We start from the raw sequence: 108,381 nt of genomic DNA on the forward strand, positions 1-108,381 counted from the left end.
GTGCCCACCTCACGGGCCACCCGGGTCACCTCGTCCGCGAACGACGACAGCTGATCCACCATCGTGTTCACCGTGGACTTCAACTCCAGGATCTCGCCCCGGGCATCGACCGTGATCTTCTGCGACAGGTCACCCTTCGCCACCGCCGTGGAGACCTGCGAGATGTTGCGGACCTGGCTGGTCAGGTTGCCGGCGAGCTGGTTCACGTTCTCGGTGAGGTCACGCCAGGTGCCGGAGACACCGCGTACCTGGGCCTGGCCGCCGAGCTTGCCCTCGATGCCGACCTCGCGGGCCACCCGGGTCACCTCGTCCGCGAACGACGACAGCTGATCCACCATCGTGTTCACGGTGTCCTTCAGCTCCAGGATCTCGCCCTGCGCGGCCACCGTGATCTTCTGAGAGAGGTCGCCCCGGGCCACCGCGGTGGAGACCTGGGCGATGTTGCGCACCTGAGCGGTCAGGTTCGACGCCATCGAGTTGACGCTGTCGGTCAGGTCCTTCCAGGTGCCGGCCACGTTCGGCACCTCCGCCTGGCCGCCCAGCTTGCCCTCGGTGCCCACCTCCCGGGCCACCCGGGTCACCTGCTCGGCGAAGAGTCGGAGGGTGTCGGTCAACGAGTTGAAGGTGTGGGCCAGCTCGGCCACCTCGCCCATGGCCGACACGGTGATCTTCTGCGACAGGTCGCCCTTGGCCACCGCCGCGGCCACCTGCGAGATCGACCGCACCTGGTACGTCAGGTTCGACGCCATGGTGTTCACCGAGTCGGTGAGGTCCTTCCAGGTGCCGGCGACCCCGCGTACGTCGGCCTGGCCGCCCAGCTTGCCCTCGGTGCCCACCTCGCGGGCCACCCGGGTCACCTCGTTCGAGAAGGACGACAGCTGGTCGACCATGGTGTTGACGGTGCGCCCGATGTGCAGATATTCACCGCGCAGGGGGCGGCCGTCTATCTCCAGCGCCATGTGCTGGGACAGGTCACCGTCGGCCACCGCGACGATGACCCGGGCGATCTCGGTGGTCGGTCGGCCCAGGTCGTCGATGAGCGAGTTGATCGCCCGCTGCCCCTCCGCCCACGAGCCGTCCAGCCCCTCGTCGTCGAGGCGTTCGGTGAGCCGGCCGTCCCGGCCGACGATCCGGCTGATCCGGCGCAGGTCCAGGTGCTGCCGTTCCTGAAGCGACACCACGTCGTTGAAGGCGTCGGCCACCTCACCGGCCAGGCCGGCCCGCCGGGGCAGTCGGACCTTGAGGTCACCCCGGCGCACCTGCCGCAGCGCCTCCACCAGCTCACCGAGGAGCGCCTCGTGCTCGGGCGCGGACAGGTCCGCGGCTACCGACTTTTTCGCCGTGGTCATCATTCCTCGCTCAGCTCGGGGCCAACCGGCTCGTGCCGACATCCCACCATTTTGCCCGCCTAACGTCGAGGCGACGACCTACGTGCCTGCCGCTTTCGCCCTGATTCGTACACATCCAGCCCACGGCGCGGCAATGGCCGGTCGTTTGGCACCGAGGGCGGCGGCGGTGGAGGATACGAAGGTGTCAGCAAAGTCGGGGCCGGCGACGGACGGCGGCACGGACGAGCACGTCCGCCGGGTCCGGCTCCCCGCCGACCGCCGCACTCCCGCCGCAGCCCGGGCGCTGGTCCGATCCGTCCTCGGCGCGGCGAACCTGGACGAACTGCTCGACGAGGCGCTGCTGCTCACCACGGAACTCACCACCAACGCCGTGGAACACGCGCGCACCGAGCTGGATATCGAGGTCGAAGCGGACACCGCCGGCCTGACCGTCACGGTCACCGACTTCGCGGCCGGCCCGGTCGAGGAGCTGATGGTCGGCGTACGCAACGTCAGCCCGGACATCACCGAGGTGGCCGAGCGCGGGCGCGGGCTGCTGCTGGTCGACCACTTTGCCAGCCGGTGGGGCACCACCTACCTGCCCACCGGGAAGGGCGTCTGGTTCCGGCTGGACCGGCACGACAGCGACCCCTCCACCCGGCCGGTCACGGCCGAGCCCCCTGCGGCGATCACCGACCCGGGCCCGGCCGAGGGCACTCCGAGCGCCGCCGCGATGAGCGAGCTGATGCAGGCCAACCCCGACCCGTACGCGGACGATCCGCTGCCGGAGTTCGCGACTGGGCTGCTGACCCGGCTCGCCGAGATGGTGGGTGCCGCCGGGGGTGTGGTCCGGCTGGACCGGGGCGATGGGAAGGGCAGCCAGGTGCTCGCCCGGTACGGTCGGCAGCCGCGGGAGGGCAACGAGCTGCTCCTGGTTCCGCTCGCCGTGCACCGACCGTACGTCGGCGAGCTCGGCCTGGACGCGGCGCCGTCGGCGTACGCGCGGCCGCTGGCGGTGCTGACCGCCGAACGGCTCTCGCTGCACCTGGAGAACGACCGGCTGCGCCGGGCGGACGTCCGCCGGTCGACCTGGCTGACCTTCCTCGCCGAGGCGAGCGAACTGCTCGCCCAGTCCCTGGACGTCGAGCTGACCATGGCGCTCATCCCGCAACTGGTGGTGCCCCGGCTCGGCCAGTGGTGCGTGGTGCACACCACCGACGAGTGGGGCCGGCTGCGGCTCGCCGCGTCCAGCCACGCCGACGAGTCGGTGCTGCCGCAGCTGCACCGGGTGCTCCAGGAGACCGGGCCGGATTCGATCCAGGCCCGACTGCGGGAGGCATCCCGGAGCGCGGCGCAGGTGCCGCTCAGCGGGCCGATGGAAGGGTTCGCCGTACCGCTGATCGCCCGCGGGCAACGGCTCGGCACCCTGGCCGTCGGCCGCCATCAGGGGCATCGACACGATCCGGACGAGGTCTCCGTCCTGGAGGACGTGGCCCGACGGGCCGCCCTCGCCATCGAGAACGCCCGCATCCACGCCGAGCGGCGGCGCGTCGCCCAGGCGCTCCAGCAGTCCCTGCTGCCGCCGGTGCTTCCGGTGGTCGAGGGCATCGGCTTCGCCGCCGAGTACGTCCCGACCGGCGGCGACGCCGAGGTCGGCGGCGACTTCTACGACGTGGTGCCGCTGCCGGACGGCGGCTGGCTGGTGGTGATCGGCGACGTCTCGGGCAAGGGTGTGCAGGCGGCGACGGTGACCGGCCTGGTCCGGGACGTGATCCGGGTGCTGGCCGGGGACGGCAAGCCACTGCCGGAGATGCTGGTCCGGCTCAACGAGACGCTGGTCGAGCGGGGCAGCGGCCGATACTGCACGCTGGCGTTGGCGGCGGTCGCGCCGGGCGACGGGGGTCAGCTCGACGTGTCCCTGCACCTGGCCGGGCACGACCGCCCGGTGCTGCTGAACGGCGGCGGTGGGGCCGCCTTCGTCGGCACGGGCGGTACGGCACTCGGGCTGCTCGACGCGATCGCCACTCCGGCGGCCGAGATCTCGCTCGACCCGGGCGACGCGCTGATCTTCTATACCGACGGGGTCACCGAACGGCGGCGGGGCCGTGACCTCTTCGGCACCGAACGGCTACGCGCGTCGGCGGCGCCGCTGGCCGGCTATTCCGCGGACGTGGTGGCCGCCCGGATGCGCGCCACGGCGATCGGCTTCTCGGCGGAGGCACCCCGCGACGACATCGCCATCCTGGTCCTCCGCAACGACGCGCTCTAATCCCCGGCGGCCTGCGCGCCGGAGGCAACAGGTTCCCCGAAGTTGCTGCTCGCGCCGCGCCGGAGGCAGCAGGTTCCCCGAAGTTGCCGCCTCGCATCGTGCGCGAGCGGGCGGGGTCAGAGGTCGACGACCCGCCGGACCGGGGCGGGGGCGGCCACCACCACACAGCGGCCCTCTCGGGCGAGGAGCACGCCCCGGACGGCGGCGAGGATCGAGGCCACCCGATCGGGAGCCAGCGAGCCGGGCAGGGCGGCGTGCACTGTGCCGACCCCGGCCGAGCCGCGTACCGGCACCGGGGTGCCCGCGGCGTCGCGCAGTGCGTAGACCGCCGCGTGCAGGTCGTTGATCGGCACCTCGATCCGCAGCGCGGTGTCGCCCGGGCCGAACGGGTAGCGCCCCCACCAGTCGGGTGGCGTATGGCTGGCGACCGCGTCGCCTCCGAGCAGGGCGGTGAGCCGCTCGACCCGCTCGGCGACGTCGGCCGGGCCGCCCTCCAGGAGCACCGCCAAGCTGCCCGCCGCAGCCGGCCGGGCCGCCCGCCCGGTCACCGCCGGATGCTCGGGCCGCCCGAACACGGACGGATGTGACGGGTTCACCCGCCGGCGCGGCAACGGCACCGGCAGGTCCAGCTCGACGGCCGCCGGATCGAGCCGGGCGGCGAGCACCGCCCGGACCAGGTCGTGCGCCTCCAACGGGGTCCAGACCGGGCGGGACACCCAGACCCGGCTGGCCGGCACGGCCTGCACCCGCAGGGTCGCCGAGACCAGCACCCCCAGGCCGCCCTGCGAGCCGCAGAGCAGCCGGGCCACGTCCAGCCCCGGCAGGTCGCCGGCGCCGAAGAGCGCCGCCGCGCCGCCGCTCTGGTCGCGGCCCGTCGGCGCTGCCTGGCCCAACGAGGCCGTGCCAGCCGCGCCGATGCTGATCAGCTCGCCGCTGGGGTCCAGGTAGCGAACGCCGACGAGTTGGGCGCACGGACGGCCGTGCCGGTGCCGGAGCGGGCCGGCCTCGTCGGCGGCGAGCACCCCGCCCAGGGTCGCCCCGGGGGAGGGCGCGTCGACCGGCAGGCGCCGGCCGGCGCGGTCCAGGCTCGCCTGGACCGCACGCAGCGGAGTGCCGGCGCCGACCTCGGCCACCGGGGAGCCCTGCGGCTCGTGCCAGACCCCGGCGAGCCGGCCGGTGTCGAGCAGGATGTCGACCTGCGCCGGGGCGGCACCCCAATCGATCTTCGTGCCGGCCCCTCGGGGCACGACGGTGAGATCGTGCGCGGCGGCCAGCCGCAGCACCTCGGCGGCGGAGTGCGGGCCGCCCGGCACCGCCACCCAGCGGGCCGTCCGGCCGGCCACCTCGTCGGCCGGGCCGGCGAACCGGGCGAACGACGGGCCGCAGATCTCCGCCAGTCGTCGGGTGATCTCGAGGGCTCCGGATCGGTTCGTGGAACTCGCTGCAGCCGCCATGGCCGTCATCGTACACATGTTCGAAAGCGGCGACGGGGAATCGGCCGAGCCGGCCACGCGCACGCCCGGCGGCGCGCTCCCGGCCGGTAACGTGACGCCGTGACCACCGAGACCCCCGACAACTCGCCGCGCCACGACCTGAAGCCGTCGCCCGCGCCCGTCGCCAAACGCGTGCCGACCGAGCGGACCCACCACGGCGACACCGTCGTCGACGAGTACGCCTGGCTCGCCGCCAAGGACGACCCTGAGACGATCGCCCACCTCACCGCGGAGAACGCCTACACCGAGGCGCGCACCGCACACCTGGAGGGGCTGCGCGCCGAGTTGTTCGAGGAGACTCGCCGGCGCACCCAGGAGACCGACCTGTCAGTGCCCACCCGCAAGGACGGGTACTGGTACTACACCCGCACCGTCGAGGGCCAGCAGTACGGCGTGCACTGCCGGCGGGCGGTGCACGCCGGCGAGACCGCGCCCCCGATCAGCGCCGACGGTGCCCCGCTCGACGGCGAGGAGGTGCTGCTCGACGGCAACCTGCTCGCCGAGGGTCATGACTTCTTCGCCCTCGGCGCGTTCGACGTCAGCCCGGACGGCCGTTGGCTGGCATACTCGACCGACTTCGCCGGGGACGAGCGGTTCACCCTGCGGATCAAGGACCTGAGCACGGGCGAAGTGCTCGCCGACGAGATCCCCGACACCTTCTACGGCACCGCCTGGTCCGCCGACGCCTCCACACTCTTCTATGTCACGGTCGACGACGCATGGCGGCCCAACCGGGTCTGGCGGCACACGATCGGCACCCCGTCGAGCGAGGACGCGGTGGTCCACCAGGAGGACGACGAGCGGTTCTGGGTGGGCGTCGAGCTGACCCGCTCCGAGCGGTTCGTGGTCATCGACATCCACAGCAAGATCACCAGCGAGGTACGGGTCATCCCGGCCGCCAACCCCACCGGCGAGCCGGCGATCATCGCGCCCCGCCGCCAGGGCGTCGAATACTCGGTGGAGCATCACGGCCACCGATTCCTGATCCTGCACAACGACGGCGCGGAGGACTTCGCGCTGGCGTACACCTCGGCGGACACGCCCGGCGACTGGACGCCGCTGATCGAACACGCGCCGGGCACCCGGCTGGAAGCCGTCGACGCGTTCGAGAACCACCTGGTCGTCTCGCTGCGCAGCAACGGGCTGACCGGGCTGCGGGTGCTGCCGATCGGCGGCGGTGACGCGTACGACATCGACTTCCCCGAGCCGATCTACAGCGTCGGGTTGGACGCCAACCCGGAATACCGCACCAGCGAAGTGCGGCTGCGCTTCACGTCGCTGGTCACCCCGGACTCGGTCTACGACTACGACCTGGTCACCCGGCAGATGGTGCTGCGCAAGCAGAAGCCGGTCCGCCCCGGGCCGGACGGGCGGGCGTACGACCCGGCCGACTACGAGCAGCACCGGGACTGGGCGCTCGCCGACGACGGCACCCGGGTGCCGATCTCGCTGGTCTGCCGGAAGGGCACTCCGCGCGACGGCTCCGCCCCCTGCGTCATCTACGGCTACGGCTCGTACGAGGCGAGCATGGACCCGTGGTTCTCCATCGCCCGACTCAGCCTGCTCGACCGGGGCGTCATCTTCGCCGTCGCGCACATCCGCGGCGGCGGTGAGCTGGGCCGGCGCTGGTACGACGAGGGCAAGCTACTGGCCAAGAAGAACACCTTCACCGACTTCGTGGCCTGCGCGCGGCACCTGGTCAAGGCCGGCTGGACGGGCACCGACCGCCTGGTGGCCCGGGGCGCCTCGGCCGGCGGCCTGCTGATGGGCGCGGTCGCCAACCTCGCCCCGGACGCGTTCACCGGGATCGTCGCGCAGGTGCCCTTCGTGGACGCGCTCACCTCGATCCTCGACCCGTCGCTGCCGCTCACCGTCACCGAGTGGGAGGAGTGGGGCAACCCTCTCGACGACCCCGAGGTTTACGCGTACATGAAGTCGTACACCCCGTACGAGAACGTGGCACCGGTCGACTACCCGGCCATCCTCGCGGTGACCAGCCTCAACGACACCCGGGTGCTCTACCACGAGCCGGCCAAGTGGGTCGCCCGTCTGCGGGCCGTCGCGCCGCAGGGCGACTACCTGCTCAAGACCGAGATGGGTGCCGGCCATGGCGGCCCGAGCGGCCGGTACGACGCCTGGCGCGAGGAGGCGTTCATCAACGCCTGGATCCTCGACCGCCTGAAGTGAAAGGAGGGGGCCCCTGTTAACGCCTCGGGTAGAGCAGGGGCCCCTTATTAACGCTCGACGGCGGGCGCGGTGGCGGGAGTGGCGAGCGTCGACCCGAGCATCGCCGGGTCGACGTTGCCGCCGGTGATCACCGCGACGGTACGCCCTGGCGGCAGCTCGTCCCGGCGGAACAGCCGTGCCGCGACCGCCACCGCACCGCTCGGCTCGACCACCAGCCGGGCCTCGCGGACCAGTCGGCCCATCGCCAGGGCGATCTCCTCCTCGGTCACCGTGACGATGCCGTCGAGGCGTTCCCTCAGGTGGGCCAGGGTCAGCGCGGACAGGTTCGTACGCAGCCCGTCGGCGCTGGTCCGATAGGTCCGCTCAATGTCCCACACCACCACCTCACCGGCGGCGAGGGAATCCCGGGCGTCGGCGGCCAGCGCCGGCTCCACCCCGAACACGGCGGCCGACGGGCGCAGCGCCTTCACGGCGGTGGCGACCCCCGAGGAGAGGCCGCCGCCGCCGACGGGCACCAGCACCACATCGACGTCGGGCAGGTCCGCCACGATCTCCAGCCCGATGGTGCCCTGCCCGGCGATGATCCGCCGGTCGTCGAAGGGCGGCACCAAGGCGGCCCCGGTGTCGGCGGCGATCCGCTCCGCCTCGGTCAGCCGGCGCGCCGGCGGGACCAGCACGACCTCGGCACCGAGCGCCCGGATCCGGTCCACCTTGACCTGCGGTGCCCCCTCGGGAACGACCACCGTGCACGGCGCCGAGAACGCCCGGGCCGCGTACGCGAGGGCCTGGCCGTGGTTGCCGGACGAGTGCGTCACCACCCCCCGGGACCGGGCGGCCGGGTCGAGCCGGGCCACCGCGTGCGTCGCGCCGCGCAGCTTGAACGACCCGACCGGTTGCAGACTCTCCGGCTTGACCCACAGCTCGTCGTCCCACGGGGTCGGCAGCAGCGGGGTCCGCACGACGGTCCCGGCGATGTCGTCGGCGGCGACCCGGACGTCCTCGATAGAGATCAGCATCGGCCAATCCTGCCCCGGCCCCGGCCGCACTCGCCGCCCCGACGCCCGCGCCGCCCCTCATGATCACGCTCGATCCTGGAACGAGTCCCCTCGCAGCATGGCGGAAGCCACTACTTCCGGGATCGAGCGCGATCTTGCGGCATGTCCCGCTCGTGCGGCACCTAGACTGCCCGGGTGAGCGAGGCCGAGGAGGAGCCGGTCGGGGCGGACGTACCCCCGGAAGGAGCGGCCCGGCGTGGGCCGACCTGGGTGATCCTCGCTGTGGTGGCCGCCGCCCTGCTCGTCTGCTGTTGCTCGGTCGTGATCGGCTTGGCCGTCTCCTGGTCAGCGGGGATCCTCGGCGGCCGCTGAGCCCGCCGACGCGTCACGTCAGGTCGTCCGCAGTTCCTCCACCGCTGTGCTGGAGCGCAGGACGAGCAGGCCGACGACGACGGTCGCCAGCACCGCGACCAGGGCGCCGGCCGCGAGCCAGGCCAGCTGCTCCACCGGTACGCCCGGAACCACGGTGATCTCCGGTACCCACTCCGTGCGGACGTACGGGGCGGCCGTCGCCGGGTCGGCGCAGAGAGCCGCATCCGCGTCACAGGTCTCCTGCGAGAAACCGCCACTGCGCGGCGAGCCGAGCGCGCCCCGGACGAGCAGCAGGCCGACGGTCAGCGCGACGGCGATCGCGGGCACCGCCGGCGCGAGCGACTGCCAGAGGATGGACCGGCCGAGCGTGCCGCGCGGCACCCCGGTCGCGACCAGCGCCGCGTACTGGCGCCGGCGGGCGGTGACCCCCTCCACCAGGGCGACCAGCAGCCCGCCCGCCGCGATTGTCATCCCCACGGCGACCGCCAGGTCGATCAGATCCATCGTGCCGAGGTAGAAGTCGTCCGACGCGACCCTCTCGCTGCCCGTCCGAGCGTCGAGTTCCACCGTGGCCAGGAAGTAGGCGCGGAACCCGGCGGCCCCGGCCCCGAAGATGAGCGCGGCGAGGAGCGCGGCGAAGGTGCGGCTGCCCGCCCAGGGGTCGGCCGTCAGCCGGCGGGCGGCCAGCAGCGCGGCGGGTCGCCGGGCGTAGCGGTGCAGCAGCCGACCAGCGGTGTGGGAGATCCAGCCGGTGCCGGTGACCACGCCGATCATGGCGGCCAGTCCGCCGCCGACCAGCAGCGCCGGCACCAGCCCGGGGGGTAGCTCCGCATGCCGCCGGTCGTACCAGAACGCCACCGGCCGGATGGCGGCGAAGGCGGCCAGACCCAGGATGATCAGCAGGCCGGGCCACGGCCAGGGTCCGCGGGTCCGCACCTTCCACATCACGCCGAACGGGGTGGTCGTCACCCGGCGGAGCATCAGCGCGGTGGCCAGCGCGGCGACCACCGGCAGCCCGAGCACCAGCGCCACCATCCCGACGGTCGACGGGTACACGTCGGTGGGCAGCGGCAGCCGGCCCTGCGCGTCCGGTCGATGCAGCAGCTGGTGGCCGACCAGGTAGAGGGCCAGCCCGGCCAGCGTGCCGAACAGGGTCGCCACCCCGGTCTCCGCCGTGGCGACCCGGGTGACCTGCCCGGGGGTGGCCCCGGCCAGGCGGAACGAAGCCAGCCGACGGTCCCGGGCCGGTGCGCCGATCCGTGCGCACTGCCCGGCCAGCCCCAGCACCGGGATGGCCAACAGCAGCAGTGCGAACGCGGTGCCACCGCGCAGCCCCGGCTCAACCAGAAGCTGGTTGGCGTACTGCTGCGACCAGCGGCCTCCGTTGTCGTCTGTGGCTGGCGGCGTCGGAATGGCCAGCACGGTCAGCGCCGCCAGGGCGGCAAGGGTGGCGAGTGCAGCGCTCAGCGCCGTCAGCACCACGCGGGCGGTGTCGGTGCGGGTGCCGGCCAGGGCGAGCCGGAGCACGACGATGGGCTTCACCGGCGGCCCCCCGGCACCGGCGAGTCCAGGCCCAGGCCCGAGTGGTCCACCATCCCGTCGCGGAGCGCCACCTCACGGTCGGCGTACCCGGCGACGCGCGGCTCGTGGGTGATCAGCACGACGGTGGTGTGCTGCTCGCGGGCGAGCCGGACCAACTCGGTGAGCACCTGCTCGCCGGTGAGCGTGTCCAGCGCGCCGGTCGGCTCGTCGGCGTAGAGCACCCGGGGCTCGGTGACCAAAGCCCGAGCGGTGGCGCAACGCTGCTGCTGCCCGCCGGACATCTCACCCGGCCGAACGTCGGCGACCTCGGCCACGCCCAGCCGTTCCAGCCAGGTCAGCGCCGCCGTCCGCGCCTCTCGCCGCCCCGTGCCGGCGAGAAGTAGCGGAAGGGCGATGTTCTCCGCCGCGGTCAGCTCGGCAACGAGTTGACCGAACTGGAAGAGCACCCCGAAATCGGTGCGGCGCAACCGGGACCGGGCCGCCTCCGACCAGGTGTCGATCCGCTCGCCCCGCCAGGTGACCTCGCCCGAGTCGGGGCGCAGGATGCCGGCGAGGCAGTGCAGCAGAGTGGACTTGCCGCAACCGCTCGGCCCGGTGATGGCGACGACCTCCCCCTCCGCCACGTCGAGCGTCACGCCGCGCAGCGCGGGCGTCCTGCCGTACGCCTTGACCACACCGCGGGCCTCCAGCTGCGTCACGAGTGCACCTCCCGGTGCCAGTCGGCGACCCGTTCGAGGGTGGTGTGCAGCCACCGCAGGTCGGCGTCGAGATGGTTGATGGCGAAGTCGGCCGCGATCACGTCGTCGAGGCTGGCCGATGGGGCGGCCTTCACCGCGGTGAGCTCGCGGAGCCGCTCGGTGTGCGCCCGGCGCTGGGCGATCAGGTAGGACCGGGCCCGATCGGCGTCGGCAACCAACAGCGCGACCACCACCTTGGCGAAGAGGGTGCTCGCCACATGGGGCATGGGCGGCTCGACAGTGGCGAGCCACCGGTCGAGCGCCAACCGCCCCTCCTCGGTGAGCGCGTACACCGTGCGGTCGGGGCCGCCCTCACGCTCCTGCCCGGCCGGGACCACCAGGCCGTCCCGCTGTAGCCGGGTGAGGGTCGCGTAGACCTGCCCGAAGGCGAGTGGACGGGCCCGGGGCAGCCGCTCGTCGTGGGCTCGTTTCAGCTCGTAGCCGTGCCGGGCACCGCCGGCGAGCAGCCCGAGCAGAACGTGCTGTGTGGACACGGCCGTCACTATTCGCTCGGCGAATAGCAATGTCAAGCAAGGCCCGCGCGGCGTGGCGCCGCGCGGGCCGAGGGCGTCAGGGCGTCCAGGCCGGATCCCGGCCGGTCCGGGCCAGGAGCCGGTCCAGGTCAGCGACGTCGGACGTGGTGGGCACCGGTTCGCCGAAGGCCCCCATCCGCTGGCCGGTGTCGCCCATCCGGTCCATGAAGGCGTGCCCCGCCGCAAGCACCGCCGGGTCGGCCTCCACCACTGGCTGCCCGGTCGCCCGGGCCAGGTCCCATCCGTGCACGGCGAGATCGATCAGGGCCATGTCGCCGACCGTCTCCTGCGGCAGCCCCATCCCCGGCGAGACACCCTCCAGCGCCGCCGGGTCCGACCACGCCTCGACCAGGCGTACGGTCTCCGCCGCGAACCGGTCTCGCCAGCCCTCGGTCAGGTGGTCGGTCTTGGCCGACCAGTCCACCTCCTGCCGCTGGGCGAGCGCCTGGAAGTTGACCACCACGTCGAACACGTGGTTGAGCAGGTCGCGCACCGAGTAGTCGGAGCACGGGGTGGGCAGGTCGAGCTGATCGTCGGAAATGCGCTGGACCACCGCCACCGTCCGTGGGGCGGCGACAGCCAGCAGCTCACTAGTCTTCGTGGTCATAGGGCCAGCGTATGAGGACGGTCTTGAAGAAATGCGACACGAACCGCGGCGGGACAGCCCTAGAAAATGATCGGCGGCACTGCTGTCGGCTCCCGTTCTGCGTACCGCCCGCTTTGTGGGATACCGTTCCACCGAACACAGGAGGTCGACGAATGTCCCTGACGGTGCACACGGAACAGCGCGGCGACGTGGTCGTCGTGTCGGTCGCGGGCGAGCTGGACATGGCCACGGCCCCGCAGCTTCAGGACCAGATCACCGACCTGCTGGACAAGGGTCGCAGCCGCCTCGTCTTCGACCTGGCGGCCCTGTCGTTCTGCGACTCGACCGGGCTGTCGGTGTTCGTCCGGGCCAAGAACAGCTGCGACGAGGCCGGCGGCGTGGTGCGGCTGGCCGCCCCGCAGCGCGGCGTGCTTCGCATCCTGGAGGTCAGCGGCCTCGTCGAGGTGTTGAACACCTACCCGACGGTCGACCAGGCGGTGGCGGGCGACGCGACGCCGGCCTCCTCCTGACGTTCGGCCCTGCGCTGCTCGTCCTCGATGTAGCGGGGGCGGGCGATGGCCACGCCCGCCGTCGTCTGGACGGCGAGGGCCGCCAGCAGGAAGCCGATCGGCGCCGTCCAGCCCCCGGTCGCCTCGTAGAGGATGCCGACCAGCAGCGGACCGAGCGCGGCGATGACGTACCCGGTGCTCTGCGCGAAGGCGGACAGCGCGACGGTGCCGTCGGCGGTCCGGGCGCGCAGTCCGATGGTGGTCAGGATCAGCGGGAACGCGCCCTGGCCGAGGGCCAGCAGCAGCACCCAGAGCGGCGCGAGGCCGCGCGGCGCGACGGCCAGTCCGAGGTACGCGGCAGCGGAGAAGGCGGTCAGCGAGAACACCAGCGGGCGCAGCGTCCGCAGCCGGCCGGCCAGGGCCGGCATCGCCAGCGCCACCGGCACGCCGAGCGCGGTCACCCCGGCGAGCAGCAGGCCGGCGGTCTCGGCGGGGTAGCCGGCGTCCCGGAAGAGCTGGGCCAGCCAGCCCATGATCGCGTACCCGCTGAGCGACTGCGCCCCGAAGTAGACGGCCATGGCCCAGCCGAGCCGGGTCTGCGCCGGCCGTACCCGTGCCGGGGCCGCGGTGACCGCCGTCGGGCTCGCCGCCCGCCGCGCCGAGCGGGTCCGCAGCGCCAGCGGCACCCAGGGGAGTACGGCCACGGCGGCCAGCCCGGCCCAGACGCCGAGCCCGGCCCGCCACGAGCCGAAGGCGTGCGCCACCGGCACCGCGGCGGCCGCGGCCACCGTCGTGCCGATGGTGAGCGCCATCGTGTACGCCCCGGTGACCAGCCCGGTGCGGTGCGGGAAGTGCTGCTTGACCAGCATCGGCAGCAGGATGTTGGCGACCGCGATGCCGGCCAGGGCGAGCGCGCTGGTGAGCACGAAGACGGCCGCCGAGTCGGTGACCACCCGGAGCACCTGGCCGGTGGCGAGGGCGAGCATGGCCAGCGCCAGCACCCGGGCGGGCGGCCAGCGGCGGACCAGCCACGGGGTGAGCGCGCCGAGCCCGGCGAAGGCGATGGTGGGCAGGGTGGTGACGAAGCCGGCCATGACGCCGGAGAGACCCAGCCCGGTGCGAATCTCGTCGAGCAGGGCACCCAGGCTGGTCACCGCCGCGCGCAGGTTGAGCGCGACCAGCAGCATGCCGACCAGCACCAGCCCGCCACCGCCAGCTGGTCGAGGGTGGGCTGGTCCGGTGCGGGTGGCTGGCGCAGTCATGACCTTCAACATACAATCATGGGATGAATTCCGGGAGGAGTTGTAACCGATGACACGCGCCCTCGCTCCGGTCGCCGTGCCCCCGCGCGGCCACCGGGTAAGCCAGACCATCGAGCAGCTTCGGACCCGGATCCTCGGCGGCGAGTGGCCGGTGGGCGGGCGCATCCCCACCGAGCCGCAGCTCGTCGCCGAGCTCGGCGTCGGACGCAACACGGTCCGGGAGGCGGTCCGCGCACTCGTGCACGCCGGGGTGCTGGAATGCCGTCAGGGCTCCGGGACGTACGTCGTGTCGACCGACGAGTTGGCCCCGGTGGTGGCCCGTCGGCTCACCGACGACCGGATGGCCGAGGTGGTCGAGGTCCGCCGCGCCTTCGAGGTGGAGGCGGCCCGGCTCGCCGCGCTACGGCGTACCCCTGCCGACCTGGCGGCGCTCGACGAGGCGCTCGCCGCCCGGGAGGCCGCCTGGCGTTCCGGCCGGGTGGACGAGTTCGTCGAGGCCGATGCCGCGCTGCACAGCACGGTGGTGGCCGCCGCGCACAACACCATGCTGGCCGAGCTGTACGCCTCGGTCGGCGCCGCGCTGCGCAGCACCGTCGCCCAGGCGATGGGCGGCGCGCTGGAGCCCGAGCGGTACGTCGACCACGGCCGACTGGTCGACGCGATCCGGGACGGCGATCCGGCGCGGGCGGCGATCGAGGCCGGCGCTTTCCTTGAGGCCCCCAGCGGGGGGTAGGTCGCGGGGGCCGACATTTCTCGAACACCTGTTCGATAGAGTCCGGGTCATGGAGCAACGCAGGCACTGGTGGAACGGGAAATGGGGGCGGCTGGCCCGGCGGGATGTCTTCCTCCGGGTGGACGGCGACCGCTGGCACGTCGAGCAGCGCGCCGGCGGCGCCGAGGGGGTCTCCCGGTTCTACGAGTACGACGGCGTGGACGAGGCGGAGGAAACGGTCCGGGCGCTGCTGGAGGGGCCGGACACCTGGCGCGAGCTCTCGCCCCGCCCGCCGAGCGGCTGGGCCCCGCCCGTTTAGCGCCGGGCCGCCCTGGGAACCGCTGCCTGCATGAGCCAGCAGGTCATTTCCCGCGTCACCACCGGCATGCGGGTGGTCGACTCGACCGGTGCCGAGGTCGGCACCGTGGATCTCGTCCAGCGCGGCGACCCGAACGCGGTAACCGTGCAGGCACCCGCCCCGGTCGACCCGGGGAGCAGCCTGAACGAGCTGATCGAGTCGGCGGCGGTCGAGGAGCCGGAGGTCCCCGCCGACCTTGCCGCCCGGCTGCTGCGCACCGGCTACCTCAAGGTCTCCACCGAGTTGGCGCCGACCGGCGCGGTCTACGTGCTGGCCGACCAGATCACGGCTGTCACCGACGACGGCGTACGCCTCGACGTGCCAGCCGCGCAACTGCCCGAGGAGGAGTGAGCCCGCCGACCGGTCGGCAGACGCACGAAGGGCCCGCGTGAAAGCGGGCCCTAAGGCGGCCGCGGAAACCCGGAACGGCCTCCTGCAAGCACCAGGCTTGCAGTTCGTCACCCCGACTGGCGGGAACCGGCGAGCTCCCGTTCGGCCTCGGCCACGGGGGGCGGAGTGGCCGGGGCATGCGGGCGGCGGCGGAAAAGCAGGAGCATCAGCCAGCCGGCCACCAGACCCCAGAACGCGCCGCCCACCCCGAGCAGGCTCACCCCGGAGGCGGTGACCACGAAGGTGACCACCGCCGCCTCGCGGCCGTCCGGTTCGGCGACGGCCGCCGAGACCGCGCCGGCCAGCGCGCCGAGCAGCGCCAGCCCGGCCACCGCCTCGACCAGCACCGGCGGCGAGAGCAGCACCAGGGCGGTCGCCACGCCGGCGCCCAGGCCGAGCAGCGCCATGCCGATCCCGGCGGTGACCGAGGCGATCCAGCGCCGCTCCGGATCGGGGTGGGCGTCCGGGCCGGCAGCCAGGGCGGCGGTGATCGCGGCCAGGTTCACCGCGTGCCCGCCGGCGGGGGCACCGAGCGCGGTGGCGAGCCCGGTCACCCGGAGCGCGGAGCCCAGCGGGGCCCGGTAGCCGTAGCCGGCGAGGACCGCCGTCCCGGGCACGTTCTGCGCGGCCATGGTGACCAGGAACAGCGGCAGGGCGAGCCCGACCACCGCAGGCACCGTCCAGGTCGGCGCGGTGAACGCGACCGTCGGGGCGAGGTGTGCCCGGACCGGCCCGGACGTGGTCAGCGCGATCGCCACCGCCGCCACGGCCAGCGCGCCCGGCACCGCCCAGCGACGGGCGAACCGGTGCAGCACCAGCCAGGCGAGCACCACCGGCCCGGCCAGCCGGGGCACCTCGACCAGGGCCCGGACGGGCGCGGTGCAGAGCGGCAGCAGCACCCCGGCGAGCATGGCGCTGGCGACGGGGACGGGAATCGCGGCGACCGCCCGGCCGAGCGCCGGAATCAGCCCGGCGGCGGCGATCAGCAGGCCGGTCAGCAGGAACGCACCGACCGCGGCCGGCCAACCGCCGGGCACCGGCCCGGTGGCGACCAGCAGCGCCGCACCGGGGGTGGACCAGGCGATCGCCAGCGGCAGCCGGTGCCGCAGCCCGAGCCAGACCGCGCAGCAGCCGGTGGCGACGCAGAGCGCGAGCAGCCCGGAGGCGGCCTGCGCCTGGTCCGCGCCCACGGCGCGCAGCCCGGCGAGCACGACTGTGAACGAACTGGCGAAGCCGACGAGGGCCGTCACGACCCCGGCCAGCACGGGTTGTAGCCGACCGGCCATGCCACCCTCCCGACCACTGTTCCGTTTATGGAACGATACGGTGTAGCAGGATAGCCGGATGGCAGCAGCCCCACGAGACCGGGACCGGACCCCCGACCCGGGCGCCGACGCGGTCGGACGCCGGGTCCGCGCCCTCCGCGAGGAGCGGGGGATGTCCCTCTCCACCCTGGCCCGGCTGGCCGGTGTCGGGAAGGCCACCCTCTCCGGGCTGGAGAACGGCACCCGCAACCCGACCCTGGAGACTCTGTACGCGGTCACCGCGCAGCTCGGCGTACCGCTCACCGCCGTGCTCACCGCGCCCGAGGCGACCCCCACGGTCAGCGGCGCGGCGGTCAGCGCCACCCTGCTGGAGGTCTTCACCGACACCGACGCGACCTACGAGCTGTACCGGATGCGGGTCGCCCCGGGGCCCGGCCAGCTCTCCCCCGCGCACCAGCCCGGGGTGACCGAGCACATCACCGTCTTCGCCGGCGTGCTGCGGGCCGGACCGGTGGACGCCCCGCTGACCGCCGCGGCCGGCGGCCACCTGCGCTGGACCTCCGACGTACCACACAGCTACGCCGCACTCGGCGACGAGGAGGTACGCGCGAGCCTGCTGCTGCGCTACCCACGCCGCTGACCATCTTGGACGCATACCCGGTGGGTAGAGACGCGGGGCGGGTTTTCTTGGCAAGCTTTACCCCATGACGCTGATCCTCCGCTCGGCTATCCGCAACGACGTCGGCCTCGTCCGGACCAACAACGAGGACTGCGCCCTCGCCGGCGACCGCCTAATGGCGGTGGCCGACGGCATGGGCGGGCTGCCCGCCGGCGAGGTGGCGAGCGACATCGTCATCCGGATCCTGGACGAGCTGGCCCCGCCGACCTCTCCCGAGGAGGCCGCCGACGCGCTGCGCGCCGTGGTGAGCGCCGCCAACCAGCGAATCCGCGCCGCCATCACAGTGGACCCGGCCCGGGACGGCATGGGTACGACGCTGACCGCCGGCCTGCTCGCCGGCGACACCCTGGTCCTCGCCCAGGTCGGCGATTCCCGCTGCTACCTGCTGCGCGCCGGTGCGCTCACCCAGCTCACCCGGGACGACACCTTCGTCCAGGCGCTGGTCGACCAGGGCGCGCTCTCCCCCGATCAGGCCCGGCACCACCCGCAGCGCTCGCTGGTCACCCGCGCCGTGCAGGGCTCGGACACGCCACCGGTCATCGGGATGCTCACCGTCTTCCCCGGCGACCGGCTGCTGCTGTGCAGTGACGGCCTCTCCGACTACGTGACGGACGCGGCCATCGCCTCGGTGCTCGGCACGTACGCCGATCGGCAGCTCTGCGGCGAGCAGCTGGTCAAGCTCGCCCACCAGGCCGGCGCGCCGGACAATGTCACCGTCGTGGTCTCCGACGTCACCGCGGCCTGAACCGGCGAACCGGTTGCGGCGGTCACCGAATGCGGTTGAAATGGTCGGATGATCATTCGTCGGTTGGCCGCCGAGGAACGGCTGACCCACAGCTTCCCGATCCAGGCCTACGCGTTCGAGGCCTCGCCGATGACTGCCTCCCGGGTCGACGAGTTCCGCGCGTACCTGCCGTACAACGCGGGCAACCGGACGCTGGTCGTCGAGGAGGACGACGTCACCGCAGCCGCCGTCACGGCGATTCCAATGCGGCAGAACCTGCGCGGCAGCGTCCTGCCGATGGCCGGCGTGGCCGGGGTGGCGACCCACCCGCTGGCCCGCCGGCGCGGGCACGTCCGGGCCCTGCTGCACCAGCTCCTCGACGAGATGCGGGAGGAGGGGCACCCACTGACCGCGTTGTATCCGTTCCGCGCCTCGTTCTACGAGCGCTTCGGTTACGTCGGGCTGCCCGCCCGGCGTACCGCCGTCTTCTCCCCGGCCGACCTGGCCTCGCTGCTCCGCGCCGAACTGCCCGGTGAGGTGGTCTGGGAGCGGGTCGGCGCCGGCTACCAGACGTGGCGCACGTACACCGAGCACTGCCTGTACGAGCGGCACGGGTTCGCGATCTTCCCCGACTTCCGGGCGGTCAGCCTGCGCGACCGGGACGACCGCTGGCTGCTGACCGCCGTACGCGACGACCGGACCGTCGGCGCGGTCACCTACCGGATCGACGACCACGGCGGCGAGCTGATCGCCGACGACCTGCTCGCCGACGACCCGTACGCCCGGGCGTCGCTGCTCCAGTTCTTCGCCCGCCACGTCGACCAGGTGGAGCGGATCCGCGTGCACCTGCCCGCCGACGAGCTGCCCGAGCTGTGGCTCACCGACCTCGCGGTGCAGGTCGAGGCGCGGGTGTCCCGACCCGGGTCGGCCGCCCCGATGGCCCGGCTGCTCAGCCTCGACGCGCTCGCCGGTCTGCCGGTCGGGGCCGGCCGGGTCAACGTCGAGCTGGTCGGTGACCGGTGGCTGGCCGGCACCCACCTGCTCGACGGGGCCGCCGGGCGGCTGGAGGTCCTTTCCGGCGGCTCCGCTGCCGCGACCACCGTCCCGACCGCCACGCTCACCGCCGCCGGCCTCTCCGCCCTCGCGTACGGGGTGCTGGACCCGGTCGAGGTCGCCATCCGAGGCCTCGGGGACGTGCCGGTGGACGCCGCCACCGAGCTGCGCCGCCTCTTCCCCCGCGCCCTCCCCTACCTCTTCGCCGACTTCTGACCCGCCCACCCCCACCCGGTCAAGATCCGCGCACTTTCCGGGAAGTTGCTGTCTCCACGCGCTCGGATGCAGCAACTTCCTGGAAGTTGCGCAGATCTTGGCCGGGACGGTTTGGGCTAGCCTCGGGCGGTGCGGAGGAAATCGCTCGTCGCCCTTTTCGTTCTCGGCCTGGCGGCCGCCGCGTTGCCCGCGTGCGGCGCGGCCGGCCCGGCCGACTCGCCCGCCGCGCCGGTGGCCGCGAGCGGAACCGCCGCCGGCCCGACGGACAGCCCGACGGCCGGCCCGGCGGTCACCCCGACCGCGCGGACCGGTCTCGGCGCGGCGAAACCGAGCGCCTCGCCGTCGACGCCGTCGTTCCGCGCCGGCAACCCGGGTGGGGGTGCCGTCGTGCCGGCCGAGGCGCGGGCGGTGGACACCTCGCACCCCACCCGTACGGTCGGCACCGGCACTGCGGCGAGCTGCACCTCCGACGCGGTGGTCAAGGCCGTTGCGGCGGGCGGGATCATCACCTTCGACTGCGGCCCGACACCGGTGACCATCCAGATGAAGGCCACCGCGAAGGTGGTCAACTCGCACGGGCCGCGGATCGTGCTGGACGGCGGCGGCAAGGTCACCCTGAGCGGCGGCGGCAAGCGCCGGATCCTTTACCTGAACACCTGCGACCAGGCCCAGGGCTGGACCACCTCGCACTGCCAGAACCAGGACCATCCGCAGCTCACCGTGCAGAACCTGACCTTCGCCAACGGCGATTCGACCGGAGACCGGACCGAGGGCGGCGGAGGCGGCGCGATCTTCGTACGGGGCGGGCGGTTCAAGGTGGTCAACTCCCGCTTCGTCGACAACCGGTGCGATCGAACCGGGCCGGACCTGGGCGGCGCGGCCCTGCGGGTGCTCAGCCAGTACGAGAACAAGCCGGTGTACGTGGTGAACAGCACCTTCACCGGTGGGGTGTGCGCCAACGGCGCGGCGATGAGCAGCATCGGCGTTTCCTGGACCGTGCTGAACAGCGTCTTCCGTGACAACCGGGCGGTCGGCACGGGGGCCAACCCGGCTCGGGCCGGCACCTCCGGCGGAGGCAGCGGCGGCGCGATCTACTGCGACGGCAACGAGTTCACGGTACGAATCGCCGGCACGATCATCGAGGGCAACCGCGCCAACGAGGGCGGCGGCGCGATCTTCTTCGTCAGCAACGACCGCACCGGCACCTTGCGGATCGAGCATTCGACCCTGCGCCGCAACCCCAGCCAGGGTTTCGAGACCAGAGGGTTTCCCGGCATCTTCTTTCTCGGCGCCCGCCCACCCACGGTGATCGCCTCCACTCTGGCCTGATCGAGGGTCAGTAGGGGTTGAGGTGGCCGGGGAGGCGGGATCGGAGGAGTGCGGCGGGGCGGCCGGGCAGGGTGGGGTCGGGAGACAGCGGCGGGGAGGCGGTGCCGGTGCGGGCGGCCATGCCGGCGAAGAGGTCCCGGAGCGCGGTGACCGAGTCGAACCGTGGGGTCCAGCCCAGCTCGGCCTCGGCGCGCTCGCTGGACATCAATGGCGCGTTCAAGGCCAGGTCGACCCAGCCGGCGTCGACCGGTTGCAGCCGCGCTGCCCAGGTCAGCGCCGCCGCCGCGCGCAGCACCGGGGCGGCCACCGGCACCGTCCAGCCGTGGAAGTGCCGGGCCAGCAGCTCCGGGGCCAGCACCGGGTCCGCGGCCACGTTGAAGGCACCGCGCGCCTCACCCAGGACCGCCCTCGCGTACGCGTCGGCGACGTCATCGGCGTGCACCGCCTGCAGCCGGAGGCGACGGTTCGCGGGTACGAGCGGGATGCGGCCGTACCGGAGCAGCCGCACCGGGACCAGTGGGCCGAGGAAATAGCGGCTGATCTCGGTGCCGGCGTCGCGCTGGAAGATCAGCCCCGGCCGCAGCCGGACCACCCGCAGCTCCGGGTGCCGCCGCTCGACCGCGTCGAGCAACGCCTCCACCTCCGCCTTGTCCCGGCTGTACGACGACCCGGCCACCCCGGTCGCCGGCCAGCGCTCGCTGACCGGGTGGTCCTTCGGCCCGGGCGCGTACGTGCCGACCGACGAGGCGTACACCAGTGCGGGCACGCCGGCCCGGACGGCCGCGTCAACCACCGACCGGCTGCCGCCGACGTTGGTTCGGTACAGCGTCCGCCGGTCGTGGCTGGGCTGAATCTGCCAGGCCAGGTGGACCACCGCCCGCGCCCCAGCGAAGATCGCCGCCAGCCGATCGGGTGCGCTCGGTGCCCCAATGTCACAGGAGTGCCACTCCGTCCGGTCGTACGGCTCGCCCGGCTCCGGCTCGGGCAGCCGGCGGGCCACCCCGACCAGTTCCAGTCCGGTCTCCCGGTGTAGCCGTCGCAGCAGGGCGGTCCCGACGTTGCCGGTGGCGCCCACGATGACGATCCGCATGTGCGCTGCCCTACCCGTTGAGTCGGGTGCCAACCACCAGACGGCCATGTACGGCGACCGACTGTTGGTGTCCATCGGGCAACGGCTGCGTGCCCGGAGCATGAACACTGGTAGAATGATCCATGACTGACGCCGTTGCGACCGATGTTCCGGATATCAGCGCCGACTGGTATCACGATGTAGTCGAGTTCGCCGACAGCACGCCCCAACCGGTGCACTGGTTTGCCACGTACTTCACCGAGGGAGCGCTGCTGCTCCTCGGCGTGCTGCTGGTGTTGGCGGCGCTGACCCGTCTGTCCGGGCGTGACGTCCGGGGCCACGCGCTCGTCCTGGCCGCGCCGGTCACGGTGCTGCTCGCGTACGCCGCCAGCCTGGGGCTCAAGAACCTGATCGCCGAGGACCGGCCCTGCCGCAGCCTTGCCGATCTGGCGATCGTTGCCGCGCACTGCCCACCCGTCGGCGACTGGTCGTTCCCCAGCAACCACTCCACCATCGCTGGGGCGCTCGCCGCCACCACCCTGCTGCTGCACCGCCGGATCGGCCTGGTGGCCGTCCCGTTGGCTCTGCTCGCCGGCGTGTCCCGCACCTTCGTCGGGGTGCACTACCCGCACGACGTGGCCGCCGGCCTGCTACTCGGCGCCCTCGTCGGCGCGCTGCTCACCCCGCTCGCCGCCCGCCCGATCGCCGAAGTGCTGCACCGGCGCACCCGTCCGCTCGTCCACGTCGGTCGTCACCGCTGACCCGCACGCGCACCCGCGTGAGATCGCATTGACCATGGCCGGGCCAGTCGTCGCCGGGAGACAGGGATGTCGAGAACGCGTGGTCGGCTCCGTCCCTGCGGTGAACGTGACCAGAATGGGTCACACCAGCACCGAGGAGAAACCGATGGCCAAGTACTTGCTGCTCAAGCATTACCGAGGCGCTCCGGCTCCGGTCAACGACGTGCCCATGGACCAGTGGACGCCGGAGGAGATCTCGGCGCACATGCGGTACATGCACGACTTCGCGGCCCGACTCGAGGAGACCGGCGAGTTCGTCGACGCTCAGGCGCTCGCCCCCGAGGGGACATTCGTCCGGTACGACGGTGAGGGGCGCCCGCCGGTCACCGACGGCCCGTTCGCCGAGACGAAGGACCTCATCGCCGGTTGGATGGTGATCGACGTCGACAGCTACGAACGGGCCGTCGAGCTGGCCGGGGAGCTGTCGGCCGCCCCTGGGGCAGGCGGGAAGCCGATCCACGAGTGGCTCGAGGTACGCCCGTTCCTGACCGCGCCGCCCACCATCACCGATTGACCGCTCAGCTGGGCGAGGCCCTGCTCCGGAGCCTCACGCCGAGCGTGCTCGGTATCCTCGTCCGCCGCGGAGCCGACTTCGCGGCGGCCGAGGACGCCGTGCAGGACGCGCTGGTCGAGGCGATCCGCAGCTGGCCGATCAACCCGCCGCAGGATCCGAAGGGCTGGCTGGTCGCCGTGGCCTGGCGCAAGTTCATCGACGCGACCCGGGCAGACGTCGCGCGCCGCCGGCGTGAGGACCGCGTCGACGACGAGCCGGCACCAGGGCCCGCCCCCTCGGTGGACGACACGCTCCAGCTCTACTTCCTGTGCGCCCACCCGTCGCTGACGCCGTCGTCCGCGGTCGCGCTCACGCTGCGCGCTGTCGGTGGGCTGACCACCCGCCAGATCGCCCAGGCCTACCTGGTGCCCGAGGCGACCATGGCGCAGCGCATCAGCCGGGCCAAGCGCACCATCGTCGGCGTGCGGTTCGACCAGCCCGGCGACGTCGCCACCGTGCTGCGCGTCCTCTACCTGGTCTTCAACGAGGGCTACTCCGGCGACGTCGACCTCGCCGCCGAGGCCATCCGGCTCACCCGGCAGCTCGCGGCCGCGATCGACCACCCCGAGGTGGCCGGGCTGCTCGCCCTCATGCTGCTGCACCACGCCCGGCGGGCCAGCCGGACCGCGCCCGACGGCAGTCTCGTGCCGCTCGCCGAGCAGGACCGCGGCCGGTGGGACACCACGTCGATCGCCGCGGGCGTCGAGATCCTGCAGGCGGCCCTCGCCCGCGACCGGCTGGGCGAGTTCCAGGCCCAGGCCGCCATCGCGGCACTCCACGCTGACGCGCCCACCGCTGAAGAGACTGACTGGGTGCAGATCGTTGAGTGGTACGACGAGCTCGCGCGCCTGACCGACAGCCCTGTCGTCCGACTCAACCGCGCGGTGGCCGTCGGCGAGGCCGACGGGCCGCGCTCCGGGCTGACGGCACTCGCGGCGCTGGACGACTCACTGCCCCGCCACACGGCGGTGGCGGCGTATCTTCACGAGCGCGACGGCGACCTGGCCACCGCGGCACGGCTGTACGCCGAGGCGGCCCACAGGGCCCCCAACCTCGCCGAGCGCGACCACCTGACGCGGCAGGCCGCCCGGCTCAACGCCCGCCCCCGTCGCTAACCGGTCCTGACCGGCGAGGTGGCCTACAGACGGCGACCGACCAGTGCCTGGGTCGGGTACGAATCCGCTCACGTCCTCAGGGGACAGCGAGCAGTCGGATCTCGCAGCGGATGCCGCTGGCCTTGGCGAGCCGACCATCACCGGTCACCAGCGGGCAGGCCATCAACTCCGCCGCCGCGACATACGCCGCGTCGTAGGCCGTGACATTGCCATGCAACTGCCACATTCGGTCGAGCAGCAACGGGACGCCAACCTCGTCGATGACCAACGAAGGCAGGGCGTCGATCGCCTCCTGGGCTCGAGCAAGGCCGAGCTTCCTACCGAGGACCTTGCCCCTGATCACCGACATGACCTCGACCAGAAGATTGCCTGGCGCGGCCCAGTGCGGATCTCCGGTCAGCTCTGCCCGCGCCGCGTCGCCTACCGGCCCATCGTCGACCAGGGCATCCGCCAAGGCCGATGCGTCCACGACTATCACGCGGCGCTTCCCCATGGTCCGCGCTGCTCTCGTTGGTCGGTCAACTCGGCAGCACTCTCCCCCGGCAGAGAGCGAGCACCGTCCGATCGGCCGGCGAAGCGATCAAGAGCTGCGGTGTTGCGCAGACGTCGAGCCTGCGTTTCCACCAACTCCAGCAGGTACGCCTGGAGTGACTGCCCGCGCGCCTTGGCCTGTGCGGCCAACGCGTCTCGCACTTCTTCCGGCACGTCCCGAATCTGAAGAGCAACCATGCATTCATTATGCATGCAGCTTCGCTCGGGGCCTGGGAAAGGCTCGATTGCTCGATCAGCGGGTCCGCACAGCGACCGTCGCACAGCGAGAAGTCACAGGTCAGAGAAGTGAGTGGGCCGCCTGGGACTCGAACCCAGAACCTAAGGATTAAAAGTCCTCAGCTCTGCCATTGAGCTAACGGCCCGTCGACCGAACAGATTACCTGAACCCTTCCGGCCCGCTCGATGTGCGCTGGAAGGCAGCGTCGCCCGTTCAGGCCGGGGGCACCGACCGTCCAAGGCCGACGCCCCGACAACCTACTGCACCCGAACCCGAGCAGGGTCAGCTGGTGAGGAGGAGAGTCAGGGCGGTGGCGGTGACGAGGAACGGGCCGAAGGGCAGGTGACTGGACCAGCGGGCCCGGCCGGCCGCCAACAGCGCCAGGGCGACCAGCGCGGAGAGGCTGACGGCCAGCATCAGCCCGACCACCAGCACCGGCCAGCCGTACCAGCCGAGCAGCGCGCCGACGCTCAGCGCCAGCTTGGCGTCACCGAGCCCGAACCCGCGCCGGCCGAGCAGCAGGGTGGTCCCCGCGAAGCCCGCGCCGAGGATGAGCCCGGCTGCGGTGGCGCGCAGCCAGGGCATCGGCCCGGCGCCGGCCAGCGCCACCGCCCCGAGCAGCGCCCACACGCCGGCCGCCGCCGGATAGGTGAGCCGGTCCGGGAGCCGGTGCACGGCGGCGTCGACCAGCGCCAGCGGCACCGCGAAGGCGAGCCACCAGGCCACCGCCAATCGTTCGCCGAACGGGCCGCCGGTCAGCGCGAGCACCGCCACCGCCGCCACCAGCGTCAACTCGACCACGCCGGGCGCCGCGCCGACCCGGGCCCGGCACGCCGGGCATCGCGCCGCCGGCCCGAGCGCCGGCAGCGGCCGGTCCAGGCCGATCGGAGCGCCGCAGCCGTCGCACCCGGCCCGGTCCGCCGCCCCCGGGGGTACGGCGTACCGGGCGACGGCCAGCCGTAGCGGCGGTACGACCGCCAGGGCGGCCAGCAGGCGCACCACCGGACGCCGGTCGGCGGCGTCCTTCGGTGCGGCCCGGAGCCGTTCGGCGGTCACGCCGGCGCCCCGGCAGGGTGGCGGATAGCGTCAACATAGAACACGGAGAGTGAGACTGGTTGCGCCAGCGGGTGACGGATGGCGCGGAAAACGGCGTTCCGGTCGGTCCGGCCAGCGGGTTGACGTACGCCGGGCGACCAGCCTCGACCGGTGCCGACGCCGACGGAACAGATCGGACCAGAAGCCTCGATGCCGCCAATTCCCCCGCCGTGCGGATGCCGAGCAGCCCCCCGAACCCCTTGACCGGGCGAGGGCACTCCCGCCATCGGCCCGGCCAACCATCGGCCGTACGTCACCGTTCGGACACCCACCGGCCACCACCACCCGCAATCACTCAACGTAATCAATTGAATTGCCTCTGTTGCATCGGCGCACGTCAGCCTATGCTCGCCCCTTGGGTGGCACGCAACCCCCGATCCATTGGCGTCGGAGGTCAACCGGAGACATCACATTCCCAATTAGTTGAAGATCCGCAGAGGTAAATGCGGCGGTGGCCACTGGGGGCCCGGGCGGAGACATCCGGGAGCGCTGCCGCATGCCCGGAGCACGCGCGGCGCAGCCGCTCCGGGTCGCCACCGAGGAGGGCGCGGTGTTGCGAACACGGCATTCCCGCCGACTGGTCTGCTTGCTCAGCCTGGCCCTGCTGGCAGCCAACACCGGCTGCGGCGCCGAGCCGGAGGCCGACGCCCGCCCACTGATCAAGGCGGGTGGCACACCGGTCGCGCATTTCACCGCCGGCGAACAGTCGGCCGGGAAAGCGGCCCTCGACGCCTATTCCGGATATCTGGCGGCGTCCCGGCAGGCGAGCGCACGAAGCGACCCCGGCCATCCCGAGCTGGCCCGATTCCTGGCCGATCCGCTGCTGACCCGGGTGCGGGTGGCAATTCGTACCGCGAAGGAGCACGGCGCGATGCGTACCGGACGACTCGTTTCCGATCCCACCGTCGTGTCGGTCGACCTGGCCGCCGACCCGCCGACCGTGGAGATCCAGGACTGCCTGGATGCCACCGACTATCGCCTCGTCTACGCCAAGGACCACCGGGTGGTGCCCGGCACGCGCGGCGGACGATACGTGGCCACGGCCACCGCCGCCCGCTACCCGGACGGCCGGTGGCTGATCAACGCCGGCACGGCGCACCAGGACCAACCGTGCTGACCCGGGCCGGGATAGCCCGCCGGCTGCTGCTCGTCGCCGGCCTGGCGCTGCTGCTCACGCTGACCGGCGTACCCGCCCAGGCCGGTCCGGGCGGCGGAAACTGCCCACCCGGGCAGAACGACTGCCACGTCTGGGACGACGACCCGGGCGTACCCGGTGGGCCGGGCGGGCCGGGCGGGCCGGGCGGCGGCAATCCCGGCGGGGGCGGCCCCGGCACCGCCCCGAAGTGCCAGTGGGAGGGCCGGGCGATCCCCTGCTACAGCGAAGACCTGGGCTGGTTCAACAACGGCGACGGCTGCTACTACAAGCTGACCGAGGGGCCCACCACTCCACCGGAGGGCCAGCAGTGGTACCTGCGGACCTGCAACGGCGGTGACATTGGCAACGCGACAGTCGTCCTGCTGGACGGTCCGCCGCCCGGCTTCGGCGCGCCGCCCGACCCGGAGGAGCTCGCCCGCCGGGCCCTCGCCTCGATCTCGCTGCTGCCGCCCCGGATCGCGGTCACGCCCCGGCGGGACACGGGGCCGGGCCTGGTCGGCCTGCCGGTCTGGATGTGGGCCAGCCGCGGAAACTCCTACTTCGGCCCGCTGCAGGCCTCCGCCTCGGACCGGGGGCTGACGGTCCAGATCGAGGCCAAGGTCACCCGGATCGTGTGGACCATGGGCGACGGCACCAAGATCACCTGCACCGGGCCCGGCACCGCGTACGACGCGAAGGGTCCGCGGGCCGGGAAGACCTCCCCCGACTGCGGCTACGACCGCGGCTACGCCAAGGCCGGCACCTACCAGGTCAGCCTCACCACAACCTGGACCGTGCAGTGGTGGACCGGCGGTGGTACGAGGCACTCACTGGCCCCGCAGACCCGGGTCAGCGGCCCGGTTCCGGTGCGGATCAACGAACTTCAGGTGGTGACCCGATGAGCGTGGCGACCCGGAACGGGATCTCGGCGGACGCCCCGATAGCGCCGCCCCGGGTGGTCCGGCAGCGGCGGATCCGCCCCGGCCTGCTCGGTCTGGCGGTGCTGCTGATCGCCCTCGGCGGGCTGGGCTCGGCCTTCGCGGTCGCCTCGGTCCGGTCGACCGGCAGCTACCTGGCGGTGGCCCGGCCGGTCGAGGTGGGCCAGCAGCTCACCGCCGACGACCTGATCACGGTACGGGTCTCCGGCGGGCAGGAGCTGCGGCCGATACCGACCCGGCGGCTGGAGGAGGTGCTGGAACTGCGGGCGGCGGTCCGGCTGGCCCCGGGCACCCTGCTGACCGACGCCCAGCTCACCGACGCCCCGCTGCTCGGGCCCGGGCAGCAGCAGCTCGCGCTCGGCCTCAAGCCGAGCCGGGTGCCGGCCCCTACGCTCCACCCCGGCGACAAGGTCCTGCTGTTCAGCACCCCGGACCGCAGCGCGAACGCCGACGACGGGGCACGCGGCGGCGCCACCCGGTTCGAGGCCACGGTGATCGACACCACCCCGGACAACAACGACGTGGTGGTCTACCTGGCCCTGGCCGTACGCGACGTGCCGGCGGTGGTGGTGCTGGCCGCGGATGACCGGATCGCGCTCGTGCTCACCGAGGCGGCCTGATGGCCATCATCGCGCTGCTCTCGGCGAAGGGCTCGCCCGGCGTCACCACGTCCGCGCTGGCCGCCGCGCTGACCTGGCACCGACGGCTGGTACTGGCCGAGTGTGACCCGGCGGGTGGCTCGATCCTCGCCGGCTATCTGGGTGGCGCGCTCGACGGTCCCCGGGGCATCGGCGAGTTGGCCGTCGGGGAACTGCGCGACGGCAACCTGGACACCGCCTTCTGGTCGCAACTGGTCGACCTGGACGCGCCGAAGCGGGAGCGGCTGCTGCTGCCCGGCGTGGTCGACCCGGCCCAGGCCGGCAGCGTGACCCCGCTCTGGCAACGGTTCGCCGACTTCTTCACCGGCCTGGAGAAGGGCGTCCCCCCGTACGACGTGCTGGTCGACTGCGGTCGGCTCCAGGTGGCCGGTCCACCGTGGCCGGTGCTGCGCGCCGCCGCGGTGCTGCTGCTGGTCACCCATGCGCACCTGCCCGACCTGTCGGCCACCCGGGCCACCATCCGGGCCGTCGAGCGGGACCTCACCGAGCATCGGGTGCCCCCGGGCACGCTGCGACTGCTGGTGGTCGGCGACGGGCACTCCAGCAGCGAGATCAGCAAGGCGCTGCGGCTGCCGGTGATCGCCCGGTTGCCGCACGACCCGCGTACCGCGGCGGTGCTCAGCCTCGGCGGCACCGTACGCGCCGGGCGGCCGCTGATGCGCGCGGCCAGCGCCCTGGAGGTGCCGGTCGCGGCGCTGCTGGACCGGCGGCGGGCCCGGCTGGCCTGGCCGGGTGCGCCGCAGCCGCAGGCGGTGGCCGCGGCTGCCGCGCCGGGGGTGTCCGGTGCGGTTTGAGCCGGTCTCCCACGACCCGCGCGGGCAGCAGCCCGGCGCCACCTCCACCGTGCCGCCGCTGGCCCCGCCGAACGGACGGCACCACCCGCCGGATGCGACCCTGGCGCCGGTCGCGCCACCGGCGCCCCCACCGCCGCCGCGCCCCCGGGTGGACTTCGCCGTGGTCCGCGAGCTGCGCCGGGAGTTGAGCGAACGGCTCACCCTCTGGCAGCGGGGCCGGGAGTTCGACGCGGACGCCGAGGAGGTGGAGCGGGCGCGGCTGGCCGTCGCGGTGGTTTCCGCGTACGCGGACGCGGTGCGCCGGGCCGGCACGCCGATGGCCGCCGACGAGGAACGGCTGCTGCTCGACCAGGTGACCGCCGAGCTGGTGGGGTTGGGCCGACTGCAGACGCTGCTGGTCGACGACACCATCGAGGAGGTGCACATACTCGGCTGCGACCAGGTACGCATCACCCGGCACGGCGGCGGCGTCGACTGGGCCGAGCCGATCGCCGACAGCGACGACGAGCTGGTGGAGATCCTCCAGGCGGCGGCCCGCCGCGCGGGAGCCACCGAACGATCCCTCTCCACCTCGAAGCCCACGCTCGACCTGCAACTACCCGACGGCAGCCGACTGGCCGCGGTGTTCCTGGTCAGCCACCGCCCGTACGCGGTGATCCGCAAGCACAACACCCTGGCGGTGAGCCTGGAGGACATCGCCGGTGGCCGCCCCGACCTGGACGAGATGATCGACCCGCTGCTGCGCGACTTCCTGCGCGCGTCCATGCGGGCCGGGCTGAACATCATGGTCGCCGGGCTGGCCGGGGCGGGCAAGACCACGGTCATCCGGGCGCTGATGGACGAGATCCCGGCGGACGAGCCGTACGTGCTGCTGGAGGAGAGCCGCGAGCTGCTGCCGGCCCGCCGGGGGCACCGGCACCGGGCGGTGATGAGCTTTGAGGCCCGGGAGGGGCACGGCGAGCGCGGGCTGGACGGCCGCCCGGCCGGCGAGGTGAACATCTCCGACCTGATTCCGGTCTCGCTGCGGATGGGCGTGCTGCGGATCATCGTCGGCGAGGTCCGGTCCCGGGAGATCGTGCCGATGCTCCAGGCGATGACCACCAGCCGTGGGTCGATGTGCACCATCCACGCGCGTACGCCGGCGGGGGTGAGCGAACGGATCATCGAGCTGGCGCTCGCGCACGGCCGGGAGATGACGGTCGACCAGGCCCGCCGGATGGCCGGCAACGCGCTCGACCTGATCGTCTACGTCAACGTCGAGGACGAGACCGCGATCGGCGGCCGCAAGCACCGCTTCGTCTCCCACGTCGAGGAGGTGATCGGGGTGGGTGAGGGCAACCGGATCACCACCACCACGGTCTTCGGGCCGGGGCCGGACGGCCGGGCCGTTCCCCGACACCTGCCCGAGCGGATCCGCGCCCAGCTGCTGCGGGTCGGCTACGACGCCCGGCTGCTGACCCGGTTCATCGAGGCCGGCACCGGCGCCTGGCGTCGGCCCCGGCACACCCGGCTCGGACGGCGGTAACCACCATGCCGATGATCGAGTTGGTCGCGCTCTTCTCCGGCGCGGCGTTCGTGGCCGGGCTGCTGCTGACCGTGGTCGCGCTGGTCGGCACCCGCCGGCCCGCCGGGCCAGCACCGGGCGCGCGGCCCGGTCCGGGTCGACTTTTGACCGGATCCGGGACCAGCCAGCACGAAAAGCGCAATCGCCGGGCGCTGCTCGTCGCGGCGGTGGTGGCCGGGGCCCTGGCCTTCCTGCTGACCGGGCTGCCGGTGGTCGGGCTGCTGGTGGGGCTGGCCGTGCCCGGGGTGCCGTGGCTGTTCGCGGTCGGCCGGGCCGAGCAGCGGGCCATCGCCCGAATCGAGGCGGTCGGCGAGTGGACCCGCCGGTTGAAGGACATCTGCGGCACCGGGCAGGGCCTCCAGCAGGCGATCATCGGCACCATCGCCACCGCTCCCGAGGAGATCCAGGAGGAGGTACGCACCCTGGCCGCCCGGCTCCAGGCCGGCTGGCTGGCGAGGTCCGCCCTGCTCGCCTTCGCCGACGAGATCGGCGACCCGGTTTGCGACCAGGTGGTGGCCGCGCTGATCCTGCACCTGACCGACCGGGGCGAGCGGCTCGGCGACGTGCTCGGCTCGATCGCCTCGGCCGCGTCCGCCGAGGTGGCCACCCGGCGGGAGATCGAGGCGAAGCGTACGCAGCCCCGGTTCGCGGTTCGCTTCCTCACCGGGATGACCCTGGCCACCCTCGCGTACGGGCTGATCAACGCCGAGTACGTCCGGCCGTACCGGACGCCGTTCGGGCAGTTGGTGATGGCGGTGCTCGGTGCCGCGTTCGTCGGGCTGCTGATCTGGGTGCGCTCGATGAGCCAGCCGCCCCGGCCGGCGCGCTTCCTGCCCGCCCCCGACCCGGAGGAGGTGATCGCGTGAGCGTGATCCTCAACTGGGAGCTTGTCATAGCCGTGCTGGGCGGGGCCTTCGTCGGCCTCAGCCTCTTCCTGGTCGTACGCGAGGCGCTGCCGGCCACCCCGGCGCTCGGCCCGGCGCTGCGTCGGCTGCACCAGCCGCCGGGCCAGGCGGTGGCCCGGGGCGGGCCGGACTGGCTGGCCGGCGTCTCCCGCTGGCTGCGCCCGCCGCACCGCCAGCTCGCCCTGCTCGACCGCACCCCCGAGCAGTACGCCATGTCGGTGCTGCTCTCCGCGCTGGTCGGGTTCGCCATGCCGGCCCTGGCGTCGGCCCTGCTCTTCCTGGCCGGGGTGCCGCTGCCGCTCGTCGTACCGGTGCTGGGGAGCCTGGGGTTGGCGCTGGTCGCCGGTCTGGTGGCGCACCGCGACGTGCTGGCGAAGGCGGCCGCCGCGCGGGAGGAGTTCCGGCAGGCGGTCTGCACCTACCTGGACCTGGTCGCGTTGCAGCTCTCCGCCGCGCACGGCCCGGTGCAGTCGCTGGAACGCGCGGCGGCGGTCTGCGACGGCTGGGTCTTCGACCGGATCCGGGAGGCGCTGCGGATCGCCCAGCTTCAGATGCACTCGCCCTGGGACGAGCTGCAGGAGTTGGCCGACCGGATCGGCATCCCGGAGCTGGGCGACGTGGGCGCGATCATGCGCACCTCCGGCAGCGAGGGCGCCCAGGTGCACGAGACGTTGCGCAGCCGCGCCGACTCGCTGCGCGACCAGATCCGTACCGACAACCTGGCTCGGGCTGAGGGGGTGACCAGCCGGTTGGACATCCCGGGCTCGCTGCTGGTCTTCGTCCTGCTCGGCTTCGCCGTCTACCCGTTCCTGGCCCGTCTGTGAACCCTACGCACGAGAAGGAGAACTCCGATGCGCCTCTCCACCTACCTGTACGCCGCGGTGAGAAGCCGCTTGGCCCAGCTGCGACGGGACCCCGAGCGGGGCGACAGCCCGGTGCCGACCGCCGTGATCATCTTCGGCCTGGTCTTCGTCGCCACGATTGTCACCGGGATCGTCTACGCCAAGGCGGACAACTGGATGAGTGCCATCCCAAACAGCAAGAACCCAACGAAGTGATGTCCCGCCCCGACCGTACGGACCGGAGTCGGCCGGCATCCGCCGACCGGTCCACCGGCCGGGGCGGCCCGGGGCGGATCACCGCAGTCGTTCGTGCCCGGCTCGCCGCCGACGGGGCGGAGCGGGGCGCCAACCCGGTCGAGCTGGCGGTGGTGATGCCGGCGATCCTGGTGCTGCTCTTCGGCTCGATCCAGCTCGGCGTCTGGTTCGTCGCCCGAGCCACCGCCCTCAACGCGGCGCAGTCCGGGGTCAACGCCCAACGCGTGTTCAAGGCCCCGTCCGGTGCGGGCCGCGATCGAGCCACCAGATTCCTGAGCGCCAGCGGTGACTGGTTGGTCGACTGGCGGAACCCCGGCCCCACCTGCACGAGGACCGCCACCGAGGTCACCTGCACGGTCAGCGGGCGCTCCCTGTCGGTGATCCCGGGGGTCGACTTCCGGGTCCGGCAGACCGCGCACGGGCCGGTCGAACGTTGGACGACGGGATGAGGCCGATGCGCGAACGCGGTTCCGTCTCGATCGAGGTGGCGGTGCTCGCCCCGGCCTTCATCCTGCTGATGGTGCTGGGCGGGGTGGCCGGGCGGACGGCCGTGGCCGCCGAGGCGGTGGAGTCGGCCGCGCACGACGCCGCCCGGGCCGCCTCGATCGCCCGGGACTCGCGCACCGGCCAGACCGCGGCCACCAACGCGGCCCGCCGGCAACTCGACTGGTCGGGGTTGAACTGCGCCGCCCAGCCGGCACTGACCTTCAGCGGCTCGGTCCAGGGCAGGGCGACGACCTTCGCCGCCGCGTACCGCAGCGCGCCCGGGGTGCCAGCGACCGTCACCGTCACGGTGACCTGCACGGTCTCCTTCGCCGACCTGCGGGCACCGGGGCTGCCCGGAGTGCCCGCCAGCAAGACCGTCTCGGCGAGCTTCACGTCCCCGCTGGACACCTACCGGAGTCGTGGATGACCGGGGGGCGCGCGTCGGAGAGCGGCCGGGTGAGTCTCTTCCTCGCCGTGGCGATGACCGGCGTACTCATGATCATCAGCCTGGCGTACGACGGCGCCGGGCAGATGCGGTCGTTGCAGCGCGCCGACAACCTCGCCGCCGAGGCGGCCCGCAGCGGCGGTCAGATGATCGACCGGGCCCAGGCCATCGAGGGCGGCCCGAAGAAGATCGACGAGGCGAGCGCCCGGAACGCCGTCGCGAGCTACCTGCGCGCCGCCGGCGGCGTCGCCAGCCACGAGGTCAGCTTCCCGGTCGTCAACGGCGAGAAGCAGATCCAGGTACACGTCCGCATCACCTACCGCCGGAACCTGCTCGGCCTCTTCGGCCTCAAGAACTCCGTCACCGTCACCGGTGAGGCCACCGCACGGGCGCTCACCGGGGCACCGTAGGAAGGGAAGGCAGCCATGGCCGCACCCCGACGTTCCACCGTACGGCGAACCGGCCAGGTCCTCACCGGGCTCGGTGCCCTCGTGGTGCTCTGCGCGGTGCTGGCCGGCGGGCCGATCGCGCTTCTCGCCTTCGCCGGCAACCCCTTCCCCGACCACCTACCCACCCTCACCGAGATGGGTACGGCGTTGACCAGCCGCGACGACGGGCAACTCTTCCTGCGGGTGCTGGCCGTGGTGGGCTGGTTCGGCTGGGCGACGTTCGCGTTTTCCGTACTGGTGGAGCTGCTGGCGGCGGCGCTGCGCCGGCCGGCTCCCCGGTTGCCGGGGATGCACCGGCAGCAGCGAGCCGCAGCCGCCCTGGTCGGCTCGGTGGCGCTGATCCTGGCGGCGAGCCCGGCCGCCGCGAGCGCCGCCACCCTGGCCGCCCCGCAGCCGGCCACCGCCCCACATTCGATCGCCGCCGCCCACTCGATCGCCACCGCTCCGGCGGCCCGGGTGACCACGCCGCCGCCAGCCCAGGCCGGGCCGATGGTGTACCGGGTCGCGAAGGGTGACTACCTCGGCGAGGTGGCCGAGCGCTACCTGGACGACTTCGAGCGCTACCGGGAGGTGGCCCGGCTGAACCGGCTCGCCGACCCGGACCGGATCCACCCCGGCCAGCTGCTCAAACTTCCCGGGGGAGCAGTGGACGACGGGGCCCGTCGGCACGCCACGGGACGGCTGGTCACCCCGGCGTCCCGTCCGGTGCCGGGCGCGACGGTGCCGGGCGGCGGCGGGGCGGGGGCGCTCGGGCCGGCACCCACGGCCAAGCCATCGCCGCACGCTGCCCCGGCGAAGCCGTCGCCACACCCTGCGGGTCAGACCGAAGCGCCGGGGTCCACGGTGGTGGAACCGGCTGGGCTACCGCCGGCGATGGCGGTCGGCGCGTCCCGGGCCACCACCGAGGACGGGATCAACCGGCCGCTGGCGATCTCGGCGGTGCTGGCGGTGGCCAGCATCGTCGGCGCGCAGATCGGCGCTGTCCTCGGCCTACGCCGCCGCTCAACCCCCCGCCCCGCCGGAGGGACCTTGACAGTCGGCCGGCACCGGCGGGGCTGACCGGCCAGTCGGCTACGGTCATCGGCATGCCGACGCACGTGGTTCGCGCCATCAGCCTGGACGTCTCGCACGAGCCGCTCCCGGCCGACCTGGTGCGGGAGGGCCATCCGACCACGGGCGCCGTTCCGGTGCCCACCGTGGCCGGGCTGGACGTCGGAGTGTGGGAGCACAGCCCAGGGGTGAGCACCGATGTGGAGGCCGACGAGGTCTTCGTGGTGCTCTCCGGTCGGGCGAGCGTCGCCGTCGAGGGCGGGCCGACGCTGGAGCTGGCCCCGGGCGACCTGTGCGTGCTGGAGGCCGGCACCCGGACCACCTGGACCGTGCACGAGACGCTGCGCAAGGTATACGTCACCCCGGCCAGCTGACCCACCGTTGCGCAACCACCTGCGGCGCGATCTTGGAAGATTTCGGCCCCTAGAGGGGCCACCTCCTTCCAAGATCGGCACGAGGCATGGTGAGTGGCCAGCGCCGGTCAGGGCAGGCGGGCCTCGAGGCGGCCGTTGACCACTCGGGTCGGCAGGAGCACCTGGTCGTTGGCGGCCGGGCCGTGCACCACCTCGCCGCCGTTGAGGCGGAACGTGCTGCCGTGCCACGGGCACACCACGCAGTCGTGCCCGTCGACCTCCTGCACCTGACCCTGCCCGAGCGGGCCGCTCTGGTGCGGGCAGCGCTCCAGCATCACGGTGACGTCGTCGCCATGCCGGTAGAGGATCACCGAGACCTCGTCGATCTCGCAGGTGATGAGCTGCCGCTGCGGCAGCGTGGCCATGTCACCGAGCGAGTGCCAGCCCTCGCTCATCCGGTGCAGCTCCGAGATGCTCTGACTGACCTGCGCCCCCTGGCTGTACGCGAGGTGCCCACCCAGGTACGCCCCGCCGCTCGCCGCCGACAGCCCCAGGTACGCCAGCGCCTTGCCCAGCCCGTGCCGGCCGTTGCGCCGGGCGACCAGCGAGCCCGCGTAACAGGCCAGGGCGACGCTGTTCGCGGCGGCGTGCACCAGGCCGACCCTGCGCTGGTCCCGGGAGAGGGCGGCCCAGTCGTTGAGCCCGGCCACGGCGGCCGGCAGGGCGCTCACCGTGCCGATCCCGATCAGCGTGGTCGCCGCCCGGCGCTGCCCGGGCATCAGGTCGAGCACCGCGGCACTCATCCAGGCACCGACCGGCACCTGCACCATCGCCGGGTGGAGCGGATGCCCCAGCCAGACACCGTGCAGCAGGTCCCGGACCCGCTGCGTACGCAGGGTGCCCTGGACGATCCGCTGAAGTCGGTCGCCGATCCGGTCGAGCCGGGAGGCCTGTTCGAGTTTGACCAGTGGTTCGCGCACCTGGTCCGACTTCCCGGCAGCCCCGCCCCCAAACCGGGCGGCCCCCACGAATCACCCCATCGGGTACCCAGGAGGTGTTGAGGCAACCAGCGGCCATTCTGGTTGCGGCAGCAACTGTGAGTCACTGCAACCATCGAGGCCATTCCCGTCACCCTGCGACATGTTGCTGGGGATGTCCACCAGCCGGCCTACCGCCGCCCCAGCCGCGCAACCAGCGGTAACCCGCGAATCAGGCGTAGGCGCGAAACTCCCTCCACCTGACTTTGCTCTGCAGCCAGATACGCAACCGAAGACTGTGCGTGTCTGTTGCGTGTATAGCTGCAGAGCAAAGTCACTCCGGACCCCCTATGGGTCGTAGAGAAATGTGACAGACAGTGGCGGCTCGTCGCATGCGAGTCGGCTGGCGCAACCGGGGCCGTCATCGGCCCGAGTCTAGGGAAGGCGCTCAGTTCGGCAGCACGCGCGACACGCTGCCGAGGCGTACGCCCGGGCGGTGCTGGCCGGCGGCGGCCTGATCCCCCCGGGGGACATCGACCGCCATCTGACCACCCGCCTCACCCGTCAGGGCGTGCTGCGTCGGGACGACCCGCCCCAGTTCACCGCAGTGATCGACGAAACGGTCTTGCGCCGGCCGGTCGGCGGCCGGGAGACCATGCGCGAACAGCTAAAAGCGCTTATCAATGCCTGCGCGGAGCCGCACATCCGGGTCCACGTCGTCCCGTCCACGGTCGGCGCCTACGCCGGGCTGAACGGCCCGTTCGTGATCGCCACCAGCCCGGACCACCGGATCGCCGGCTACCTCGACAACCAACTTGAGGGGCAAGTGGTTAGCGAGATCAATGAACTGACGGCGATAATGGCCGCGTGGGAAAACGTGCGCGGCGAGGCGCTCTCCCACTGGCAGTCGGTCGATCTCATCAGGGCGGTGGCGGAATCATGGAACTGACGGGCGCCCGGTGGCGCAAGAGCAGCCGCAGCAGCGGCAACGGCGGCAACTGTGTCGAGGTCGCCGACAATCTCCCCGGCCTGGTCGCCGTCCGCGACTCCAAGGACCCGACCGGCCCGGGCCTCACCTTCACCCCCACCGCCTGGCGCACCTTCCTCACCCGACCCCCCACCCGCGCCTGACCCATCCTTCCGGGCCGAACTCTTCAGATCTTGGAAAGTAACCGTTCGAGGCGGACGGAAACTCTCCAAGATCTGGAGGCGGGCCTTCCCCGCGCCGGAGCGATTCGTTCACGCCATCAGCTCGACAGCGCGCGCTGACCGGTAGCCGCGCCCGCCGTACCGCGACGGCCCGCACCGCACGGACCCCGCCACTCGCGACGGCGCCGGCACCCAAAGCCTGGTGCGCCGGCCGCCGTCGAGGGCATGCTGACCCAATGGGGGTACGCGTCGAGCACGCCGGGCCGGTGACCACGGTGATCCTGGACCGGCCGGAGGCGCGCAACGCCGTCGACGGCCCGACCGCCCGAGCCCTCGCGGACGCGTTCCGCGCCTTCGAGGCCGACCCGGACGCGGCGGTCGCCGTGCTCTGGGGAGCGGGCGGCACGTTCTGCTCGGGCGCCGACCTGAAGGCCATCGGTACGCCGCGCGGCAACCGGGTCGAACCGGAGGGCGACGGCCCGATGGGCCCCACCCGGATGCGCCTGTCCAAGCCGGTCATCGCCGCGATCTCCGGCTACGCGGTGGCCGGCGGCCTGGAGCTGGCGCTCTGGTGCGACCTGCGAATCGCCGAGTCGGACGCGACGCTCGGCGTGTTCTGCCGGCGCTGGGGCGTACCGCTGATCGACGGTGGCACGGTCCGGCTGCCCCGACTGATCGGCGAGAGCCGGGCCATGGACCTGATCCTCACCGGCCGCCCGGTCCCCGCCGACGAGGCGTACGCGATGGGCCTGGTCAACCGGCTGGTCGCGCCGGGTGAGGCCCGGGCGGAGGCCGAGCGGCTGGCCGCCGAGATCGCCCGCCACCCGCAGACCTGCCTGCGCAACGACCGGGCGGCGGTGCTCGCCAACTCCGGTCTGCCCGAGCCGGAGGCGATGGCCACCGAGCTGGCCTTCGGCATGGAGTCGCTGATCACCGACGCGATGAAGGGCGCGGCCCGCTTCACCGCCGGCGCCGGCCGCCACGGCGAGCCGGCACCGTAGACCTCAGTTCAACGCGCGCAGGGCGTCCTCGATGGCGCGGTGGAAGGTCGGGTACGCGTAGATCATGTGCCGGAGCTGGCTGACCGGGACCGCCGCGTGCACCGCCACGACCAGCGCGGACAGCACTTCGCCGCCGGCCGGGCCGACCGAGGTGGCGCCGATCAACACGCCCTGGTCGGCGTCGGCGACCAGCTTGATGAAGCCCGCGTTGCCGGCCTTGTGGATCCAACCCCGGGCGGAGGAGGTCAGGTCCGCGTACCCGACCTGGACGTTGACGCCGCGCTCGCGGGCCTGCTGCTCGGTGAGGCCGACCGCGCCCACCTCGGGATCGGTGAAGGTGACCCGGGGTAGCGCCCGATAGTCGGCGTACGGGACGCTGCCCGGCGCGGCGGTCGACCCGCCGGCGCTCATCGCCCCGCCGACCGCGCTGACCACCCCGGCCGCGCCGCCGACCACGCTGGCCGTGCCGCTGGCATCCGGGCCGCCCCTGGTCCGACGCATGTGGTCGAGCACGTCGGCGACGACGATCGCCGCCTGGTACATGGCGATGTGAGTGAACGCGCCCTCGCCGGTGAGGTCGCCGACCGCCCAGATCCCCTCGGTGGCGTGCATCCGCTCGTTCACCGGCAGGTAGCGCTGGGCGGCGTCCACGCCGACGGTGTCCAGGCCCAACTCCTCCAGGTGCGCCCTACGGCCGGTTACCACCAGCAGCTTCTCGCCGGTGAACTCGATGCCGTCGGCGTGCACGGTGAAGGTGACGCCGTCGTGGTCGACCCTCCCGGCCCGTACGCCGGTGTGGATCTCCACTCCGTCGGCCCGCAGCGCCGTCGCGGCCACCTCGGACGCCTCCGGCTCCTCGATGGCGAGCACCCGGTCGGCCGCCTCGATCACCGTCACCCGTACGCCGAACCGGGCGAAGACCTGGGCCAGCTCCAGCCCGATCGCGCCGCCGCCCAGCACCAGCAGCGACTCCGGCAGCTCCTCGACCTCGATCGCCTGATGGTTGGTCCAGTACGGGGTGTCGGCCAGTCCGTCGATCGGCGGGATCGAGGGGCGGGTGCCGGTGCCGAGCACGATCCCGTACCGGGCCTGGAAGACCTGGTCGCCGACGCGTACCCGGCCGGGGCCGTCGAGCCGGCCGCAGCCCCGGACGAACCGGCCGCCCTTGCCGGTGAACCGCTCGACCGCCGCCCGGTCGTCCCAGGTGTCGGTGGCCTCCTCGCGGATCCGCCGGGCCACCGGCGCCCAGTCAGGCTGGACCTGCGCGGAACCGGCCAGCTCGTTGACCCGGTGTGCCTCGGCCAACGCGTTCGCCGCCCGGATCATCATCTTGCTCGGCACGCAGCCCCAGTAGGGGCATTCGCCGCCGACCAGGTCCCGCTCGATCCCGACGACGGTGAGGCCGGCCTCGGCGAGTCGCCCGGCCACCTCCTCGCCGCCGACCCCGAGCCCGACCACGACCACGTCCACCAGCTCCGGCTCCGCCATCCCGTCAGCATTCCCCACCGCTGGGCCAGCAGCAGCATTCGCCACCAATGAAGTGTTAGTAGGGGGCCCCTATACAACGCCAGGCGTTAACAGGGGGCCCTTCCTTTCCGGCGGGCCGGGGACGGGGACCGGTGTGCCGGGCGGGGTGAGGAGGGCCCGCGCGAGCACCGACAACCGCCGCCCCCCGGGTACGCGGGCCCGCCGCGCGAAGACGTCGTAGTCCTGGGCGGCCACCTCGTCGAGGATCCCGCCGTAGAGCGCGTACGCGGTGCGCATGCAGGACTGTGAGGTGTCGGCCAGCAGGGGGATGCCCGGCGCGGCGGCCGCGTAGTGGGTCTGGGCGCGGGCCACCTCGTACCGGATCAGCTCGCGGATCGCGGGCGTGCTGTGCCCGGCCGCCCGGGCCACGAGCAGATCCTCCCGGGTGACGTCGAACCGGGCCAGGTCCTCGTCGGGCAGGTAGGTCCGCCCCCGGTCCAGGTCCTCGGCGACGTCGCGGATGAAGTTGGTGAGCTGGAACGCGAAGCCGAGCTGGCGGGCCGGCTCCCGGGCGGCGGCCTGGTCGGAGCTGCCCAGGATCGGCAGCATCATGGTGCCGATGACGGCGGCCGAACCCTCCATGTAGTCGAGCAGGTCGGCGTAGCTCGGGTAGGACGTGACTGTCAGGTCCATCGCCATGCTGTGCAGGAACGACGCGAAGTCGGCGCGGTCCAGGTCGAAGACGGCGATGGTGTGCAGCACCGCCGGGAGGAGCGGGTCGTCGACCGGGCCGCCGTGCAGCCCGGCCACGAAGCGTTCGGACCAGTCCGTCAGCCGGGCGGCGCGCTCGGCCGCCGGCATCTCCTCGGTCCGGTCGACGATCTCGTCGGCGTACCGGGTGAACCCGTATAAAGCGTGAACGTGCCGCCGTTTCCATGCGGGCAGCAGCCGGGTGGCGAGATAGTAGCTCCGACCGTGGCGTCTGTGCAGCTCGCGGCAGCGGTCATAGGCAGCGGTGAGATCGGCGTACGCCACCCGCACCTCCTCGAATTCGACGCAGCTATCGACGCAACTCGTAACCCTAGGGTACGCTCATCCCCATGGCCAACGACGCCGTTACCAGCGGATAGGGGGTGGCCACGTGCGGATCGTGACCGGACGCACCGACCGGGTGGTGGTCGTCGGCGCCGGCCTGGGCGGGCTGGCCTGCGCGCTGCACCTCGCCGGCAGCGGCCGGCAGGTGACCGTGCTGGAACGCGAGGCGGTGCCGGGCGGGCGGGCCGGCCGGCTCAGCGTCGACGGTTACGAGTTCGACACCGGCCCGACCGTGCTCACCATGCCCGACCTGATCGCCGAGGCGTTCGGCGCGGTCGGCGAGGAGCTGGCCGACTGGCTCGATCTCACCCCGCTGGACCCGGCTTACCGGGCTTACTACCCGGACGGCTCGACGCTGGACGTCATCACGGACACCACCCGGATGGCCGCCGAGATCGCCCGGGTCTGCGGTCCCCGCGAGGCCGACGGCTACCTGCGGTTCGTCGACTACGCCCGGGACCTGTGGCGGTGGGAGCGCGCCGACTTCATCGAACGGAACCTGGACGCCCCCACCGACCTGCTCACCGCCAACCTGCTGAGGTTGCTGGCCAACGGCGCGTTCCGGCGACTCCAGACCAAGATCAGCCAGTTCTTCCGCGACCCGCGTACCCAGCGGATCTTCTCCTTCCAGGCCATGTACGCCGGCCTCGCGCCGCACGACGCGCTGGCCATCTACGCGGTCATCGCGTACCTCGACTCGGTGGCCGGGGTCTGCTTCCCTCGCGGCGGCATCCACGCGGTCTCCCGCGGCTTGGCCGGCGCGGCCGAGAAGCACGGCGTGCAGATCCGGTACGGCACCACGGTGACCCGGGTGGAGACCGCCAACGGCCGGGCCTCCGGCGTGCTGACCGCCGACGGCGAGTTCGTTCCCGCGGACGTCGTGGTGCTCAACCCGGACCTGCCGGTGGCCTACCGGGACCTGCTGCCCGCCGGCCGACAGCGCCGGCTGCGCTACTCACCCTCCTGTGTGGTGCTGCACATCGGGTCGACGCAGGGCTATGCGAAGATCGCCCACCACAACATCCACTTCGGGCGGTCCTGGCGGGGCACGTTCGACGAGGTGATCCGGCGAGGCGAGCTGATGACCGACCCGTCGCTGCTGGTGACGAACCCGAGCCGCACCGACCCGTCGGCTGCCCCGGCCGGGCGGCACACCTACTACGTGCTCGCCCCGGTGCCGAACCTCGACCGGGCGCCGCTGCCCTGGCGGGGCGGCCTGGCCCGCCACTACACCGACCAGCTCATCGGGACCCTGGAGGAGCGGGGTTACGTCGGCTTCGGCGCCGGGGTCGAGGTGTTGCGCACGATCACCCCGGCCGATTGGGCGGAGCAGGGCATGGCCGCCGGCACCCCGTTCGCCGCCGCGCACAGCTTCCTCCAGACCGGGCCGTTCCGGCCGTCGAATCTGCACCGGACGCTCGGCAACGTGGTCTTCGTCGGTTCCGGCACCCAACCCGGGGTGGGCGTGCCGATGGTGCTGATCAGCGGCAAACTCGCCGCCTCGCGGATCACCGGAGCCACCCGGTGAACACCTGCAACAACACGATCCCGAAGAAAGGGCCGGTGCCGTGACTTCCCGCGAAGGACACCTGGTCGAACTGGTCGACAACGACGGACGCGCGCTCGGCGAGGACACCGTGGCCGCCGCCCACCAGCCGCCGGGGCGGCTGCACCGCGCGTTCTCGGTGCTACTGATTGACCCCGAGGGGCGGGTCTTGCTCCAGCAACGGGCCGCCGTCAAGACCCGCTTCCCGCTGCGCTGGGCCAACTCCTGCTGCGGGCACCCGCTGCCGGGCCAGCCGCCGGCCGAGGCCGCCAACCAGCGGCTCGCCGAGGAGCTCGGCGTCGGCCCGGTCGACCTCACCGAAGTCGGGGTGTACGCCTACCACGCCGACGATCCGGCCACCGGCCGCGTCGAGTTCGAGTACGACCATGTGCTGCGCGCCGACGTGCCGGCCGACCTGCCCACCCGGCCCGACCCGACCGAGGTGGCCACCCTGCGCTGGGTCGACCCGCACGAGCTGGTGGCGGACATTGCAGCCAACCCGAGCGCGTACGCGCCGTGGCTGGGCGGGGTGGTGGACCGGCTGCTGCGACCGACGGGTCCCGCCACCGACGGATCCGGCGCCGTCCCGGCCGGTGCGACTTTCACCGGAACGCCGGCCGTCAGCGCGACCCTGTCCGGGGTGCCGGCCGACCAGGCACCGGAGCGGTCGGGTGGCCGATGAGGGGCTGAGCGCGGGCGCCGTCGCGCGCCGGCTGGGTGTCGCGGTCACCACGCTGCGCACCTGGCACCAGCGCTACGGCCTCGGTCCCGGTGAGCACGTACCGGGGCACCATCGGCGCTACACCCCGGCCGACCTCGCGCGGCTGGAGATCATGCGGCGGCTCACCGCCGAGGGGGTGAACCCGGCCGAGGCGGCCCGCTGGGCCCGGCAGGCACCGGTCCTGGCCCCACCCGAACGTCTCGGGCGGCCGACCCGGCAGAGCGTCACCCGAGCCGGCGACGGTACGACCATCCCCGTCGGCCGAGCCGGCGGCGGCGCGACCATCCCGGTCGGCCGGGCCGGACCGGCCGCCCGCGGGCTGGCCCGCGCCGCGATGCGGCTGGACTCGACGGCCATCGGCGAGACGATCGCGCACGCCCTCGCCGCCGATGGTGTGGTGGCGACCTGGGACGGGCTGCTTCGGCCGGTGCTCGCCGGCATTGGTGAACGGCACGCCGCCACCGCCACGCTGATCGAGGTGGAACACCTGATGTCCCGGTGCGTGTCCGAGGCGTTCGCCGCGGCGACCCGGGCGCACCCGGCCGCCGGTCCGGCCCGGATCCTGCTCTCCTGCGCCGATGAGGAGCAGCACACGCTGCCGTTGGAGGCGTTGGCCGCCGCCCTCGCCGAGGCGGGGGTGAGCTATCGCATGCTGGGCGCCCGGGTGCCCGTGCCGGCTTTGATCGAGGCGGTCACCCGGACCGGGCCGGCGGCCGTCGTGCTCTGGTCGCACACTCCGGCAACGGCTGGTCCGCACCAGCTGTCCGCGCTGCTCGCCGCGCCCCGCCGGCCGCTGCTGGTGCTCGCCGCCGGGCCGGGCTGGCGGGCCGACACGCTGCCGGCCGGCGTGGTCCGGCCGGTGGACCTGGCCGGGGCGGTCTCGCTGGTGATGGCCGTACGCGACTCGCAGGACCGGTCGACGCCGGCCTGACCGCCTCTCCCGCTTCGGCATCGCGTCGGATACGGTCAAAGTCCGCATACCCCGACCCCTCTCGGGAGCGACGATGCGTTCACGCGCCGCGCTGGGGCTCGCCCTCGGCCTGGTGATATTCCTCACCGGCTGTGGCGAACCCGGCAAGACCCCACCTCGGGCGGGTGGCCCACCAGCCACCACCTCGCCCACCCCGACACCGAGCCCGGCGCCCACCCCGCAGCCGGTCCGCACCACCCCGCCGAAGCTGCGCCCGCTGCCGAAGGCCCTGCCCGCCGGGCTGCATCGCCGCAGTGGCGACCAGGGGGTGGCGTTGACCTTCGACGACGGGCCGGATCCGCGGTGGACGCCGCAAATTCTCGACCAGCTCCGGGCGGCCCACGTCACCGCGACGTTCTGCCTGATCGGCACGCAGGCCCGGCGCCACCCCGAGCTGGTGAAGCGGATCGTCCGAGAGGGCCACCAGCTCTGCAACCACAGCTGGCGACACGACCTGGACCTCGGCCGACGTTCGGACGCGGAGATCATGGCCGACCTGAAGCGAACGAACCGGGTCATTCGAGCCGCTGTGCCGGATGCCGAGATCACCTGGTTCCGCCAACCCGGTGGACGGTGGACGGCCGAGGAGGTGGCGGTGGCGCGCAAGCTCGGCATGCGCGCGCTGCACTGGAACGTCGACCCGCAGGACTGGAACCATCCCACCAGTAAGACGATCATCAAGCGGGTGAAAGCGGCGGCCCGTCCCGGCTCGATCGTGCTGATGCACGATGGTGGCGGCGACCGGAGCCAGACGATGGTCGCCTGCCGGAAGGTAATTCCCGACCTGAAGCGGCGGTACGGGATCATCGAGCTCCACTGACCTGCGGTTTCGTCCTTCGGTTCGGCCGGGGGGATACCGGTTTGGTCGACCGCCGGGGCATGGCATATGCTTCTCATGCCTCCGGCGGGGCCGGATGGGAGCAAGTCCGCCAGAACTTGCGATGTGCAATGATGGCGGGGCCGCCCTCATCGTCTAGCGGCCCAGGACGCCGCCCTTTCAAGGCGGTAGCACGGGTTCGAATCCCGTTGGGGGCACGGTCCGACCTCGGTCGGATGCAACACCAGCTAGGTCCTGTGGAGCAGTCGGAGTGCTCGCCGCCCTGTCAAGGCGGAGGTCGCGGGTTCAAGTCCCGTCAGGACCGCAAGCGCTGACGCCGCGCTCACCATGCGCGGCGTTCTGCGTATCGGCCCATGCGATAGCATGAGCCGAGCATCACGGCCAGGTAGCTCAGTTGGTACGAGCGTCCGACTGAAAATCGGAAGGTCGGCGGTTCGACCCCGCCCCTGGCCACATAGCCTTTCGCCGGGCTACAGAGGTCCCCACCAGCGGAAACGTCGGTGGGGATCTTGCTATCTACCCTCATCTCGCGCACGTAGATCACCCACGGCGAGAGGATCAATTGGCCTGCGGAGGCGCACCTTTGGTGATCGCCGGTAATGGCAGGCATGCCGTACCGTCGATGGCATGACGACGATGGCGGTATTACTCGTGGTGGTCGTGGTGTTGGTGCTCGCGGTCGTTGTCTTCCTGAGCTGGCGAGACCGGAATCGGCTCTCGTCGGATGAGGACTCGACCGCGGTCCGCCACGCCAGTGCCGACCAGCATCGGCGCGAGGCAGAGCGCCACTCCGTGCAGCTCCTCGCAACGCCCAAGGGCCCCAACCCCTGAGCAAGCCACGTACGACCAGCAACCTGCTGGCGCGGCCGCCAGGCGGACAGGGCTGCGAAGCGAGCAGTCGGCAACCGTCCGACGAAGGTCACCCGACCCATCACCGTCGACGCCGACAACCCTGAGTGGCCCGCAATGTTCGCCAAGGAGGAGGCGACGGTCCGTGCTGCCCTCGGCACCCGGGCGCTTGCGGTCGAGCACGTAGGGTCGACCGCCGTGCCCGGTCTGGCCGCCAAGAATCGGATCGACATCGACCTCATCGTCGCGGACCCGTCAGATGAAGCACCTGATCCTCAGAGACTGGCTTCGCACCCACCCTGAGGATCGCGACCGTTACGCGGCCGAGAAGCACCGAGTTGCTCGAGAACACCCGATGGACATGGCGTTGTACGTCCAGGGCAAGACGGCGATCATCATCGACATTCTCAAGCGGTGCGGGCTGCGCTGAACAGCTGTCTGGAGATCCCTGTCCCAGCGTCGAAAAGCGGACGCTCGCCAAGCTGCGCAGGGGGGCAGTAGCCGGTATGGTCCGGGCCTATGGGACAGGAGATGGCCGATCCGGATGAGGTCAGCCAGGAATTCGACCGCTTCTCCCTGCGTAGCCTCCTTTTCGCCCCAGCCTCCGCCGAGCGGGCGTACGCGGTCTTCACCGGGTCGCTGACCGACTGGTGGGTACGCGAATACACCTGGTCCGGGCCGGAGGCGCTCGCCGAGCTGGGGATCGAGCCTCGGGCCGGCGGGATGCTCTACGAGATCGGCCCGTACGGCTTCCGGAACGACTGGGGCCGGGTGCTGACCTGGGACCCGCCGCGCCGGTTGGTCTTCAGCTGGCAGATCGGGCCGGACCGGGTGCCGGTGCCGGATCCGGCGCGAGCCAGCGAGGTGGAGGTGCTCTTCCTGCCGGAAGGGCCGGAGCTGACCCGGGTCGAGGTCGAGCACCGCTACTTCGACCGGCACGGCGCAGCCGCCGAAGGCTACCGCGAGGCGCTCACCGCCGGCTGGCACGAACTCCTCTGCCGCTATCTCGCGACGGTCGCCCGCAGCGGGTGCTGACCACACGGGCATCCCGGTGCCGGCTGGTCAGCTCTCCCGGCTGCGCAGCGTTGCCACCGTCGATCCGGCGAGGGTGAGCAGGCAGTCCGGCAGCAGCCCGTCGGCCGCCGCGGCCCCGAAGAGCGCCTCCCCGGTGTCGGTGTCGTCGTTGGCGTACGCGCTGACGAAACGGGCCACCCACCGGGTGTCGTAGTCGGCCTGGTCGATGCCGGGGAAATCCAGTGCGCAGGCGCCGAGCGGAGCGTCGTCGCCGACCATGGTGGCGGCCAGACACCACGCCACCCCGTACGCCCCGGCCAGACCGGAACGGTCCACCACGGCGTCGAAGGTGCCCGCCACCGCATCCCCGTCGCCGACCAGGGCCGAGCGGAGCACGGCTGTCGCATCGTTAAGCGTCTGCTGTGCTTCGTCGGTCACCTGACGAACAGTAGGACGAGGGGTCAAGCGGTGACCCGAAACAGACCGCCCGTCACGGTGCGTGAGATCCGAAGTCGAGCTGCCGACGGAACGTCCTCGATGGCCCCGCAACCCGCCCCGGCACGCTAATGTGCGCAGCGGACCTCGCCGGAGGAAGGACGATCATGCTCGTATCACGCGCGTCCCGCGCGGCCGTCTTCGCGGCCGGCGCGGCGCTCCTGCTCGCTACCAGCGCCTGCGGGAGTGACCAGCCCGAGAGTGCCACCCAGACCCAGGTGCGCCTCTACGGCACCGACGCCAACATGATGAACTCCTATGCCGGGGAACTGAAGGATCGCGCCAGCCTGATCAACGGTATGACGGGCACGAGCCCGATGATGCCGTTGTCGGCAAGCTTCAAGGAACGGCTCGCCAGCGTGGACCCGAAGTTGGGGGACTACACCTACGCCCCCGAGACGTACGACGCGGTGGTGATCAGCGCCCTGGCCGCCCAGCTCGCCGGCACCACCGACCCGACCGCCATCGCCAAGCAGATCATCGGGGTGACCAACGACGGTGAACGCTGCGAGGATCCGGCGGCCTGCCTGGGGCTGGCCCGGCAGGGGCTGGACATCGAATACCGGGGTGTGTCGCTGACCCGGTCCGGGTTCACCGACGCCGGCGAGCCCTCCACGGCCAGCTACGCCACTCTGCACTTCGACCACGAGAAGCTCAACGACGGCAAGACCGAGTTCGTCGGCGCCGGCGACGAGTCCGCAGCGAGCACCAGGACGCCGCCAAAGGCCAAGAAGCAACGCGCGGGCGAGAAGGCCCATGATGCCCCGCTGGTCGTCGGCGGGCTGCTGCCGAAGACCGGTGACCTGGCGCTGGCGTACCCGCCGATGGCGGCCGCCGCAACGCTCGCGATCAAGGAGATCAACGCGGCCGGCGGGGTGCTCGGCAAGCCGGTCGTCTGGATCGACGGCGACGACGGCACCAACCCGGACGTCGCCAAGGCCACCGTCGCCTCGCACGTGCGGCATGGCGTGCACGTCATCATCGGCGCGGGCGCCTCGGGCATCACCCGCGCGGTGCTGCCGGACGTGGTCGCCGCCGGCCGGGTGCTCTTCTCCCCGTCCAACACGGACGCCGGGCTCACCACGGCGGACGACCACGGCCTCTACTTCCGCACCGCGCCCCCGGACACCCTGCAGGGTCGGGCGCTGGCCGACGTGATCCTGCGCGACGGGCCGCACAAGATCGCCATCGTGGCCCGCAAGGATTCGTACGGCGAGGGTCTCCAGGAGAAGGTCCGCGCCGAGCTGGAGCGGGTTGGCTTCGACGGCGACCGGGTGAAGCTGCTGTCCTACCTGCCGCCGGCCGACGCCGACGCCCCACCGGTGGACTTCAGCGAGGCCGCCAGAGAGATCAAGGACTTCAACGCGGATGCCGCGCTCATCATCGGCTTCAGCGAGTCCGCAGCCGTGATCACCGCGCTCGCCGACGCCGGAGTGCAGCTCCGACACTGACGACGCCTACGGCCGCACCGGGGAGCCGGTGCGGCCGTCGCCGTGTGCGGGCAGCGGCTCAGCGAGCCCGGCGTCGCTCCAGGAACTCGGTCATCCGCCGATGCTTCTCCTCGTCCTCGAAGAGCACCGCCTGGCTGAGCAGGTCGAGCTGTGGGTGGGCGGCGGCCGGGGCGTCCACGGCCAGCTTGGTCAGCCGCACCGCCAACGCCGATCCCTTGGCGATCTCGTCGAGCAGACCGTGCGCGGCGGGCAGCAGTTCCGCCGGCTCCGCCACCACCCGATTGACCAGGCCGATCCGCAGCGCCTCGTCGGCGTCCACCCGCCGGCCGGTGAAGAGCAGCTCCTTGGCCCGGGCCTCGCCGACCAGCGCCGGCAGCCGGTAGGTCGCGCCCGCGCCGGCCAGGATGCCCAACCGCACCTCGGGCTGGCCGAACGCCGCGCGCGCCGTGCACACCCGCAGGTCACAGGCGTACGCCAGCTCGGCGCCGCCGCCCAACGCCGGGCCGTCCACGGCAGCCACGGTCGGCATCGGCAGCGCCCGGATCCGGGCGAAGGCGGCCTGGTTGATGGCGGCCAGGGCGTCCAGCCGGCCGCGCTCGCGGAGCTGGCCGATGTCCGCCCCGCCGGCGAAGATGCCCTCCGTCCCGCCGGTGAGCAGCAGCAGCCGAGGCCGCGCCTCCAACTCGGCGCAGACGGCGTGCAACTCGGCGATCAGGTCGGCGTCAATGGCGTTGCGCTTCTCCGGCCGGTCCAGCGTGACGACCAGCCGGTCCGGCAACTCCTCGATCCGCAGCCCGCTCATTGGCGCACGCCGTCCTTCCACGCATAGAAACCCTGGCCGGACTTCTTGCCCAACTTCCCGGCGGCCACCATCTCCACCAGCAGCGGCGGCGGCGCGAACCGGTCCCCGTACGCGGCCTGGAGGGTGCGGGCGATGTCGAGCCGAACGTCCAGCCCGACCAGGTCGGTCAGCTCCAGCGGGCCGATCGGGTGCCGGTAGCCGAGCACCATCGCCTTGTCGATGTCGGCAGGGCTGGCCACTTCGTCGGCGACCATCCGGATCGCTTCCAGGCCGAGGGTCACCCCGAGCCGGGAGGTGGCGAAGCCGGGCATGTCGCGTACGACGACGGGGTCCTTGCCCAGCCGGCCGGCGAGCGCGACGGCCGCCTCGGCGGTCTCCGGCGCGGTGGCCGGGCCGACCACGATCTCCAGCAGCGCCATCGCCCAGACCGGGTTGAAGAAGTGCAGCCCGACGAAGTCGGCGGGCCGCTCCAGCCCTTCGGCCAGCTCGGCGATCGGGATGCTCGAGGTGTTGCTGCCGAGCAGGGCGGGGCACCGCGCCTCGGCCTCCCGGAGCACCGACCTCTTCAGGTCGAGCCGCTCGGGGACCGCCTCCACGATCACGTCGGGCCCCTCGGCGACCGCGGCGAGCCCGGCCCGCAGGGTGAGCCGCTCCCGGTTCGCCGCCGCCTCCTCGGCGGTCAGCTTGCCGCGCTGCACCCCGCGCTCCCACAGCTCGCCGAGCCGCCGTACGGCGGCGTCGCCGCGCGCCGGGTCCACCTCGACCAGCTCGACCGCGTAGCCGGCGCCGGCCGCCACGTACGCGATGCCGAGGCCCATGGTGCCGGCCCCGACGACCACAAAACGACCACTCATGACGTCCTCTCGCCGCGTGCGGTGGCGCATGGGGTCTCCGCCGCGCCCGGCCGCCCGCTCCGCTCGTTTCTGGGTGCGACCCTATGCAGGGCCGGCCCGGGCGGCGTGCGTGGGGGCGCGCCGCACCGGGTACAGACGATGGCCAAGCCGAGGGAAGGAGCGAGATGAGCCAGGCACCGGAGAGCAGCGAAACCGTGGAGACCCGCGGCGACGAGCGGGTCGACCTGCTGCGCGCGGACACCAACCACGACGGGCGGACCGACGTGTGGGTGGCGGACACCGACGGCGACGGGACGGCCGACCTGTTCCAGTTCGACACCGACGGTGACGGCAAGGTGGACATCACCATGGTCGACATCGACGAGGACGGCACCCCGGAGGAGGTGGTCGACGGCGACGGCGGCCTCCCGCCCGAGCAGCACACCCCGACCGTGCGGGTCTGAGAGCGCAGGCGCGGCGGGCGGGCACGGCTGTGGCCCGCCCGCCGTTGTTGCTGAACGGGAATTAGCGGCTACGGGTGCTGGCCGGCCTGGTCGACGACGGCGAGTCGCAGCACCGCGCTGGCGTGCCGGACAGTCCCCCTGGGCAGGTACTCGAACCGTCCTACGACGATGGTTCGCGCGCCCAGGAACCGGTAGGTCGTCGCGTCGAAGATGAGCTCGGCCCGGAGGCCGTCGTCCTCGCGGGCAACCGCGACGCCGGGCCGTCCGGCGGCGTCGACCGCGTGCGGCACGACCTCCACGCCGGGAATTTCCGCGGCGGCCTGGAACGCCGCCGCCAGCACCCGCGGTGGCACGTAGGACTCCTTGATCAGGTCACCGAGGGTGATGAACGCCTGCTGGTCGGCCGGGTTCGCGCCGTGCGAGTTGCGGTACAGGTACTCGCGCATGCCCGCCGCGTCCTCGGGCAGGCCGGCGGGAGCGGCCGGCGGCTGAGGCGCGGTGAGGGACAGGTCTTCCCACACTCCATCCGAGCCCCGAGGCCGGAGCCGGACCAGCCCGTCACGCGTGCCGTCCACCGACCACCACACCTGCCGCTCATGCGACTCCTGATGGTGCCCGGTCAGCCGCAGCCTGTCCCGCAGGCCACCGGTGTACTCCTCCACCATTGTCGAGCCGACCGATTCGACGTACACGAACTGGTCGGGTCGGGGGGCCAGGTCGGGGCCGGCAAGCGCGGTCTCCGCCGCGGCGAGAAGCAGGCGGGGCGCGTCGGCGGAGGCGTCGACGGGTTCAACCGGCCCGCCCCGGCCATAGACCACCAGCGTGGCCGCGAGCAGGACGGCCGCGAAAGCCGTCACAGGCACCAGGCCACGCCGCCCCAGCCAGCTCCGCCGTCCCACCGTGGCCGTTCCGGGTCGCGTCGACGACAACACCCGGTGCCGCAGACCGCTGGGCGAGTGCGGCTCGGTAGCGAGGGCCTCGCCAAGGTCCTTGATCATTGTCATCTCGTCCACCGTCGTTTACCTCTCGTCCCTGACGTTCTTGTCGGCGCCCTCGGCCAGTTGTCGGCGTACCTTCTGCCGGGCTCGGCTCAACCGCGACCGGACGGTGCCGATCGGCAGGCCGAGCACCTCGGCGGCCTCCTCGTAGCTCAGCTCGCTCCAGGCGATGAGCAGCAGCAGTTCGCGTTCGCGGGCCGACAGGGCCAGCAGGGCGGTGGCGACGCCGGCCCGGCTCGCCCAGGCCACCACCTCGTCGACCACCCGTTCCGCCGGCCCGTCCACCACCTCGCGCGGAGCACTCGCCACCGCCTTCAGATAGGCGCGTTCCGTTCGGCGGTGCCGGGCGATCTCCTTGATCAGGATGCCGAAGAGCCACGGCCGGGCCAGCGGCCTTGTGCCGTCGTACCGGGCGCGATGCCGGAAGGCGGCCAGGAACGTCTCGGCCACCACGTCCTGCGCCGCGTCGGGCCCGAGCCGACGTTGGGCGTACTGGAAGAGCTGCTCGGCATAGCGGTCGTAGAGGACCGCGAAGAGTTCCGGGTTCTCTCCGGAGTCGCGCAGGACCGAGGCGTCATCGAGTGCCGCGTCGGAGACCACGGACGTCAGGTTGCCGGCCATGTCAGGCCTCTGTGCATCATGGATGAGCCTTTCGCTCGGTGGGTCTGTCACCTCTTCTCTCCACCGGGCGCTCATCCGGTTCCCGATTCGCCACGTTCATTTCGCCGGGCTCCGAGCCCGCGCTCAGGCCAGCTGCAGGGTGGCCAGATAGTAGGGGTGATCCGCGTCGTCGACGTCGGCCAGTCGCCACGGCGAGCCGTGGATCAGCCCGGCCAGTTCGTCGACCGAGCAGAGCAGATAGTCGAACCATTCGGTGCCGAGCAGCCGGTAGCGCAGCCGCAGGCGGAGCTGACCGCCGAACCGCCCACGCTGCCGGTTGCGCTCGTGGTAGCCCGTCTGCACCGGATCGGTGGTGCCGTACGGGTCGGTGCCCTGCGCGATCACCTGCGCGCCGGGCCGGGCCAGCGCGGCGAGGGCGGCCAGGAAGCCGGGGGCCCGGTCCCGCCCCTCGAGCAGCCCGAGGTTGTTGCCGAGCAGCAGGAAGGTGTCGTACCGCCGGCCGTCGGCGACGTGCTGGTCGACGGTGCCGTGCACCAGGTCGCGTACGCCCCGGTGCCGGCAGACCCGCAGCGCCCCGACCGAGGTGTCCAGGCCGGTGACCGGCACCTCGCGCTCCTGGAGGTGCAGCGCGATCCGGCCGCCGCCGACGCCGACGTCCAGCACCTGCCCGCGTACCCGATCCACGGCCCGGCGATCGTACGGCTGCCACGCCTCCGGCGGGTCGAGGTAGTGCCCGGCGGGCGCGCCGTGGATCAGACCGTCGTCCCGCTCGATGATCTCGATGACCGGCCGGGGCAGCCGGCCACCGGCCAGCGGCCGGGGTCCGATCCCGGTGGCGACGGCGTACACGTCGCGGATCATCTCGCCGAACACGTCGCCGATCGTGGGTTCCCCGGTCACGCCGATCACGCTAACCGGGCTCAGCGGCAGCTGTCGCGACCTTATCCTGGGCGGCGTGGCCGACCTGGACCGCCTGACGGCGGAGAAGTATGTCCTGCTGACGACGTTCCGTCAGGACGGGCGGGCGGTGCCGACGCCGGTGTGGGCGGTGCGGGACGGCGACGCGCTGGCGGTGTGGACCGCGGCGGACTCCGGCAAGGTCAAGCGGATCCGGCGGGACGGCCGGGTGACGGTGGCCCCCTGCGACGTACGCGGACGGCCGCACGGCGCAGCGGTGCCGGGGCACGCGTCGATCTGTGACCTGGTCGGGACCCGGCGGATCCGGGGGCTGCTCAAGCAGAAGTACCGCTTGATCGGCCGGCTGAGCCTGCTGGGCAGCCGGCTGCGCCGGGGGGAGACCGGCACGGTGGGGCTGCGGATCGTGTTGGACGGCCGAGCCCCTGGATACGACTAAGGGCGGCGGACACCGCTTGCGCGTATGTCCGGCCGCCCCTGATCGGAACGCTGAGAAAATCCGGGTCGTCAGTCCCCCTGGCGCTGCTGAGGGATCTGCCCCTGCAGCAGGGCCCGGACCTCCGACTCCCGGTAACGGCGGTGGCCGCCAAGGGTCCGGATAGCGCTGAGCTTTCCGGCCTTGGCCCACCGGGTCACCGTCTTCGGGTCGACACGGAACATCGACGCCACCTCGGCCGGTGTGAGCAGCGGCTCTGGTTCATGCGTTCGCGATGCCATCGGGGTCACTCCTCCACATGTATAGACATCGGCCGGGGTCCCGCCGGCCGACGCGTCTCCCATGGTCCGGCTAGTCCCCGATGTCCGACATGGGCCGAACGGCTGAAGGTCCCTAGACGGACGGATGAACCATGCCCGATTTTTACGACTTTTATGCAGCAGAAACTACCTTATTCGGACTCATGATCACGGTTCGTGATGCGTCAACTACGAGACACTCTCGCGTCAGCGGGGTATTAATCGGATAATCCGGGCTAATTGCAGCGCTCCAACAGTTGCACCGCCCGCCACCGGGCGACCAGCTTGTCGTACGCCGTCGAGGCCTCCTCGGCCTCGCCACGGGAGAGCCCGGCCAGCCCGGTCGCGACCAGCTCGGCGGAGTCGTCGGCCGCCAGGGTCTCGTCCGGCAGCAGCTGCACCAGGCCGCCGTAGTCCAGCTCGACCACCGAGCGCGGGTGGAACTCCTCCAGCCACCGGGCGGCCTCCTCGACCGCCTCGGTGATCGGCGCCTCCCCGATCGACTTCCGCAGCACGGACAGGGCTCGAGACGACCGCCGGCGCGCCTTCGAGATATCGGTTCGGTAACGCAGCGCCCGCCGGTCCGGTTCGGTCACCAGGTGCCGCTCCTGGGCGTCGAAGAGCACGAACCAGCGCAGCGGCACTCCCCAGGTGGCGATCTGCTCGTGCACCCGCGGCACCCCGCGCTCCAGCACCCGCGCCCCGCTGCGCCAGTCTTCCACCACCGCCTTGGCCTGGCCGGCCAGCGGCGGCGGGACGAACGCGTCCGCCAGCACCGAGGGCACCCCGTCCCGGGCGCTCAGGGCCGCCTCGGCCACCCGAATCCGCAGGTTCCACGGGCAGACCAGCAGCGAGTCATCGGTCTCCAGCACGTACGCCTCGTCCGGCAGCTCCGGCAGCCGGGTCCAGCCCGCGCCGAGCGCCTCGATGACCGCGGTCCGCTGCCGAGCCGGCCCCTCCAGTGGCGCGACGGCCCGGCCCTCGTTGGCATAGCGGCGCCAGAACGACTGGCGATCGCGATCGAAGGCGGTCAGCGGCTCGTACACCCGCAGATATGAAGCGAAGAGCGACGGCACGGCGCGATCCTCCCACGAGTCGGGACCCGTACGTTGCCGGCGTGACGTGGCGACCTGGCGCGCGCGACAGTACGGCCTCGGCCGATATTAGGCTCAGCAGCACCGGCACCATCCCGCCGGCCGTCCCACCAGGTCCGCGCCTCACAAGGGCGCACACCGACACAGGAGTCAGCCATGGGCGTATTCGCCACCACCGACGACCCGGGATCCACCGGGCACGAGCAGGTCGTGTTCTGCCAGGACAAGCAGTCCGGCCTCAAGGCGATCATCGGGATCTACTCCACCGCGCTGGGCCCCGCGCTCGGCGGCACCCGGTTCTACCCGTACGCCAGCGAGGAGGCAGCCCTCGCCGACGTGCTCGACCTCTCCCGTGGCATGGCGTACAAGAACGCGCTGGCCGGTCTCGACCTCGGTGGCGGCAAGGCGGTCATCTGGGGTGACCCGGAGCAGATCAAGAGCGAGCCGCTGCTGCGCGCGTACGGCCGCTTCGTGGAGTCCCTGGGTGGGCGCTACTACACCGCCTGCGACGTCGGCACCTACGTGGCCGACATGGACGTGATCGCCCGGGAGACGCGGTACGTCACCGGCCGCAGCGTGGAGCACGGCGGTGCGGGCGACTCCTCAATCCTGACCGCCTGGGGCGTGTTCCAGGGCATGCGGGCCGCCGCCGAGCACGTCTGGGGCACCCCGACGCTGGCCGGCCGGCGGGTCGGCGTAGCCGGCCTGGGCAAGGTCGGCAAGTACCTGACCGGCCACCTGGTGGGGGACGGGGCGGAGGTCGTGGCGACCGACGTCAACCCGAAGGCCCTGGAGTGGGTGCGCACGACCCACCCGCAGGTCGAGCTCGTCGACGACGCGGCGGCGCTGGTCGCCTCCGACATCGACGTGTACGCCCCGTGCGCGCTGGGCGGCGCCCTGAACGACGACACCGTGCCGGTGCTGCGGGCCAAGGTGGTCACCGGCGCGGCGAACAACCAGCTCGCCCACCCCGGGATCGAGAAGGTCCTCGCCGACCGGGGCATCCTCTACACCCCCGACTACGTGGTGAACGCCGGCGGCGTGATCCAGGTCGCCGACGAGATCGAGGGCTTCAACTTCGAGCGGGCCAAGCTGCGGGCCACCCGGATCTACGACACCACCCGGGAGATTCTGCAGCTCGCCGACGACGAGGGCGTGCCGCCCGCGGTGGCCGCGGACCGGCTCGCCGAGCGGCGGATGGCCGAGGTCGGCCGGCTCCGGACGATCAGACTGCGGTGAACGTCACGTCGGGGGCGGGGTTCGACTTCGCCCCCGACCCGGCGGGTCGGCCTGAGCGACGTTAAGCTCAACATTGGGGTATTTCAGACCGGTTTGCCCGCTGTCACGGCCACCCCCGGCACCCGCTCCTTACCCGATACACTTTGTGACAGCCGGGCAACTGCGACGCGCAGGGCCGGCAGACGGTAACCCGAGGTGCCGAACGGTGGCATCCCCATGTACCGTAAGAGCCACGAGAGATGCCTGACGTCATCGGGGCCCGCCTTCGGGCTGCCCCGCATTCTGTGCGAGGGGGTCGAGCCATGGGGCGCGGCCGTGCTAAGGCCAAGCAGACAAAGGTGGCCCGGGAGTTGAAGTACCACTCCCCGAACACCGACCTCGCCGCCTTGCAGCGAGAACTCGGCGGCAGCGGCAAGTCGAACCGCGACTTCGACGACGACTACAAAGAGTATGTCGACGACGATGACGAGGACCACGCGGACGAGGACCCGGACACTTGGGCCCGTCCGGCCCGCTGACCTCCGGTCACATCTGAGCACGCGGTAAGCCCCGCGTGCTCACGCATGTGCTCTGCGAAAGCCGGCGTACGACCGACGATCAAGGACCTGTCGCACCGATGGGACATCCCTGAGCGGCGACAGGTCCTTGGTCGCGGATTCGCACCGTCAGCGGGGCCGATTGTTCCAGTTGTAGAACGTCGGAATGTTCTCGAAGTGGTTCCACGCGCACACCGCGCTGGCACCGTCGCCGCCCGGGACCTCCGCCCGCAGCAGTCGCGCGGCCTCGGCCTCGTGGAGCAGTGTGGTCAGGCCCGCAGCGGCTTCCCGCACGCGCTCGACGACTGGGTTCGGGTCGGCTTCCCTGACGTGCTCAGGCTGCCGGTGACTGCTGTCCTCGGGCATGCTCCAACACTCCCTCCAGTAAGCGGATCTTGCTGTTGCGGCAGTGCTCGGTCTCCGTACCGTCGAAACGGCCCTGCTCGAAATAGCGGTTGGCGGCGTGGCCACCGCCACAAAAGTCGAAGTAGGCGCAGGACGAACGGCATGCCTCGACGCCGGCGACGAACTCCGCCACCCAAGGGGTCCGCCCCACGCCGGCCAGGATCTCGGCCAGCGGCGTGGTCAGCACGTTACCGCTGCCGAAGTCGCCGTACCGGGGGTCGGTGAAGCCGGCCAACTCCGGGGAGAGCACGACCACCGAGCCGTCGTGGGCGACGGTGGGGATCGGATCGAGCTGCCGGGGCAGCAGCTCGTCTGCGGTGCCGGCCAGGACAGCGCCGGCGTAGCGCAGCGACCACTCCACCTCGCGCAGGTGGATCCGGGGATCCCGGCGCCACGCGCCGACCAGCTCCCCCCAGAACGTGGTCACCGCAGCGGCGTCCCGGGCGTTGCTCCGGGTGTTGACCCCCTCGGTCTCCTCGATGTTGACGCCGAGCACGTCGCAGCCGAGATCGAGGAAATAGTCGTACAGCTCGGCGGCGAGGCCGGGACCGGGCCGGGACACCACGGCGAGGGCTGAGAAGGGCACCCCGTGCCGGCGCAGCGCCCCCACCCCCGCCATGATCCGGTCGTACGCCGGCCGGCCGCCCCGGGTGACCCGCTCCGCGTTGCGCTCGCGCGGCCCGTCCACGCTCACGCTGACCCGCACCGCGTGCTCGGCGAAGAACGCGCACCAGGCGTCGTCGATCAACGTGGCGTTGGTCTGGACGTGGTGCTCCACCTCGGGCCCGAACGGGGCGAGCAGGGCCGCCAGGTGCTCCCGGCCAGCCGCGAGGGGCTCCCCGCCGTGCCAGACGACCGAGAAGCGCCCCGCCGCCGCCCACGGGTTCACCGACGCCGCCACCGCATCGGCGACCGCGACCGGCATTCGCCGGTCCGCCGACCGCATCGGCAGGTAGCAGTAGGCGCAGTCAAGATTGCAGAGGGTAGTCGGCTGCATCACCACATACGAGGGGACGGCGGAGATGCCGCGCATCCCGGCGCGCGTGTGAACGGCCATCACCCCTCCCCCTGTCAGCCGAAGTGCCCTTCAGGCTAGGCGGAGGTGACCACTCGGGTGAACCCCTGATCGGGTGGCTGGAGGATCACCAGAACGTGATCAACCCCGGGTGTGGTGACCGATCATCTGCACGTTGCCGGAACCCTCGATGATCTCGCCGGCCTGCCAGGCGTCCACACCCCGACCGGTCAGGGTGGCCAGCGCACGGTCGGCGTCCTCGGCGGAGACGATCGCGAACATGCCGACGCCCATGTTGAACGTGGCTTCCATGTCCGGGTCCTCGATCCGGCCCTTGGACTGGATCAGGTCGAAGATCGGCTGCGGCTTCCAGGTGGACCGGTTGACCACCGCGTCGACGTGCTCGGGCAGGACCCGGACCAGGTTGCCCGGGATGCCACCGCCGGTGACGTGGGCGAACGCCCGCACCTCGGTCTCGGCGATCAGCTTGAGGCAGTCCTGCGCGTAGATCTTGGTCGGGGTGAGCAGTTCCTCGCCGAGGGTCCGCTGCCGGCCGAAGTCCTCGATCACCACGTCCAGCCGCATCCGAGCGGCGCCGAGCAGCACGTGCCGGACCAGCGAGTAGCCGTTGGAGTGCAGGCCGGAGGAGCGCATGGCGATCACCACGTCGCCCACCTCGACCCGCTCGGGGCGGAGGATCTCGCTCTCCTCCACCACCCCGACGCCGGTGGCGGAGATGTCGTACTCGTCGGGGCGCAGCACGCCCGGGTGCTCCGCGGTCTCGCCACCAAGCAGCGCACAGCCCGCGTACCGGCAGCCGTCGGCGATGCCCGCGCCGATCTCGGCGACCTTGTCCGGCACGACCTCGCCGGTGGCGATGTAGTCGAGCAGGAAGAGCGGCTCGGCACCGCAGGCGACCAGGTCGTCGACCACCATCGCGACCAGGTCGATGCCGACCGTGTCATGGATGTCGAGCTGCTGGGCGATCACCAGTTTGGTGCCCACGCCATCGGTGGAGGAGGCGAGGATCGGGTTCTTGTATTTCTGGGTGTCCAGCCGGAACAGGCCGGCGAACCCGCCCAGGTCACCCATGACCTCCGGGCGTCGGGTCTGCTTGACCTTGGACTTCAGCAGCTCGACCGCCCGGTCGCCCGCCTCGATCGACACCCCGGCGTCGGCGTAGGAGACCGAACGTTTGCGCGTCGTACGGCTGGTGCCGGCCGCCCAGGGCTGGCGGTCGCCGCCAGCGCCCGTCGGGCTGCTTCCTGCGCCGCTGCGCTCGGACACGTGCGTCACGATTCTCCCCTTTGTGGTTCTCGTGGGGCCGCCCGGATCAGCCGGCCCCACGTCGGTGGTGCTATGGGCGATGGGTGGCGAGCGCGGTGGTGGATTCAGCAGTGGCCTCGGACGCCTTGGCGGCGACCCGGCGACCCACGCCTTCGAGCACGTGCTTGCCGATCAGGTGCCCGGCCGGCAGCTCGATCGGGTATTCCCCATCGAAGCACGCCCGGCAGAGCCGGGTCTTCGGCTGCTCGGTCGCGGCGATCAGCCCGGACAGCGAGACATAACCCAGCGTGTCGGCGCCGATCGACCGTCGGATGCCGTCGTTGTCCAGCCCGTTGGCCAGCAACTCCGCTCGATTGGCGAAGTCGATCCCGTAGAAACAGGGCCAGCTGACCGGCGGGGAGGAGATCCGGACGTGGACCTCCAGGGCGCCCGCCTCGCGCAGCATCCGCACGATGGCCCGCTGGGTGTTGCCGCGCACGATCGAGTCGTCCACCACGACCAGGCGCTTGCCCCGGACGTTCTCCCGTAGCGGGTTCAGCTTGAGCCGGATACCGAGCTGGCGCAGGGTCTGGGACGGCTGGATGAAGGTGCGCCCGACGTACGGGTTCTTCATCAGGCCCTGGCCGTAGGTGATGCCGGACTCCTCGGCGTAGCCGATCGCGGCCGGGGTGCCCGACTCCGGCACCGGGATCACCAGGTCGGCCTCGACCGGGTGCTCCTTGGCGAGCTGGCGGCCGATCTGCACCCGGGCGGAGTGCACGTTGCGCCCGGCGATGGTGGCGTCCGGGCGGGCGATGTACACGTACTCGAAGAGGCAGCCCTTCGGCTCCGGGGCGGCGAACCGGGTGGACCGCAGCCCGTCCTCGTCGATGGCGATCAACTCGCCCGGCTCGATCTCGCGGACCACGCTCGCCCCGACGATGTCCAGCGCGGCGGTCTCGCTGGCCACCACCCAGCCACGCTCCAACCGGCCGAGCACCAGCGGGCGTACGCCGTGCGGGTCACGGGCCGCGTAGAGGGTCGACTCGTCCATGAAGACGAAACTGAACGCGCCCCGCAGCCGGGGCAGCACCTCCAGCGCGGCCGCCTCGACGGAGAGATCGGGCCGACTGGCCAGCAGCATCGTGACCAGGGAGGTGTCGTTGGTCGAGCCGTCGGATTCCAGGCCCCGCTCGGCCGCCTCGCGCTGGAGCTCGGCGGTGTTGACCAGGTTGCCGTTGTGGGCCAGCGCGATCGTGGTGCCGGCGCTGGTCGCGCGGATGGTCGGCTGGGCATTTTCCCAGGTCGAGCCGCCCGTGGTGGAGTAGCGGGCGTGGCCGATCGCGACGTGCCCGCGCAGGCTGGCCAGCGTCGGCTCGTCGAAGACCTGGGCGACCAAGCCGAGGTCCTTGAAGACCACCACCCCCGAGCCGTCGCTCACCGCGATGCCGGCCGCCTCCTGGCCACGGTGCTGGAGGGCGTAGAGCCCGAAGTAGGTCAGGTTGGCGACCTCCTCACCCGGCGCCCAGACGCCGAAGACGCCGCAGGCGTCCTGTGGGCCGGGTCGCTGGGGGTCAAGGTCGTGGCTCAGTCGGCCATCGCCTCGGGGCACCTGCCGCTCCTCGCTGGTCTGGACCGGACTGGCGGAGTCGGGGGCAGCTCCGCACGTACAACCGGGACCGTCGTCGCCTGCCAGTGTACGCGACCTCCTACCGATACCGACAGTCACGGCTTGTTCGCCCAACGTAAGACGATCTTCGGTGTTCGGCCAGCTCAGAGCGGAAGATGCGCGGAAAGGTCGGCGCGAACGCCGCTCACCCGTACGCGACCCTCGGTGACCGCCTCCGCCCAGCCCAAGCGCCCGGTGGCCAGCGCGAGCCAGGTGGCCGGGTCCATCTCCACCACATTCGGCGGGGTGCCACGGGTGTGTCGCGGCCCGGAAACGCACTGGACAGCACCGTATGGTGGCACCCGAACCTCCACCGATCGGCCAGGGGCACGCTCCGCGAGGGCGGCCAAGAGCGTACGGACCGCTTCCCGGAACACTGGCCGTTCGGGTGTACGCCCCTCATCCAGCGCCGTCAACGCCGCCGTTACCGCAGCGGACTTAGGGCGCGGAGAGGACATGAATGGACGATACGGCCCGGCAACGATCCGGCCGATGCCGGCCCTGGGTAGAGATGTTCCGGTCAGACAAGGCATAGTTGCCGACGGCGTATTTCGTACCGTGAGTGATCGTTCCCCGGCCCGACACCGGCCGGCGGAAGGATCAGACCCGGAAGGCGGTGGACGTGTCAACACACCGACGTGCCTGGAAGCAGCGGGCGGGTGTGGTCGTAGCGGCGGTTCTCGGCGCGCTGCTCACCGTCCCCGCCACACCGGCGCTGGCAGCCAAAATCAGCACGGCAGACAACTCCGTCACGATCGACGCTGGCCAGAGCAGCAACGTCAACGTCGTCGTACGACCCGAGAACGGCGAAACATCCGCGGACATCGACATCACCGGTCTGCCTGACGGCGTCACCTGCGGGGGATGCGGGCCGATCAACTTCGAGGGGTCGAACCCGCAGCCGGTGAAGTTGACCCTGTCGGCGGCACCCAGCGCACCCGCCGCCAACGGAACCCAGGCGAGAATCTCGGTCACCGGAGGCGATTCCCGTACGCTCCGCGTCACCGTCAAGCCAACCGCTCCGCCGACGCAGGAGCAGACGCAGACGGTCAAGTCGATCTCCGGCAAGGTGATCATCGCGGCCAACAACGAGCCCGTGGCGGGCGCCACCGTCATGATTCGGGACAGCAAGGGCCAGCCGTTCACGACCACCAGCGACAACAGCGGCAACTTCCGGTTCACCGGCTCGACGGCGAACCCGATCGCGCCCGGCCGGATCGAACTTGGTGCCAGCAAGGACGGCAAGCAAAACACCACGGCGTTCAACGCCGCAGCCGGCGAGAGCGTGACCGGCAAGCGGATCAGCCTCGCGATCGAGGTCGAGGTCACTCCCAGCGCCACTCCGTCGCCCACCGAAGAGGCAGAGCAGACCGAGGAAGCCACCGAGCCAGCCACCGAGGAGGCCACGCCGACCGGCGAGGAGGCGGCTCCCGCCCAGCAGCAGGCCGCCAACCAGGACTCGGGCGGCTTCAGCAACTGGCTGTTGATCCTGCTCGGCGGTCTCTTCGTCGCCGTGGGCGTGGGCACCATCGTGCTGCTCTACGTGCGGCGCAGGAACGAGGGCGACAACGCCGACGGCGACGACGAGCCGACCGGCCCCGGCGGCTCGGGCGGAGCGGCCGCCGTGCCAGCCGCTCGGGGTGCCTTCCGAGGCGCGGACGACCAAACCCGAGTGGTGGGCGGCATGGGCGCCGGGCCCGCGCCGACGATGGTCGGCGGCACCTCGCTCAGCGACGCGCCGACCATGCTGCACCGCCCGGTCGTGGACGACGTCCCGCCGGACCCGTACGGCGCGCCGCCCGGTCCGGCGTACGGCAACCCGCAGGGCGGCTACGGCTATGGCAACGACGCTCCCGGCCAGGGCGGCTACGGCGGCGCCCCCTCCTCCGGCGCTGGATACGGCGGCGCCCCCTCCTCCGGCGCTGGATACGGCGGCGCCCCCTCCTCCGGCGGCGGCTACGGCGGCGCCCCCTCGTCGGGCGGCGGCTACGGCGGTGGCGCGTACGCCGACGGCGGCCACGGCGGCCAGGACTACGGTGCCGGTGCCGGCGGCTACCCGCCCGTCCAGGGCGGCGGCTACGGCAGCGACCGCTACGACGAACCCACCGGTCGCTACACCGGTGACAGCACCCAGTACGCGCCGCCGGCCGACCCGTACCCGACCACCACCTATCAGCCGGACGACGTCCGAGGCTACGAGCAGCCCGGCCAGGGCCAGTACGGCCGCGGCGCAGAGTCCGGCAACGCCTACGGCTCGACCGGCGGCTACGGCGGCCAGCAGCAGGGCTACGACAGCGGCCAGCAGCAGGGCTACGACGGTTACGACCAGCGCGGCGGCTACGGCGGTGGCGATGGCTACAGCCAGCAGGGCAGCTACAACCAGCAGGGCAGCTACAGCCAGCAGGGCAGCTACGGCCAGCCGCAGCAGGGCGGCTACAGCCAGGAGCAGCCGCCGCAGCAGCGCAGCGGTGCCTACGACAACCCGGGCTACGACCAGGGCGGCTACCACGGTGACCCGACCCAGGCGGGTCGGGGACGCCCGGATGCCCCGCAGGACGGCGGCCGCCGCCTCGACTGGCTGGACGACTGACCGGGCAGACCCACGGGGTTCGCCCACGCGATCGGCAGTGGCCGCCCAGCTCCTCCGGGCGGCCACTTCGCATGATCAGGCTGGCGTGCCGGCCGGGTCAGCCGGCGGTGAAGTAGCCCTGGTGCAGCACCGGCACCACGTCGGAAACGTCCACCTGGACTGCGACTTCCACGTCGTCGGCGAAGCCGCCCTCGACGAGTTCCCTGCCGGAGACAGCGCCGCGAATCGCCGCCGGCACGTCGGGAATGCAGGCCAGCGCGGCCAGCGCCACCGCCGCCTCCACCGAGAGCCCACCCGGCACGCCGGAGAGGGCGTCCAGCACCCCGGCTGCGCCGAGTTGGTCCTCCACGCAGGGGCGTAGCGAGCCGTCCGGCCAGCGTTCCCCGGCAGCCACCACCCCCACCGGGGCTTCGGTGGAGCCGTACCCCTCGGCGCGCAGCCAGCGCCCGACAGCGCGTGCGTTACGCAGGCACGCCGCAACCACCGGTATGCCGGTGGCGCTCGCGGCGGCGCTGATCGCCGAGCCGTTCGGCGACGGCAGCACCAGGTCCGTGACGACCGGTGCGGCCCGCAAGGCTGCCGGCGACAGCGACCACGGGTGTTCCGGCGTCGTCTGTCGACGGCCGACCGCGGCCACCGCACCCACCCGGCGGGCGTAGTCGGCCGCCTGCTCCCCCCACGGGAAAGGGTGCACCCGCATGCCCCGCCCGACCGCCACCTCCACGGCAGTGGTGAACGAGAGCACGTCCACCACCACCAGGGCGGCACAGACCCGACCGAGTTCCGCCGCCCCGGTCAGCCCCCAGTCGAACCGGGCACCGGAACCGGGTTGGGAAAAGACGGCCAACGACCAGGCCTCAATGCTGATCCGGTGCGGGACCCTCGTCCGGGCCTCGGTCGGCCGCCTCCGGGCTGCCGAAGAGGCGCGGCAGGGTCGCGGTGTGCGCGGCGCGCAGCTCGTCGAGGCCGATCCGGAACTGGCCGTGCACTTCCAGAGCGGCACCGGCCGGGTCGGTGACCCCGATGACCTCCCACGGCACCCCGTGCTCGGCGCAGAGTGCGGTGAACGCCTTGTCGTGCCCGCGCGGCACCGACACCAGCACCCGGCCGGCGGACTCGCTGAACAGGTAGACGAACGGCATCGACCCGCCGGCGAACTGCTCCGGCACCGACACTCGGGCGCCGACACCACGCCGCAGGCAGGACTCGACCAAACTCTGAGCGAGGCCGCCGTCGGAGAGGTCGTGCGCGGAGCTGAGGTGCCCCACCCGGGCAGCGGCCGCCAGCAGCTCGGCGAGCTGCCGCTCACGGGCCAGGTCGACCTGCGGCGGGATGCCGCCCAGGTGCTCGTGGGTCACCCAGGCCCACTCTGAGCCGGAGAGCTCGACGCGCGTTTCGCCGAGCAGGAAGAGCTGGTCGTGGTCACCGGCCGGACGCGGCACGAAGCCCATCGGCACCCGCTCGGCGACGTTGTCCAGCACGCCCAGCACCCCGACCACCGGGGTCGGGTGGATCGCCGCCGCATTGGTCTGGTTGTAGAAGCTGACGTTGCCGCCGGTCACCGGGATGCCCAGTTCCAGGCAGCCGTCCGCCAGGCCGCGGACCGCCTCGGCGAACTGCCACATCACGCCCGGGTCCTCAGGCGAGCCGAAGTTGAGGCAGTTGGTCACGGCGATCGGCTTCGCGCCGGTCACCGCCACGTTCCGGTACGCCTCGGCCAGGGCGAGCTTCGTCCCGTGGTACGGGTCGAGGCGCGCGTACCGGCCGTTGCCGTCCACGGAGAGGGCAACGCCGAGGCCGGTCCGCTCGTCGATCCGGACCACGCCGGAATCCTCCGGCTGGGCGAGCACGGTGTTGCCCAGCACGTACCGGTCGTACTGCTCGGTGACCCAGGTCTTGTCGGCCAGGTTCGGCGACGCGATCATGCGCAGCACGGTTTCCCGGAGCGCCTCCGGGTTGTTCGGCCGGGGCAGCGTCTCGGCCCGGTCGGCCTGGAGCAGGATCAGGTCTGCCGGCTCGCGCATCGGACGCGCGTAGACCGGGCCGTCGTCGACCAACGAGCCCGGCGGCACGTCGACCACCACGTGGTCGCGCCAGGTGACCAGCAGGCGACCCGGCCGGCCGTCCGGCTCGGGCGCGGTGACCTCGCCGATCGCGGTGGCGAGCACGCCCCACTTGTCGGCGATCTTGAGTACCGCCTCGAGCTGGTCCGGGGCGACGACCAGCAGCATCCGCTCCTGGGACTCGCTGGCCAGGATCTCGTGCGGCTCCATCGATGGCTCGCGCAGCGGCACCCGCTCCAGCCACACCCGCATGCCGGTGCCGGCCGCCGCGGCGGTCTCGGTGAGCGCGCAGGTCAGGCCCGCGCCGCCGAGGTCCTGGATGCCGACGACCAGCTCGGCGTCGTAGAGCTCCAGGCACGCCTCGATGAGCAGCTTCTCGATGAACGGGTCACCCACCTGCACCGACGGGCGGCGCTGCTCGCTGCCCTCGTCGAAGGTGGCGCTGGCCAGCACCGACACGCCGCCGATGCCGTCCCGGCCGGTCTTGGCGCCCATCAGCACCACGACGTTGCCGGGGCCGGCGGCCTCCTTCTTCTGCAGCCGGTCGACCGGCAGCACGCCGAGGCAGAGCGCGTTGACCAGGGGGTTGCCCTGGTAGCAGGGGTCGAAGACCACCTCGCCGCCGATGTTCGGCAGGCCGAGGCAGTTGCCGTAGCCGCCGATGCCGGCGACCACGCCGGGCAGCACCCGCGCGGTGTCGGGGTGGTCGGCCGCGCCGAAGCGCAGCGGGTCCATCACCGCGACCGGACGCGCGCCCATGGCGAGGATGTCCCGCACGATGCCGCCAACGCCGGTCGCCGCGCCCTGGTACGGCTCGACGAAGCTCGGGTGGTTGTGCGACTCGACCTTGAAGGTCACGGCCAGCTCGTCGGAGACCTGCACCACGCCGGCGTTCTCGCCGATGCCGGCCAGCAGCCGGTCGCTCGGCGGGGCCTTCTCGCCGAACTGGCGCAGGTGCACCTTGCTCGACTTGTAGGAGCAGTGCTCGCTCCACATGATCGAGTACATGGCCAGCTCGGCCTGGGTGGGCCGGCGGCCGAGGATGTGCCGGATCCGGTCGTACTCGTCGTCGCGAAGACCCAGCTCCGCGTACGGCTGGAGTTCCTCCGGCGTGCCGGTGGCCCGGGGCACGGTGTCCACGCCCGTCTCCCGCAGGGCCGGGTCCGGATGGGTGGTCATGACCTCTCCTCGCTGCGCTCGCCGCCCAAGCGGCGGGTGAGCCGACCGATGATCCCGTCGCGCACGGTCACGCCGGGGCCCCCACCAGGTGCTTGAGCACCGAGGTGAAGAAGCCGAGACCGTCCAGGGAGGGGCCGGTGAGCGCCTCCACCGCGTGCTCGGGATGCGGCATGATGCCGACCACGTTGCCGGCCTCGTTGGTGATCGCGGCGATGTCACGCTGCGAACCGTTGGGGTTGCCGCCGAGGTAGCGGGCCACGACCCGGCCCTCGGCCTCGAGCCGGTCCAGCGTCGCCGGGTCGGCGACGTAGCAGCCCTCGCCGTTCTTGACCGGGATCAGCACCTCCTGGCCCGGCTGGAACGCGTTGGTCCAAGCGGTGCCCGCGGACTCGATGCGCAGGACCTGGTCCCGGTTACGGAAGTGCAGGTGCTGGTTGCGGGTGAGCGCCCCGGGCAGCAGGTGGGCCTCGCAGAGAATCTGGAAGCCGTTGCAGATGCCGAGCACCGGCAGGCCGCCCCGAGCGGCGTCCACGATCGTCTGCATCACCGGGGCGAACCGGGCGATGGCCCCACAGCGCAGGTAGTCACCGTAGGAGAAGCCTCCGGGCAGGACGACGGCGTCCACCCCGTGCAGCTGCGGGTCGCCGTGCCACAGCCGGACCGGCTCGGCGCCGGCGATCCGGACGGCCCGGGCCGCGTCCCCGTCGTCGAGCGAGCCGGGGAAGGTCACCACACCGACCCGGGCGATCACGGGTGCGCGTCCACGGTCTCGTCGGCCTCGACCAGGCGGACGGTGAAGTCCTCGATGACCGGGTTGGCGAGCAGTTTGTCGGCGATTTCCCGGGCCCGGTCCAGGTCCGGTTCACCGGTGAACTCGATCTCGATCCGCCTGCCGATCCGGACCGAGGCGACGTCGTTGACGCCGAGCCGGGGCAGCGCGTTTGCGACGGCCTGGCCCTGAGGATCCAGAATCTCGGGCTTGAGCATGACGTCGACGACGACGCGAGGCACTGGGCACTCCTGACTGTGTACGCAGTTGGGTGCCGACCCACAACGGGCGAGCGCAGCCAGCCTACCTGGCAGATTCCGCCTCGCCCGCACCGGCCGGGGACGGTTCGGGCGGTGATCGGCATTCCGGCGGTGCGGAGATGCGGGATGTCCCGGCTGTGGCGGAACGTCCCCGAGCAGGGAGTTCGCCACGCCCGGGGACGCCAAATCGTTACATCTACTAAACTCGATCAAATCCTTGCCGCGACCACCGACGGCCCCTACCCTACATCGACAAGGCTCGATGCTAAGCCGGCTGGGGGAACCGCACCCCCACCGGCTCGACCGACCCGGTGACCCCGGGTCCGTGAGGCAAGGAGTGTTCCCGATGCGTATCCGATCCCTGCTCGCCGTGCTCGGCACCGCCCTCGTGGGCGTGCTGGGCGCCGCCAGCGGCGCCGTCGCCGCCCCCGTCAGCCCGTACATCATCGGCGGTGGCACCGTCTCGTCTGCGCCCTGGGCCGCCGCGGTCTTCAGCAACGGCTCGTTCACCTGCTCCGGCAGCGTGATCGCCTCGTCGTGGGTGCTCACCGCCCGGCACTGCATCAGCGGCACCATGTCCGTCCGGGTCGGCAGCGTCTACTACGCCTCGGGCGGCACCACCCGCACCGTCAGCGCCACCTACACCCGCAACGACCTCGCGCTGATGCGCCTCTCCAGCCCGGTGACCACCTCCACCGTCTCGCTGGCCAGCAGCAACCCGCCGATCGGCTCCACCAACTCGATCTACGGCTGGGGCATGACCTGCAACAGCAACTGCAACCCGTCCAGCCAGCTCAAGACCGCCACCGTCCAGGTGACCAGCACCAGCGTCACCGACGCGTACGGCGGCCAGGCCATTCGCAGCACCCGGATCAACGGCAACGCCTGGAAGGGCGACTCGGGCGGCCCGCAGTTCTACAACGGCCTCCAGGTCGGTGTCGCCTCCACCGCCGACGGGGTGAGCATCCAGAACTACGCCAGTGTCGCGTACAACCGGTCCTGGATCACCTCGACGGCCGGTGTCTGACGGTTAGCGCCGGTCGCGGCGCGGATGGTCGGCCGCGCGCCGACCGTCCGCGCCGACCCGTTTCGCAGCATCCGATCAGGTGACCACGGCAGACGTTCGGGTCGCGGCCCGCCTGACAGCATCGAACCGTGCTGGTCGTGACGACGGATCAACTGCCCGGCTACGAGATCCGCCAGATCCTCGGCGAAGTGGTCTCCTCGATGGCGAGGACGCGCAACCCGTACCGCGAGGGGGTCAAGAACCTCCGCGGCGGTGCGTACGACCCGATGGCACCGGACAACCTCACCCGCTGGCGTACGGACTCGGTGGCTCGACTGGGCGAGGAGGCTCGCCGGCTCGGCGCGAACGCAGTGATCGGCATGCGCTTCGACAGCCGGGACTGCGGCGAGATGTGGATGGAGATCTGCGCGTACGGCACGGCGGTGATCGTCGTACCCAAGATGCCGGAGGCCATGCCCCCCGACCAGCCCATCGTCGCCGCCGACACCGCCACGGAGCCGGAGATCGCCTCCGCCCCCGGCGGCATCGCCGAACCCCCGAGCGCCCCCACCCTGTCGACTGCCGCCGAAACCCCCACCCCCAACCCCTGACCCGCACCCAGCGGGGTGGGGTGGGATGGGGTGGGGGGCTTGCGGGGGGGGTGGGGTTAGAGGATGGGGGGTGGGGTGTAGGCGGCCGCATGGGGGTGGGACTGGGCGATTTTGGAGATCCGGGCCGTTACTCGGTCCACCTGGGTGGGGGCGGCGCCGACGAAGGTGGTGCGGTCGGCGACCAGGGCGTCGATCTCGGCGCGGGTCAGGTTGAGGCGGCTGTCGGCGGCGAGGCGGTCGAAGAGATCGTTCTCGGCCGTGCCCTTCTCCCGCATGGCCAGCGCCACCGCGACCGCATGCTCCTTGATCACCTCGTGCGCGACCTCCCGGCCGACACCCCGCCGCACCGCCGCGACCAGGATCTTGGTGGTGGCCAGGAAGGGCAGGAAGCGCTCCAGCTCTCGGTTGATCACCGCCGGGTACGGGCCGAACTCGTCCAGCACGGTGAGGAAGGTCTGGAACAGCCCGTCGGCGGCGAAGAACGCGTCCGGCAGCGCCACCCGGCGCACCACCGAGCAGGAGACATCCCCCTCGTTCCACTGGTCGCCGGCCAGCTCGCCGACCATCGACAGGTAGCCCCGGATGATCACGGCGAAGCCGTTCACCCGCTCCGACGAGCGGGTGTTCATCTTGTGCGGCATGGCGCTGGAGCCCACCTGACCGGGCTTGAAGCCCTCGGTGACCAACTCCTGGCCGACCATCAGCCGGATCGTGGTGGCCAGCGACGACGGCGCGGCGGCCACCTGGGCCAGCGCGGCGATGACCGCCAGGTCGATCGAGCGCGGGTAGACCTGGCCGACGCTGTCCAGCACCCGACTGAACCCGAGGTGCTCGGCCACCCGGCGCTCCAACTCGGCCACCTTGTCGGCGTCACCGTCGAAGAGGTCGAGTTGGTCGGCGGCGGTGCCCACCGGGCCCTTGATGCCGCGCAGCGGGAACCAGTTGATCAGATCTTCCAGCCGCTCGTACGCGATCAGCAGCTCTTCTGCAGCGGAGGCGAAGCGTTTGCCCAGCGTGGTGGCCTGGGCGGCGACGTTGTGCGACCGGCCGGTCATCACCAGGCCGGAATACTCGTGGGCGTGCCAGGCGAGCCGCACCAGGGTGGCGACCACCCGATCCCGGATCAGCTCCAGCGAGGCACGGATCTGAAGCTGCTCGACGTTCTCGGTCAGGTCCCGCGAGGTCATCCCCTTGTGCACGTGCTCGTGCCCGGCAAGCGCGCTGAACTCCTCGATCCGGGCCTTCACGTCATGCCGGGTGACCCGCTCGCGTTCGGCGATCGAGGCCAGGTCGACGTCGTCGACCACCCGCTCGTACGCCTCGACCACCCCGTCCGGGACCGGTACGCCGAGATCCCGCTGGGCCTTGAGTACGGCGAGCCAGAGCCGCCGCTCCATCCGTACCTTCTCCTCGGGCGACCAGAGGGCGACCAACTCGGGCGAGGCGTACCGGTGGGCGAGCACGTTCGGGATCGTCGTCACGGCCCTGATTCTCCCGTACCCGCCGGTCGCCGCCACACCGGCCTGGGCCGGGCCCGCCTCACACCTGCGTTATCTCGTGCACGGTCGCGGTCACCACGAGAGTCTTCGTCTGCGTGCCCTGGGCGTTGGTGACCGTCAGCAGATAGGTGTGCCGCTGGGTGTCACCCTCGGACCCGGAGCAGGGGAAGTTCAACTCCCTGCTGCCGGCGGGCGGGAGGTTGTCCTCGTACACCCCCGGGCCGTCGACCGAGATGGCCACGGAGTCGACGTTACTGGCCTTCCACTCCACGACGACCGGCGTGCCCTCGATCGGATTCTTGCTGGTGCCGGACGTGCAGGACGGCTTCTGGGCGACCCGGAAATAGGCGATGGTGGGGCCGGCCGCCTTCGGCACGCTCGTCGTCGGCTTGCTGCCGGACTGCCCGCCGCTGCTGCCGGTGCCGCCACCCGTCGACCCACCGCCGTTCTGGCCGCCGCCGGTCGATCCACCGCCGTTCTGGCCGCCGGTCGCCCCGCCGTCGGCTGGCGTCGCCTCGTCGGTGTCGGGGGCGGCGGACTCGGCTGGCGTCGGGTCGCCGGCGGCCCCGGTGGGCGAGGCGGTGGCACCGGCGCTCTTCGTGCCGCTGGGCCCGCAGGCGGCCACCGCCAGCACGGCGGTCAGGGCGACGACGGTGGTGCGAAGCACAGCTTGACCGGGCATGACCGCTCCCTCATGAGTGCCGCCGCCGGTGACGTCCGAGCGGGCTGGCGTTCACGGTAAGGACGGCCGGCAAGCCCTTCCCGGCGCCGGATAAGGTAATCATCCTCCTGAGTCGACAAACAGGATTGGGGAAGCGTGTCCAGACTTACCGGCAAGGTCGCCCTGGTCACCGGCGGAAGCCGCGGTATCGGTGCCGCCGTCGCGCGCCGGCTGGCCGAAGACGGAGCCCACGTCGCCTTCACCTACCGCTCGGCCGAGGACAGCGCGAAGGCCGTGGTCGCCGACATCGAGTCGTACGGCCGCACCGGCCTGGCGATCCGGGCCGACAGCGCCGACGGTACGGCGGTGGTCGACGCGGTCGAGCAGACCGTCGCCGAACTGGGGCGCCTGGACATCCTGGTCAACAACGCCGGTGTCTTCTCGGCCGGGCCGATCGACAAGGTCAGCCTCGACTACCTCGACCTGGCCATCGCCGTACACGTGCGCGGGGCATTCCTGGCGGCCCAGGCGGCGGTGCGTCACATGGGCGACGGCGGGCGGATCGTCAACATCGGCAGCAGCTTCGCCAGCCGCGTCCCGGACCCGGGAGTCAGCGTCTACGCCATGACCAAGAGCGCGGTCAACGGCCTGACCCGGGCCCTCGCCCGCGAACTCGGCCCGCGCGGGATCACCGTCAACCTGCTCCTCCCCGGGTCGACCGACACCGACATGAACCCGTCGGACAGCACCAGCGCGGACGCCCAGCGGTCACACATTGCCCTCGGTCGCTACGGGACGCCGCACGACGTGGCGGCGACCGTCAGCCACCTGGTGGGCGAGGGCGGCCGGCACATCACCGGTGCATCGATCGCCATCGACGGCGGCTCCACCGCCTAATTGGTGGCGGGCGGCGCATTGAGCGGCAACCTGCGGTCACCGACACCGCCGGCGCACCGAGCCGGGTCACGGGGCGGGGCGGCCGGTGAGTGCGGTCCACAGTCCGTCACCGGCTTCGTCCTCGGTGTCGAAGCGCTGGCGGACGTCGTACACCCCGCGCTCGTAGAGGCCGATCTCCCAGCCGCCCCCGGGTGAGCGGCGGAGGAACCAGAAGTCGGGTGGGACCAGCCCATGCTCGTGTACGCCCTCCAGCTCGAACGCGTCCGGAGAGAGTCCCGCCGCCAGCAGGGCAGCGCGTACCTGGTGCCGGTCCACTCCCGACCTCCGGTCGAATTCGCTCAGCAGACGGTCAGCGAGACGGTGGTGCGGCCGGACGAGCTGCTCGTCGTGCCCGACTTCCGGGTCGATGGCTGGCTCGGCGGGCACGGTCCCCCGGTGGTGAAATTCTCCTCCACCAGATAGTTGTTGTGCAGCAGCCAGGTGATGTTCAGGGTGCCGCCGGCCTCGGGGAGGTACGCCGGGTTGAGCTGGAACTGCGTACCCATGCCAGGCTGGGCGAACCAGGGCGCGATCGGGCCGGAGTCGACGGGGAACGGCTTGAGCACGCAGTAGATGTGGTAGTTGGCCAGCGGCGCGTCGGCCGGGGTGTTCAAACTCTGCGGGGTGAGCGACCGCGAGCTGAACGGCGTGCCGAGTGGGGCGAGGAAGGCGCCGCCGGGGAAGCCGAAGCGGTCCAGCCGGTAGCCGGCGAGCAGGGTCTGCTTCTGCTTGATCGGTTTGCCGTCCGGGGCGATGACGAAGCCGCTGGCCGGCGGGTAGACGTAGGTGGCGGGGTTGCCGGTGGTGTACTGCGCCAGGAACTGGCTCTCGGTCAGCGCGCCGAACCGTTGGTATCCGGCGAGCAACGGCCCCACCGGTGGGTCGGTGGGCAGCTGGGCCGGGCCGAGCTGTGGGTTGTTGTCATAGAACTTCGTGGTCTGGGGGGCGTTCGGCGGCGTGCCGGGCCGGCAGAGACCCTGACTGGGCGGCGGCTGCGGTTGGCGGTCGCCCTGGTCGCCACCGGAAGCGCCGCCGGCCCTGAGGGCGGCGTTGGCGGCGAGGGTGGGCGCGGCGGGCGACTGGACGGACCCGGGTATCAGGGTCAGGGCCGCGCCGGAGATCACGGCGAGCAGCCAGCGACGATTTTTCACTAGGAACCTCCTGAAAAGGGACGATCGCGGCCCTCATCGTGCGGAAGTTTCCAACGTGAATGTGAGTGATTGTACCTTTCATTACCGGAAGGGGTTATCTGTGACCTGGGTACCGTAAAGGGGCGGTCAGCGCTCCAGGATCGCGGTCACGCCCTGACCGCCGGCCGCGCAGATGGAGATCAGGCCACGCCCGCTGCCCTTCTCGGCGAGCAGCTTGGCCAGGGTGGCCACGATCCGGCCGCCGGTGGCCGCGAACGGGTGCCCGGCGGCGAGCGACGAGCCGTTGACGTTGAGCCGATCCCGGTCGATCGCCCCGAGCGGCGCGTCCAGGCCCAGCCGTTCCTTACCGAACTCCGGCGACTCCCAGGCCGCCAGGGTCGCCAGCACCTGCGCGGCGAACGCCTCGTGGAGCTCATAGAAGTCGAAGTCCTGGAGGGTCAGGCCGGCCCGGGCCAGCATCCGGGGCACCGCGTACGCGGGGGCCATCAACAGCCCCTCGTCGCCGTGTACGAAGTCGACCGCGGCCGTCTCGCACCAGGTGAACCAGGCCAGCACCGGCAACCGGTGCTCCCGCGCCCATTCCTCGCTGGCCAGCAGGACCGTCGACGCGCCGTCGGTGAGCGGGGACGAGTTGCCCGCGGTCATGGTGGCCCGCTCGGCGTCCGGCCCCTTCGCACCGAAGACCGGCCGGAGCGCCCCGAGCTTCTCCAGGCTGGTGTCCGGGCGGAGGTTCTGGTCACGGGTCAGCCCCAGGTACGGGGTCATCAGGTCGTCGAAGAACCCCCGGTCGTACGCGGCGGCGAGCCGCTGGTGCGAGCGGAACGCCAGCTCGTCCTGGGCCTGCCGCTCGATGTTCCAGCGCAGCGCCGTCCGGGCGGCGTGCTCGCCCATGGACAGCCCGGTACGCGGCTCCGCGTTGCGCGGGATTTCCGGCTTGAACGGCTGGTGCGGGCGGAGCTTCCCGGCGGCCTTCAGCCGCGCGCCGAGGGTCCGGGCGGAGTTGAGCTGGAGCAGCGTGCGGCGCAGATCCTCATTGAGGGCCAGCGGCGCGTCCGAGGTGGTGTCCACGCCACCGGCGATGCCGACCTCGAGCTGCCCGAGCGCGATCTTGTTGGCAACCAGGATGACGGCTTCCAGCCCGGTGCCGCAGGCCTGCTGGATGTCGTACGCCGGGGTGTGCGGGTCGAGCTTCGAGCCGAGCACCGCCTCACGGGTGAGGTTGTAGTCCCGGGAGTGTTTGAGCACCGCCCCGGCGACCACCTCGCCGACCCGCTGCCCGGCCAGGCCGAACCGGGCGACCAGGCCGTCCAGTGCCGCGCCGAGCAGGTCGGCGTTGGACGCCTGCGCGTAGCGCGAGTTGGACCGGGCGAAGGGGATGCGGTTGCCGCCGATGACCGCGACCCGCCGGACACTCTGCACGATCGGCCTCCTCGAAGCTGTTGCCCGAACCCTACTCGCCAGTAGGCTACGCCTATGACCGACAGGTACGCGAGCTTCGTCCAGACGGGGGCCGGTCGCGCGCTGGTCAAGCGCCTCGGGCTGCCCGATCCGCCTCGACTGCGCCGACACACGCCGGGCGACCCGCTCGTTCCCGGGCCGGTCCTGCTCGGCAGCGCCACCGGCGGCCGGCTCGCCGAGCCGGTCGGCAGGATCCTGGCCGCCGCCGGGGTCGAGCTGGCCGACCCGGCCGCCACCGCACGCTTCGCCGCCCTGGTGTACGACGCCACCGGCGTCACCGACTCCACCGAGCTGCGTCAGCTCTACGACTTCTTCCACCCGCAGGCCCGCGCGCTGCTGCCCAGCGGCCGGGTCGTCGTGCTCGGCACCCCGCCGGCCGACTGCGGCTCGCCCCGAGAGGCGACCGCGCAGCGCGCCCTGGAGGGGCTGACCCGCAGCATCGGCAAGGAGTTCGGCCGGGGCGTCACCGCCCAACTGGTGTACGTCACGCCGTACGGGGACGCCGGCACCCCGGTCAGCCTGGAGTCCACCCTGCGCTTCCTGCTCTCCGGCCGGTCCGCGTACGTGTCGGGGCAGGTGATCCGGGTGGGCGCCGGCACCGCCACGGCGCCGGCCGACTGGGACCGGCCACTGGACGGGCAGGTCGTCCTGGTCACCGGCGCGGCGCGGGGCATCGGCGCGGCGCTCGCCCGGGTCCTAGCGCGGGACGGCGCCCGGGTCGTGGCGCTGGACGTCCCCGCCGCCGGGGACGCGCTGGCCGCGGTCGTCAACGAGATCGGCGGCAGCGCGGTGCAGCTCGACCTGACCGCGCCGGACGCCCCGACCCGGCTGGCCGAGCACCTGGCGACGCGGCACGGCCGGGTCGACGTGGTGGTGCACAACGCCGGCATCACCCGGGACAAGACCCTCGGCCGGATGGACGCCGACCGGTGGGACTCGGTCATCGACGTGAACCTCTCCAGCCAGGAGCGGATCAACGACGTGCTGCTGGAACGCGACCTGATCCCGGCCGGCGGGCGGATCGTCTCGGTCTCCTCGATCGCCGGCATCGCCGGTAACCGGGGGCAGACCAACTACGCGACCAGCAAGGCCGGGGTGATCGGCCTGGTCGACTCGCTCGCCCCGGTGCTGCGCGAGCGCGACATCAGCCTCAACGCGGTCGCGCCCGGGTTCATCGAGACCCGGCTGACCGCCCGGATGCCGCTGATGCTGCGGGAGGCGGGCCGGCGGATGAACAGCATGGCCCAGGGCGGCCTGCCGGTCGACGTGGCCGAGACGATCGGCTGGCTGGGCTGGCCGGCGACCGGCGCGGTCAGCGGCAACCTCGTCCGGGTCTGCGGCCAGAGCCTGCTGGGGGCATGATGGCGCGACGCGAGCAGCGAGATCTGCCCCGGATGCCGGCGACCGGCGCACTCTATCGGCGCGCCCTGCTCGGGGCGCTGCCCGGCCTGGGCGGGCGGCGCAGGCCAGAGCTGCCCGAGGTGGAGCTGACCGTCAGCGGGGTGACCGTCGACCGGACGCACCTGGCCGACTACGACCGGGTCTGCGGGTTCCGGCTCACCGACCGGCTGCCGGCGACGTACCTGCACGTGCTGGGCTTTCCGCTGGCGCTGCGGCTGATGACCTCGGCGGAGTTTCCCATCCCGCTGACCGGGGTGGTGCACGTGGCGAACCGGATCACCGTGCACCGGCCCATCGAGGCCGGCGAGCCGCTGGACTTCCGCACGTACGCGGAGAATCTGCGCCCGCACGAGCGGGGCCGGCAGCTCGACGTGGTGCTGATCGGCTCGGTCGGCGGCGAGAAGGTCTGGCGGGGTGTCTCGACGTACCTGGGGAAGGAGCGGAAGGCCGGCGGCGGCCCGGGGCGCGACCGGCGTGACCGGCCGAGCACGCCGGCCGGGTCGGCGCAGTGGCGGGTGACCCCACGGGTGGGGACCGACTACGCCCGGGTCTCCGGGGACCACAACCCGATCCACACCTCCCGGCTCGGGGCACGCCTGTTCGGCTTCCCCCGCCCGATCGCGCACGGCATGTGGAGCAAGGCGCGTTGCCTGGCCGCGCTGACGGACCGGCTGCCGGAGGCGTACACGGTGGAGGTGACGTTCAAGCTGCCGGTGCCGTTGCCGTCCACGGTGGCCTTCACCGCCACCACGACCGGCCCGGCCTGGGACTTCGCCCTGCACGACGCCCGTTCCGGCAAGCCGCAGCTCGTGGGCACTGTCGGCTGTTAATAGGGGTCCCCTGCTCTACCGGACGCGTTAACAGGGGGCCCCTCCTTACGCCTTCGGCGGGTGCCAGGTGGTGCCGCGTAGTAGTTGGTCGGCGCCGAGCCAGGCGACGTTCATCATCCGGGTGGCGGTCTGCTCGGGGTCCGCCTCCGGGTGGTCGGCGAGCCAGTCGGCCAGCGACTCGCTCGCGCCGACCAGGGCGTACGCGACGACCTCCAGATCGGTGGCGGCCACCTCGCGCCCACCGGCCCGCAGCGCGTGGTCGAGCATCCCCGCGACCACCTCGACCAGTTGGTTGCGCATGGCGGCCAGTTCGGCGGCGAACGGCCGCTCGCCGCGGGCCTGGCGGTAGAGCACCGCCCAGCCGTCCCGGTGTGCGCCGACAAAACCGAAGAAGGCGCGCAGCCCGCGCCAGAGCCGCTCGTCGACGGGCAGGTCGGGGGCGGCCGCGCCGGCGATGGCCGCCATCATCCGGGTGCCCTCGCGGTGCAGGCAGGCGACGAAGAGCTCTTCCTTCGTGCCGAGATACGCGTAGACCATCGGCTTGGAGATGCCGGCGTCGTCGGCGATCTCGTCCATGCTGGCGGCGTGAAAACCCCGGCGTGAGAACACTTTGACCGCCGCGTCGAGCATCTGCTGCTCGCGTACGGCTCGGGGCAGGCGCTTGAAGGTGGGCAGGCCGGACACCTTGCGAGCATACCTACTCCGACGTAAGGTTACGCCCGAGTAACCATGTCGGCTCGCCGCGAGAGGTGCATCCCATGACGGACTTCGACCCGGCCAACTTCGCGAACCTCAGCCCGAAGGAGTTCGCGCAGCTGGTCAAGTCCACCCCCGACGACAAAATCGCCGAGGTCATGTCCGGCGACACGCGCGGCAAGATTCTGAACGAGGTCTTCGAGCGCATGCCGTCGCTGTTCCGGGCCGACCGCGCCGGCTCTACCAACGCGGTCATCCACTGGGGCATCACCGGCCGCGCCGACGGTGGCACCGACACCTACGAGATCGTCGTCGAGAACGGCACCTGCGCCGTCTCGAACACCCCGTCGCGGGACCCGAAGCTCAGCCTGACCATGGGCCCGGTCGACTTCATGAAGATCATCTCCGGCGGCGGCAACCCGGTCATGATGTTCATGACCGGCAAGCTGAAGGCCAAGGGCGACCTGGGCCTCGCCGCCAACATCGCCAACCTGTTCGACATCCCCAAGGCCTGACATGGCCGAGTTCTCGCTCGACCTGAACGAGGAACAGCGGGATCTCCGCGACTGGGTGCACGGCTTCGCCGCCGACGTCGTGCGCCCGGCCGCGGCCGAGTGGGACGCCCGCGAGGAGACCCCCTGGCCGATCATCCAGGAGGCGGCGAAGGTCGGGCTGTACGGCTTCGAGTTCCTCGCCACCTGCTGGGCCGACCCCACCGGCCTCTCCCTACCGATCGCCAGTGAAGAGCTGTTCTGGGGCGACGCCGGCATCGGGCTGAGCATCTTCGGCACCTCGCTGGCCGTCGCCGCCATCTACGGCGCCGGCACCCCCGACCAGCTCGTCGAGTGGGTGCCGCAGTGCTTCGGCGAGGTAGACCAGCCGGCGGTCGCCGCCTTCTGCAGCACCGAGCCGGAAGCCGGCTCGGACGTCGGGGCCATGCGCACCCGCGCGGTCTACGACGAGGCCGCCGATGAGTGGGTGCTGAACGGGCAGAAGGCGTACGCCACCAACGGCGGGATCGCCGGGGTGCACGTGGTCACCGCCTCGGTCGAGCCGGAGCTGGGCTCGCGGGGCCAGGCGGCGTTTGTCATACCGCCGGGCACGCCCGGGCTGACCGCCACCCGCAAGCTGCGCAAGCTCGGGCTGCGCGCGTCGCATACCGCCGACGTCTTCCTCGACGACGTACGGGTGCCGGGGCGCTGCCTGCTCGGCGAGCGGGAGGCCCTGCTGGCCCGGCTCGACCGGGCCCGCTCCGGGCAGCGCGCCACCGGCCAGGCGGCGATGCGTACCTTCGAGCTGACCCGCCCGACCGTCGGCGCGCAGGCGCTCGGCGTGGCCCGCGCCGCGTACGAGTACGCCCTGGACTATGCCCGGGAACGAGTCCAGTTCGGCCGACCGATCCTTGAAAATCAGGCGGTCGCGTTCGCGCTCGCCGACATGAAGATGGAGATCGACGCGGCCCGCCTGCTGGTCTGGCGGGCCTCCTGGATGGGTCGCAACAACCGGCCGTTCACCGCGGGCGAGGGCTCGATGTCCAAGCTCAAGGCCGGCGAGGTGGCCGTCTCGGTCACCGAGAAGGCGGTCCAGTTGCTCGGCGGCGCCGGCTTCCTGCGCGACCACCCGGTGGAGCGCTGGTACCGGGACGCCAAGATCTACACCATCTTCGAAGGCACCTCCGAGATCCAGCGACTGGTCATCTCCCGGGCCATCTCCGGGATGCAGATCCGCTGACCCACCGAGGAGGGCTGTGGCATGGACCTGCCGTTCATCGTCGCCACGCTGACCCGACGCGGACTACTCAACCCGGGTCACCCGATCCGGGTCGCCGCCCAGCTAGGCGCGCTGCGCAGGTGGGGCTGGGGCCTTGCCGGCGAGCTGCGCCAGGCCGCCGCGCGCGACCCGGGGCGGGTCGCCGTGGTCGACGAGCACGGTGCCACGCTGACATACCAGGAACTGCTGGTCCGCGCGGAGCGGCTGGCCCAGTCGATGCGGGCCGGTCTCGGCGTCCGGACCGGCGACCGGGTCGGCCTGCTGTGCCGCAACCACCACGGGCTGATCGAGGCGATCGTCGCGGCGATGCTGCTCGGCGCGGACGCCGTACTGGTCAACACCGGGCTCTCCGCGGCGCAGCTCGCCACCGTGACCCAGGAGCAGTCGTTGCGGGTGCTGGTGCACGACACCGAGTTCGCCGAGCAGGTCCTCGGCCTCCCCGCCGACGTGCACCGGGTCGACGAGCACGGCCGGGAGGAGCTGATCGCGGGTGCCCTGCCCGGAACCCAGCTCCGGCCGCCGGAGCGGGACGGCCAGACCATCGTCCTCACCTCCGGCACCACCGGAGCGCCCAAGGGTGCCCGCCGGCCCACGCCGAACGGCTTCGGCCCACTCGTGTCCATCATCGACCGGATCCCGCTGCACGCCCGGGACACGGTGATGATCGCCGCGCCCCTCTTCCACACCTGGGGGTACGCGGCCCTTCAGGTGGCCTTCGCGCTGCGCTCCACCGTCGTGCTGCACCGCCGGTTCGACCCGGCCGCCACGCTGGCCGCCCTGGCGGAGCAGCCCTGCGACGCGCTCTTCGCCGTACCGGTGATGCTGCAACGGCTGATGGAGCTGCCGCCGCCGGACCACCGGCCGCCGCTGAAGGTGGTCGCGGTCAGCGGCTCGGCGCTGCCCGGCGGGCTGGCCACCGCGTTCATGGACCGCTACGGCGACGTCCTCTACAACCTCTACGGCTCGACCGAGGTCTCCTGGGCGTCCATCGCCGACCCGGCCGACCTGCGCCGAGCGCCCAGCACCGCCGGCCGGCCGCCGCACGGCACCCGGCTGGAGATCCTGGACCAGGCCGGCGCGCCGGTCCCCGGCGGCCAGGTCGGGCGGATCTTCGTGGGCAACGAGATGCTCTTCGAGGGATACACCTCCGGGGCCGGGCGGGAGCGCCGCGACGGCCTGCTGGACACCGGTGACCTGGGCCGGATCGACGCCGACGGTCTGCTCTTCGTCGACGGACGAGCCGACGACATGATCGTCTCCGGTGGAGAGAACCTCTTCCCCGCCGAGGTGGAGGACCTGATCGCCCGGCTGCCCCAGGTACGCGAGGTCGCGGTGATCGGCGTACCCGACCCGGAGTACGGCCAGCGGCTCGCCGCGTTCCTGGCCCTGCAACCCGGCGAGACGCTCGACCCGGAGGCGATCCGCGAGTACGTGCGGCACTACCTGGCCCGCTTCTCCGTGCCCCGGGACGTGGTCCTCGTGAAGTATCTGCCCCGCAACGCCACCGGCAAGGTGCTCGGCCACGAACTGCGCCGCTACTACGGCTGAGACCGGGGCCGGTCACGGATAGACGGTCAGCCCGGGAGCCTGCCCCAGCCGAACCAGCTGTGCCATGTCGAGCAGCGGCTGCGGGGCTGAAATCACCCTCACCCCCGAACCGGGCTGCGGCGTCTGGTTGTTGGTCATCAGCATCACCGACGTGCCGTCCGCCCGACTCACCAGGACGGCCCGCCGCCTCGGCGGCAGCTCGGCCAGCAGGGCGAGGACGGTGATCCGTTCGGCGGTCTCCTCGGCCACCGGGCGGACGACGGAGTCCGGCACCTCCGCCCACGCGGCCTCCCGCCGCCACGGCCGGCGGCGCTCGTCCAGCCAGGCTCGCAGCAGGGTGCGCCGGACGTACGCGTCCGGACTGTCCATGGCGGACACCCGTCGCCAGTGTCGCAGCAGCTTCACCAACGCCGTCGACACCAGATCGTCGGCGGTGTGCCAGTCGCCGCACAGCAGGTACGCGGTCCGCCGCAACGGTTCCAGACGCGCCGCGACGTACTCGCGATAGCCCTCGACATCTACCGGCAGCCCGGCCACCTCCTCGCCTCACCGCTCAAACGGAGGCGACGGCGCCCGGGGTTGCCCGGTCAGGCGGGGATGTCGATCCGACCGTCCACTGCGGCGGCGGCGATGTCGGTGCGGTGGTGCGAGCCGGCCAGCTCGATGCCGCGTACCAGGTCGTAGGCGGCGTCCCGGGCGGCGGCCAGGTCGGGGCCGGTGGCCGTACCGCACAGGACCCGGCCCCCGGCGGAGCGCAGGGTGCCGTCGGCGTCCCGGCGGGTGCCGGCGTGGATGACCCCGGCACGGTCCGCACCGGTGATCACATCGCCGGTACGCGGCGCCGCCGGGTAACCCTCGGCCGCCACCACGACGGTGACCGCGGCAGCGTCCCGCCAGCGCAGCGGCGGGTGCTCGGCGAGGGTGCCCGTGGCGGCGGCGTGCAGCAGCCCGGCGAGCGGCGTCTCCAGCAGGGCGAGGACGACCTGGGTCTCCGGATCGCCGAAGCGGGCGTTGAACTCGATCACCCGAGGGCCGGCGGTGGTGATCGCCAGGCCCACGTAGAGCAGGCCGGCGAAGGGCGTGCCCCGGCGGCGCAGCTCGGTCAGGGTCGGGTGCACGACGTCGCGCATCACCTCGTCGACCAGGCCGGCCGGAGCCCAGGGCAGCGGCGCGTACGCACCCATGCCGCCGGTGTTCGGTCCGGTGTCGTCGTCGCCGACCCGCTTGAAGTCCTGTGCCGGCAGCAGCGGCAGCGCCGCCTCGCCGTCGGTGACCACGAACAGAGAGACCTCGGGCCCGGCCAGATATTCCTCGATCACCACCCGGCCGCACTCCTGTGCGTGCTCTTCGGCGGCGGCCCGGTCGGTGGTCACCACGACGCCCTTGCCGGCGGCCAGCCCGTCGTTCTTCACCACGTACGGCGGCCCGAACTCGTCCAGCGCCCGGCCGACGCTCTCCGCGTCGGTGCAGGTGTACGCCCGGGCGGTGGGCACGTCGGCGGCGGTCATCACGTCCTTGGCGAACGTCTTGGAGCCCTCCAGCCGGGCGGCCTCCGCCGACGGGCCGAACGCGGGGATGCCCTTGGCGCGGACCGCGTCGGCCACCCCATTGACGAGCGGCGCCTCGGGCCCGATCACCACCAGATCGGCGCCGACCTCAACCGCGAGCGCCGCAACGGACGCCGGATCGGCCGCGTCAACATCCCGCAGGTCAGCGACGGCAGCAATCCCCGGATTCCCCGGCGCCGCGATCAACTCCGTGACCGCCGGATCCCCAACCAACCCGAGCGCGAGCGCATGCTCCCGCCCACCACTCCCGACAAGAAGAACCCGCACAACCCGGCATCCTACTGCCCCCACCACCCCACCCCGTTGATCATGATGTTGGCGGCACATGTCGAGATCCACTCCGCCGCCAACCTCATGATCAACGAACAGGTCCCGTGGGGTCAGGGAAGAAGGGGGTGACGGAGGACGTTCTCTTCGCGGCCGGGGCCTACTCCGATGACGCTGACGCGGGTGCCGCAGAGTTCTTCGATGCGGGCGATGTACCTGCGGGCGTTCTCGGGGAGCTCTTCCTCGGTTCTGGCCTCGGTGATGTCCTCCCACCAACCGTCCAGTTCTTCATAGATCGGGGTGGCGTGGTGGAAGTCGGTCTGTGTCATCGGCATGTCGTCGAACCGCTCGCCGTTGATCTCGTACCCGACGCAGATCGGCACCTTCGGCAGGCCGGTGAGCACGTCCAGCTTGGTGATGACCAGATCGGTGACGCCGTTGAGGCGGCACGCGTACCGGGCGACGACCGCGTCGAACCAGCCGCAGCGGCGCTCCCGGCCGGTCGTCGTGCCGTACTCGTGGCCGATCTTGCGCAGGTGCTGGCCGTTCTCGTCGAACAGCTCGGTCGGAAACGGACCCGAGCCCACCCGGGTGGTGTACGCCTTGCTCACCGCGATGACCTTGGTGATCGCGGTCGGCGGGATGCCCGCGCCCACGCACGCCCCACCCGCCGTCGGATTCGACGAGGTGACGAACGGGTACGTGCCGTGGTCCATGTCGAGCATGGTGGCCTGAGCGCCCTCCAGCAGCACCGTCTCGCCGCGGTCCAGGGCGTCCCAGAGCATCACCCGGGTCTCCGCGATGTACGGCCGGAGCCGCTCCGCATAGCCCAGGTATTCCTCGATCGTCGCGTCGACGTCGATCGCCTTGCGGTTGTAGACCTTGAACAGCACCTGGTTCTTCTCGCGGAGCGCCAACTCCAGCTTCTTACGCAGGATGCCAGGGTCGAGCAGGTCCTGGAGCCGGATCCCCATCCGGGCGACCTTGTCCCCGTACGCGGGCCCGATGCCCCGGCCGGTGGTGCCGATCCGGGACGAGCCGAGGTAGCGCTCGACCACCCGGTCCAGCGCGCGGTGGTGCGGCATGATCAGGTGCGCGTCACCGGAGATACGCAGCCGGGATACGTCCACGCCCCGCTCGGCGAGCCCGTCGATCTCCTGCAGCAGCACCTTCGGGTCGACCACCACACCGTTGCCGATGACGATCATCGCGCTCGGTGACAGCGCACCGGACGGCATGAGGTGCAACGCGTACTTCTGGCCGTCCGGGGTGATCACCGTGTGCCCGGCGTTGTTGCCGCCGGAGTAGCGCACCACGTAGTCAACCCGCTCGCCCAGCAGGTCGGTAACCTTGCCCTTGCCCTCGTCGCCCCACTGGGCACCGAGGAGCACGATCGCTGGCATCTTCTTCGCCTCCAGAAGGCTCGGGTGCCAGGTGGCGACCGGTCAGCGAGCCCGGGGTGTCAGGCTAACAAGAGGTAACGGCGGGACCGGCAGGGGTTCGTCGAGAAGCAGGAGGCTCCTTCGTGTACGACGTGGTGCTACTCACCCTCGACTCGGGGCGGGACGCGCCCGGTGGAGGCTGTGGCAGCGGTGGAGCCTGCTGCGGTGGCGCCGACGAGGCCGCCGAGGCCCAGCCCGCGGAGCGCTGCGAGACGCCGCGCGTACCAGTGCTGGCCTGCGCGGACGCCCTGACCGCCCGCGGTGCCCGGGTGGAGACGGTGACCGCCCACTCCGACGCCGAGATCGACGAGGTGCTGGCCCGCCTGGACGGGCCGGTGCGCCCCGACGGCCTCACCTGGCCGGATCCGGACACCAAGACCCGGCTGGTGGTCGCCACGGCCACCGACGGCCAGTTGCGCGCCGTGCTGCGCCGGCTGGTTCGGCGGTACGCTCCGCCGCCCAGCCGCCGCCCGGCCGACCTGCCCGACAACCGGACCGTCCCCGACCTGCCGCCGATCGGCGTGCTCCCGCTCGACCCGGCGCGGAGCGGGACGGCGCGGGACCTGGCCGCGCAGCTCGGGCTGCCCCGCGACCCGGCGGCGGTGGCCGACGCCGTGCTGGACGGCACGGTCCGCCGGCTCGACCTGCTGCGCAACGACGGCGGTTCGGTGACCCTGGACGGCGCGCTGCTCGGCGCGGCCGACGAGACCGGCCGCCCGCTGCACTGGCGGGCTCGGGTCGAGGTCGACGACAAAGTCCTCTCCCACGGCGAGGACCCGATCATGGCCTGCGCGATCGGCAACGCCGGCGGGTACGCACGCCTGAACGACGTGACGCTGTTGGCCGAACCGGACCCGACCGACGGCCAGGTCGAGGTGGCGGTGGCCGTGCCCGTGGTCACCCGGTCCGCACTGGGCCGCAAGCGGGTACGCCTCGAGGTGCGCCGGGCCCGGGGGCGGGCGGTGGCGGTGGTGCCACGCGACGAGAAGGTGCCCTTCCTCGACGACGGCGTCGAGGGGGAGTTGAACCGAAAGCGGTCCTGGTGGACCGAGCCGGGCGCCTGGGCGGTCTGGACGGCCTGACCCCCTTCGATCCGATCGGGCCACCCGGCAAACCGGACCGCCTATCCTCGGCGGGAGGAGTGGGGAGGAACCGTGGTGCACGAGAACGCCGACCGGGCCCACGTGCCGGGCCAGCCACAGGTGCCCGAGCGGGACATCGAGCCGCTCTGGCCGTCGGGTCCGACCGACCCGGCCGCTGCCGAACCGCCCTGGGCGGCGCCCCAGCCCGCCGCGCCGGTCTGGCCCTCCCCTGCCACGATGGCCACGCCTCCGACGACCGCCCGGCCACCGGCGCCGCCGGTCGACCCGGCCGCCGGACCGGCACCGGACCGGCCGCCGCCGGACGCCGGCAACGAGATACCCGCACCGCGCAGCGCACCGCCGCCGCCGCCGGTCAGCCTGGATCAGCCAGCCGTCGACGGGCCCACGGACGCGCCGCAACCGGCCGGGCAGCCGACCACCGACGGTTCGGCCGGCATACCGGCGGACGGTTCCGACCAGTGCGGTAAGCCTGCGGCAGCTGTCGGCGGCCGGACCGAGTCGCCGTGGGCACAGCCGCCGCAGCGGTTCGCCAGTTCAGCGAGCGAACCCGCCGTAGAGCCGGTGCCGCCGCCGAGCGCAGCCAAGCCGGCAGAGCAGCTCGCCGCCGAGCCGGTCACGCCCGCCGCCGGGGCGGCTTCGCCCGCCGCCGGGGCGGCTTCGCCCGAGTCGGTGAGCGGCGGGACAGCGGGCGGTGGCGGCTCGCCCGAGCGTCCGGCGCCGCGGCTCGGGCCGTTTCCGCCCGCGCCGGGCGTACCGCAACGGTTGTATGGTGGCGGCGCGGCACCCCCGCCGGGACCGGTCGCATACGGCCAGCCGGCCGGATATGGACAACCGGGTTATCCGACGGCGCAGGCGTATCCACCGCCACCGCAGGCGGATGGGCCGGTTCCGCCGGGCTGGTATCCGCCGGCCTGGCCTCAGCAGGGTGGCCCCGCGCCGCAGCAGGGTGCTCCGCCCGGGCCACAGCAGCCCGCCCCGCCCGGGCCGCAGCAGCCGGCCCCCGCCGCGTACCCGGAGCCGGTCTGGGCCCCGGAGCACGGGGCCACTCCGACGGCCGAGGACTTCGCCCGCCGCCGCCAGGCCAGGCCGGCTGATCCGGTGGCCACCATGGGCGTCCGGGCGGTGGTGAACCGGATCGGCCTGGTCCGGCTTTCACCCGGACGGCACGAGCAGGAGGTGAAGCGGGACGTCGAGATGGTCCGGCGTAACTTCGGCGGGCTGCGCCAGGTGACAGTGGTCAACCCGAAGGGCGGCGCCGGCAAGACCGTCGCCATCCTGCTGCTCGCGATGACCTTCGGCCAGAAGCGCGGCGGGTACGTGCTGGCCTGGGACAACAACGAGACCCAGGGCACCCTGGGCATGCGGGCACAGCAGGACTTCCACTCTCGTACGGTCCGGGACATGCTGCGTGACCTGGGGCAGTTCCAGGGTCCGCACGGCCGGGTCGGTGACCTGTCGCAGTACGTCCGCTCACAGGGCGAGGGAATGTTCGACGTGCTCGCCTCGGACGAGTCGGCGACCGGTGGGGAGATGCTCACCGCCGCCGCGTTCGCCGAGATCCGCGAGGTGGTCAGCCGGTTCTACAAACTGATCTTCGTAGATACCGGGAACAACGTCCGAGCCCAGAACTGGCAGGCCGCGATGGACGCCACCGACCAACTCGTGGTCACCATGTCGGCCCGGAACGACTCGGCGGAGACGGCTGCCCGAATGCTCGACCACCTGGAGCAGAGCGGGCGGCAGCGACTGGTCCGGCAGGCGGTGACGGTGGTGTCGATGCCACCGTCGCGCAAGGAGATCGATCTGCCGGCGATCCAGACGCACTTCGCGGCTCGTACCCGGGCCGTGCTGCTGGCACCGTACGAGCGGCTCATCGACACCGGCGAGCCGATCCGGTACGGGCAGCTCTCCTCGGCGACCCGGGACGCCTGGCTGAAGATCGCCGCTGCGGTCGCCGAGGGGCTGTAGTTCCGGCGACGGCCGACCCGGCCCGGGTGGTCGGACCGGCCGTCGGCGCGAATCAGTGGCTGGCCACGGCGTCCGCGGCGGCCGGGTCGCAGTCGCGGAGGAACTGGGCACAGCGGGCCGCCTCGTCCGCCTCGCCGATCTCTCCTGCGGCGCGGGAGAGCACGTAGAGGCAGCGGAGGAAGCCCCGGTTGGGCTTGTGCGACCAGGGCACCGGACCGTGACCCTTCCAGCCGCTGCGGCGCAGCTGGTCCAGGCCCCGGTGGTAGCCGGTACGCGCGTAGGCGTACGCCGCCACGACCTGGCCCTCGGCGAGCGCCCGGGTGCCGAGCGCCGCCCAGGCCGCGCTGTGGCTCGGAAATTCGCCCGCCACCTCGGCGTACGCCTCGTCGGTGTCCTGCTCCGCGGCGGCGGCCAGCGCGGCGTCGGCCTCCTCGTGCGCGGGCAGGAGGGTGGCCGGTGGCTCAGGCAAGAGGTTCTGCATCGCCCCATTCAACCCGCTTCGCGGCCGCCCGCGCGAGAGGGTCCGGCGACCTGGTCAGCTAAACGGCTGAGGCTTTCGTCACGCCTGCGGTGTCGGCACACGTACCGGCGGCCCATGCCGCGCCGCGCTGTTATCCACTACAAATACAGATCCGGAGCCTCCCCAGGACCCGGTTACGCAGGAGCCCGGCGGCCTGGCCGCCGGGCTCCTGTCCGTGCCGGAGGTGTGCCGGCTTGCCCGGCTCGGGCAGCATGAGCCCGTGCCGACCCCACCTCCCGCGGACGTCATCGAGCCGCGCGACACCAGCACCGACGAGGTCCAGACCCGGGCCGACTTCGATCAACGGATGGCCAGGGGAACCCTCGCCGGCCTGATCGTCCAAGGGCTGCGCCTCGACCTCGATCCGGTTCCCGACCTGCGCGACGTCGAGGTGCACGGCGCCCTCTTCGTCGGCTGCCGGTTCGCCAACCGGGAAGTCGGCGCGGACCTGGTCCGGCGCGGCGCGAACGTGGTTCCGCCCTTCTCCGGGCTGCCCTATTCGACCCAGCCGGCCCACCTCTACACCGCCGACGACCTGGCCGCGGGCTTCGCCGACGGCGGCTTCGCGGCGATGTACGACACCCGGGTGTACGCGCACTACCGGGCGCACGGCGGCGCGCTGCCGGACGTCCGAGAGGCGCTCGGCCAACGACTGCACGACCACGGGGTGGACAACGCCCTGGTCGACGCCACCCGGACCTGGCTGGCGGTGCACGGTCCCCAGTCCGTGGTGGGCGTGATGGGCGGGCACGCGGTGCCGCGCGGCAGCGCCGCGTACCGGACGGCGGCGGTGCTGGGCTGGGAGCTGGCGCGGGCCGACCGGCTGGTGGTGACCGGCGGCGGCCCCGGCGTGATGGAGGCGGCCAACCTGGGCGCGTTCCTCGCGGCCTGGCCGGCGGAGGAGCTGACCGCGGCGGTCGATCTGCTCGCCACCGCCCCCGACTTCACCGACCACGACCGCTACACGGAAGTGGCGCTGCGGGTGCGGGAAAGGTACGCGGCCGGCCCGGCCCTGCCGAGCCCGCGCCCGGCCGCCACCGGCACCGAGTGGGCCCGGTCGGGCGGGCTGGCCATCCCCACCTGGCTGTACGGGCACGAGCCGGCGAACCTGTTCGCCGGGCGGATCGCCAAATATTTCTCGAACGCGATCCGGGAAGACACCATCCTGCGGTTGGCCCGGGGCGGGATCGTCTTCGCGCCCGGCCGGGCCGGGACGGTGCAGGAGGTGTTCCAGGCGGCCACCAAGACCTACTACGGCACCGACGGCGCGAGCGGGGCATACGTCTTCCTGGACCGGGCCTACTGGACCACCGACCTGCCGGTCGAGTCGCTGCTGCGCCCGCTGCTGGCCGCCTCCCCGTTCGGCGACCTGTCGGCCACGGTGCACCTGACCGACGACGTGCACGAGGCGGTCCGCGTGCTCACCGCCGCATAAAGGGAGAGGCCCCCTATTAACAGACGTCTGTTAATAGGGGGCCCTCCTTTCAAAGCGTCACTTCATCTTGGTGCCGGTGGAGCGCAGGGCCTCGCAGGCCTCGACGACCCGGGCGGCCATGCCGGCCTCGGCGGCCTTGCCCCAGACGCGAGGGTCGTACATCTTCTTGTTGCCGACCTCGCCGTCGACCTTGAGCACGCCGTCGTAGTTACGGAACATGTGGTCCGCCACCGGCCGGCTGAAGCAGTACTGGGTGTCGGTGTCGATGTTCATCTTCACCACGCCGTAGTCCAGCGCCTCGCGGATCTCCGACAGCAGCGAGCCGGAACCGCCGTGGAAGACCAGGCTGAGCGGCTTCTCCTTGCCGTACTTGGCGCCGACCGCCACCTGGATGTCGTGAAGCACCTCGGGGCGGAGCTTGACGTTGCCCGGCTTGTAGACGCCGTGCACGTTGCCGAAGGTCAGCGCCGCCATGTAGCGGCCCTTCTCGCCGAGGCCGAGCGCGTCGACCATGGCCAAACCGTCCTCGACGGTGGTGTAGAGCTTCTCGTTGATGGCGTTCTCGACGCCGTCCTCCTCGCCGCCGACGACGCCGACCTCGATCTCGAGGACGATCTTGCCCTTGGCGGCTTCGGTGAGGAGCTGCTCGGCGATCTCCAGGTTCTCCGCCACCGGCACGGCGGAGCCGTCCCACATGTGCGACTGGAACAGCGGCTCCTCGCCGCGCTGCACCCGCTCCTGGGAGATGCCCATCAGCGGCCGGACGAACTTGTCCAGCTTTTCCTTCGGGCAGTGGTCGGTGTGCAGCGCGATGTTGACCGGGTAGTTCTTCGCCACCTCGTGGGCGTACTTGGCGAACGCGACCGAACCGCTGACCATGTCCTTGACGGACGGGCCGGAGAGGTACTCGGCGCCACCGGTGGAGACCTGGATGATGCCGTCACTCTCCGCGTCGGCGAAGCCCTTGAGCGCCGCGTTCAGCGTCTGAGAGGAGGTCACGTTGATCGCGGGGTACGCGAACCGGCCGGCCTTGGCCCGGTCGAGCATCTCCGCGTAAGCCTCGGGGGAAGCGATGGGCATGTCGAACGCTCCTTACTTACCGCTCTCGGCCCGTGCGGGCCGCTGTCTTCCTTGGTGCGCCGGACCGCGCTGTCCATCGCGGGCAGTATCCCGTAGCTGACGGCGACGGGCACAACCGGCCCGCTCACCGGTACCTCCGACGGTCCGGCACCACGATGCTGATCACCCAGCTGACCACAGCCACCACGATGGCCCCCCAGAAGGCGGACCAGAAGCCGTCGACGTGGAACGGCAGGTGCAGCTCCCGCGCGATCCAGTTGGTGAACAGGAACAGCAGGGCATTGACCACGAGCGCGAACAGCCCGAGGGTGAGCAGGTAGAACACGCAGCCGAGCACCTTGATGACCGGTTTGAGCACCGCGTTGACCACGCCGAAGATCAGCGCCACCACGAGCAGCGTGAGCGCGGTGTCCGTGATGTCACGGCCGGTCACCTTCACTCCGGGCACGATCATCGTGGTGATCCACAACGCGATCGCAGTGATCGCCAGTCGGACCAGGAAGCCCACGTCCCCCATCCTGGCACCGGTCACCTCGGCAGGAGGCGCAATCCACCGACTCCGGCCCGGCACCGAGCGGGAAGCGGAGCCAGCCCGTACGGTGTGGTGGTGACCGTCCGCACCGAGATCCCCGGGAGGGACGATGGGTCAGCCCGACGAGGACTTCGCCCCGAGCGACCACCTCGCTCCGGAAGAGCGGAACCTGGAGGCGGAGCCGGCCGACGCGGTTGAACAGGCAGCGGTGATCAACCCGGAGGACGGCGAGACCGAGCCGTACCGCGGCCTGGAGGCCGGCGACTGGGACGCGATGGAGCAGGCCCGGGTGGTCGTCGCCGACGAGGACGACTACCGCTGAGGCCGCGGATGGGGCCCTCGACCAGGAAAAGGGATCGACACCCCTGAGAGCATCAGGGACGTGCTGCTGACCTTGACCACGACCCACCGCCCCGCGACCGATCTCGGGCACCTCCTCATCAAGCACCCGGACCGCGTACAGAGCTTCGACCTGCCGGCGGGCACCGCGCACGTGCTCTACCCCGAGGCGGACGAGCAGCGGTGCACGGCGGCCCTGCTGGTCGAGGTCGACCCGCTCAAGCTGGGCGGCGGTCGGGGCCGCAAACAGCCGGCCACGCCGAACACTTTCACCCTCGGGCAGTACGTCAACGACCGGCCGTACGCCGCGTCCAGCCTGCTCTCCTCGGCGCTGGCCCGGGTGTTCCGGTCGGCGCTGCGCGGCGAGTCCCGCGACCGGCCGGAGCTGGCCGCCGCCCCGATTCCGCTGGAGGTCCGGGTGCCGGTGCTGCGCTGCCGGGGCGGCACCGAGCTGGCCGTACGGGTCTTCGCCCCGCTGGGCTGGATGGTGACCGCGACCCCGATCCCGCTGGACGAGGCGTACCCGGAGTGGGGTGACAGTCGCTACGTCGATCTGACGCTCACCGGCCGGCTGCGGGTCGCCGACGCGCTCAACCACCTCTACGTGTTGCTGCCCGTGTTGGACGACGCCAAGCACTACTGGGTGGCGCCGGACGAGGTGGACAAGCTGCTCCGGGCCGGCGCCGGCTGGCTGGCCGACCACCCGGAACGGGGCCTGATCACCCGCCGCTACCTGGCCCACCGCCGGGCCCTCGCGGGCGAGGCGCTGGCCCGCCTGGCCGAGCTGCGCCTCACCGACGAGCCACCCGCCGACGACAGCGTCGAACCCGACCAGCCACGCGAAGCGGCCCGCGCCTCGCTGGCCGTACGCCGGCGCGAGGCGGTGTTGGCGGCGCTGCGGGCCAGCGGCGCCGGCCGGGTGCTGGACCTGGGCTGCGGGGCCGGGGCGCTGCTCGCCGCGCTGGTCGCCGACCGGCGGTTCACCGAGATCGTCGGCACCGACGTGTCCAGCCAGGCGCTCACCCTGGCCGGCCGGCGACTGCGGCTGGACCGGCTGCCCGAGCGGCAGCGGGACCGGATCAAGCTGTGGCAGTCGGCCCTGACCTACCGGGACGACCGGCTGCGCGGGTACGACGCGGCGGTGCTGATGGAGGTGATCGAGCACGTCGACCCGCCGCGCCTGCCGGCGCTGGAGGACGCGGTGTTCGGGCACGCCCGACCCGGAACGGTGGTGGTGACCACCCCGAACGTGGAATACAACGTCCGCTACGAGGGGCTGAACACCGGCCGGTTCCGGCATGCCGACCACCGGTTCGAATGGACCCGGGCCGAGTTCGCCGCCTGGGTCGACCGGATGTCGGCGACCCACGGCTACACCGCGACGATCAATGGGATCGGCGACGACGACCCCGAGGTGGGCAGCCCGACCCAGCTCGCCGTGCTGACCCGGAAGGAGGAAACCAGCTCATGACCACCCTGGACATTCCCGAGCTCGCCCTGGTGGCGCTGGTCGGCGTCTCCGGATCCGGCAAGTCCACGTTCGCTCGGCGGCACTTCCTCCCCAGCCAGGTGCTCTCCTCGGACACCTTCCGAGGGCTGGTCGCCGACGACGAGAACGACCAGTCGGCCTCGGCGGACGCGTTCGACGCGCTGCACCACGTGGCCGGGATCCGGCTGCGCCGGGGCCGGCTCACCGTGGTCGACGCGACCAACCTCCAGCCGCACGCCCGGGCCGCGCTGGTCAGGGTGGCCCGCGAGCACGACGTGCTGCCGGTGGCGATCGTGCTGGACGTGCCGGAGGCGCTGGCCTGGGAGCGTACGCACTCCCGGGCCGACCGGACGCACGGCCGGCAGGTGCTCGCCCGGATGCAGCGGGACCTGCGGCAGTCCTACGGGCGGTTGGCCCGGGAGGGCTTCCGCAAGGTGCACGTGCTGCGCGGGGTCGAGCAGATCGACGCCGCCGAGATCTGCTACGAGCGGCTGTTCAACGACCGGCGGGAGCTGACCGGGCCCTTCGACATCGTGGGCGACGTGCACGGCTGCCGGCAGGAGTTGGAGGCGCTGCTGCTGCGGCTGGGCTACGCCCTGCGCCACGACGACGCGGGTCGGCCGGTGGACGCGGTGCACCCGGCCGGGCGTACCCCGGTCTTCGTCGGTGACCTGGTGGACCGCGGCCCGGACTCCCCGGGGGTGCTGCGCCTGGTGATGGGCATGGTGGCGGCCGGCCACGCGATCTGCGTGCCCGGCAACCACGAGCAGAAGCTGCTGCGCAGGCTGCGCGGCCGGGACGTGCGGCTCACCCACGGCCTGGCCGAGACGATGGCCCAGCTGGAGTCGGAGCCGGCGGAGTTCGTTGCGGACGTGGCGACCTTCGTCGACAGCCTGGTCAGCCACTATGTGCTGGACGGCGGCCGGCTGGTGGTCGCGCACGCCGGCCTGAAGGAGGCGTACCAGGGCCGGGCGTCGGGCCGGGTCCGCGCGTTCGCGCTGTTCGGGGAGACCACCGGCGAGACCGACGAGTACGGCCTGCCGGTGCGCTACCCGTGGGCGCGCGACTACCGGGGCTCGGCCATGGTCGTGTACGGCCACACCCCCACCCCCGAGCCGGAGTGGGTCAACAACACCATCTGCATCGACACCGGCTGTGTCTTCGGCGGCCGGCTCACCGCGTTGCGCTACCCCGAGAAGGAGCTCGTCTCCGTCCCGGCGGTGCAGGAGTGGTACGCCCCGGCCCGTCCGCTGGTCGCGCCCGCACCGGTCCGCCCGGACACGGTGCTGGACCTGGCCGACGTCACCGGGCGGCGGCACCTCACCCACCCGTACGGGTCGCTGACCGTGCCCGCGGAGAACGCCGCCGCCGCACTGGAGGTGATGAGCCGGTACGCGGTGGACCCGGGCCGGCTGGTCTGGCTGCCGCCGACCATGGCACCCTGCTCGACGTCGACGGTCGAGGGGTTCCTGGAGCACCCGGAGCAGGCGTTCGCCGACTACCGCGCGGCCGGCGTCGAGCGGGTGGTCTGCGAGGAGAAGCACATGGGCTCGCGGGCCGTGGTGCTGGTGGAGCGGGAACCGGGGCGGTTCGCCGGCGGGGTGGTGCACACCCGCACCGGCCGGCCGTTCTTCGGGCCGCCGCTCGACGACGAGCTGCTGGCCCGGGTCCGCGCCGCGGTCACCACGGCCGGGCTCTGGGCCGAGCTGGGCACCGACTGGCTGCTGCTCGACTGCGAGTTGCTGCCCTGGTCGGCGAAGGCGGGCGGCCTGATCCGCGAGCAGTACGCGGGGGTCGGCGCGGCCGGCCGAGCGGCCCTGCCAGCAGCGCTCACCACGCTCGACGCCGTCGCCGCGCGCGGGCTTGCGGTCGAGGAGCTGCGCGGCCGGCTGGCCGACCGGGAGTCCGAGGTCCGGGCGTACTCGGCGGCGTACCGGGCGTACGTCGGGCCGACCGACGGGCTGCGCGGGGTGACGCTGGCGCCGTTCGCGGTGCTGGCCGGGGCCGGGGCCAGCTACGCCGACCGGGACCACGGCTGGCACCTGACCGTGGCGGACCGGCTCTGCGCGGCGGACCCGGAGTTCTTCACCCTGACGCGGCGGCAGGTGGTCGACCTGACCGACGCGGCAGCGGTGGCGGCGGCGACCGACTGGTGGCTGGCCCTGACGGCGGCCGGCGGCGAGGGCATGGTGGTCAAGCCGTACGCCGGCCTGGCCGCCCGCTCGCCGAGGGGCGCGCTGCTCCAGCCGGGCATCAAGTGCCGAGGCCGGGAGTACCTGCGGATCATCTACGGCCCCGGGTACACCGAGCCGGGGCAGCTCGCCGCGCTGCGCCGGCGCTCGCTGGGGCGTAAGCGGGGGCTGGCCCTGCGCGAGCACGGGCTCGGCCTGGCCGCGCTGGACGCGCTGGCCGAGGACGCTCCGCTCTGGCGACGACACGAGCTGGTCTTCGCGATCCTCGCCTGCGAGTCCGAACCGGTCGACCCCCGCCTCTGATGACCCCGTACGCCCCGGTCCGGCACGTGGCCGGACCGGGCTTGGGTACCCTTTGTGGCCGTGGACACAGCACAAAAGACCCGGATGCTCTCGGAGAGCATCGCCTTGAACCCGCTCGACCCGAAGGAGATGATTCACACCTTCGGCCTGGTCGGCGTCTGGGCGATCCTCTTCGCCGAGACCGGCCTGCTGGTCGGCTTCTTCTTCCCCGGCGACTCGTTGCTCTTCCTGGCCGGGGTGGCCTCATCGTCGGTGGCGGACGCGATCTTCGGCGCCGGCACCCGCCTGAACCTGGTCGCGCTGCTGATCGGCGGGCCGCTCTGCGCGATCGCCGGCGCCCAGTTCGGGCACTGGCTCGGCGCCCGGTATGGCCGGCGGATGTTCGACCGCCCCAACTCCCGCCTCTTCAAGCGGGAGTACGTGGAGAAGGCCGAGTACTACTTCCAGAAGTTCGGTCCGGCGAAGGCCGTGGTGCTGGCCCGGTTCATTCCGATCGTGCGGACGTTCCTCAACCCGGTGGCCGGGATGCTCGGCATGCCGCCCCGACAGTTCCTCCTCTGGAACGTGGTCGGCGCGATCCTCTGGGTGGACGGCATCCTGCTGATCGGCTACCTGCTGGCCGCCCAGATCTACAACGCGATCGGCGACAAGATCGACCGGTACATCCTGCCGGTGGTCGCGCTGATCATCGTGATCTCGGTGCTGCCGATCTTCTTCGAGTTCCTCCGGGACCGGCGGGCACGCAAGCGCGGCGAGGCAGTCACCGTGGTCGCCGCGGCCAGCGCAGCCGGTGCCGTTGACGCGCTCCGGCGGGAGGCCGAGGACGACGACGACCCCCGGCACGGCGGCCGGCGCGGCCAGCACCGCCGCTGACTTTTAGATACGCCGATGGCCGGTCCCCTGAGGGGGCCGGCCATCGGCGTAGACCTGTCGAGCTGCGGGTGGTGCGGATGCCGGGCAGCCGTCACCGTCCGGTGGTGACGTCGCCCCTGCCACGCCACCCGTGGTCGCGCTCAAGCGAGGCGGCCGGCGGCCACCTGGACTCGGGCACGTCCGGTTTCAGCGGGCCTTCTTGGTGGCCCGCTTCCGCGGCGGGGTGAGCAGATCCGCGATCGTGGCGATCGCGGTCGGCACCAGCCGGTAGTACGCCCAGACACCGCGCTTCTCCCGCTCCAGCAAGCCGGCCTCGGTGAGGATGCGCAGGTGGTGACTGACCGTCGGCTGCGAGAGGCCGAGCGGCGCGGTGAGGTCACACACACACGCCTCCCCCTCGGGAGCCGACTGGATCAGGCTGAGCAGCCGCAGCCGAGCAGGATCGGCGAGTGCCTTCAGCACCCCCGCGAGCCGCTCGGCATCGGCACGTTCGATTGGCTCGCCGGCGAGCGGCGAGATCTGAGGCATGGTCATTTCAGCCAACGCAGTTCCCACGTATTCCATCCTTCCACCAGCAGCATCGATCCGCCTGCATATCAGCAGATCCGAATCGGCAAATTTTTACGCCACAAGGCCGAGGTCAGCCAACGTATAGGCCGCCCGATAGGGCAGTCCGGCGGCTCGTACCGCGTCGCCAGCGCCTCGATCAACAATAACCGCCACACCGATCACCTCGGCCCCGGCCTCACGCAACGCCTCCACTGCGGCCAGCACACTGCCGCCCGTGGTCGAAGTGTCCTCGACCGCCAGGACCCGGCGACCGGCCACGTCCGGCCCCTCGATACGCCGCTGGAGGCCGTGCGCCTTGCCCGCCTTGCGGACCACAAACGCGTCCAGCGGCCGGTCGGTCTCGGCCGACGCGTGCAGCATCGCCGCAGCGACCGGGTCGGCCCCGAGGGTTAGTCCACCGACGGCGTCATACGCCCAGTCGGCGGTGAGGTCGCGCATCACCCGACCCACCAACGGCGCTGCCCGGTGATGGAGCGTGACGCGACGCAGATCGACATACCAGTCCGCCTCAAGACCGGACGAGAGCACCACCCGACCATGGACCACAGCCAGGTCGGTGATGAATTTACGCAGGTCGTCGTGGTCCCCCATGGCGATAGAGGGTACTGCGCAAGTCTGGGAGGTGTGTGCCGGGCCCTCCCGGGTCAACCCTGCGAGCGACCGACGGGTGGCGATGTCCGGCTACGCTGTGCCACCGTCCATCCCGGTCGGGAGCGCCAATCCCGTCTCCTGGACGCCCACGGACCCGGCGAGGTCAGTCAGTGCCGGGTGTGATCCGCCCGCGGGTGTCCCGGGAGACACCGCGCAGCAGCCGTCGGGGCGCGTGCCGCAGGCCCGCCACGGCCAACTTGTACTTCCAGCTCGGCACGCTGACCAGCCTGCCTTTCCGCAGGTCACGCAGCCCTTCGTCGACCACGTCGTCGGTTCGCAGCCACAGCCAGGCCGGAATACGCGACATGCTGATGCCGGCCCGCTCGTGGTATCCGGTACGGGTGTAGCCAGGGCAGAGCGCCATCACCCGTACGCCGAGCGGCGCCACCGACTGACCGATCGACTCACTGAAATTCGTCACCCATGCCTTGCTGGCCGAGTACGTCGAGCCCGGCATTGGGACACCGAAACCAGCAACGGAAGAGACATTTATCACTGCCCCCGTTCCTCTTTTGACCATTGGTCCCAGGGCCGCATGGGTCAGTCGCAGCACCGCCAACACATTCAGCCGAAGCAATCTGACCTCGTCCCCGACGGCCGATCGGACGAACGGAGTGTTGAGGCTCATCCCTGCGTTGTTCACCAACAGCCCGATTGGCGGCTCGTCGCCAAGTCGGCGTTCGACCGCCGCACAGCCGTCGTCCGTGGACAGATCGGCGGCAATATTTTCGATCCGGCAGTCGTACCGGCGAGCCAACTCGGTGGCAGTGGTGTCGAGCCGGCCGGCGTCCCGGGCCACCAGCACCAGGTCCCACCCGTCGGCAGCGAGCCGACGGGCGAACGCCTCGCCGATACCCAGGGTGGCGCCGGTGATCAGCGCGCGGCGCGGGAACAGCTTGGTCTCCTCGGTCACGGGCGATCCTCGGGGGGCGGATTCGGCCCGGGCAGCCCCCAGGACGACGGGCCGTAGGCCGGTGGAGCCGAAGGGGGCGGCGGGCCGTAGGCCGGGCCGGAACCGGGGGCCGGCCCAGCCGGAGGCCTGGGGCCGGCCGGAGGCGTCGGACCGGTAGGCGAGGGGCGGCGGTAGAAGGCAGCAGCCCCGGGCAGGACCAGCAACCCGGCCACCAGCAGGTACCCGATGACCTGCGCCACCGACGCGGCCGCGTTCAACGGAATCCACCAGGCCGGGTACGCATCGCCGACGAGACCGAGCAGGTCGGCGGTGACCTGCTCGCCGTCGCCGAGGCGCAGCGGGGCGGCTCGCTGGCCGACCAGCACCGCCAGGCCGCAGCAGCCGCAGAACAGGCCCAGCCCGGCAATAACCCAGGTGAACACCCGAGCGCCGCGGCGGCCGGACAGCAGGCCGAGGGCGAGCCCGACAAGCACCAGCGCCATGAGCACGCCGATCACGGCCGACAGCACCGTGGAGGCGCGCAGCAGCGACACAACCGTGTCGATCTCGCCGCCGCTGGCGCCGGTTCCGCCCGCAGCCGACCGGAACCGGTCCACCGTGCCACCCGTGATGAGCAGGTTGGCGACCGCGTACGCCACGGCGCCGGCCGCCATCAGCAGCAGCACCGCTGTCGCCGAGACGACCGGCACCGGCCGGCGAGGCGGGGCCTGAACGGGATACGACACGACAATCCCTCCGGTAGGTGTCGGCTTGCAACCTACTCGGAGGGATCGTCGGCGTCGCTGTTATCGGAGCGTCAACTTGCCGAGGGCGGCTCGGGCCCCCGGCGCTCGCCGGACTCCGGCGAAGGACCGGGCTGCTCCGGAGCTGGCGGCTGCCCCGGGACGGGCGGCTGCGCCGGCTGGCCCTGAACGGGCGGATAGCCCGGTGCCGGCGGGTAACCGGGCGCCGGGGGGTAGCCCGGTGCCGACGGATACCCGGGTGCCGGCGGGTAGCCCGGTGCCGACGGATACCCGGGCGCCGGCGGGTAGCTCGGGTAGGCGGCACCCGGCACCGGAGGCTCCCAGATCGGCTGCGGCTTGCGGAAGAACTCGTTCGCCTTCGGCAGAGCCAGCAAAATCAGGGCAGCCAGCAGGGCGAGCAGGTCCAGCAGGCCGAGCGCGGTGGTGAGCGGGCCGTACCAGGACGGCAGGGCCTCCTCCAACCGGCGCTGAACCTCCTGGCTGCTCGGCATGTTGCCACCGGTCGAACCGCCGTTGGTCAGGCCGCCGGCCACGTTGTTCACCAGGCCACCGCCGGTGCAGCAGAGCAGCAGGCCACCCACCACCCAGGTGGTGATCCGGGCGCCGTTCATGCCCCGGTTGTTCAACAGGGCGAGGACGACGAGCCCGATCGCGAGCAGCAGCGAGAACACGGCAGCCGCGATGCCGATGCCGTAGGTGACGTCGGCCACCTGCTCGGCGGCGCTGCCACGGTAGGCGTCCTGCAACACCTCGCGAAGCGTGCCGATGGTGGACAGCGTCAGAATCAGATTCACCACCTGGATGGCGGCGACGAGGATGAGCAACCAACTGGACGTCGTCACCACGCCCGGTCGGGCGCGGGGCGGCGTCCCCGTAGCATCGGCCATGATTCTCCTTCCCTAGATCACACGACTACCGTAACGAGCCGGCGCCGGGTGAGCACGGCGCGAAAGCCGGACCCGCCGCGGTGGGAAAGTGTCGTGCCTCATGGGTCACTCCCCGGCAAGCCGCCCCGCGGCGTACGCGCCGAGCGTGGTCTGGTCCATCAGGCAGCCGGTGAACGTGGTCAACTCACCCGCGTCGTCGCGCAGCCGGGTCCAGGCCACCCGGCCCAGCTCCCGGTCGACGGTGTCCAGCGACGCGGCGGCGTACGCCTTTCCGGCCGGCGAGCCGTGCTCCAGCAGCCAGTCGACCTGCTGCCGAGCCTCCGCCGGATTTTCCTTGAGCGCCCGCTCCACCTGCTGGTAAGCCGCCGTGGCCGGCAGCAACGTGCCGGCGATCCCCACCCCGCCGAAGGCGAGCGTGTCCGCCGAGGCCAACTCCCGGACGGCCGCGTCCAGCTCCTGGTCCCGCTCTTCGAAGCCCATCCCCCCATCCTTCCGCACCGCGTCCGCCCCGGCATCTGTCGATACGGGTCCGGCCGGATCCGCGGTGGCGGATCCGGCCGGAGCGGAATCAAAATCAGGCGGCGGTGACGGTGAGGGACTGCTTGGTGTCGGCCAGGTCGACCCGGACCGTGTCGCCGTCGCGGATCTGGCCGGCGAGCAACGCCTTGGCGAGCTGGTCGCCGATCGCCGACTGCACCAGCCGACGCAGCGGGCGGGCACCGTAGATCGGGTCGTAGCCGTGTTCGGCGAGCCACACCCGGGCGGCGTCGCTGATGACCAGCGCCAACCGGCGGTCCGCAAGACGCTTCCGCATCCGCGCCAGCTGGATGTCGACGATGGCCCGCAGGTCCTCACCCTGCAGGGCGGCGAACACCACGATGTCGTCGAGGCGGTTGAGGAACTCTGGCTTGAAGTGCGACCGGACCACCGCCAGGACGGCCTCGCGGCGCTGCTCATCGGTCAGCGTCAGGTCGCTGATCAGCGACGAGCCCAGGTTCGAGGTGAGGATCAGGATCGCGTTGCGGAAATCCACCGTACGCCCCTGGCCGTCGGTGAGCCGGCCGTCGTCGAGCACCTGCAACAGCACGTCGAAGACGTCCGGGTGGGCCTTCTCCACCTCGTCCAGCAGCACTACCGAATACGGCCGACGGCGCACCGCCTCGGTGAGCTGCCCGCCCTCCTCGTAGCCGACGTATCCGGGCGGGGCACCGACCAGGCGGGCGACGGAGTGCTTCTCGCCGTACTCGCTCATGTCGATGCGTACCATGGCCCGCTCGTCGTCGAAGAGGAACTCGGCGAGCGCCTTGGCCAGCTCGGTCTTGCCGACGCCGGTCGGGCCGAGGAAGAGGAAGCTGCCGGTCGGGCGGTCCGGGTCGGCGACGCCGGCCCGGGCTCGGCGGACCGCGTCGGCGACCGCACCGACCGCCTCGGGCTGGCCGACCACACGGGCTCCCAGCGACTCCTCCATGCGCAGCAGCTTGGCCGTCTCGCCTTCCAGCAGCCGGCCGGCGGGGATGCCGGTCCAGGAGGCGACCACTGCGGCGATGTCGTCCGCACCGACCTCCTCCTTGAGCATCGCGCCGTCGGCCTGAAGCCGGGCCAGTTCCTCCTCGGCCTGCTTCAGCTCGGCCTTGAGCGCGGGAATCCGGCCGTACCGCAACTCGGCGGCGCGTTCCAGCTCGCCGTCGCGCTCGGCCCGCTCGGCCTCGCCGCCGAGTCGCTCCAGCTCCTCCTTGGCCGTGGAGAGCTTGGTGATGTGGCTCTTTTCCAGCTGCCAGCGTTCGGAGAGCGCGGTGAGCTGCTCGCGCTTGTCGGCCAGCTCCTTGCGCAGCCGTTCGAGGCGTTCGGCGGAGGCGGCGTCCGGCTCCTTGGCCAGCGCCATCTCCTCGATCTCCAGCCGGCGCACCGCCCGTTCGATCTCGTCCACCTCGACCGGCCGGGAGTCGATCTCCATCCGGAGCCGGGACGCGGACTCGTCGACCAGGTCGATTGCCTTGTCGGGCAGGAACCGGTCGGTGATGTAGCGGTCGGACAGGGTGGCGGCGGCGACCAGCGCGGCGTCGGTGATGCGTACGCCGTGGTGCACCTCGTAGCGCTCCTTGAGCCCTCGCAGGATGCCGATGGTGTCCTCGATGGTCGGCTCGCCGACCAGCACCGGCTGGAAGCGGCGCTCCAACGCCGGGTCCTTCTCGATGTGCTCGCGGTATTCGTCCAGCGTGGTCGCGCCGACCATCCGCAGCTCGCCACGGGCCAGCATCGGCTTGAGCATGTTGCCGGCGTCCATCGAGCCCTCGCCCTTGCCGGCGCCGACAACGGTGTGCAGCTCGTCGAGGAACGTGATGACCTGGCCGTTGGAGTTCTTGATCTCCTCCAGCACCGACTTCAGGCGCTCCTCGAACTGGCCGCGATATTGCGCGCCGGCCACCATCGCGCCGAGGTCGAGCGAGACCAGCTTCTTGTCTCGCAGCGACTCGGGCACGTCACCGGCGACGATCCGCTGGGCCAGGCCCTCGACGATGGCGGTCTTGCCGACGCCCGGCTCACCGATCAGCACCGGGTTGTTCTTGGTACGCCGGGACAGCACCTGGATGACCCGGCGGATCTCGGAGTCCCGGCCGATGACCGGGTCGATCTTCCCCTCGCGGGCGCTGGCGGTGAGGTCCACGCCGTACTTGGCGAGGGCCTGGTAGGTCTGCTCCGGGTCGGCCGTGGTGACCCGCCGGTCCCCGCCGCGTACGGTCGGGAAGGCGGCGACCAGGCTTTCCTCGGTGGCCCCGGCGTTGTTGAGCGCGACGGAGACCGCGCCACCAACCCGGGCCAGCCCGGCGAGCAGGTGCTCGGTCGAGGTGTATTCGTCGCCCAGCGGCCGGGCGATCTGCTCGGCGGCGCCAATGGCGTTGACGAACTCGCGGGCCAGGGTGGGCTCGGCGAGGCTGGAGCCGCGCGCGGCGGGCAGGGCGTCGACCGAGCGCTGGGCGACCCGACGCAGCTCGGCGGGGTCGGCCCCGACGGCGCGCAGCAGGCCTGCGGCGGTCGAACCCTCGGTGTCCAGCAGCGACAGGAGCAGGTGCCAGGGCTCCACGGTGGCGTGACCGCGCTGGTTCGCCAGCGCGACGGCACCGGTGATGGTCTCGCGGCTCTTGGTGGTGAGACGTTCCGTGTTCATGAACTCCCCCGGATCGACGTGTCCACTCCGAACGACACAACCAGAGTTGAGTCTATTCCGCTCAACCCTAGCCGTGTGAACTGGATCACTTCACCCTCAGCCGGGCAGTCGGGCGGCGCAGGGCACCATCGCCCCCGGCTGGCACACGAGGACGAGCAGGGGTAGAGCGGCACTGAAGGGCTCGGTCAGGCCCCTTGGGCTGACAGGGTCGGGGCCTATGCCCCTGATCTGTGGCAGTCAGGCTGTTTCCAGCTCGGCGTGTCGGGCAGCTGGACTGCCACAGATCATGGTTGGGCGTTGTCCGGAGTGACGGCACACGGCAGCGTTGGCCGTCAGTCGCCGAGCAGGGCGACCCTGATCCAGCGGCGGGCGCCGATCGGGCCGACGGCGAGGATGACCTCGTCCGGGGCACGCCCCACAAGCGTGCCGTCATCGAGCAGGTAAAGGTAGTGCTCGGGGCCGACGGGCCAACTCACCCGCCCGTACTGGCCGTTCACCACCACGCCCACGCCGTCCGGCCCGGTCACCGCCACCCTCCCGGCACCCACCGGCGCCACCGAGGACATCCTGTCGGGGTGGCCGGCGGCCCGCACCAGCTGCCAGTCGCCCCGGTAGAGCCAGAGCGCCGGGAAACCGGCCGGGTCCGGCCGCGACCCGATCAGCCATACCTCGCTGTCGGGCGCGGACATCACCCACAGGTTTTCCACCTCGCCATCGGGCGCCGGCACCGCCGTCCGCTGCCAGCTCCGCCCCTGGTCCGTCGAGACCGCGGCGTACGGACGCCCGCCGGCCGCACCGGCCGCGACCAGCAGGCCCCCGGCCTCGCGCACCATGTTCACCATCGGCAGTCCGGGCTGGGCTGCCAAAGGTCGCAGCCGACGGCCGTCCCAGCGGGCCACCTTGCCGCTCTTCTCGACAAACTGGAACCGGCCCTTGACACCGACCAGCGCGGGCGGGGGCTCTGCGCCCGGGTGGTGGGTGAAGGTGACACCGCCGTCGGTCGAGATGTACCAGCCGAACGACACCGATTGGAGGGTCAGCAGCCCCTGCGGGGCGTAGAGCTGCTGGTTCTCGGCGACCGGCCGAGGATGCGGCAACGCCTGCCAGGACCGGCCACCATCCCGGGTGGCGAAGAGCAGCGCCGGACAATCCTCGCCGTCGCAGGTGGCGAAGAGGGCGTACGCCCGCTCGGCGTCAACGAACTCGATTCGCGGCGGGTCGTACCGGTCGGGCACGGCGACCCGAACGAGGCGAACCTCGTGCACGTCGGCGACCGGCGGCTGGCCCGGCGAGGTGGCCACCGGCCCGGGCGACGCGGACGCCCGGTTCGGCGGCGGACGCCGGACGTCCCCGATAGAACAGGCCCCCAGCACCGCCGATGCCAGGAATAGTGTCGCCATGCAGGCCGCTCGCCGTTTCACCACACCTCCAACGCAGGGTAGCCTCGCCCGCGTGCGAGTACGTGTTGAACAGACTGCCCTCCCGGGGATCGGCGTACGTCACGATCTGGTGACGGAATCCGGCCGCCGGGTCGGCGTGGTCTCCCACCGCAACGGCCGTCGTGACCTGGTCCTCTACGATCCGGACGATCCGGACTCCTGCCAGGCGGATATTCCACTGACCGACGACGAGGCGGAGGCGCTCGCCGACATCCTCGGCGCGTCCCTGCTGCTCAGCCAACTCTCCGGGCTGCGCGAGCAGGCCGCCGGGCTGCTCACCGAGCAGATCGCCATCCCCGCTGGTGCCAGGTACGTCAACCGGCAACTGGGCGACACCAAGGCGCGCACCCGCACGGGCGCGTCCATCGTCGCGGTGCTGCGCCAGGGCGAGGTGATCGTCTCGCCGGAACCCACCTTCCGCTTCGCCGCAGGTGACGTGGTGGTCGTTGTCGGCACCCGGCAGGGTCTCGACGGGGTCAGCGCGATCCTCGCCGAAGCGGACCCGGACGGCTGAGGCGCGGATGCACGAAACCACCACACTGCTCGTCGAGGTCGGCGCGCTGCTGTTCCTGCTCGGCCTGCTCGGCCGGCTCAGCCGCCGGTTCGGCGTCTCGCCCATCCCCCTCTACCTGCTCGCCGGCGTCGCCTTCGGCACGGGCGGCATATGGCCACTCAACGCCAGTGAAGAATTCTTCGCCATCGGCGCGGAAATCGGCGTGATCCTGCTGCTGGTCATGCTCGGCCTGGAATACAGCGCCGGCGAACTGGTGGGCAACCTCCGTTCGGCGGCCCCAGCCGGCCTGATCGATGCGGTGCTCAACGCGCTGCCCGGCTTCGCCTTCGCACTGCTGCTCGGCTGGGGCTGGCTGGCCGCCGTGGTGCTCGGCGGCGTCACCTGGGTCTCCTCGTCCGGGGTGATCGCCAAGGTCCTCGGCGACCTCGGCCGGGTCGGTAACCGGGAGACCCCGGTGATCCTCTCCGTCCTGGTGATCGAGGACCTGGCGATGGCCCTCTACCTGCCGCTGCTCACCGCACTGCTCGCCGGGATCGGCCTGATCAAGGGCGGCATGGCGCTCGCCGTCGCGGTGTTCACCGTGGTCGCCGTGCTGTTCGTCGCCATCCGGTACGGGCACGTGATCTCCGCGGCGTTCTCCGCGAAGGACCCGGAGGCACTGCTGCTCGGGGTGCTCGGCCTGACCCTGCTGGTCGCCGGCCTCGCAGCCAAGCTCCAGGTCTCCGCGGCGGTTGGTGCCTTCCTCGTCGGCATCGCCCTCTCCGGGCCAGTGGCGCACCACGCCACCGAGTTGCTGTCGCCGCTGCGGGATCTCTTCGCCGCGGTGTTCTTCTTATTCTTCGGGCTGGTCACCGACCCGAGGGACATGCCCCCGGTGCTGCTGCCGGCGCTGGCGCTGGCCGTGGTGACCATCGGCACGAAGGTGCTCACGGGATACCTGGCCGCCCGGCGGGCCGGGATCGCCGAGCCCGGTCGATGGCGGGCCGGTTTCGCGCTCACCCCGCGCGGTGAATTCTCCATCGTCATCGCCGGGCTCGCCGTCGCCGCCGCGCACCCGGTGGAACCCAGGCTGGCGGGGCTCGCCACGGCGTACGTGTTGATCACCGTGGTGGTCGGGCCGATGCTGGCCCGACTGCCCGACATGCCCTGGTTCAAACGCTGGTTGCGCCGGCGTGCCGCCGCCCGGCCGCCCGCACCGGTGCCGGCCACCGATTGAGTACGCCGGGCCGGGTCGGCCTTACGGTCGCCCCGGCCCGGCCAACGGTTGCCGAATTGGTTCCGGGAAGGGCTACCGTCGGCACGCGGAACCGCGTTACGGTGTCGCCCCAGCGCCCAGGGTCCGCGGGTGGCCGGTGCCCCCGCCAGCAGCAACGAAAGGTTGGCCGGTGAGCGTGCAGGAGGAGACGTTCCGCGGCTTCGCCAACCCGGTCGATCCGTCGCCGGCGGAGCTGCGAACGTGGGCCTACCAGCCGAACTCGGTACCGCTGACCTCCATGCCCCCGGACTGGGACCTGCTGGTCTCCGGCGACCACCTGGTGGGGACGCTCTTCGAACTGGCCATGGACCCGGCCTGCCCGGCTCGCCGGTTCGCCCTGCACTGCCTCTACATCTACGCCGCCGACGGCATCCGGACGAAGTTCCGCGCCCACCCGAAGCGCCGCTTCAGAAAGCTGGTCGAGCAGGCCGAACGGGCCGGCGACGAGCTGATGCGCAACTGGGCGCACAACAGCCGGGTACTGCTCGCCCGGCCGGACCTCTTCGCCTACCGCGACTGGTGCGAAGGCGGCCTCGTCCGAGAAAACCGACGGCTCTAGTACGGCGAGCGGGCCGAGGCCCCCTCGCGGCATCACCGCGTCCCGGCCCGCACATCCCTCAACGGCGAACGGGCCGAGGCCCCCTCGCGGCATCACCGCGTCCCGGCCCGCACATCCCTCAACGGCGAACGGGCCGAGGCCCCCTCGCGGCATCACCGCGTCCCC

General features: G+C 72.1%; 111 protein-coding genes, 4 tRNA genes and 3 pseudogenes. 64 read left to right on the forward strand and 54 right to left on the reverse strand.

Translation table 11 applies throughout. The annotated features are described in order from the left end of the window. On the reverse strand, window positions 1–1,349 hold a 1,349-nt coding region (locus tag ABZ671_RS02995), incomplete at its 3' end, for a HAMP domain-containing protein (RefSeq protein ID WP_357850623.1). Between the two features lie 181 nt (window positions 1,350–1,530). Between ABZ671_RS02995 and ABZ671_RS03000 the strand changes: the two genes are divergently transcribed. Continuing rightward, window positions 1,531–3,597: a SpoIIE family protein phosphatase gene (locus ABZ671_RS03000; protein ID WP_357850194.1), complete on the forward strand. Its 2,067-nt coding sequence runs from the start codon at window positions 1,531–1,533 to the stop codon at window positions 3,595–3,597. Between the two features lie 116 nt (window positions 3,598–3,713). On the opposite strand, the gene ABZ671_RS03005 is transcribed toward ABZ671_RS03000, so the two are convergent. Then, the gene (locus ABZ671_RS03005; RefSeq protein ID WP_357850197.1) at window positions 3,714–5,051 is read right to left on the reverse strand and encodes an FAD-binding oxidoreductase; all 1,338 of its coding nucleotides are present in this window, start codon (window positions 5,049–5,051) and stop codon (window positions 3,714–3,716) included. 138 nt (window positions 5,052–5,189) lie between these two features. Here ABZ671_RS03005 and ABZ671_RS03010 point away from each other — a divergent pair, with 138 nt between their 5' ends. Further along, window positions 5,190–7,277, forward strand: a complete 2,088-nt coding sequence (locus ABZ671_RS03010) for a S9 family peptidase (protein ID WP_357850626.1) — start codon at window positions 5,190–5,192, stop codon at window positions 7,275–7,277. 47 nt (window positions 7,278–7,324) lie between these two features. Here the strand turns inward: ABZ671_RS03010 and ABZ671_RS03015 are convergent, their stop codons facing one another. Next, window positions 7,325–8,293, reverse strand: coding sequence for a threonine/serine dehydratase (locus ABZ671_RS03015; protein ID WP_357850200.1), 969 nt, complete (start codon window positions 8,291–8,293; stop codon window positions 7,325–7,327). Window positions 8,294–8,467: 174 nt separating this feature from the next. Here ABZ671_RS03015 and ABZ671_RS03020 point away from each other — a divergent pair, with 174 nt between their 5' ends. After that, window positions 8,468–8,644, forward strand: a complete 177-nt coding sequence (locus tag ABZ671_RS03020) for a hypothetical protein (RefSeq protein WP_357850202.1) — start codon at window positions 8,468–8,470, stop codon at window positions 8,642–8,644. A gap of 18 nt (window positions 8,645–8,662) precedes the next feature. Here the strand turns inward: ABZ671_RS03020 and ABZ671_RS03025 are convergent, their stop codons facing one another. The 4 genes from ABZ671_RS03025 to ABZ671_RS03040 form a co-directional block, all read right to left on the reverse strand. Next, window positions 8,663–10,186 carry an FtsX-like permease family protein gene (locus ABZ671_RS03025; protein ID WP_357850205.1) on the reverse strand — a complete coding sequence of 508 codons (1,524 nt, stop codon included), beginning with the start codon at window positions 10,184–10,186 and terminating at the stop codon, window positions 8,663–8,665. Further along, window positions 10,183–10,884, reverse strand: coding sequence for an ABC transporter ATP-binding protein (locus ABZ671_RS03030; protein ID WP_357850208.1), 702 nt, complete (start codon window positions 10,882–10,884; stop codon window positions 10,183–10,185). The genes ABZ671_RS03025 and ABZ671_RS03030 overlap by 4 nt, the downstream gene beginning before the upstream one ends. After that, on the reverse strand, window positions 10,881–11,417 hold the full coding sequence (locus tag ABZ671_RS03035; RefSeq protein WP_357850212.1) for a PadR family transcriptional regulator: 537 nt from the start codon (window positions 11,415–11,417) through the stop codon (window positions 10,881–10,883). The genes ABZ671_RS03030 and ABZ671_RS03035 overlap by 4 nt, the downstream gene beginning before the upstream one ends. A 76-nt stretch (window positions 11,418–11,493) precedes the next feature. Beyond that, the gene (locus ABZ671_RS03040; protein ID WP_357850214.1) at window positions 11,494–12,063 is read right to left on the reverse strand and encodes a TIGR03086 family metal-binding protein; all 570 of its coding nucleotides are present in this window, start codon (window positions 12,061–12,063) and stop codon (window positions 11,494–11,496) included. Window positions 12,064–12,215: 152 nt separating this feature from the next. Here ABZ671_RS03040 and ABZ671_RS03045 point away from each other — a divergent pair, with 152 nt between their 5' ends. Further along, window positions 12,216–12,572: an STAS domain-containing protein gene (locus ABZ671_RS03045; RefSeq protein ID WP_357850217.1), complete on the forward strand. Its 357-nt coding sequence runs from the start codon at window positions 12,216–12,218 to the stop codon at window positions 12,570–12,572. Here the strand turns inward: ABZ671_RS03045 and ABZ671_RS03050 are convergent. After that, window positions 12,518–13,813, reverse strand: coding sequence for an MFS transporter (locus ABZ671_RS03050; RefSeq protein ID WP_357850220.1), 1,296 nt, complete (start codon window positions 13,811–13,813; stop codon window positions 12,518–12,520). The two genes, ABZ671_RS03045 and ABZ671_RS03050, sit on opposite strands and share 55 nt — an antisense overlap. 49 nt (window positions 13,814–13,862) lie before the next feature. Between ABZ671_RS03050 and ABZ671_RS03055 the strand changes: the two genes are divergently transcribed. Genes ABZ671_RS03055 through ABZ671_RS03065 form a run of 3 tightly spaced genes read left to right on the forward strand, consistent with a single transcriptional unit; the run spans window position 13,863 to window position 15,234 of the window. Beyond that, a complete protein-coding gene (locus ABZ671_RS03055; protein ID WP_357850223.1) occupies window positions 13,863–14,546 on the forward strand; it encodes an FCD domain-containing protein in 684 nt (227 codons plus the stop codon). 49 nt (window positions 14,547–14,595) lie between these two features. After that, window positions 14,596–14,844 carry a hypothetical protein gene (locus tag ABZ671_RS03060; RefSeq protein ID WP_357850226.1) on the forward strand — a complete coding sequence of 83 codons (249 nt, stop codon included), beginning with the start codon at window positions 14,596–14,598 and terminating at the stop codon, window positions 14,842–14,844. Between the two features lie 30 nt (window positions 14,845–14,874). Next, a complete protein-coding gene (locus ABZ671_RS03065; protein ID WP_357850229.1) occupies window positions 14,875–15,234 on the forward strand; it encodes a hypothetical protein in 360 nt (119 codons plus the stop codon). 107 nt (window positions 15,235–15,341) lie between these two features. On the opposite strand, the gene ABZ671_RS03070 is transcribed toward ABZ671_RS03065, so the two are convergent. Beyond that, on the reverse strand, window positions 15,342–16,559 hold the full coding sequence (locus ABZ671_RS03070; RefSeq protein ID WP_357850232.1) for a benzoate/H(+) symporter BenE family transporter: 1,218 nt from the start codon (window positions 16,557–16,559) through the stop codon (window positions 15,342–15,344). A gap of 58 nt (window positions 16,560–16,617) precedes the next feature. Here ABZ671_RS03070 and ABZ671_RS03075 point away from each other — a divergent pair, with 58 nt between their 5' ends. The 4 genes from ABZ671_RS03075 (at window position 16,618) to ABZ671_RS03090 (ending at window position 20,539) form a co-directional block, all read left to right on the forward strand. Next, the gene (locus tag ABZ671_RS03075) at window positions 16,618–17,178 is read left to right on the forward strand and encodes an XRE family transcriptional regulator (protein ID WP_357850235.1); all 561 of its coding nucleotides are present in this window, start codon (window positions 16,618–16,620) and stop codon (window positions 17,176–17,178) included. Window positions 17,179–17,242: 64 nt separating this feature from the next. Beyond that, entirely contained in the window at window positions 17,243–17,962 is a 720-nt protein-coding gene (locus ABZ671_RS03080) for a protein phosphatase 2C domain-containing protein (RefSeq protein ID WP_357850238.1), read from the forward strand. A gap of 48 nt (window positions 17,963–18,010) precedes the next feature. Next, window positions 18,011–19,210 (forward strand): GNAT family N-acetyltransferase, encoded by a 1,200-nt coding sequence (locus tag ABZ671_RS03085; protein ID WP_357850241.1) that lies wholly within the window; start codon window positions 18,011–18,013, stop codon window positions 19,208–19,210. A 129-nt stretch (window positions 19,211–19,339) separates the two neighbouring features. After that, window positions 19,340–20,539: a hypothetical protein gene (locus ABZ671_RS03090; RefSeq protein WP_357850244.1), complete on the forward strand. Its 1,200-nt coding sequence runs from the start codon at window positions 19,340–19,342 to the stop codon at window positions 20,537–20,539. 7 nt (window positions 20,540–20,546) lie between these two features. On the opposite strand, the gene ABZ671_RS03095 is transcribed toward ABZ671_RS03090, so the two are convergent. Then, window positions 20,547–21,629, reverse strand: a complete 1,083-nt coding sequence (locus ABZ671_RS03095) for an NAD-dependent epimerase/dehydratase family protein (RefSeq protein ID WP_357850247.1) — start codon at window positions 21,627–21,629, stop codon at window positions 20,547–20,549. 122 nt (window positions 21,630–21,751) lie between these two features. Here ABZ671_RS03095 and ABZ671_RS03100 point away from each other — a divergent pair, with 122 nt between their 5' ends. The 3 genes from ABZ671_RS03100 to ABZ671_RS03110 all read left to right on the forward strand — a co-directional run bounded on the left by ABZ671_RS03100 (window position 21,752) and on the right by ABZ671_RS03110 (window position 24,076). Then, window positions 21,752–22,369, forward strand: coding sequence for a phosphatase PAP2 family protein (locus ABZ671_RS03100; RefSeq protein WP_357850249.1), 618 nt, complete (start codon window positions 21,752–21,754; stop codon window positions 22,367–22,369). A gap of 145 nt (window positions 22,370–22,514) precedes the next feature. Further along, window positions 22,515–22,922: a YciI family protein gene (locus ABZ671_RS03105; protein ID WP_357850252.1), complete on the forward strand. Its 408-nt coding sequence runs from the start codon at window positions 22,515–22,517 to the stop codon at window positions 22,920–22,922. A gap of 8 nt (window positions 22,923–22,930) precedes the next feature. Further along, window positions 22,931–24,076 carry a DUF6596 domain-containing protein gene (locus tag ABZ671_RS03110; RefSeq protein WP_357850629.1) on the forward strand — a complete coding sequence of 382 codons (1,146 nt, stop codon included), beginning with the start codon at window positions 22,931–22,933 and terminating at the stop codon, window positions 24,074–24,076. Between the two features lie 76 nt (window positions 24,077–24,152). Here ABZ671_RS03110 and ABZ671_RS03115 read toward each other — a convergent pair whose 3' ends face one another. The 4 genes from ABZ671_RS03115 to ABZ671_RS03130 all read right to left on the reverse strand — a co-directional run bounded on the left by ABZ671_RS03115 (window position 24,153) and on the right by ABZ671_RS03130 (window position 25,901). Continuing rightward, window positions 24,153–24,569: a type II toxin-antitoxin system VapC family toxin gene (locus tag ABZ671_RS03115; protein ID WP_357850256.1), complete on the reverse strand. Its 417-nt coding sequence runs from the start codon at window positions 24,567–24,569 to the stop codon at window positions 24,153–24,155. After that, on the reverse strand, window positions 24,551–24,805 hold the full coding sequence (locus tag ABZ671_RS03120) for a hypothetical protein (protein WP_137779437.1): 255 nt from the start codon (window positions 24,803–24,805) through the stop codon (window positions 24,551–24,553). Before ABZ671_RS03120 ends, ABZ671_RS03115 begins: the two co-directional genes overlap by 19 nt. A gap of 113 nt (window positions 24,806–24,918) precedes the next feature. Further along, window positions 24,919–24,990, reverse strand: a tRNA-Lys gene (locus ABZ671_RS03125). Between the two features lie 137 nt (window positions 24,991–25,127). After that, window positions 25,128–25,901, reverse strand: coding sequence for an A24 family peptidase (locus ABZ671_RS03130; RefSeq protein WP_357850260.1), 774 nt, complete (start codon window positions 25,899–25,901; stop codon window positions 25,128–25,130). 592 nt (window positions 25,902–26,493) lie between these two features. On the opposite strand from ABZ671_RS03130, the gene ABZ671_RS03135 reads away from it, so the two are divergent. Genes ABZ671_RS03135 through ABZ671_RS03195 form a run of 13 tightly spaced genes read left to right on the forward strand, consistent with a single transcriptional unit; the run spans window position 26,494 to window position 35,836 of the window. Further along, window positions 26,494–27,057 (forward strand): hypothetical protein, encoded by a 564-nt coding sequence (locus ABZ671_RS03135; RefSeq protein ID WP_357850632.1) that lies wholly within the window; start codon window positions 26,494–26,496, stop codon window positions 27,055–27,057. Next, complete coding sequence (locus ABZ671_RS03140) at window positions 27,051–27,977, forward strand: hypothetical protein (RefSeq protein WP_357850262.1); 927 nt, start codon at window positions 27,051–27,053, stop codon at window positions 27,975–27,977. The genes ABZ671_RS03135 and ABZ671_RS03140 overlap by 7 nt, the downstream gene beginning before the upstream one ends. Continuing rightward, window positions 27,974–28,633: an SAF domain-containing protein gene (locus tag ABZ671_RS03145; RefSeq protein WP_357850265.1), complete on the forward strand. Its 660-nt coding sequence runs from the start codon at window positions 27,974–27,976 to the stop codon at window positions 28,631–28,633. The genes ABZ671_RS03140 and ABZ671_RS03145 overlap by 4 nt, the downstream gene beginning before the upstream one ends. Further along, entirely contained in the window at window positions 28,633–29,466 is an 834-nt protein-coding gene (locus ABZ671_RS03150; RefSeq protein ID WP_357850269.1) for a ParA family protein, read from the forward strand. The genes ABZ671_RS03145 and ABZ671_RS03150 overlap by 1 nt, the downstream gene beginning before the upstream one ends. After that, window positions 29,456–30,991, forward strand: coding sequence for a CpaF/VirB11 family protein (locus tag ABZ671_RS03155; RefSeq protein ID WP_357850272.1), 1,536 nt, complete (start codon window positions 29,456–29,458; stop codon window positions 30,989–30,991). Before ABZ671_RS03150 ends, ABZ671_RS03155 begins: the two co-directional genes overlap by 11 nt. 5 nt (window positions 30,992–30,996) lie before the next feature. Next, window positions 30,997–31,896: a type II secretion system F family protein gene (locus tag ABZ671_RS03160; RefSeq protein WP_357850275.1), complete on the forward strand. Its 900-nt coding sequence runs from the start codon at window positions 30,997–30,999 to the stop codon at window positions 31,894–31,896. 5 nt (window positions 31,897–31,901) lie between these two features. Further along, window positions 31,902–32,759, forward strand: coding sequence for a type II secretion system F family protein (locus ABZ671_RS03165; RefSeq protein WP_357850635.1), 858 nt, complete (start codon window positions 31,902–31,904; stop codon window positions 32,757–32,759). Window positions 32,760–32,786: 27 nt separating this feature from the next. Then, window positions 32,787–32,993: a hypothetical protein gene (locus tag ABZ671_RS03170; protein WP_357850278.1), complete on the forward strand. Its 207-nt coding sequence runs from the start codon at window positions 32,787–32,789 to the stop codon at window positions 32,991–32,993. Next, window positions 32,993–33,481: a TadE family protein gene (locus tag ABZ671_RS03175; protein WP_357850281.1), complete on the forward strand. Its 489-nt coding sequence runs from the start codon at window positions 32,993–32,995 to the stop codon at window positions 33,479–33,481. Before ABZ671_RS03170 ends, ABZ671_RS03175 begins: the two co-directional genes overlap by 1 nt. Continuing rightward, entirely contained in the window at window positions 33,478–33,945 is a 468-nt protein-coding gene (locus ABZ671_RS03180) for a TadE/TadG family type IV pilus assembly protein (RefSeq protein WP_357850283.1), read from the forward strand. Before ABZ671_RS03175 ends, ABZ671_RS03180 begins: the two co-directional genes overlap by 4 nt. Further along, window positions 33,942–34,373: a hypothetical protein gene (locus ABZ671_RS03185; protein ID WP_357850285.1), complete on the forward strand. Its 432-nt coding sequence runs from the start codon at window positions 33,942–33,944 to the stop codon at window positions 34,371–34,373. The genes ABZ671_RS03180 and ABZ671_RS03185 overlap by 4 nt, the downstream gene beginning before the upstream one ends. 15 nt (window positions 34,374–34,388) lie before the next feature. Next, complete coding sequence (locus ABZ671_RS03190; protein WP_357850287.1) at window positions 34,389–35,471, forward strand: LysM domain-containing protein; 1,083 nt, start codon at window positions 34,389–34,391, stop codon at window positions 35,469–35,471. A 26-nt stretch (window positions 35,472–35,497) separates the two neighbouring features. Continuing rightward, a complete protein-coding gene (locus ABZ671_RS03195; RefSeq protein ID WP_357850290.1) occupies window positions 35,498–35,836 on the forward strand; it encodes a cupin domain-containing protein in 339 nt (112 codons plus the stop codon). 107 nt (window positions 35,837–35,943) lie between these two features. Here ABZ671_RS03195 and ABZ671_RS03200 read toward each other — a convergent pair whose 3' ends face one another. Continuing rightward, window positions 35,944–36,795 (reverse strand): DUF2231 domain-containing protein, encoded by an 852-nt coding sequence (locus ABZ671_RS03200; RefSeq protein ID WP_357850293.1) that lies wholly within the window; start codon window positions 36,793–36,795, stop codon window positions 35,944–35,946. Window positions 36,796–37,270: 475 nt separating this feature from the next. Here ABZ671_RS03200 and ABZ671_RS03205 point away from each other — a divergent pair. From ABZ671_RS03205 to ABZ671_RS03215, 3 genes and pseudogenes are all read left to right on the forward strand, one after another. Then, a pseudogene (locus ABZ671_RS03205) lies at window positions 37,271–37,741 on the forward strand (DUF5753 domain-containing protein); the annotation flags it as partial. Continuing rightward, window positions 37,732–37,923 (forward strand): DUF397 domain-containing protein, encoded by a 192-nt coding sequence (locus tag ABZ671_RS03210; RefSeq protein ID WP_357850295.1) that lies wholly within the window; start codon window positions 37,732–37,734, stop codon window positions 37,921–37,923. The pseudogene ABZ671_RS03205 and the gene ABZ671_RS03210, both read left to right, overlap by 10 nt. Before the next feature lie 254 nt (window positions 37,924–38,177). After that, window positions 38,178–38,942, forward strand: coding sequence for a crotonase/enoyl-CoA hydratase family protein (locus ABZ671_RS03215; protein ID WP_357850298.1), 765 nt, complete (start codon window positions 38,178–38,180; stop codon window positions 38,940–38,942). A gap of 3 nt (window positions 38,943–38,945) precedes the next feature. Here ABZ671_RS03215 and ABZ671_RS03220 read toward each other — a convergent pair whose 3' ends face one another. Then, window positions 38,946–40,430, reverse strand: coding sequence for an FAD-dependent oxidoreductase (locus ABZ671_RS03220; RefSeq protein WP_357850301.1), 1,485 nt, complete (start codon window positions 40,428–40,430; stop codon window positions 38,946–38,948). Between the two features lie 69 nt (window positions 40,431–40,499). Then, window positions 40,500–41,444 (reverse strand): phytoene/squalene synthase family protein, encoded by a 945-nt coding sequence (locus ABZ671_RS03225; protein WP_357850305.1) that lies wholly within the window; start codon window positions 41,442–41,444, stop codon window positions 40,500–40,502. Window positions 41,445–41,550: 106 nt separating this feature from the next. Here ABZ671_RS03225 and crtI point away from each other — a divergent pair, with 106 nt between their 5' ends. The 10 genes and pseudogenes from crtI (at window position 41,551) to ABZ671_RS03275 (ending at window position 47,463) form a co-directional block, all read left to right on the forward strand. Further along, window positions 41,551–43,032, forward strand: coding sequence for a phytoene desaturase family protein (gene crtI, locus ABZ671_RS03230; protein ID WP_357850309.1), 1,482 nt, complete (start codon window positions 41,551–41,553; stop codon window positions 43,030–43,032). Between the two features lie 40 nt (window positions 43,033–43,072). Then, window positions 43,073–43,732, forward strand: coding sequence for an isopentenyl-diphosphate Delta-isomerase (idi, locus tag ABZ671_RS03235; protein WP_357850312.1), 660 nt, complete (start codon window positions 43,073–43,075; stop codon window positions 43,730–43,732). Further along, window positions 43,722–44,702 (forward strand): MerR family transcriptional regulator, encoded by a 981-nt coding sequence (locus tag ABZ671_RS03240; RefSeq protein ID WP_357850315.1) that lies wholly within the window; start codon window positions 43,722–43,724, stop codon window positions 44,700–44,702. Before idi ends, ABZ671_RS03240 begins: the two co-directional genes overlap by 11 nt. A gap of 73 nt (window positions 44,703–44,775) precedes the next feature. Next, entirely contained in the window at window positions 44,776–45,561 is a 786-nt protein-coding gene (locus ABZ671_RS03245; RefSeq protein WP_357850318.1) for a polysaccharide deacetylase family protein, read from the forward strand. Window positions 45,562–45,703: 142 nt separating this feature from the next. Beyond that, window positions 45,704–45,776, forward strand: a tRNA-Glu gene (locus ABZ671_RS03250). A 33-nt stretch (window positions 45,777–45,809) separates the two neighbouring features. Next, a tRNA-Asp gene (locus ABZ671_RS03255) sits at window positions 45,810–45,883 on the forward strand. 75 nt (window positions 45,884–45,958) lie between these two features. Beyond that, window positions 45,959–46,032 (forward strand) — tRNA-Phe (locus ABZ671_RS03260). Window positions 46,033–46,206: 174 nt separating this feature from the next. Then, window positions 46,207–46,410 carry a hypothetical protein gene (locus ABZ671_RS03265; RefSeq protein WP_357850321.1) on the forward strand — a complete coding sequence of 68 codons (204 nt, stop codon included), beginning with the start codon at window positions 46,207–46,209 and terminating at the stop codon, window positions 46,408–46,410. 135 nt (window positions 46,411–46,545) lie between these two features. Then, window positions 46,546–46,858 (forward strand): annotated as a pseudogene (locus ABZ671_RS03270) (GrpB family protein). A gap of 89 nt (window positions 46,859–46,947) precedes the next feature. Continuing rightward, on the forward strand, window positions 46,948–47,463 hold the full coding sequence (locus tag ABZ671_RS03275) for an SRPBCC family protein (protein WP_357850324.1): 516 nt from the start codon (window positions 46,948–46,950) through the stop codon (window positions 47,461–47,463). A 27-nt stretch (window positions 47,464–47,490) separates the two neighbouring features. On the opposite strand, the gene ABZ671_RS03280 is transcribed toward ABZ671_RS03275, so the two are convergent. Further along, entirely contained in the window at window positions 47,491–47,880 is a 390-nt protein-coding gene (locus tag ABZ671_RS03280; RefSeq protein ID WP_357850327.1) for a hypothetical protein, read from the reverse strand. A gap of 164 nt (window positions 47,881–48,044) precedes the next feature. Between ABZ671_RS03280 and ABZ671_RS03285 the strand changes: the two genes are divergently transcribed. After that, the gene (locus tag ABZ671_RS03285; protein WP_357850330.1) at window positions 48,045–49,388 is read left to right on the forward strand and encodes an ABC transporter substrate-binding protein; all 1,344 of its coding nucleotides are present in this window, start codon (window positions 48,045–48,047) and stop codon (window positions 49,386–49,388) included. Window positions 49,389–49,446: 58 nt separating this feature from the next. Here ABZ671_RS03285 and ABZ671_RS03290 read toward each other — a convergent pair whose 3' ends face one another. Further along, on the reverse strand, window positions 49,447–50,190 hold the full coding sequence (locus tag ABZ671_RS03290; RefSeq protein WP_357850332.1) for an enoyl-CoA hydratase/isomerase family protein: 744 nt from the start codon (window positions 50,188–50,190) through the stop codon (window positions 49,447–49,449). Further along, window positions 50,187–51,044, reverse strand: coding sequence for a 3-hydroxyacyl-CoA dehydrogenase family protein (locus ABZ671_RS03295; RefSeq protein WP_357850335.1), 858 nt, complete (start codon window positions 51,042–51,044; stop codon window positions 50,187–50,189). The genes ABZ671_RS03290 and ABZ671_RS03295 overlap by 4 nt, the downstream gene beginning before the upstream one ends. A gap of 164 nt (window positions 51,045–51,208) precedes the next feature. On the opposite strand from ABZ671_RS03295, the gene ABZ671_RS03300 reads away from it, so the two are divergent. Next, window positions 51,209–51,487 carry a hypothetical protein gene (locus ABZ671_RS03300; protein ID WP_357850338.1) on the forward strand — a complete coding sequence of 93 codons (279 nt, stop codon included), beginning with the start codon at window positions 51,209–51,211 and terminating at the stop codon, window positions 51,485–51,487. Window positions 51,488–51,555: 68 nt separating this feature from the next. Here ABZ671_RS03300 and ABZ671_RS03305 read toward each other — a convergent pair whose 3' ends face one another. The 3 genes from ABZ671_RS03305 to ABZ671_RS03315 all read right to left on the reverse strand — a co-directional run bounded on the left by ABZ671_RS03305 (window position 51,556) and on the right by ABZ671_RS03315 (window position 54,006). Beyond that, window positions 51,556–52,491: a CU044_5270 family protein gene (locus ABZ671_RS03305; protein ID WP_357850638.1), complete on the reverse strand. Its 936-nt coding sequence runs from the start codon at window positions 52,489–52,491 to the stop codon at window positions 51,556–51,558. A 15-nt stretch (window positions 52,492–52,506) separates the two neighbouring features. After that, window positions 52,507–53,106 (reverse strand): RNA polymerase sigma factor, encoded by a 600-nt coding sequence (locus tag ABZ671_RS03310; RefSeq protein WP_357850341.1) that lies wholly within the window; start codon window positions 53,104–53,106, stop codon window positions 52,507–52,509. A 123-nt stretch (window positions 53,107–53,229) separates the two neighbouring features. Next, window positions 53,230–54,006 (reverse strand): class I SAM-dependent methyltransferase, encoded by a 777-nt coding sequence (locus ABZ671_RS03315; protein ID WP_357850344.1) that lies wholly within the window; start codon window positions 54,004–54,006, stop codon window positions 53,230–53,232. Window positions 54,007–54,061: 55 nt separating this feature from the next. Here ABZ671_RS03315 and ABZ671_RS03320 point away from each other — a divergent pair, with 55 nt between their 5' ends. Next, window positions 54,062–54,460 carry a PPOX class F420-dependent oxidoreductase gene (locus tag ABZ671_RS03320; RefSeq protein ID WP_357850347.1) on the forward strand — a complete coding sequence of 133 codons (399 nt, stop codon included), beginning with the start codon at window positions 54,062–54,064 and terminating at the stop codon, window positions 54,458–54,460. A 68-nt stretch (window positions 54,461–54,528) separates the two neighbouring features. Here ABZ671_RS03320 and ABZ671_RS03325 read toward each other — a convergent pair whose 3' ends face one another. Continuing rightward, window positions 54,529–54,738 carry a BldC family transcriptional regulator gene (locus tag ABZ671_RS03325; protein WP_007073996.1) on the reverse strand — a complete coding sequence of 70 codons (210 nt, stop codon included), beginning with the start codon at window positions 54,736–54,738 and terminating at the stop codon, window positions 54,529–54,531. A 254-nt stretch (window positions 54,739–54,992) separates the two neighbouring features. Beyond that, a complete protein-coding gene (locus ABZ671_RS03330) occupies window positions 54,993–55,832 on the reverse strand; it encodes a hypothetical protein (protein WP_357850350.1) in 840 nt (279 codons plus the stop codon). A gap of 174 nt (window positions 55,833–56,006) precedes the next feature. Between ABZ671_RS03330 and ABZ671_RS03335 the strand changes: the two genes are divergently transcribed. Together ABZ671_RS03335 and ABZ671_RS03340 are read left to right on the forward strand one after the other, a co-directional pair. Continuing rightward, complete coding sequence (locus ABZ671_RS03335; RefSeq protein WP_357850353.1) at window positions 56,007–57,089, forward strand: Glu/Leu/Phe/Val dehydrogenase dimerization domain-containing protein; 1,083 nt, start codon at window positions 56,007–56,009, stop codon at window positions 57,087–57,089. A 302-nt stretch (window positions 57,090–57,391) separates the two neighbouring features. Then, window positions 57,392–57,607: a DUF3073 domain-containing protein gene (locus ABZ671_RS03340; protein WP_357540339.1), complete on the forward strand. Its 216-nt coding sequence runs from the start codon at window positions 57,392–57,394 to the stop codon at window positions 57,605–57,607. 147 nt (window positions 57,608–57,754) lie between these two features. On the opposite strand, the gene amcA is transcribed toward ABZ671_RS03340, so the two are convergent. The 5 genes from amcA to ABZ671_RS03365 all read right to left on the reverse strand — a co-directional run bounded on the left by amcA (window position 57,755) and on the right by ABZ671_RS03365 (window position 62,438). Continuing rightward, window positions 57,755–57,991, reverse strand: a complete 237-nt coding sequence (amcA, locus tag ABZ671_RS03345; RefSeq protein ID WP_357850357.1) for a multiple cyclophane-containing RiPP AmcA — start codon at window positions 57,989–57,991, stop codon at window positions 57,755–57,757. Next, window positions 57,960–59,063 (reverse strand): cyclophane-forming radical SAM peptide maturase AmcB, encoded by a 1,104-nt coding sequence (gene amcB, locus ABZ671_RS03350; protein WP_357850641.1) that lies wholly within the window; start codon window positions 59,061–59,063, stop codon window positions 57,960–57,962. The genes amcA and amcB overlap by 32 nt, the downstream gene beginning before the upstream one ends. A gap of 123 nt (window positions 59,064–59,186) precedes the next feature. Continuing rightward, entirely contained in the window at window positions 59,187–60,341 is a 1,155-nt protein-coding gene (purM, locus tag ABZ671_RS03355) for a phosphoribosylformylglycinamidine cyclo-ligase (RefSeq protein ID WP_357850360.1), read from the reverse strand. Between the two features lie 61 nt (window positions 60,342–60,402). After that, a complete protein-coding gene (gene purF / locus ABZ671_RS03360; RefSeq protein ID WP_357850365.1) occupies window positions 60,403–61,923 on the reverse strand; it encodes an amidophosphoribosyltransferase in 1,521 nt (506 codons plus the stop codon). Window positions 61,924–62,084: 161 nt separating this feature from the next. Continuing rightward, window positions 62,085–62,438 carry a sterol carrier family protein gene (locus ABZ671_RS03365; protein ID WP_357850368.1) on the reverse strand — a complete coding sequence of 118 codons (354 nt, stop codon included), beginning with the start codon at window positions 62,436–62,438 and terminating at the stop codon, window positions 62,085–62,087. A 107-nt stretch (window positions 62,439–62,545) separates the two neighbouring features. On the opposite strand from ABZ671_RS03365, the gene ABZ671_RS03370 reads away from it, so the two are divergent. Further along, window positions 62,546–64,570, forward strand: coding sequence for a carboxypeptidase-like regulatory domain-containing protein (locus tag ABZ671_RS03370; RefSeq protein ID WP_357850645.1), 2,025 nt, complete (start codon window positions 62,546–62,548; stop codon window positions 64,568–64,570). A 97-nt stretch (window positions 64,571–64,667) separates the two neighbouring features. On the opposite strand, the gene ABZ671_RS03375 is transcribed toward ABZ671_RS03370, so the two are convergent. The 4 genes from ABZ671_RS03375 to purS form a co-directional block, all read right to left on the reverse strand. Then, the gene (locus ABZ671_RS03375; protein WP_357850372.1) at window positions 64,668–65,417 is read right to left on the reverse strand and encodes a 2-phosphosulfolactate phosphatase; all 750 of its coding nucleotides are present in this window, start codon (window positions 65,415–65,417) and stop codon (window positions 64,668–64,670) included. Window positions 65,418–65,427: 10 nt separating this feature from the next. Beyond that, the gene (purL, locus tag ABZ671_RS03380) at window positions 65,428–67,812 is read right to left on the reverse strand and encodes a phosphoribosylformylglycinamidine synthase subunit PurL (protein WP_357850375.1); all 2,385 of its coding nucleotides are present in this window, start codon (window positions 67,810–67,812) and stop codon (window positions 65,428–65,430) included. Window positions 67,813–67,879: 67 nt separating this feature from the next. Next, entirely contained in the window at window positions 67,880–68,563 is a 684-nt protein-coding gene (gene purQ, locus ABZ671_RS03385; RefSeq protein ID WP_357850378.1) for a phosphoribosylformylglycinamidine synthase subunit PurQ, read from the reverse strand. Continuing rightward, a complete protein-coding gene (gene purS, locus ABZ671_RS03390) occupies window positions 68,560–68,823 on the reverse strand; it encodes a phosphoribosylformylglycinamidine synthase subunit PurS (RefSeq protein WP_357850381.1) in 264 nt (87 codons plus the stop codon). The genes purQ and purS overlap by 4 nt, the downstream gene beginning before the upstream one ends. A gap of 364 nt (window positions 68,824–69,187) precedes the next feature. Here purS and ABZ671_RS03395 point away from each other — a divergent pair, with 364 nt between their 5' ends. Both ABZ671_RS03395 and ABZ671_RS03400 read left to right on the forward strand, forming a co-directional pair. Then, window positions 69,188–69,868, forward strand: coding sequence for a DUF1986 domain-containing protein (locus ABZ671_RS03395; protein ID WP_357850384.1), 681 nt, complete (start codon window positions 69,188–69,190; stop codon window positions 69,866–69,868). Window positions 69,869–69,892: 24 nt separating this feature from the next. Next, window positions 69,893–70,458, forward strand: a pseudogene (locus ABZ671_RS03400) (YbjQ family protein). Between the two features lie 56 nt (window positions 70,459–70,514). Here ABZ671_RS03400 and purB read toward each other — a convergent pair. Next, complete coding sequence (purB, locus tag ABZ671_RS03405) at window positions 70,515–71,939, reverse strand: adenylosuccinate lyase (protein ID WP_357850387.1); 1,425 nt, start codon at window positions 71,937–71,939, stop codon at window positions 70,515–70,517. Window positions 71,940–71,997: 58 nt separating this feature from the next. Then, on the reverse strand, window positions 71,998–72,639 hold the full coding sequence (locus ABZ671_RS03410; protein WP_357850390.1) for a hypothetical protein: 642 nt from the start codon (window positions 72,637–72,639) through the stop codon (window positions 71,998–72,000). A 135-nt stretch (window positions 72,640–72,774) separates the two neighbouring features. Here ABZ671_RS03410 and ABZ671_RS03415 point away from each other — a divergent pair, with 135 nt between their 5' ends. Next, the gene (locus ABZ671_RS03415) at window positions 72,775–73,515 is read left to right on the forward strand and encodes a 3-oxoacyl-ACP reductase family protein (RefSeq protein ID WP_357850393.1); all 741 of its coding nucleotides are present in this window, start codon (window positions 72,775–72,777) and stop codon (window positions 73,513–73,515) included. A 66-nt stretch (window positions 73,516–73,581) separates the two neighbouring features. On the opposite strand, the gene ABZ671_RS03420 is transcribed toward ABZ671_RS03415, so the two are convergent. The 3 genes from ABZ671_RS03420 to ABZ671_RS03430 all read right to left on the reverse strand — a co-directional run bounded on the left by ABZ671_RS03420 (window position 73,582) and on the right by ABZ671_RS03430 (window position 76,124). After that, window positions 73,582–73,830: a hypothetical protein gene (locus ABZ671_RS03420; RefSeq protein ID WP_357850396.1), complete on the reverse strand. Its 249-nt coding sequence runs from the start codon at window positions 73,828–73,830 to the stop codon at window positions 73,582–73,584. 23 nt (window positions 73,831–73,853) lie between these two features. After that, on the reverse strand, window positions 73,854–74,705 hold the full coding sequence (locus ABZ671_RS03425) for a TNT domain-containing protein (RefSeq protein WP_357850399.1): 852 nt from the start codon (window positions 74,703–74,705) through the stop codon (window positions 73,854–73,856). 126 nt (window positions 74,706–74,831) lie between these two features. Beyond that, entirely contained in the window at window positions 74,832–76,124 is a 1,293-nt protein-coding gene (locus ABZ671_RS03430) for an acetyl-CoA C-acetyltransferase (RefSeq protein ID WP_357850402.1), read from the reverse strand. A gap of 54 nt (window positions 76,125–76,178) precedes the next feature. Here ABZ671_RS03430 and ABZ671_RS03435 point away from each other — a divergent pair, with 54 nt between their 5' ends. Together ABZ671_RS03435 and ABZ671_RS03440 are read left to right on the forward strand one after the other, a co-directional pair. Next, window positions 76,179–77,525, forward strand: coding sequence for a 3-oxoacyl-ACP reductase (locus ABZ671_RS03435; RefSeq protein ID WP_357850405.1), 1,347 nt, complete (start codon window positions 76,179–76,181; stop codon window positions 77,523–77,525). Then, on the forward strand, window positions 77,522–78,394 hold the full coding sequence (locus ABZ671_RS03440; RefSeq protein ID WP_357850408.1) for a MaoC/PaaZ C-terminal domain-containing protein: 873 nt from the start codon (window positions 77,522–77,524) through the stop codon (window positions 78,392–78,394). The genes ABZ671_RS03435 and ABZ671_RS03440 overlap by 4 nt, the downstream gene beginning before the upstream one ends. A gap of 45 nt (window positions 78,395–78,439) precedes the next feature. On the opposite strand, the gene ABZ671_RS03445 is transcribed toward ABZ671_RS03440, so the two are convergent. Beyond that, on the reverse strand, window positions 78,440–79,078 hold the full coding sequence (locus ABZ671_RS03445; protein WP_357850411.1) for a TetR/AcrR family transcriptional regulator: 639 nt from the start codon (window positions 79,076–79,078) through the stop codon (window positions 78,440–78,442). A gap of 74 nt (window positions 79,079–79,152) precedes the next feature. Between ABZ671_RS03445 and ABZ671_RS03450 the strand changes: the two genes are divergently transcribed. The 3 genes from ABZ671_RS03450 to ABZ671_RS03460 are packed head-to-tail and all read left to right on the forward strand — an operon-like array spanning window position 79,153 to window position 82,408. Further along, window positions 79,153–79,605, forward strand: a complete 453-nt coding sequence (locus ABZ671_RS03450) for an SCP2 sterol-binding domain-containing protein (protein ID WP_357850414.1) — start codon at window positions 79,153–79,155, stop codon at window positions 79,603–79,605. Between the two features lies 1 nt (window position 79,606). Next, the gene (locus ABZ671_RS03455; protein ID WP_357850417.1) at window positions 79,607–80,821 is read left to right on the forward strand and encodes an acyl-CoA dehydrogenase family protein; all 1,215 of its coding nucleotides are present in this window, start codon (window positions 79,607–79,609) and stop codon (window positions 80,819–80,821) included. A gap of 21 nt (window positions 80,822–80,842) precedes the next feature. Further along, complete coding sequence (locus ABZ671_RS03460) at window positions 80,843–82,408, forward strand: AMP-binding protein (RefSeq protein ID WP_357850420.1); 1,566 nt, start codon at window positions 80,843–80,845, stop codon at window positions 82,406–82,408. Window positions 82,409–82,420: 12 nt separating this feature from the next. Here ABZ671_RS03460 and ABZ671_RS03465 read toward each other — a convergent pair whose 3' ends face one another. The 3 genes from ABZ671_RS03465 to ABZ671_RS03475 form a co-directional block, all read right to left on the reverse strand. Next, window positions 82,421–82,945 (reverse strand): sigma factor, encoded by a 525-nt coding sequence (locus tag ABZ671_RS03465; RefSeq protein ID WP_357850423.1) that lies wholly within the window; start codon window positions 82,943–82,945, stop codon window positions 82,421–82,423. A gap of 50 nt (window positions 82,946–82,995) precedes the next feature. After that, on the reverse strand, window positions 82,996–84,243 hold the full coding sequence (gene purD, locus ABZ671_RS03470; RefSeq protein ID WP_357850426.1) for a phosphoribosylamine--glycine ligase: 1,248 nt from the start codon (window positions 84,241–84,243) through the stop codon (window positions 82,996–82,998). Window positions 84,244–84,356: 113 nt separating this feature from the next. Further along, window positions 84,357–85,646 (reverse strand): adenylosuccinate synthase, encoded by a 1,290-nt coding sequence (locus ABZ671_RS03475; RefSeq protein WP_357850429.1) that lies wholly within the window; start codon window positions 85,644–85,646, stop codon window positions 84,357–84,359. A gap of 122 nt (window positions 85,647–85,768) precedes the next feature. Here ABZ671_RS03475 and ABZ671_RS03480 point away from each other — a divergent pair, with 122 nt between their 5' ends. Further along, window positions 85,769–86,767 carry a diacylglycerol kinase family protein gene (locus ABZ671_RS03480; RefSeq protein ID WP_357850432.1) on the forward strand — a complete coding sequence of 333 codons (999 nt, stop codon included), beginning with the start codon at window positions 85,769–85,771 and terminating at the stop codon, window positions 86,765–86,767. Between the two features lie 72 nt (window positions 86,768–86,839). Continuing rightward, window positions 86,840–88,756 carry a chromosome partitioning protein gene (locus tag ABZ671_RS03485; RefSeq protein WP_357850435.1) on the forward strand — a complete coding sequence of 639 codons (1,917 nt, stop codon included), beginning with the start codon at window positions 86,840–86,842 and terminating at the stop codon, window positions 88,754–88,756. A 52-nt stretch (window positions 88,757–88,808) separates the two neighbouring features. Here ABZ671_RS03485 and ABZ671_RS03490 read toward each other — a convergent pair whose 3' ends face one another. Then, window positions 88,809–89,237 carry a DUF3151 domain-containing protein gene (locus ABZ671_RS03490; RefSeq protein WP_357850438.1) on the reverse strand — a complete coding sequence of 143 codons (429 nt, stop codon included), beginning with the start codon at window positions 89,235–89,237 and terminating at the stop codon, window positions 88,809–88,811. Between the two features lie 259 nt (window positions 89,238–89,496). On the opposite strand from ABZ671_RS03490, the gene ABZ671_RS03495 reads away from it, so the two are divergent. Further along, on the forward strand, window positions 89,497–90,711 hold the full coding sequence (locus tag ABZ671_RS03495) for a hypothetical protein (protein ID WP_357850441.1): 1,215 nt from the start codon (window positions 89,497–89,499) through the stop codon (window positions 90,709–90,711). Window positions 90,712–90,768: 57 nt separating this feature from the next. On the opposite strand, the gene fbaA is transcribed toward ABZ671_RS03495, so the two are convergent. Continuing rightward, window positions 90,769–91,791 (reverse strand): class II fructose-bisphosphate aldolase, encoded by a 1,023-nt coding sequence (gene fbaA, locus ABZ671_RS03500; protein ID WP_357850444.1) that lies wholly within the window; start codon window positions 91,789–91,791, stop codon window positions 90,769–90,771. A 124-nt stretch (window positions 91,792–91,915) separates the two neighbouring features. Then, a complete protein-coding gene (locus tag ABZ671_RS03505) occupies window positions 91,916–92,299 on the reverse strand; it encodes a phage holin family protein (protein WP_357850648.1) in 384 nt (127 codons plus the stop codon). Between the two features lie 133 nt (window positions 92,300–92,432). On the opposite strand from ABZ671_RS03505, the gene ABZ671_RS03510 reads away from it, so the two are divergent. From ABZ671_RS03510 to ABZ671_RS03525, 4 genes are all read left to right on the forward strand, one after another. Next, complete coding sequence (locus ABZ671_RS03510; RefSeq protein WP_357850447.1) at window positions 92,433–92,645, forward strand: hypothetical protein; 213 nt, start codon at window positions 92,433–92,435, stop codon at window positions 92,643–92,645. Between the two features lie 60 nt (window positions 92,646–92,705). Further along, a complete protein-coding gene (locus tag ABZ671_RS03515) occupies window positions 92,706–94,133 on the forward strand; it encodes a 3' terminal RNA ribose 2'-O-methyltransferase Hen1 (RefSeq protein WP_357850450.1) in 1,428 nt (475 codons plus the stop codon). Beyond that, a complete protein-coding gene (locus ABZ671_RS03520) occupies window positions 94,130–96,646 on the forward strand; it encodes a polynucleotide kinase-phosphatase (RefSeq protein ID WP_357850453.1) in 2,517 nt (838 codons plus the stop codon). Before ABZ671_RS03515 ends, ABZ671_RS03520 begins: the two co-directional genes overlap by 4 nt. A gap of 84 nt (window positions 96,647–96,730) precedes the next feature. Then, a complete protein-coding gene (locus ABZ671_RS03525) occupies window positions 96,731–97,519 on the forward strand; it encodes a DedA family protein (RefSeq protein ID WP_357850651.1) in 789 nt (262 codons plus the stop codon). Window positions 97,520–97,705: 186 nt separating this feature from the next. Here ABZ671_RS03525 and ABZ671_RS03530 read toward each other — a convergent pair whose 3' ends face one another. The 8 genes from ABZ671_RS03530 to ABZ671_RS03565 all read right to left on the reverse strand — a co-directional run bounded on the left by ABZ671_RS03530 (window position 97,706) and on the right by ABZ671_RS03565 (window position 105,849). Further along, a complete protein-coding gene (locus ABZ671_RS03530) occupies window positions 97,706–98,083 on the reverse strand; it encodes a metalloregulator ArsR/SmtB family transcription factor (protein ID WP_007073957.1) in 378 nt (125 codons plus the stop codon). Between the two features lie 57 nt (window positions 98,084–98,140). After that, a complete protein-coding gene (pyrE, locus tag ABZ671_RS03535) occupies window positions 98,141–98,680 on the reverse strand; it encodes an orotate phosphoribosyltransferase (protein WP_357850456.1) in 540 nt (179 codons plus the stop codon). Window positions 98,681–98,843: 163 nt separating this feature from the next. Next, window positions 98,844–99,653, reverse strand: a complete 810-nt coding sequence (locus ABZ671_RS03540; protein WP_357850459.1) for an SDR family NAD(P)-dependent oxidoreductase — start codon at window positions 99,651–99,653, stop codon at window positions 98,844–98,846. Further along, complete coding sequence (locus ABZ671_RS03545; RefSeq protein ID WP_357850462.1) at window positions 99,650–100,378, reverse strand: hypothetical protein; 729 nt, start codon at window positions 100,376–100,378, stop codon at window positions 99,650–99,652. Before ABZ671_RS03545 ends, ABZ671_RS03540 begins: the two co-directional genes overlap by 4 nt. A gap of 71 nt (window positions 100,379–100,449) precedes the next feature. Continuing rightward, entirely contained in the window at window positions 100,450–101,283 is an 834-nt protein-coding gene (locus ABZ671_RS03550; RefSeq protein WP_357850465.1) for a hypothetical protein, read from the reverse strand. Between the two features lie 105 nt (window positions 101,284–101,388). Then, the gene (locus tag ABZ671_RS03555; protein ID WP_357850468.1) at window positions 101,389–101,763 is read right to left on the reverse strand and encodes a hypothetical protein; all 375 of its coding nucleotides are present in this window, start codon (window positions 101,761–101,763) and stop codon (window positions 101,389–101,391) included. A 94-nt stretch (window positions 101,764–101,857) separates the two neighbouring features. Next, entirely contained in the window at window positions 101,858–104,449 is a 2,592-nt protein-coding gene (gene clpB / locus ABZ671_RS03560; protein ID WP_357850471.1) for an ATP-dependent chaperone ClpB, read from the reverse strand. Between the two features lie 332 nt (window positions 104,450–104,781). After that, window positions 104,782–105,849 (reverse strand): hypothetical protein, encoded by a 1,068-nt coding sequence (locus ABZ671_RS03565; RefSeq protein WP_357850474.1) that lies wholly within the window; start codon window positions 105,847–105,849, stop codon window positions 104,782–104,784. A 52-nt stretch (window positions 105,850–105,901) separates the two neighbouring features. Between ABZ671_RS03565 and ABZ671_RS03570 the strand changes: the two genes are divergently transcribed. The 3 genes from ABZ671_RS03570 (at window position 105,902) to ABZ671_RS03580 (ending at window position 108,216) form a co-directional block, all read left to right on the forward strand. Then, the gene (locus ABZ671_RS03570) at window positions 105,902–106,402 is read left to right on the forward strand and encodes a TrkA C-terminal domain-containing protein (protein WP_357850477.1); all 501 of its coding nucleotides are present in this window, start codon (window positions 105,902–105,904) and stop codon (window positions 106,400–106,402) included. A 7-nt stretch (window positions 106,403–106,409) separates the two neighbouring features. Continuing rightward, a complete protein-coding gene (locus ABZ671_RS03575) occupies window positions 106,410–107,618 on the forward strand; it encodes a cation:proton antiporter (RefSeq protein WP_357850480.1) in 1,209 nt (402 codons plus the stop codon). Window positions 107,619–107,787: 169 nt separating this feature from the next. After that, entirely contained in the window at window positions 107,788–108,216 is a 429-nt protein-coding gene (locus ABZ671_RS03580) for a hypothetical protein (RefSeq protein ID WP_357850483.1), read from the forward strand. The last annotated feature ends 165 nt before the right edge of the window (window positions 108,217–108,381 follow it).

Source organism: Micromonospora sp. NPDC006766 (genome assembly GCF_040636055.1).
Taxonomy (GTDB): Bacteria; Actinomycetota; Actinomycetes; order Mycobacteriales; family Micromonosporaceae; genus Micromonospora.

What these genes read in the sequence shown, in the direction of transcription:
- ABZ671_RS03435 (WP_357850405.1), top strand. Translation starts at nt 76,179, where the DNA reads ATGACCGACAGGTACGCGAGCTTCGTCCAGACGGGGGCCGGTCGCGCG.
- ABZ671_RS03120 (WP_137779437.1), bottom strand. Translation starts at nt 24,805, where the DNA reads ATGGTTGCTCTTCAGATTCGGGACGTGCCGGAAGAAGTGCGAGACGCG.
- pyrE (WP_357850456.1), bottom strand. Translation starts at nt 98,680, where the DNA reads ATGGGGGACCACGACGACCTGCGTAAATTCATCACCGACCTGGCTGTG.
- ABZ671_RS03190 (WP_357850287.1), top strand. Translation starts at nt 34,389, where the DNA reads ATGGCCGCACCCCGACGTTCCACCGTACGGCGAACCGGCCAGGTCCTC.
- ABZ671_RS03290 (WP_357850332.1), bottom strand. Translation starts at nt 50,190, where the DNA reads ATGAGCGGGCTGCGGATCGAGGAGTTGCCGGACCGGCTGGTCGTCACG.
- ABZ671_RS03265 (WP_357850321.1), top strand. Translation starts at nt 46,207, where the DNA reads ATGACGACGATGGCGGTATTACTCGTGGTGGTCGTGGTGTTGGTGCTC.
- ABZ671_RS03275 (WP_357850324.1), top strand. Translation starts at nt 46,948, where the DNA reads ATGGGACAGGAGATGGCCGATCCGGATGAGGTCAGCCAGGAATTCGAC.
- ABZ671_RS03575 (WP_357850480.1), top strand. Translation starts at nt 106,410, where the DNA reads ATGCACGAAACCACCACACTGCTCGTCGAGGTCGGCGCGCTGCTGTTC.
- ABZ671_RS03210 (WP_357850295.1), top strand. Translation starts at nt 37,732, where the DNA reads ATGGAACTGACGGGCGCCCGGTGGCGCAAGAGCAGCCGCAGCAGCGGC.
- ABZ671_RS03525 (WP_357850651.1), top strand. Translation starts at nt 96,731, where the DNA reads ATGCTCTCGGAGAGCATCGCCTTGAACCCGCTCGACCCGAAGGAGATG.
- ABZ671_RS03150 (WP_357850269.1), top strand. Translation starts at nt 28,633, where the DNA reads ATGGCCATCATCGCGCTGCTCTCGGCGAAGGGCTCGCCCGGCGTCACC.
- ABZ671_RS03510 (WP_357850447.1), top strand. Translation starts at nt 92,433, where the DNA reads ATGGGTCAGCCCGACGAGGACTTCGCCCCGAGCGACCACCTCGCTCCG.
- ABZ671_RS03410 (WP_357850390.1), bottom strand. Translation starts at nt 72,639, where the DNA reads ATGCCCGGTCAAGCTGTGCTTCGCACCACCGTCGTCGCCCTGACCGCC.
- ABZ671_RS03300 (WP_357850338.1), top strand. Translation starts at nt 51,209, where the DNA reads ATGAGCCAGGCACCGGAGAGCAGCGAAACCGTGGAGACCCGCGGCGAC.
- fbaA (WP_357850444.1), bottom strand. Translation starts at nt 91,791, where the DNA reads ATGCCCATCGCTTCCCCCGAGGCTTACGCGGAGATGCTCGACCGGGCC.
- ABZ671_RS03490 (WP_357850438.1), bottom strand. Translation starts at nt 89,237, where the DNA reads ATGCAGAACCTCTTGCCTGAGCCACCGGCCACCCTCCTGCCCGCGCAC.
- ABZ671_RS03340 (WP_357540339.1), top strand. Translation starts at nt 57,392, where the DNA reads ATGGGGCGCGGCCGTGCTAAGGCCAAGCAGACAAAGGTGGCCCGGGAG.
- ABZ671_RS03105 (WP_357850252.1), top strand. Translation starts at nt 22,515, where the DNA reads ATGGCCAAGTACTTGCTGCTCAAGCATTACCGAGGCGCTCCGGCTCCG.
- ABZ671_RS03325 (WP_007073996.1), bottom strand. Translation starts at nt 54,738, where the DNA reads ATGGCATCGCGAACGCATGAACCAGAGCCGCTGCTCACACCGGCCGAG.
- ABZ671_RS03005 (WP_357850197.1), bottom strand. Translation starts at nt 5,051, where the DNA reads ATGGCGGCTGCAGCGAGTTCCACGAACCGATCCGGAGCCCTCGAGATC.
- ABZ671_RS03195 (WP_357850290.1), top strand. Translation starts at nt 35,498, where the DNA reads ATGCCGACGCACGTGGTTCGCGCCATCAGCCTGGACGTCTCGCACGAG.
- ABZ671_RS03050 (WP_357850220.1), bottom strand. Translation starts at nt 13,813, where the DNA reads ATGACTGCGCCAGCCACCCGCACCGGACCAGCCCACCCTCGACCAGCT.
- ABZ671_RS03085 (WP_357850241.1), top strand. Translation starts at nt 18,011, where the DNA reads ATGATCATTCGTCGGTTGGCCGCCGAGGAACGGCTGACCCACAGCTTC.
- clpB (WP_357850471.1), bottom strand. Translation starts at nt 104,449, where the DNA reads ATGAACACGGAACGTCTCACCACCAAGAGCCGCGAGACCATCACCGGT.
- ABZ671_RS03215 (WP_357850298.1), top strand. Translation starts at nt 38,178, where the DNA reads ATGGGGGTACGCGTCGAGCACGCCGGGCCGGTGACCACGGTGATCCTG.
- ABZ671_RS03115 (WP_357850256.1), bottom strand. Translation starts at nt 24,569, where the DNA reads ATGGGGAAGCGCCGCGTGATAGTCGTGGACGCATCGGCCTTGGCGGAT.
- ABZ671_RS03395 (WP_357850384.1), top strand. Translation starts at nt 69,188, where the DNA reads ATGCGTATCCGATCCCTGCTCGCCGTGCTCGGCACCGCCCTCGTGGGC.
- ABZ671_RS03550 (WP_357850465.1), bottom strand. Translation starts at nt 101,283, where the DNA reads ATGGCCGATGCTACGGGGACGCCGCCCCGCGCCCGACCGGGCGTGGTG.
- ABZ671_RS03555 (WP_357850468.1), bottom strand. Translation starts at nt 101,763, where the DNA reads ATGGGCTTCGAAGAGCGGGACCAGGAGCTGGACGCGGCCGTCCGGGAG.
- ABZ671_RS03170 (WP_357850278.1), top strand. Translation starts at nt 32,787, where the DNA reads ATGCGCCTCTCCACCTACCTGTACGCCGCGGTGAGAAGCCGCTTGGCC.
- ABZ671_RS03185 (WP_357850285.1), top strand. Translation starts at nt 33,942, where the DNA reads ATGACCGGGGGGCGCGCGTCGGAGAGCGGCCGGGTGAGTCTCTTCCTC.
- ABZ671_RS03070 (WP_357850232.1), bottom strand. Translation starts at nt 16,559, where the DNA reads ATGGCCGGTCGGCTACAACCCGTGCTGGCCGGGGTCGTGACGGCCCTC.
- ABZ671_RS03530 (WP_007073957.1), bottom strand. Translation starts at nt 98,083, where the DNA reads ATGGAATACGTGGGAACTGCGTTGGCTGAAATGACCATGCCTCAGATC.
- ABZ671_RS03080 (WP_357850238.1), top strand. Translation starts at nt 17,243, where the DNA reads ATGACGCTGATCCTCCGCTCGGCTATCCGCAACGACGTCGGCCTCGTC.
- ABZ671_RS03475 (WP_357850429.1), bottom strand. Translation starts at nt 85,646, where the DNA reads ATGCCAGCGATCGTGCTCCTCGGTGCCCAGTGGGGCGACGAGGGCAAG.
- ABZ671_RS03220 (WP_357850301.1), bottom strand. Translation starts at nt 40,430, where the DNA reads ATGGCGGAGCCGGAGCTGGTGGACGTGGTCGTGGTCGGGCTCGGGGTC.
- ABZ671_RS03455 (WP_357850417.1), top strand. Translation starts at nt 79,607, where the DNA reads ATGGCCGAGTTCTCGCTCGACCTGAACGAGGAACAGCGGGATCTCCGC.
- ABZ671_RS03460 (WP_357850420.1), top strand. Translation starts at nt 80,843, where the DNA reads ATGGACCTGCCGTTCATCGTCGCCACGCTGACCCGACGCGGACTACTC.
- ABZ671_RS03045 (WP_357850217.1), top strand. Translation starts at nt 12,216, where the DNA reads ATGTCCCTGACGGTGCACACGGAACAGCGCGGCGACGTGGTCGTCGTG.
- ABZ671_RS03335 (WP_357850353.1), top strand. Translation starts at nt 56,007, where the DNA reads ATGGGCGTATTCGCCACCACCGACGACCCGGGATCCACCGGGCACGAG.
- ABZ671_RS03565 (WP_357850474.1), bottom strand. Translation starts at nt 105,849, where the DNA reads ATGGCGACACTATTCCTGGCATCGGCGGTGCTGGGGGCCTGTTCTATC.
- purL (WP_357850375.1), bottom strand. Translation starts at nt 67,812, where the DNA reads ATGACCACCCATCCGGACCCGGCCCTGCGGGAGACGGGCGTGGACACC.
- ABZ671_RS03160 (WP_357850275.1), top strand. Translation starts at nt 30,997, where the DNA reads ATGCCGATGATCGAGTTGGTCGCGCTCTTCTCCGGCGCGGCGTTCGTG.
- ABZ671_RS03305 (WP_357850638.1), bottom strand. Translation starts at nt 52,491, where the DNA reads ATGACAATGATCAAGGACCTTGGCGAGGCCCTCGCTACCGAGCCGCAC.
- ABZ671_RS03285 (WP_357850330.1), top strand. Translation starts at nt 48,045, where the DNA reads ATGCTCGTATCACGCGCGTCCCGCGCGGCCGTCTTCGCGGCCGGCGCG.
- ABZ671_RS03245 (WP_357850318.1), top strand. Translation starts at nt 44,776, where the DNA reads ATGCGTTCACGCGCCGCGCTGGGGCTCGCCCTCGGCCTGGTGATATTC.
- ABZ671_RS03440 (WP_357850408.1), top strand. Translation starts at nt 77,522, where the DNA reads ATGATGGCGCGACGCGAGCAGCGAGATCTGCCCCGGATGCCGGCGACC.
- ABZ671_RS03450 (WP_357850414.1), top strand. Translation starts at nt 79,153, where the DNA reads ATGACGGACTTCGACCCGGCCAACTTCGCGAACCTCAGCCCGAAGGAG.
- ABZ671_RS03060 (WP_357850226.1), top strand. Translation starts at nt 14,596, where the DNA reads ATGGAGCAACGCAGGCACTGGTGGAACGGGAAATGGGGGCGGCTGGCC.
- ABZ671_RS03175 (WP_357850281.1), top strand. Translation starts at nt 32,993, where the DNA reads ATGTCCCGCCCCGACCGTACGGACCGGAGTCGGCCGGCATCCGCCGAC.
- ABZ671_RS03015 (WP_357850200.1), bottom strand. Translation starts at nt 8,293, where the DNA reads ATGCTGATCTCTATCGAGGACGTCCGGGTCGCCGCCGACGACATCGCC.
- amcB (WP_357850641.1), bottom strand. Translation starts at nt 59,063, where the DNA reads ATGCGCGGCATCTCCGCCGTCCCCTCGTATGTGGTGATGCAGCCGACT.
- ABZ671_RS03095 (WP_357850247.1), bottom strand. Translation starts at nt 21,629, where the DNA reads ATGCGGATCGTCATCGTGGGCGCCACCGGCAACGTCGGGACCGCCCTG.
- ABZ671_RS03040 (WP_357850214.1), bottom strand. Translation starts at nt 12,063, where the DNA reads ATGACCACGAAGACTAGTGAGCTGCTGGCTGTCGCCGCCCCACGGACG.
- ABZ671_RS03365 (WP_357850368.1), bottom strand. Translation starts at nt 62,438, where the DNA reads ATGTCCTCTCCGCGCCCTAAGTCCGCTGCGGTAACGGCGGCGTTGACG.
- ABZ671_RS03055 (WP_357850223.1), top strand. Translation starts at nt 13,863, where the DNA reads ATGACACGCGCCCTCGCTCCGGTCGCCGTGCCCCCGCGCGGCCACCGG.
- ABZ671_RS03295 (WP_357850335.1), bottom strand. Translation starts at nt 51,044, where the DNA reads ATGAGTGGTCGTTTTGTGGTCGTCGGGGCCGGCACCATGGGCCTCGGC.
- ABZ671_RS03520 (WP_357850453.1), top strand. Translation starts at nt 94,130, where the DNA reads ATGACCACCCTGGACATTCCCGAGCTCGCCCTGGTGGCGCTGGTCGGC.
- ABZ671_RS03180 (WP_357850283.1), top strand. Translation starts at nt 33,478, where the DNA reads ATGAGGCCGATGCGCGAACGCGGTTCCGTCTCGATCGAGGTGGCGGTG.
- ABZ671_RS03100 (WP_357850249.1), top strand. Translation starts at nt 21,752, where the DNA reads ATGACTGACGCCGTTGCGACCGATGTTCCGGATATCAGCGCCGACTGG.
- ABZ671_RS03075 (WP_357850235.1), top strand. Translation starts at nt 16,618, where the DNA reads ATGGCAGCAGCCCCACGAGACCGGGACCGGACCCCCGACCCGGGCGCC.
- ABZ671_RS03145 (WP_357850265.1), top strand. Translation starts at nt 27,974, where the DNA reads ATGAGCGTGGCGACCCGGAACGGGATCTCGGCGGACGCCCCGATAGCG.
- ABZ671_RS03065 (WP_357850229.1), top strand. Translation starts at nt 14,875, where the DNA reads ATGAGCCAGCAGGTCATTTCCCGCGTCACCACCGGCATGCGGGTGGTC.
- amcA (WP_357850357.1), bottom strand. Translation starts at nt 57,991, where the DNA reads ATGCCCGAGGACAGCAGTCACCGGCAGCCTGAGCACGTCAGGGAAGCC.
- ABZ671_RS03310 (WP_357850341.1), bottom strand. Translation starts at nt 53,106, where the DNA reads ATGGCCGGCAACCTGACGTCCGTGGTCTCCGACGCGGCACTCGATGAC.